General features: G+C 44.0%; 102 protein-coding genes (2 of these 102 cut by a window edge). 53 read left to right on the top strand and 49 right to left on the bottom strand.

Annotated features, from left to right (window positions below; translation table 11 throughout):
* On the top strand, positions 1 to 343 hold the 3' portion of the coding sequence (locus tag ABFW99_RS14670; protein WP_349355528.1) for a peptidoglycan recognition protein family protein. The gene continues 245 nt to the left of window position 1, outside the view; the window shows 343 of its 588 coding nt (coding positions 246–588); its start codon lies beyond the left edge, outside the window; its stop codon occupies positions 341 to 343.
* 9 nt (positions 344 to 352) lie between these two features.
* Here ABFW99_RS14670 and ABFW99_RS14665 read toward each other — a convergent pair whose 3' ends face one another.
* On the bottom strand, positions 353 to 1627 hold the full coding sequence (locus ABFW99_RS14665) for a glucose-1-phosphate adenylyltransferase (protein WP_349355529.1): 1275 nt from the start codon (positions 1625 to 1627) through the stop codon (positions 353 to 355).
* Between the two features lie 7 nt (positions 1628 to 1634).
* Positions 1635 to 3074: a glycogen synthase gene (locus ABFW99_RS14660; protein ID WP_349355530.1), complete on the bottom strand. Its 1440-nt coding sequence runs from the start codon at positions 3072 to 3074 to the stop codon at positions 1635 to 1637.
* A 164-nt stretch (positions 3075 to 3238) separates the two neighbouring features.
* Between ABFW99_RS14660 and ABFW99_RS14655 the strand changes: the two genes are divergently transcribed.
* The 4 genes from ABFW99_RS14655 to ABFW99_RS14640 all read left to right on the top strand — a co-directional run bounded on the left by ABFW99_RS14655 (position 3239) and on the right by ABFW99_RS14640 (position 8601).
* Entirely contained in the window at positions 3239 to 4159 is a 921-nt protein-coding gene (locus ABFW99_RS14655) for an ABC transporter ATP-binding protein (protein WP_349355531.1), read from the top strand.
* 2 nt (positions 4160 to 4161) lie between these two features.
* Positions 4162 to 5460 (top strand): ABC transporter permease, encoded by a 1299-nt coding sequence (locus tag ABFW99_RS14650; protein WP_349355532.1) that lies wholly within the window; start codon positions 4162 to 4164, stop codon positions 5458 to 5460.
* Positions 5461 to 5868: 408 nt separating this feature from the next.
* Entirely contained in the window at positions 5869 to 7059 is a 1191-nt protein-coding gene (locus ABFW99_RS14645) for a retropepsin-like aspartic protease (RefSeq protein ID WP_349355533.1), read from the top strand.
* A gap of 540 nt (positions 7060 to 7599) precedes the next feature.
* The gene (locus ABFW99_RS14640; RefSeq protein ID WP_349355534.1) at positions 7600 to 8601 is read left to right on the top strand and encodes a hypothetical protein; all 1002 of its coding nucleotides are present in this window, start codon (positions 7600 to 7602) and stop codon (positions 8599 to 8601) included.
* A 107-nt stretch (positions 8602 to 8708) separates the two neighbouring features.
* Here ABFW99_RS14640 and ABFW99_RS14635 read toward each other — a convergent pair whose 3' ends face one another.
* The 6 genes from ABFW99_RS14635 to ABFW99_RS14610 all read right to left on the bottom strand — a co-directional run bounded on the left by ABFW99_RS14635 (position 8709) and on the right by ABFW99_RS14610 (position 15880).
* Complete coding sequence (locus ABFW99_RS14635) at positions 8709 to 9782, bottom strand: sensor histidine kinase (RefSeq protein WP_349355535.1); 1074 nt, start codon at positions 9780 to 9782, stop codon at positions 8709 to 8711.
* 79 nt (positions 9783 to 9861) lie between these two features.
* The gene (purB, locus tag ABFW99_RS14630; RefSeq protein WP_349355536.1) at positions 9862 to 11157 is read right to left on the bottom strand and encodes an adenylosuccinate lyase; all 1296 of its coding nucleotides are present in this window, start codon (positions 11155 to 11157) and stop codon (positions 9862 to 9864) included.
* A 94-nt stretch (positions 11158 to 11251) separates the two neighbouring features.
* Entirely contained in the window at positions 11252 to 12742 is a 1491-nt protein-coding gene (locus ABFW99_RS14625) for a M48 family metalloprotease (RefSeq protein WP_349355537.1), read from the bottom strand.
* Positions 12743 to 12817: 75 nt separating this feature from the next.
* Complete coding sequence (gene murB, locus ABFW99_RS14620) at positions 12818 to 13846, bottom strand: UDP-N-acetylmuramate dehydrogenase (protein WP_349355538.1); 1029 nt, start codon at positions 13844 to 13846, stop codon at positions 12818 to 12820.
* 2 nt (positions 13847 to 13848) lie between these two features.
* Positions 13849 to 15240 (bottom strand): hemolysin family protein, encoded by a 1392-nt coding sequence (locus ABFW99_RS14615; protein ID WP_349355539.1) that lies wholly within the window; start codon positions 15238 to 15240, stop codon positions 13849 to 13851.
* 148 nt (positions 15241 to 15388) lie between these two features.
* Entirely contained in the window at positions 15389 to 15880 is a 492-nt protein-coding gene (locus ABFW99_RS14610) for a single-stranded DNA-binding protein (RefSeq protein WP_255131588.1), read from the bottom strand.
* Between the two features lie 285 nt (positions 15881 to 16165).
* Here ABFW99_RS14610 and ABFW99_RS14605 point away from each other — a divergent pair, with 285 nt between their 5' ends.
* The 9 genes from ABFW99_RS14605 to ABFW99_RS14565 all read left to right on the top strand — a co-directional run bounded on the left by ABFW99_RS14605 (position 16166) and on the right by ABFW99_RS14565 (position 27161).
* Entirely contained in the window at positions 16166 to 17800 is a 1635-nt protein-coding gene (locus ABFW99_RS14605; protein ID WP_349355540.1) for a DUF1800 domain-containing protein, read from the top strand.
* Positions 17801 to 17822: 22 nt separating this feature from the next.
* Positions 17823 to 19472: a DUF1501 domain-containing protein gene (locus tag ABFW99_RS14600; protein ID WP_349355541.1), complete on the top strand. Its 1650-nt coding sequence runs from the start codon at positions 17823 to 17825 to the stop codon at positions 19470 to 19472.
* Positions 19469 to 20533, top strand: a complete 1065-nt coding sequence (locus tag ABFW99_RS14595; RefSeq protein WP_349355542.1) for a WG repeat-containing protein — start codon at positions 19469 to 19471, stop codon at positions 20531 to 20533. The genes ABFW99_RS14600 and ABFW99_RS14595 overlap by 4 nt, the downstream gene beginning before the upstream one ends.
* A gap of 12 nt (positions 20534 to 20545) precedes the next feature.
* On the top strand, positions 20546 to 21589 hold the full coding sequence (locus tag ABFW99_RS14590; RefSeq protein WP_349355543.1) for a WG repeat-containing protein: 1044 nt from the start codon (positions 20546 to 20548) through the stop codon (positions 21587 to 21589).
* Positions 21590 to 21651: 62 nt separating this feature from the next.
* Positions 21652 to 21777: a hypothetical protein gene (locus ABFW99_RS14585; protein ID WP_349355544.1), complete on the top strand. Its 126-nt coding sequence runs from the start codon at positions 21652 to 21654 to the stop codon at positions 21775 to 21777.
* Between the two features lie 74 nt (positions 21778 to 21851).
* Entirely contained in the window at positions 21852 to 22328 is a 477-nt protein-coding gene (locus tag ABFW99_RS14580) for a TspO/MBR family protein (protein ID WP_349355545.1), read from the top strand.
* Between the two features lie 15 nt (positions 22329 to 22343).
* Positions 22344 to 22898 (top strand): DUF427 domain-containing protein, encoded by a 555-nt coding sequence (locus tag ABFW99_RS14575; protein WP_349355546.1) that lies wholly within the window; start codon positions 22344 to 22346, stop codon positions 22896 to 22898.
* Positions 22899 to 22970: 72 nt separating this feature from the next.
* Positions 22971 to 25010 carry a S9 family peptidase gene (locus ABFW99_RS14570; RefSeq protein ID WP_349355547.1) on the top strand — a complete coding sequence of 680 codons (2040 nt, stop codon included), beginning with the start codon at positions 22971 to 22973 and terminating at the stop codon, positions 25008 to 25010.
* 123 nt (positions 25011 to 25133) lie between these two features.
* Complete coding sequence (locus tag ABFW99_RS14565) at positions 25134 to 27161, top strand: cation:proton antiporter domain-containing protein (RefSeq protein ID WP_349355548.1); 2028 nt, start codon at positions 25134 to 25136, stop codon at positions 27159 to 27161.
* 146 nt (positions 27162 to 27307) lie between these two features.
* On the opposite strand, the gene ABFW99_RS14560 is transcribed toward ABFW99_RS14565, so the two are convergent.
* Positions 27308 to 27721 (bottom strand): DUF1761 domain-containing protein, encoded by a 414-nt coding sequence (locus ABFW99_RS14560; protein WP_349355549.1) that lies wholly within the window; start codon positions 27719 to 27721, stop codon positions 27308 to 27310.
* A 218-nt stretch (positions 27722 to 27939) separates the two neighbouring features.
* Here ABFW99_RS14560 and deoC point away from each other — a divergent pair, with 218 nt between their 5' ends.
* The 5 genes from deoC (at position 27940) to ABFW99_RS14535 (ending at position 33071) form a co-directional block, all read left to right on the top strand.
* Positions 27940 to 28839, top strand: coding sequence for a deoxyribose-phosphate aldolase (deoC, locus tag ABFW99_RS14555; protein WP_349355550.1), 900 nt, complete (start codon positions 27940 to 27942; stop codon positions 28837 to 28839).
* Between the two features lie 47 nt (positions 28840 to 28886).
* Positions 28887 to 30389: an aldehyde dehydrogenase family protein gene (locus tag ABFW99_RS14550; RefSeq protein WP_349355551.1), complete on the top strand. Its 1503-nt coding sequence runs from the start codon at positions 28887 to 28889 to the stop codon at positions 30387 to 30389.
* Between the two features lie 17 nt (positions 30390 to 30406).
* Positions 30407 to 31276, top strand: coding sequence for an aldehyde dehydrogenase family protein (locus tag ABFW99_RS14545; RefSeq protein ID WP_349355552.1), 870 nt, complete (start codon positions 30407 to 30409; stop codon positions 31274 to 31276).
* Entirely contained in the window at positions 31266 to 31826 is a 561-nt protein-coding gene (locus tag ABFW99_RS14540; RefSeq protein WP_349355553.1) for an SPOR domain-containing protein, read from the top strand. The genes ABFW99_RS14545 and ABFW99_RS14540 overlap by 11 nt, the downstream gene beginning before the upstream one ends.
* A gap of 102 nt (positions 31827 to 31928) precedes the next feature.
* Positions 31929 to 33071, top strand: a complete 1143-nt coding sequence (locus ABFW99_RS14535; protein ID WP_349355554.1) for a PP2C family protein-serine/threonine phosphatase — start codon at positions 31929 to 31931, stop codon at positions 33069 to 33071.
* A gap of 14 nt (positions 33072 to 33085) precedes the next feature.
* Here ABFW99_RS14535 and ABFW99_RS14530 read toward each other — a convergent pair whose 3' ends face one another.
* The 11 genes from ABFW99_RS14530 to ppk2 all read right to left on the bottom strand — a co-directional run bounded on the left by ABFW99_RS14530 (position 33086) and on the right by ppk2 (position 43738).
* A complete protein-coding gene (locus tag ABFW99_RS14530; protein ID WP_440707541.1) occupies positions 33086 to 33838 on the bottom strand; it encodes a transketolase-like TK C-terminal-containing protein in 753 nt (250 codons plus the stop codon).
* An 11-nt stretch (positions 33839 to 33849) separates the two neighbouring features.
* Positions 33850 to 35079, bottom strand: a complete 1230-nt coding sequence (locus tag ABFW99_RS14525; protein WP_440707540.1) for a transketolase family protein — start codon at positions 35077 to 35079, stop codon at positions 33850 to 33852.
* Positions 35080 to 35252: 173 nt separating this feature from the next.
* Positions 35253 to 36284, bottom strand: a complete 1032-nt coding sequence (locus ABFW99_RS14520; RefSeq protein ID WP_349355556.1) for a tetratricopeptide repeat protein — start codon at positions 36282 to 36284, stop codon at positions 35253 to 35255.
* A 130-nt stretch (positions 36285 to 36414) separates the two neighbouring features.
* A complete protein-coding gene (locus ABFW99_RS14515; RefSeq protein ID WP_349355684.1) occupies positions 36415 to 37116 on the bottom strand; it encodes a TIGR00730 family Rossman fold protein in 702 nt (233 codons plus the stop codon).
* A 12-nt stretch (positions 37117 to 37128) separates the two neighbouring features.
* Complete coding sequence (locus ABFW99_RS14510) at positions 37129 to 37752, bottom strand: DUF5683 domain-containing protein (protein WP_349355557.1); 624 nt, start codon at positions 37750 to 37752, stop codon at positions 37129 to 37131.
* On the bottom strand, positions 37736 to 38656 hold the full coding sequence (locus ABFW99_RS14505; protein WP_349355558.1) for a ParB/RepB/Spo0J family partition protein: 921 nt from the start codon (positions 38654 to 38656) through the stop codon (positions 37736 to 37738). Before ABFW99_RS14505 ends, ABFW99_RS14510 begins: the two co-directional genes overlap by 17 nt.
* Positions 38657 to 38672: 16 nt before the next feature.
* A complete protein-coding gene (locus ABFW99_RS14500; protein WP_349355559.1) occupies positions 38673 to 39470 on the bottom strand; it encodes a ParA family protein in 798 nt (265 codons plus the stop codon).
* A gap of 140 nt (positions 39471 to 39610) precedes the next feature.
* Positions 39611 to 39877 (bottom strand): hypothetical protein, encoded by a 267-nt coding sequence (locus ABFW99_RS14495; protein ID WP_440707539.1) that lies wholly within the window; start codon positions 39875 to 39877, stop codon positions 39611 to 39613.
* Positions 39878 to 40144: 267 nt separating this feature from the next.
* Positions 40145 to 40786, bottom strand: a complete 642-nt coding sequence (locus ABFW99_RS14490; protein WP_349355561.1) for an RNA polymerase sigma factor — start codon at positions 40784 to 40786, stop codon at positions 40145 to 40147.
* Between the two features lie 203 nt (positions 40787 to 40989).
* Positions 40990 to 42831 (bottom strand): excinuclease ABC subunit UvrC, encoded by a 1842-nt coding sequence (uvrC, locus tag ABFW99_RS14485; protein ID WP_349355562.1) that lies wholly within the window; start codon positions 42829 to 42831, stop codon positions 40990 to 40992.
* An 85-nt stretch (positions 42832 to 42916) separates the two neighbouring features.
* Positions 42917 to 43738: a polyphosphate kinase 2 gene (ppk2, locus tag ABFW99_RS14480; protein ID WP_349355563.1), complete on the bottom strand. Its 822-nt coding sequence runs from the start codon at positions 43736 to 43738 to the stop codon at positions 42917 to 42919.
* Positions 43739 to 44032: 294 nt separating this feature from the next.
* Between ppk2 and ABFW99_RS14475 the strand changes: the two genes are divergently transcribed.
* A complete protein-coding gene (locus ABFW99_RS14475; protein ID WP_349355564.1) occupies positions 44033 to 44725 on the top strand; it encodes an RluA family pseudouridine synthase in 693 nt (230 codons plus the stop codon).
* Positions 44726 to 44737: 12 nt separating this feature from the next.
* Here the strand turns inward: ABFW99_RS14475 and ABFW99_RS14470 are convergent, their stop codons facing one another.
* The 4 genes from ABFW99_RS14470 to ABFW99_RS14455 form a co-directional block, all read right to left on the bottom strand.
* A complete protein-coding gene (locus ABFW99_RS14470; protein ID WP_349355565.1) occupies positions 44738 to 46597 on the bottom strand; it encodes a histidine kinase dimerization/phosphoacceptor domain -containing protein in 1860 nt (619 codons plus the stop codon).
* 79 nt (positions 46598 to 46676) lie between these two features.
* Complete coding sequence (mtgA, locus tag ABFW99_RS14465; protein ID WP_349355566.1) at positions 46677 to 47531, bottom strand: monofunctional biosynthetic peptidoglycan transglycosylase; 855 nt, start codon at positions 47529 to 47531, stop codon at positions 46677 to 46679.
* A gap of 59 nt (positions 47532 to 47590) precedes the next feature.
* Positions 47591 to 48931 carry a DNA recombination protein RmuC gene (rmuC, locus tag ABFW99_RS14460; protein WP_349355567.1) on the bottom strand — a complete coding sequence of 447 codons (1341 nt, stop codon included), beginning with the start codon at positions 48929 to 48931 and terminating at the stop codon, positions 47591 to 47593.
* A 107-nt stretch (positions 48932 to 49038) separates the two neighbouring features.
* Positions 49039 to 49857, bottom strand: coding sequence for an alpha/beta hydrolase (locus ABFW99_RS14455; RefSeq protein ID WP_349355568.1), 819 nt, complete (start codon positions 49855 to 49857; stop codon positions 49039 to 49041).
* Between the two features lie 281 nt (positions 49858 to 50138).
* Between ABFW99_RS14455 and ABFW99_RS14450 the strand changes: the two genes are divergently transcribed.
* Positions 50139 to 50291: a hypothetical protein gene (locus ABFW99_RS14450; protein ID WP_290962283.1), complete on the top strand. Its 153-nt coding sequence runs from the start codon at positions 50139 to 50141 to the stop codon at positions 50289 to 50291.
* A gap of 29 nt (positions 50292 to 50320) precedes the next feature.
* On the opposite strand, the gene ABFW99_RS14445 is transcribed toward ABFW99_RS14450, so the two are convergent.
* From ABFW99_RS14445 to ABFW99_RS14425, 5 genes are all read right to left on the bottom strand, one after another.
* On the bottom strand, positions 50321 to 50794 hold the full coding sequence (locus tag ABFW99_RS14445; RefSeq protein ID WP_349355569.1) for an EVE domain-containing protein: 474 nt from the start codon (positions 50792 to 50794) through the stop codon (positions 50321 to 50323).
* A gap of 79 nt (positions 50795 to 50873) precedes the next feature.
* Positions 50874 to 51881, bottom strand: a complete 1008-nt coding sequence (rfbB, locus tag ABFW99_RS14440) for a dTDP-glucose 4,6-dehydratase (RefSeq protein WP_349355570.1) — start codon at positions 51879 to 51881, stop codon at positions 50874 to 50876.
* A 1-nt stretch (position 51882) separates the two neighbouring features.
* Positions 51883 to 52428: a dTDP-4-dehydrorhamnose 3,5-epimerase gene (gene rfbC / locus ABFW99_RS14435; protein ID WP_349355571.1), complete on the bottom strand. Its 546-nt coding sequence runs from the start codon at positions 52426 to 52428 to the stop codon at positions 51883 to 51885.
* Positions 52425 to 53288: a dTDP-4-dehydrorhamnose reductase gene (gene rfbD, locus ABFW99_RS14430; protein ID WP_349355572.1), complete on the bottom strand. Its 864-nt coding sequence runs from the start codon at positions 53286 to 53288 to the stop codon at positions 52425 to 52427. The genes rfbC and rfbD overlap by 4 nt, the downstream gene beginning before the upstream one ends.
* A 2-nt stretch (positions 53289 to 53290) precedes the next feature.
* A complete protein-coding gene (locus ABFW99_RS14425; RefSeq protein ID WP_349355573.1) occupies positions 53291 to 53992 on the bottom strand; it encodes a sugar phosphate nucleotidyltransferase in 702 nt (233 codons plus the stop codon).
* A 202-nt stretch (positions 53993 to 54194) separates the two neighbouring features.
* Here ABFW99_RS14425 and ABFW99_RS14420 point away from each other — a divergent pair, with 202 nt between their 5' ends.
* The 14 genes from ABFW99_RS14420 (at position 54195) to ABFW99_RS14355 (ending at position 75969) form a co-directional block, all read left to right on the top strand.
* Positions 54195 to 57830, top strand: a complete 3636-nt coding sequence (locus tag ABFW99_RS14420; RefSeq protein WP_440707538.1) for a T9SS type A sorting domain-containing protein — start codon at positions 54195 to 54197, stop codon at positions 57828 to 57830.
* A gap of 114 nt (positions 57831 to 57944) precedes the next feature.
* A complete protein-coding gene (locus tag ABFW99_RS14415) occupies positions 57945 to 64766 on the top strand; it encodes a DUF2341 domain-containing protein (RefSeq protein ID WP_440707537.1) in 6822 nt (2273 codons plus the stop codon).
* Positions 64767 to 64804: 38 nt separating this feature from the next.
* Positions 64805 to 65518: a T9SS type A sorting domain-containing protein gene (locus tag ABFW99_RS14410; RefSeq protein ID WP_440707536.1), complete on the top strand. Its 714-nt coding sequence runs from the start codon at positions 64805 to 64807 to the stop codon at positions 65516 to 65518.
* A gap of 298 nt (positions 65519 to 65816) precedes the next feature.
* Positions 65817 to 66272 (top strand): hypothetical protein, encoded by a 456-nt coding sequence (locus ABFW99_RS14405; protein WP_349355576.1) that lies wholly within the window; start codon positions 65817 to 65819, stop codon positions 66270 to 66272.
* A 5-nt stretch (positions 66273 to 66277) separates the two neighbouring features.
* Complete coding sequence (locus ABFW99_RS14400; protein WP_349355577.1) at positions 66278 to 66898, top strand: hypothetical protein; 621 nt, start codon at positions 66278 to 66280, stop codon at positions 66896 to 66898.
* A gap of 12 nt (positions 66899 to 66910) precedes the next feature.
* Complete coding sequence (locus ABFW99_RS14395; protein WP_349355578.1) at positions 66911 to 68227, top strand: hypothetical protein; 1317 nt, start codon at positions 66911 to 66913, stop codon at positions 68225 to 68227.
* Between the two features lie 71 nt (positions 68228 to 68298).
* Positions 68299 to 68685 (top strand): hypothetical protein, encoded by a 387-nt coding sequence (locus ABFW99_RS14390; RefSeq protein WP_349355579.1) that lies wholly within the window; start codon positions 68299 to 68301, stop codon positions 68683 to 68685.
* A 315-nt stretch (positions 68686 to 69000) separates the two neighbouring features.
* Positions 69001 to 69510, top strand: a complete 510-nt coding sequence (locus ABFW99_RS14385) for a DUF4402 domain-containing protein (protein ID WP_349355580.1) — start codon at positions 69001 to 69003, stop codon at positions 69508 to 69510.
* Between the two features lie 104 nt (positions 69511 to 69614).
* The gene (locus tag ABFW99_RS14380) at positions 69615 to 70178 is read left to right on the top strand and encodes a hypothetical protein (protein WP_349355581.1); all 564 of its coding nucleotides are present in this window, start codon (positions 69615 to 69617) and stop codon (positions 70176 to 70178) included.
* Positions 70171 to 70692 (top strand): hypothetical protein, encoded by a 522-nt coding sequence (locus ABFW99_RS14375; protein WP_349355582.1) that lies wholly within the window; start codon positions 70171 to 70173, stop codon positions 70690 to 70692. The genes ABFW99_RS14380 and ABFW99_RS14375 overlap by 8 nt, the downstream gene beginning before the upstream one ends.
* 239 nt (positions 70693 to 70931) lie before the next feature.
* Positions 70932 to 71477 carry a hypothetical protein gene (locus tag ABFW99_RS14370; protein ID WP_349355583.1) on the top strand — a complete coding sequence of 182 codons (546 nt, stop codon included), beginning with the start codon at positions 70932 to 70934 and terminating at the stop codon, positions 71475 to 71477.
* 153 nt (positions 71478 to 71630) lie between these two features.
* Entirely contained in the window at positions 71631 to 72458 is an 828-nt protein-coding gene (locus ABFW99_RS14365) for a hypothetical protein (protein ID WP_349355584.1), read from the top strand.
* The gene (locus tag ABFW99_RS14360) at positions 72455 to 74974 is read left to right on the top strand and encodes a hypothetical protein (RefSeq protein WP_349355585.1); all 2520 of its coding nucleotides are present in this window, start codon (positions 72455 to 72457) and stop codon (positions 74972 to 74974) included. Before ABFW99_RS14365 ends, ABFW99_RS14360 begins: the two co-directional genes overlap by 4 nt.
* The gene (locus ABFW99_RS14355) at positions 74971 to 75969 is read left to right on the top strand and encodes an SPOR domain-containing protein (RefSeq protein ID WP_349355586.1); all 999 of its coding nucleotides are present in this window, start codon (positions 74971 to 74973) and stop codon (positions 75967 to 75969) included. The genes ABFW99_RS14360 and ABFW99_RS14355 overlap by 4 nt, the downstream gene beginning before the upstream one ends.
* 244 nt (positions 75970 to 76213) lie before the next feature.
* Here ABFW99_RS14355 and rpoN read toward each other — a convergent pair whose 3' ends face one another.
* Positions 76214 to 77722 (bottom strand): RNA polymerase factor sigma-54, encoded by a 1509-nt coding sequence (gene rpoN, locus ABFW99_RS14350; RefSeq protein WP_349355587.1) that lies wholly within the window; start codon positions 77720 to 77722, stop codon positions 76214 to 76216.
* A complete protein-coding gene (locus tag ABFW99_RS14345; RefSeq protein ID WP_349355588.1) occupies positions 77712 to 78302 on the bottom strand; it encodes a DUF3109 family protein in 591 nt (196 codons plus the stop codon). The genes rpoN and ABFW99_RS14345 overlap by 11 nt, the downstream gene beginning before the upstream one ends.
* A gap of 139 nt (positions 78303 to 78441) precedes the next feature.
* Here ABFW99_RS14345 and ABFW99_RS14340 point away from each other — a divergent pair, with 139 nt between their 5' ends.
* The 7 genes from ABFW99_RS14340 (at position 78442) to ABFW99_RS14310 (ending at position 86838) form a co-directional block, all read left to right on the top strand.
* Positions 78442 to 78711: a hypothetical protein gene (locus ABFW99_RS14340; protein ID WP_349355589.1), complete on the top strand. Its 270-nt coding sequence runs from the start codon at positions 78442 to 78444 to the stop codon at positions 78709 to 78711.
* Positions 78708 to 79214 carry an acetyl-CoA carboxylase biotin carboxyl carrier protein subunit gene (locus tag ABFW99_RS14335; protein ID WP_349355590.1) on the top strand — a complete coding sequence of 169 codons (507 nt, stop codon included), beginning with the start codon at positions 78708 to 78710 and terminating at the stop codon, positions 79212 to 79214. Before ABFW99_RS14340 ends, ABFW99_RS14335 begins: the two co-directional genes overlap by 4 nt.
* Positions 79207 to 80475 carry a UDP-N-acetylglucosamine 1-carboxyvinyltransferase gene (gene murA, locus ABFW99_RS14330; protein WP_349355591.1) on the top strand — a complete coding sequence of 423 codons (1269 nt, stop codon included), beginning with the start codon at positions 79207 to 79209 and terminating at the stop codon, positions 80473 to 80475. The genes ABFW99_RS14335 and murA overlap by 8 nt, the downstream gene beginning before the upstream one ends.
* A gap of 534 nt (positions 80476 to 81009) precedes the next feature.
* On the top strand, positions 81010 to 82755 hold the full coding sequence (locus ABFW99_RS14325) for an Rne/Rng family ribonuclease (RefSeq protein ID WP_349355592.1): 1746 nt from the start codon (positions 81010 to 81012) through the stop codon (positions 82753 to 82755).
* Positions 82756 to 82810: 55 nt separating this feature from the next.
* A complete protein-coding gene (gene hslV, locus ABFW99_RS14320) occupies positions 82811 to 83359 on the top strand; it encodes an ATP-dependent protease subunit HslV (protein WP_349355593.1) in 549 nt (182 codons plus the stop codon).
* A gap of 1 nt (position 83360) precedes the next feature.
* Complete coding sequence (gene hslU / locus ABFW99_RS14315) at positions 83361 to 84770, top strand: ATP-dependent protease ATPase subunit HslU (RefSeq protein WP_349355594.1); 1410 nt, start codon at positions 83361 to 83363, stop codon at positions 84768 to 84770.
* Between the two features lie 172 nt (positions 84771 to 84942).
* Positions 84943 to 86838, top strand: coding sequence for a S41 family peptidase (locus ABFW99_RS14310; protein WP_349355595.1), 1896 nt, complete (start codon positions 84943 to 84945; stop codon positions 86836 to 86838).
* 85 nt (positions 86839 to 86923) lie between these two features.
* On the opposite strand, the gene ABFW99_RS14305 is transcribed toward ABFW99_RS14310, so the two are convergent.
* Positions 86924 to 88804, bottom strand: coding sequence for an AMP-dependent synthetase/ligase (locus ABFW99_RS14305; RefSeq protein WP_349355596.1), 1881 nt, complete (start codon positions 88802 to 88804; stop codon positions 86924 to 86926).
* 119 nt (positions 88805 to 88923) lie between these two features.
* Between ABFW99_RS14305 and ABFW99_RS14300 the strand changes: the two genes are divergently transcribed.
* Entirely contained in the window at positions 88924 to 89430 is a 507-nt protein-coding gene (locus tag ABFW99_RS14300; RefSeq protein ID WP_349355597.1) for a Fur family transcriptional regulator, read from the top strand.
* An 8-nt stretch (positions 89431 to 89438) separates the two neighbouring features.
* Here the strand turns inward: ABFW99_RS14300 and ABFW99_RS14295 are convergent, their stop codons facing one another.
* Genes ABFW99_RS14295 through ABFW99_RS14280 form a run of 4 tightly spaced genes read right to left on the bottom strand, consistent with a single transcriptional unit; the run spans position 89439 to position 94990 of the window.
* Positions 89439 to 90815, bottom strand: coding sequence for a D-alanyl-D-alanine carboxypeptidase/D-alanyl-D-alanine-endopeptidase (locus ABFW99_RS14295; protein WP_349355598.1), 1377 nt, complete (start codon positions 90813 to 90815; stop codon positions 89439 to 89441).
* A gap of 35 nt (positions 90816 to 90850) precedes the next feature.
* Positions 90851 to 91735, bottom strand: coding sequence for a cell division protein FtsX (locus tag ABFW99_RS14290; protein WP_349355599.1), 885 nt, complete (start codon positions 91733 to 91735; stop codon positions 90851 to 90853).
* A gap of 1 nt (position 91736) precedes the next feature.
* On the bottom strand, positions 91737 to 93707 hold the full coding sequence (locus ABFW99_RS14285) for a putative porin (RefSeq protein ID WP_349355600.1): 1971 nt from the start codon (positions 93705 to 93707) through the stop codon (positions 91737 to 91739).
* A complete protein-coding gene (locus ABFW99_RS14280) occupies positions 93704 to 94990 on the bottom strand; it encodes a competence/damage-inducible protein A (protein WP_349355601.1) in 1287 nt (428 codons plus the stop codon). Before ABFW99_RS14280 ends, ABFW99_RS14285 begins: the two co-directional genes overlap by 4 nt.
* A 319-nt stretch (positions 94991 to 95309) precedes the next feature.
* Between ABFW99_RS14280 and ABFW99_RS14275 the strand changes: the two genes are divergently transcribed.
* From ABFW99_RS14275 to ABFW99_RS14255, 5 genes are read left to right on the top strand one after another with little or no spacing between them, the layout of a single operon-like run.
* Positions 95310 to 95903: a CDP-alcohol phosphatidyltransferase family protein gene (locus ABFW99_RS14275; RefSeq protein WP_349355602.1), complete on the top strand. Its 594-nt coding sequence runs from the start codon at positions 95310 to 95312 to the stop codon at positions 95901 to 95903.
* Positions 95900 to 96385 carry a phosphatidylglycerophosphatase A family protein gene (locus tag ABFW99_RS14270; protein ID WP_349355603.1) on the top strand — a complete coding sequence of 162 codons (486 nt, stop codon included), beginning with the start codon at positions 95900 to 95902 and terminating at the stop codon, positions 96383 to 96385. The genes ABFW99_RS14275 and ABFW99_RS14270 overlap by 4 nt, the downstream gene beginning before the upstream one ends.
* A gap of 45 nt (positions 96386 to 96430) precedes the next feature.
* The gene (pyrE, locus tag ABFW99_RS14265) at positions 96431 to 97087 is read left to right on the top strand and encodes an orotate phosphoribosyltransferase (protein WP_349355604.1); all 657 of its coding nucleotides are present in this window, start codon (positions 96431 to 96433) and stop codon (positions 97085 to 97087) included.
* A gap of 34 nt (positions 97088 to 97121) precedes the next feature.
* Entirely contained in the window at positions 97122 to 98480 is a 1359-nt protein-coding gene (miaB, locus tag ABFW99_RS14260; protein WP_349355605.1) for a tRNA (N6-isopentenyl adenosine(37)-C2)-methylthiotransferase MiaB, read from the top strand.
* A gap of 51 nt (positions 98481 to 98531) precedes the next feature.
* On the top strand, positions 98532 to 99923 hold the full coding sequence (locus ABFW99_RS14255; RefSeq protein WP_349355606.1) for a hypothetical protein: 1392 nt from the start codon (positions 98532 to 98534) through the stop codon (positions 99921 to 99923).
* Positions 99924 to 99936: 13 nt separating this feature from the next.
* Here ABFW99_RS14255 and ABFW99_RS14250 read toward each other — a convergent pair whose 3' ends face one another.
* The 4 genes from ABFW99_RS14250 to ABFW99_RS14235 form a co-directional block, all read right to left on the bottom strand.
* A complete protein-coding gene (locus ABFW99_RS14250; protein WP_349355607.1) occupies positions 99937 to 100395 on the bottom strand; it encodes a cupredoxin domain-containing protein in 459 nt (152 codons plus the stop codon).
* A complete protein-coding gene (locus ABFW99_RS14245) occupies positions 100392 to 101000 on the bottom strand; it encodes an SCO family protein (RefSeq protein WP_349355608.1) in 609 nt (202 codons plus the stop codon). Before ABFW99_RS14245 ends, ABFW99_RS14250 begins: the two co-directional genes overlap by 4 nt.
* Positions 100997 to 101812, bottom strand: coding sequence for a formylglycine-generating enzyme family protein (locus ABFW99_RS14240; protein WP_349355609.1), 816 nt, complete (start codon positions 101810 to 101812; stop codon positions 100997 to 100999). The genes ABFW99_RS14245 and ABFW99_RS14240 overlap by 4 nt, the downstream gene beginning before the upstream one ends.
* Positions 101813 to 101925: 113 nt before the next feature.
* On the bottom strand, positions 101926 to 103053 hold the full coding sequence (locus ABFW99_RS14235) for a multicopper oxidase domain-containing protein (RefSeq protein ID WP_349355610.1): 1128 nt from the start codon (positions 103051 to 103053) through the stop codon (positions 101926 to 101928).
* Positions 103054 to 103251: 198 nt separating this feature from the next.
* Here ABFW99_RS14235 and ABFW99_RS14230 point away from each other — a divergent pair, with 198 nt between their 5' ends.
* From ABFW99_RS14230 to ABFW99_RS14210, 5 genes are all read left to right on the top strand, one after another.
* Positions 103252 to 103437 carry a DUF3565 domain-containing protein gene (locus ABFW99_RS14230; protein WP_349355611.1) on the top strand — a complete coding sequence of 62 codons (186 nt, stop codon included), beginning with the start codon at positions 103252 to 103254 and terminating at the stop codon, positions 103435 to 103437.
* 48 nt (positions 103438 to 103485) lie between these two features.
* On the top strand, positions 103486 to 103965 hold the full coding sequence (locus ABFW99_RS14225) for a hypothetical protein (RefSeq protein WP_349355612.1): 480 nt from the start codon (positions 103486 to 103488) through the stop codon (positions 103963 to 103965).
* A 142-nt stretch (positions 103966 to 104107) separates the two neighbouring features.
* Positions 104108 to 104497 carry a hypothetical protein gene (locus tag ABFW99_RS14220; protein WP_349355613.1) on the top strand — a complete coding sequence of 130 codons (390 nt, stop codon included), beginning with the start codon at positions 104108 to 104110 and terminating at the stop codon, positions 104495 to 104497.
* A gap of 77 nt (positions 104498 to 104574) precedes the next feature.
* Positions 104575 to 105381 carry a FixH family protein gene (locus ABFW99_RS14215; RefSeq protein ID WP_349355614.1) on the top strand — a complete coding sequence of 269 codons (807 nt, stop codon included), beginning with the start codon at positions 104575 to 104577 and terminating at the stop codon, positions 105379 to 105381.
* Positions 105382 to 105459: 78 nt separating this feature from the next.
* The gene (locus ABFW99_RS14210) at positions 105460 to 107670 is read left to right on the top strand and encodes a TonB-dependent receptor (protein ID WP_349355615.1); all 2211 of its coding nucleotides are present in this window, start codon (positions 105460 to 105462) and stop codon (positions 107668 to 107670) included.
* A 1-nt stretch (position 107671) separates the two neighbouring features.
* On the opposite strand, the gene ABFW99_RS14205 is transcribed toward ABFW99_RS14210, so the two are convergent.
* The 9 genes from ABFW99_RS14205 to purN all read right to left on the bottom strand — a co-directional run.
* Complete coding sequence (locus ABFW99_RS14205; RefSeq protein WP_349355616.1) at positions 107672 to 108082, bottom strand: hypothetical protein; 411 nt, start codon at positions 108080 to 108082, stop codon at positions 107672 to 107674.
* Between the two features lies 1 nt (position 108083).
* Positions 108084 to 108524 carry a hypothetical protein gene (locus tag ABFW99_RS14200; RefSeq protein WP_440707535.1) on the bottom strand — a complete coding sequence of 147 codons (441 nt, stop codon included), beginning with the start codon at positions 108522 to 108524 and terminating at the stop codon, positions 108084 to 108086.
* A 6-nt stretch (positions 108525 to 108530) separates the two neighbouring features.
* Positions 108531 to 109235, bottom strand: coding sequence for an iron-sulfur cluster repair di-iron protein (gene ric / locus ABFW99_RS14195; protein WP_349355618.1), 705 nt, complete (start codon positions 109233 to 109235; stop codon positions 108531 to 108533).
* Between the two features lie 39 nt (positions 109236 to 109274).
* Positions 109275 to 109727 (bottom strand): RrF2 family transcriptional regulator, encoded by a 453-nt coding sequence (locus tag ABFW99_RS14190; protein ID WP_349355619.1) that lies wholly within the window; start codon positions 109725 to 109727, stop codon positions 109275 to 109277.
* A 128-nt stretch (positions 109728 to 109855) separates the two neighbouring features.
* Positions 109856 to 110815 carry a flagellin gene (locus ABFW99_RS14185; protein ID WP_349355620.1) on the bottom strand — a complete coding sequence of 320 codons (960 nt, stop codon included), beginning with the start codon at positions 110813 to 110815 and terminating at the stop codon, positions 109856 to 109858.
* Between the two features lie 702 nt (positions 110816 to 111517).
* Positions 111518 to 112477 carry a flagellin gene (locus ABFW99_RS14180; RefSeq protein WP_349355621.1) on the bottom strand — a complete coding sequence of 320 codons (960 nt, stop codon included), beginning with the start codon at positions 112475 to 112477 and terminating at the stop codon, positions 111518 to 111520.
* 343 nt (positions 112478 to 112820) lie between these two features.
* Positions 112821 to 113498 (bottom strand): class I SAM-dependent methyltransferase, encoded by a 678-nt coding sequence (locus tag ABFW99_RS14175; protein ID WP_349355622.1) that lies wholly within the window; start codon positions 113496 to 113498, stop codon positions 112821 to 112823.
* A gap of 2 nt (positions 113499 to 113500) precedes the next feature.
* Positions 113501 to 114769: a dTDP-4-amino-4,6-dideoxygalactose transaminase gene (rffA, locus tag ABFW99_RS14170; RefSeq protein WP_349355623.1), complete on the bottom strand. Its 1269-nt coding sequence runs from the start codon at positions 114767 to 114769 to the stop codon at positions 113501 to 113503.
* On the bottom strand, positions 114766 to 115343 hold the 3' portion of the coding sequence (gene purN / locus ABFW99_RS14165) for a phosphoribosylglycinamide formyltransferase (RefSeq protein WP_349355624.1). The gene runs 79 nt beyond the window's last position; the window shows 578 of its 657 coding nt (coding positions 80–657); the start codon falls outside the window, past its right edge — the gene reads right to left on this strand; the stop codon is at positions 114766 to 114768. The genes rffA and purN overlap by 4 nt, the downstream gene beginning before the upstream one ends.

Raw genomic sequence — 115343 nt, 5'->3', positions numbered from 1 at the left:
CTGGATCGACATCCCCTATCATTTCAGTATCGATCTGGAGGGAAATATTTATGAAAACCGGCCGCTTAAATATCCGGGAGATACCAATACCGAATATGATCCCACCGGTCATGCCTTGATTCAGGTACTGGGAAATTATGAGGTGCAGAAGGTTAACGATAAACAACTGGATGCAATAGCTCATCTATCTGCCTGGCTGGCTCAGGAGTACGATGTTTCCACTGATGCCATTGCCACGCATAAGGACTATTCAGATCAAACGGTATGCCCCGGCGAAGACCTTTACAAGTATTTTGAAGACGGGACCATCATAAACCGTATTCAAAAGTTGCTGAAAAAATAAAGTTCAGGTTTAAATAATAGTACCGTCCGGGATTACGGTGTTCTTTTTCACAATTACAATGCCGTCACGGACGTAGTGGTATTCGTGGTCCCCATCTTCGAGGTGACTTCCTCCAACAATCCGCACATCATTACCGATACACACATTTTTGTCGATGATGCAATTGCTGATGTAGCACCTTCGTCCAATTCCCATAGCCGGCTGTTCCGGGTCGGCATTTTCTATCACATCCCGATCCTGGAAATAGTCATTACCCATTATAATGGAATACTCTACCGTACTTCCTTTCCCGATGCGGGATCGTATCCCGACTACCGAACGAACGATGCGGCTGGCCTCAATAATACAACCTTCCGCCATTAATGCGTGTTCCAGTGTGGTTCCCATCAGTTTTGAAGCCGGAAGCAGGCGAGCCCGGGTATAAATAAAATTGTCATTATCATAGAGGTTAAAATCGGGCACCGTATCAGCGAGGGCTAAATTTGCCTCAAAGAAAGACTGAATGGTCCCGATATCTGTCCAATACCCGCCAAATTCATAACTGACTACCTTCTTCCCTCCTTCCACACATTTTGGGATAAGCTCCTTACCGAAATCGGTAGCATCGGGGTTATCCTCAAACAGTTTCTTCAGCATTTCCCGATTGAAAATATAGATCCCCATCGAAGCCAGGTAATCTTTGCCTTCATTTCTATACGGCTCCGGCACTTTTGACTTCCACTTATCCAGTTCATCGGCAGATGGCTTTTCTACAAAGTCTTCGATCACCCCATCTGCATTTGTTTTCATAATTCCGAAGCCGGTGGCATCACTCGCATTTACGGGAATAGTGGCCACGGTCAGGTCGGCGTCTTTCTGTTTATGGCGCTGCAGCATTTTTCCGTAATCCATCTGGTACAGCTGGTCGCCCGAAAGAATCAAAACATGATCGTGGTCATGGTTTTCCATATGGTGAACTGATTGACGAACGGCATCCGCCGTTCCCTGGAACCAGTCGGTACTATCCGGAGTCTGTTCGGCGGCCAGGATATCCACAAAGCCACTACTAAAAGCGTCAAAGTTGTACGTGTTTTTGATGTGGCGGTTCAGTGAGGCAGAATTGAATTGGGTGAGCACATAAATTCTGCGAATATCCGAATTCAGACAGTTAGAGATAGGAATATCAACAAGACGGTATTTACCGCCTACAGGTACCGCAGGCTTGGATCGCTGATCGGTTAAGGGAAATAGTCGCGTTCCCCGGCCTCCGCCTAAAATAACTGCTATAACTGATGACCTTTTCATATAGATCTTATTTTAAGATTAACGCTTTGTACATTTTCATGTATTCCTGAGCCGAGCGCTTCCATGAAAAGTCCAGCTTCATGATGCGGCTCAAAACCTCCGAATGTTGCGAAGAATCAACATACAAGTTAACGGCCCTTCCAATCGCTTCCGAAGCAGCTTCCAGACTGAATTCATCGAATGTGATACCGTATCCTTCCTTCTTCGAAATATCAGTAACGGTGTCTTTCAATCCTCCAACCGCACGAACAATAGGTACCGTTCCATAACGCATAGCAAACATTTGATTTAAGCCGCACGGTTCTACCCGCGACGGCATCAAAATGAAATCGGAGCCGGCATACATCTGATGCGCCAGTTTCTCGTTGTATTCGAGGGTGGCATCAAAATAGCCGACATGATCGCTTTCCATGCTCGCAAAAATCTGATGAAGCTGAGGATCGCCGGTGCCTAACAAGACAAAATTTACTTCCACATCCGAATACATCACCTGCTTAAACAAATCAGGTAGCAAATCGGCTCCTTTTTCACGAACCAGCCTGCCTATAAATGAGATTGTGGGCAGGTCTGGATTCAACCCAAACTCCCGGCACAAGTGTTTCTTATTCTCGGCCTTGCCCTTTTTTCTGTTTCGGTAGCTGAAGTTATATTCGATCAATTTATCCGTATTCGGATCCCACACTTCGGTGTCAATCCCATTCACAATGCCGGTCGATTTTTTCCGCTCTTGCTGAAATAATGATTCCAGCCCGCTGCTTTCTTCGGCAAGCTCACTCATATAGTTCTTGGAAACCGTAGTAATCTGCCAGGCACATTTCAAACCGGATGCCAGCGAGTTAAGCCTTCCATCCCAATCTAACAAACCCAGATTATCAATATTGAAAGCCGGTAATAACTTAAAGTTATCCAGCTCGTGTTCGCCGTGATACTCGGCATTATGAACCGTGAGTACCGTTGGGATATCCGACATCTCACGGTAGCGGTTACACTGCGAAAGCATAAAAGGAACCAGACCTGTATGATGATCATGGCAATGAACCACTTCCGGCTTTTCCTCCCGGACTTTCATCCATTCCAGCGCAGCAATCTGGAAACTCACAAATCGCTCCAGCTCGTCCCAGTATCCATGCCCTGACCAAGGGTCAATGTAAATTCCCGGCCGGTCGAACCTTCCCGGAATATCAATCACGAAAAAAGGAAAGCCCAGTTTATCCTTCTTCATTTTCTGCACCGAGAACCTGACCTGATCAGCAGCCATGGAGAAAGTCCCCTCAAAAACGGTTTCATAATCCTGAGAACCTATCCACTGATTGTCATACTTAGGAATCACTACTTCGCAATGATGCCCCAGCTTATTCAGGTATTTGGGAAGAGAGCCAACAACATCCGCAAGTCCGCCGGCCTTGGCAGCGGGATAACATTCTGCACTCAAATGAATAATGCGCATTGATTTGAAACCTGAGTCCTTATAATTCGTTACCGTTTATTATCATGGGAAATAAGAAATCTTTGGGCATCTTCCAAAAACATACAGGGGCTTTCTTTACAGTTACCTTTGCTTTTCTTAAGCTCTCCCGTCACAAATAGTCAATTTGAATTTAACATACGATTATGGCAGTAATTGAAGTTAATAACGTCTTTAAATCGTTTGGGAAAACCAAGGCGGTAAACGACGTTAGTTTTGAAGTTAATAAAGGGCGTATTTTCGGGCTGCTCGGTCCAAACGGTGCCGGTAAAACCACCACCATCCGGATGATTAATTACATCCTCTCTCCCGACAGCGGCAGTGTAACCATCAATGGACAGGTTGCCAGTCCGGAAACCCAAAAGGTGATCGGGTACATGCCGGAAGAGCGCGGTCTTTATAAAAAAATGAAGGTCATCGATCAGCTAATGTATCTTACCCAGCTGAAAGGCATGAACTCCACCGATGCCAAAAAAGCCATCGATTACTGGCTCGATCGTTTCGACGCTTCCGACTGGAAGAAGAAGGAGATTAATGAACTCTCCAAGGGAATGTCCCAGAAAATACAGTTCATAGCCACCATTGCTCACGATCCGGACATCTATATTTTTGATGAGCCGTTCAGCGGTCTCGATCCCATCAACAGTGAAACCCTAAAAGAGATTATCATTGAGCTTCGCGAGAAAGGAAAAACCATTTTATTCTCCACTCATCGTATGGAACAGGTAGAACAAATGTGTGATGATATTTGCCTGTTCAACCAGGGAGAAGCTGTTTTAACCGGTAATCTGCGGGAAATCAAATCATCCTTCGGAGAAAATACCATTAACCTGGAGTTCGAGGGCGACAGTTCTTTTCTGGATACGCTGGACAATGTTCGAATAAACAACCGATCCACCAACTTTGCGGAAATCCGCGTGCTGGACGGGCAGAATATGCAGGACATCCTGAAAGTAGCTATGGAGCATGCTGAAATTCACAAATTCGAACGCATTGAACCGTCACTAACAGAAATTTTCATCTCCACGGTTGGGGAAGACAACATCAAAAAAGGGGAGCTGGTATAATTATGAGTCTGCACAAAATTTGGTTAGTACTGAAAAGAGAATATCTCACCCGCGTAAAAAGTAAATCGTTCATCATTGCCACGGCACTCACGCCGCTTGCCCTGGTAGCCTTTATCGGCATTGTGGTGTACATCAGTATTTCAGATTCCGAAGTAGAAAAAAGAATAGGGATACTGGATAATACCAATGTTCTGGTAGAGCGATTGGTTGATATCAACCAGACCCGGTATTTTGATGTAAGTGACATCAACGAAGACAGCCTCCGTGCCGATGTGCTGGATGGCGATCTGGACGGATTTATTATTCTTAATGATCAGGTGATCTCAGAATCTCAAAGTCCCACCCTGATTTATGGAGGCAGCGGCGGTTTGAGCTTTATATCTGCCGTTCGGTCCGATTTACGGGAAGCCGTACGGGAAGAGAAACTCTCGCGCGAGAATGTATCGGATAACATCCGGGAAATTTTTGAGACCCGTACCGGACTGGAGGCCGTTAAGCTGACCGAAGAGGGAGAATCTGAAGATAACACGCTGTTTGCCTCGGCCCTTGGCTTTATACTTGGGCTGATGATTTTCATGGGGATTTTCATCTACGGATCCCTGCTGATGCGCAGTGTTATTGAGGAAAAAACCAACCGGGTGCTGGAGGTAATCGCTTCGTCGGTAAAACCGATTGAGCTGATGTTCGGGAAGCTGTTTGGCGTTCTGGCCATGGCCTTAACGCAGTTCAGTATCTGGATTGCATTTTATATCGGCCTTTCCATCGCTGCTGCCCCCATAGCCGGCATGATTATGGAGGCACAGATGAGTAATATTCCGGACGAAGCAGCACAAGCAGCAGCTTCCTCTTTTGACCCCTCCTCCCTGGAGCAGATGGTAGTAGATCCGATGGTATTCGTGAACTTCCTGATCTTCTTTTTCCTTGGGTTCATGATTTACAGCGCCGTGTTTGCAGCCATCGGTGCGGCTGTAGAGACCGAGCAGGATTCTCAGCAGTTTATGCTGCCGGTCGGACTTCCAATCTTCGTCGGTTACTTCCTGAATACCAAAGTAATGGAAGCTCCGGACTCCGGTTTATCTATGTTTGTGTCGTTATTCCCTCTCACTGCTCCCATCAATATGATTACCAGGATTGCGGCTTCCCAGGTCCCAATGTGGCAAATTATCGTATCCATTTTACTGATGATTCTGACTTTTCTGGGCATCATGTGGCTGGCGGCCAAAATCTACCGCGTGGGTATTTTGATGTACGGCAAAAAACCGTCCTTCAAAGAACTCGGCAAGTGGATTAAGCAGAGTTAAACGACCGGAATGGTATTACTTCATCTTTAAAAGGGACGAGCTTGCTCGTCCCTTTTTTTTGATTCGCCCCCTCCTTCTCCACCACCCATCCCATCATTTCTGCCTTTTATGTTGTCATTCCTGCGGAGGCAGGAATCTGAATGCTTGTTTATGGCTAAACTGCCCTTTCACAGAACAAGATCCCGGCTTTCGCGGCGGGATGACTCGATGCTGTTTCTTATTTTCTAGGTCTACTCTGTCAGCCCTGCGAAAGCAGGAATCCGGTTGTTTGATTAGCGAAAGAGCGAGCGACCGATTTTTGATGGAAATTTGATTTCCAGGAATTAATTCCGCTACTTCAATTAACTCAGAATCCCCGCACCGCTTACACGCTGGGACGATATACAACCATTTAGCCAGGTATATATCATGAAAAAAAAGGTACTTCTTGTATTGGGGTTGTTCCTTGTTACCAGCCCTGTATCAGGGATGCAGAATCAACCTGTCTGGATCACAGAAGGCCCCTATCTTGTAAATCCATCCGCTTCTTTTGAAATTCCAATAAAGCTTCTTGCCACAAAGTTATACGTTAAAGTTGAAATTGGAGGTGAAGAACGACGTTTTGTAGTTGATACGGGATCCCCCTCTATGATAGACGCCCGGCTTGCGAACGAACTGGGTTTAGAAGTAGTCGATACTAATAAGGGCAGGGATGCACACGGAAGCATAATTGAAACCAACATTGTTCAGGCCGGGATGACTATTGGTGGTGAAGAATTCCGTAAAGTGCCCATGATGACGGCTGATTTTTCCAACTCCCCGGCAACCCGACTATTCATCGGCGATGGGGTTATTGGTTCGGAGTTATTGCCACTTGGTTTATGGCAACTGGACCTCAAAAACTCCGTACTTCGCTTTAATACTGATCTGAACAAACTTCCTTACCTGAACGATGCCAAAGAGTTAACGCTCTATCAGTTTGGTTATCCTTATATGCCCATATTTGACGTTACCTTTTCGAAGCATGCACGAAGTAAAGCTATGTTCGATACCGGTTCTCCCTCATTTTTTACAATTTCTTCAAAGGATTTGGACGGAGCCCGAAAAAATTCGAAAACCGAAAGATCGTTATCCGGATATGGTTCACCAGGTACTTCTTTAGGAGGCCAAGCTGCGGAAACTGACTTACTCCTTACAATGCTGCCCGCACTTTCCATAGGCAAACTACCCTTAGGTGCAGTTTCCGCTTATCGTCGTGATTTATCTCCCAGTCTTATCGGAGCCAGTATGCTGGAGCACTTTATCATTACATTAGACGCTCGATCCGGGAAAGCGTATTTCAAACAATATTCGGATGGATCCTATGTGATACGATCGTTTGGTTTCACCCTGGCATTTGATAACACCATTTCCGTCGCAGCCGTCTGGGATGGTTCCCCGGCAAAAATCGCTGGGCTTCGTCCGGGTATGGAATTAATCTCCGTAAATGGTAGTAAAACCGAATTTTCTATGGAAGGCATACGAAGAGTAATTGACGCTATGAATAGAGAAAACATAGAATTAGTCTGGAAAGACGGCTCTGCTACCCTTACTAAAGAAGTACTTCTGCCCCCGAATTAGTGCTTTTAGAATTTATTATATCATTAACGAGACATCTTTTGGTCGATTCTCTTTCAAAGAATTGTTAGAGAACACAAGACAGTGGGACAGACTTCAATTTCTTGAATTGCTTGTTTTTACATTTTAGCCGTTCATTATCTCATAAATTACCCGCCGTCTGCGCATCGGTACAGGCAGATTTAACCTAATATCATACACCATTAATTGAGAGCTATGAGGCGGTCTGTTCATAATCAAAATTTTGCAAATAGAATGAATAACGCGGTTACCGGGATATGCGTGATCATACTCTTTTTATTTAGCGCGGCCCTCACACCTGCAACTGCACAATTGAACGAAACAGAAGCCCCGGGACGGCTCGCCCTCTTCCTCGATTGTGATTTTTGCGATGAGACCTTCATTCGTCAGGAGATGCCATATCTGGACCATGTTCGTGACCGGGAAGTCGCCGATGTTCACGTTCTCGTCACCCGGGAAGGCACAGGATCCGGCGGCGAGGCACGTACCATCGACCTCATCGGCCTTGGTATCTTTGACGGGATGAATTACTCCACCGTTTTCAATGCACCTGCCAACGCCACAGACTCCGAAGAGCGGGACGGATTTCTCCGAACCCTCGAAGCTGCACTGGTGCCCTACCTGATGCAGACCCCTATACGAGACCGACTGCGTGTGGATATTGAGACATCTGAATTTTACTCTGCAGGACAGATCCAGGAAACGGAAGATCCATGGAATCATTGGACGGTCGAGATCTATGCCGACGGCAGTGCCGACTTCGAATCCAAGCAGCGCTCCTTCGACACACGGTATGGGGTGTATGTCAGCCGCGTGACTGAAGAGTGGAAACTTCAGCTCCGGCCCTTCTTCAACTATAACTACGACCAATTTGAGCGTGAGGAAGGAACGATCACGAGTACGGCCCGACGCGACGGGTTTACCAGCTATGCCATACGAAGTATTTCACCTCATTGGTCTGCCGGTGCCTACGGAGATGTTCTCACCTCCACCTATTCTAACGTAGATTGGCGATACCGTTTCATGGCCGCAGTGGAATGGAGCCTCTACCCTTACCGCGAGGCCAATCGGCGACAGCTGACAGTGGCTTATCGCCTGGGTGCCTCGCACATCACCTATCGGGACACCACTATCTATAACGAAGTCGAAGAAATGCTGCCACAGCATCTGCTTAATGCAGGCTACGAAGTCGTACAGCCTTGGGGAGGAATCGAAATAGGAGTGAATGCCTCACAGTACCTGCACGACCTTTCGCGCCACAGTCTTCAGTTTGATGCGGAGTTCGAAATTCGTATCACAAGGGGACTTTCCGTTGAGATTGGAGGCTTCCTCGAACTCATCCATGATCAGATCAACCTTCCAAAGGGTAACGCAGACCTGGAAGATGTACTCCTGAGGCGCAGACAACTCGAAACCAACTATGAGGCAGGCATCAGCTTCGGGTTCCGTTATCGCTTTGGCTCGCTTCTCAACAATGTTGTAAACCCACGCTTTGGAGGCATCGGCAACCGCGACAGTTTCTGACCGAAGAAAGTAGCTTCGATAAACGGATCCTGGTTTTTGTTCTAAATTTTTAACCGTTAATTCTAATTCCCGAATTCCTACACCCGTTATGTTCAGGGTGTAAGAACCTACCTACCCTTCTTAGGTATGGTAATTGTAATTGTGGTCCCCTCGCCTTCTTTACCAGACAGTGAAATGGTACCATCATGAAGTTCAGTGAATACCCGGGCAATCCACAGACCAAGCCCGGTTCCTTTTTCGCTACCGGTGCCTTCTGATGAGCTTGAGAAAGCCTCAAAAATATCCTTTTTTTGCTCCTCTGATATCCCGACACCGTTATCCTTCACCGTCAGAATATAATTCTCTGAATCGGAACTGACTGACACCGAAATCTTACCCCCCTCTGGTGTAAACTTAATCGCATTCTGCACCAAGTTATTCAAGACTGACATCATCTTTTCTTTGTCCAGATACAGAATCTCATTTTCAGAGAGAGACGAAAGAGTTTCAAAATCGATATTCTTAGTACTGAGATACAGCTGGTGGTTTTTCTTCAGGTCTTCAAATAATTCACCGGCCTTAACCTCTTTTTGATCCAGGGTTAGTTTTCCTTCATCAAAGCGAGCAAGCGAAAGCATACTGTTCATGAACTCCAGCTGATGCTGTGCACTAACCTTGATCATTTCCAGGAAGTGTTTTACCTGATCCTCATTGGTTTCATCTCCTTTAATCTCAGCCTCAATCATTTCGGAAGCCAGATTGATGGTGCTTAATGGCGTACGTGAGTCATGAGAAATCAACGAAAGAAGCCGGTTTTTAAAATTCAGTAGTGCGTCCAGTTCTTCAATACAAAATTGAGTCTGACTCATCAGTACCCCCGCATCATCCCAATAATCTGTGGGGAGATGAGGTTTCTCTTTCTCGGAGCGATATTTATTCAGCGCATGTCCGGTCAGCCTTACCGGACCCAATATTTTATAGATGTAGTACAAAGTTCCGGCTGTACCTCCCAGTGTAGCCACCAGCACACACATCAAAATCACCATGCGATATTCTATGGGATAGAAAAAGGTCAGGAAAATAAACAAGGCTATCAGAGGTACATGAGTCCCTATGAAAGCAATGAGCAAGATTTTACCCGAATAGGAAGCCGGCCATTTTAGTTTTGACAGCAGTTTGTAAAAGCCTAAATCGTGAGTCATAAGTAGTATCTCTTTTGAACAATTTTTGATTCGAGTATCGTATTAATTCAAAAAAATTCAAACTCTTATTTATAACTTTCTACTTCAGCCCCACCCGTTCAAAAATCACATCCACGTTTCGTGTATGATGATTCAGGTCGAATGCATCGTCTATCTCTTCCTGTGATAACGCTTCTGTTATGGTGTCATCCGCTTCAACAATAGGTTTGAACAGCATTTGTTCTTCCCAGGATTTCATCGCCAGGGGCTGAACGGTATCGTAAGCTTTTTCTCTCGGCATCCCCTTATCGATAAGCTTGTGCAACAGACGCTGAGAGAATACCAGTCCCTGGGTCTTCCAGATATTAGATTCCATATTCTCCTCAAACACCACCAGGTTTTCAATAACCCCGGCAAAGCGGTTCAACATATAATCGAGCAAGGTGGTTGCATCGGGCAGGATAATACGCTCGGCGGAAGAGTGTGAGATATCCCGTTCGTGCCAAAGCGGAATGTTCTCATAAGCTGTAACCATATAACCACGGAGCACCCGGGCACATCCCGAGATGTTTTCTGAACTCACCGGATTTCGTTTATGCGGCATCGAAGATGACCCCTTCTGCCCTTTCCGAAAGGCTTCTTCGGCTTCCCGAAGCTCGCTGCGCTGCAGGTGTCGTACTTCCACCGCCATTTTTTCCATGGTAGAGCCAATCAACGCCAAAGTAGACAGGTAATACGCATGGCGGTCGCGCTGCAGGGTTTGGGTAGAAATTGGGGCCGGTTGCAGGCCTAATTTCTCACAAGTGTATTCTTCAACTTCGGGCGGAATGTTGGCAAAGGTTCCTACCGAACCGGACAGTTTACCAAACTCAACGTCAGCGGCAGCTTTTTTAAATCGCTCCAGGTTTCGCTTCATTTCGGCATACCACAGAGCGCATTTGAGGCCGAACGTAGTTGGCTCGGCATGGATACCATGAGTACGCCCCATCATCACCGTATATTTGTGCTGTTTTGCTTTTTCAGCCAATACACTCACAATGCGCTCCAGTCCTTCCAGCAGAATAACGTTGGCTTTTTTAAGTCGAACTCCCCAGGCTGTATCAACCACATCGGTGGATGTCAGTCCGTAATGCACCCATTTTTTTTCATCTCCAAGGGTTTCGGAGACTGCCCGTGTAAAGGCAACTACATCGTGGCGGGTTTTGGCTTCGATTTCTTTGATGCGGGCTACATCAAAAGAGGCATTTTCATACAGCTTGTCCACGTCTTCCATGGGTATTTTACCCAGCTTAGCCCATGCCCAACAGGCCGCAAGTTCAACCTCAAGCCAGGCCTGAAATTGTTGTTCATCGGTCCAGAGGTCAGACATTTCCTTGCGGGAATAGCGAGCGATCATGCGAAAGTTTTTTTGGAATGAAAGTTACGCGCCAAAGATACTGCTTTTCTTTTTCAGGTATCAAAAAGGATTCGGGTAAAATCCACTAAAACTTTTACTGAACCGGAATTTTGAGGATCGTCCCCTGCTGAACGGTTTCATCCAGTTTCACCTGGTTGATGATCGCCACATCCAGTGGCTGGATATCCATTGGCAGGTTGGACGGTAAGAATTCAGCAAAAGAAGCCGTTCGGGGGGCAGGCTTTAGTTCAATTCTGACGGGATCGATTCCTAAGATGGAAGCATCATTCAGCTCCCTGAAGCCAGCCGGTATAGCCGCAAATTCGCCCTCGTAAATGGGGAAGTCTGAAGCTGAGGTGTAACTCAGAAAGTTGTAAATATTTCCCTGGAACTCTATCGCTGTAATCTGGAGCCTCAGTTCCGTACTGTCCTGAGCAAGGGCGGTTGCAAAAGCCTGGTACCCATCTAAACCATTTTCGGTGTATACATATTGATCGGCTGTAGTAACCCCTTCCCTGTTCAGGAATGAGTTTACTGAAGCTTCGGGTGAATTACTTTCGGAATCGATGGTAAACTGCGTGATGGCTGTTTGCTCTTCATTCACCAACACCACAGAAGCCGGTTGATTATATACCTTCAGTCCGGCCGGAACAGGAAACTGAAACTTAAGATCAGGGTGATAAAAGGTTCCGTTTCTCTCAAAACCATGACGGGGATTATTCCCAAACACAATACCCTCGATCATGTTCAAAAATTCTTCATCATCCAGAATGGTTTGCTCGTAACCTCGTTCTTTCCACTTCTGAGCTAACTCCGGGATCGTTTTTTCACGTTCTCCCGGATCGGGGTGGCTGGATAGTAAAGTAGGAACTCCGCCTCCATGGCTTTCTGAAATGCGTTCCAGAGAATTGAAAAATTCAGCTCCTTCAGCGGCTTGGTAATTCTTCATTGCTGAGTACTCCACACCCAAAGCATCCGATTCGCGTTCATCATCTCTTCCATACTTCAAAAACATGAGCTGGGCAGTTTGGCTGCTTAGCTGAAGTATACTCCCACCGTCAAAGCCAAGCGACTGCCCCAAAACAGCCCCACCTAACACAGCAATTTGCCCGATTTGCTGCTCAACAGCCCGCTGCGATGCATGCCGGGCAGCTACGTGGCCAATCTCATGCCCCAACACCACGGCAAGTTGTGCTTCATTATTCAGGTGAGCCAGAAGTCCTCGGGTCACATAAATATATCCGCCGGGCAAAGCAAAAGCATTCACAACCGGGCTGTCGAGCACACGAAAGGTGAATTCGGTTTCCTGAAACTTCTTGGGAGTGTCTTCCCTTCGCAGGTGACTCACTTCCAGCAAAGATTGCCCCAGTTCGGATACATAATTGGATAGCTCATCGTTTTGATAAAGACCGTATTGAGCCACGATTTCCTTATCTGCATTGGCCCCGATTTTCTCTTCCTCTTCCCAGCTATAACCAAAGGCTCGTTTATTTCCCGAAACAGGGTTTTGTTCAAGGGTCACACATCCGCTTCCAAGTACAGCGAAGGATAACAGCAACGTGATGATAAAAGATCTTGTTTTCATGAATTTCATAATGATTTATCTCTTTATTTCAATAGATCTAAGTGAAATTATGCCACAATGTTTCCCGGTATCAGATCAGGATACAACATTAACTTCCGGTGTCAGTGATACACCAAATCGTTCTTTAACTGAAACCTGAATTTTCTGTGCCAAATTCCATATCTCCTTCCCGGTCGCATTCCCGTAATTCACAATAACCAATGCCTGCATCTTGTGCACACCGGCATCCCCGAAACGTTTCCCCTTCCATCCGCACTGATCGATCAGCCAGGCCGCCGGGACTTTCACCTTATCTCCGGCAGGATATGAAGGAATATCCGGGTAATTTGATCTCAACTTCTCAAATTGCTCTCTGGTAATCACCGGGTTTTTGAAAAAGCTTCCGGTATTGCCAATTTCGGCTGGGTCAGGCAGTTTGCTTTGGCGGATTTCGATCACCGCCTCGCTAATGTCTTTTATGGATGGCTTTCGGATTCCTTTCTCTTCCAGTTTATCAGAAAGTGCCCGGTAGGAAGTATTGACTTCCGGTGACTTTTGGAGCTTCAGTTTCACACCCGTTATCACAAAGTGTCCCTTCAATTCATTCTTAAAAATGCTGTCGCGATAGCCAAACCGACATTCTTCTTTGCTGAATGATTTTAGTTCTCCGGTTTTTACCTCAACGGCTTCCAGGGATTCAAACACTTCTTCCAGCTCTACTCCATAGGCTCCAATATTCTGTATGGGAGCCGCACCTGCCGAACCGGGTATCAGGGATAAATTCTCGATACCGCCCCAGCCTTTTTCCACGCAATGCAACACCAGTTCGTGCCAGTTTTCCCCGGCTCCCACATTCAGGATCACCTCCTCTTCATCCTCCTGATCAATGGAAATACCCTTGATATCAACATGGATAACCAGCCCGTCATAATCACTTATAAATAATACGTTGCTTCCCCCGCCTATCATAAACCCCGGGGTATCCTGAAAACGAGAGTCGGACAGCAGGCTTTGAAGCTCCCTAACGGATTGGATCGGGCAAAAATAACGGGCCTTTGCCGCTATGCCCATGGTATTATAATCGGAAAGGTTAAAATTTTCCTGAATGGAAAATGACTGGCTCATGACTACGATTCAGCAGGTGTTTGAACTTCTTTAGGGCTTTCTACTTTCACTCTCACCTTTTTGATCCGGTTATTTTTAACGGAGTGAACCGTGAGTTCAAGGTTTCTGTAAGTGAGGCGCTCTCCCACCACCGGCAGGCTTTCGGTGAGATGATATATCAACCCGCCGAGCGTTTCAAATTCGTCCTCATCGGTTGTAACCTCCGACTCCAGGATGTCTTCCATGTCATCCAGATCAATCTTGGCATCAAAAATATAGATCCCGCTTTTGAAACGGGTGTACAAGGTCTCTTCATCACCGGAGTCGTCGGTTATATCGCCCACGATCTCTTCCAGAATATCGTCCATGGTTACGATACCTTCGGTTCCGCCATACTCATCTACCACGATGGCAATGTGTGTTTTTTCCTGCTGGAAATCCCGTAGCAGGTCATCCAGTTTTTTAGTGGCTGGAATAAACAGAGCTTTTCTTGAAACGGTTTTCCAGTTCAGTGATGGTTCTTCTTCATCAGCATTCAAATACGGGAGTACATCTTTAGCATACAGTACTCCTACTATGTTATCCAGGTCGTTTTCAAACAAAGGCATTCGGGAAAGTCCGTTTTCCCGGATCTTGGTAAGCACATCCTGCAGCGACTCATCCAGCGCCACCGCTACGATGTTTACCCTGGAGGTCATAATCTCGCGCACGGTGATATTCCCAAACCCAATCACATTTTCAATAATCTCCCGCTCGTCTTCTTTGATAGACCCTTCCTGCTCGCTCACTTCTGCCATAGTTCGGATATCTTCCGACGTCATTTTACTGGTTGGTTTCGGAAGGTAGCGCTCGAGACTGATGGTACTATCCGCAATCAGCTTGGAGAAAGGTTTCAGCAGTATGAACAAGCTGTATATAAATGCACTGTTCGTTCTCGAAACTTTAATCGGGTTATTTATGGCAATAATCTTTGGGGTGATTTCGCTCAGAATCAAAATCATAAAGGTCAGTACAATCACCTCAACCGTATATACAATCACTTCCGAAAGTCCGTACGCCGCTACAATATCACCGGTGATAACGGCAGCCAAAACTGAGGCTACAATATTGGCAAAGGTATTTCCGATCAAAATAGTTGCCAACAAGCGCCGGGGTTTATCCAGCATCTTTATGATGCGATCGTCGGCTGAACCTAAGGTCTCATCCTGTTTGAGGTCCTCCATCCGGTTCGACAATGAAAAAAGGGCTACTTCTGAACCGGAAAATACAGCCGAAAATGCCAACCCAAGGAATAAAAAGAGAAGCTCGATTCCCAAAACTACGGGATCTAAAGCCTGCGCTGTGGCAGCTGCACTTTCACTGATCGTGATAAGAGAATCTTGAACCAAACTGAAAGGATCTTCGATAGTATCCAATTACTGTTTATTTATGATTGATTAAATGTAAGAACGCCTTCGCTATCTCCAAAAATAAAAGATTTTAAGCTAAGCTGAGCGATAAATAAAAAAACGACACGAGAATTCCTCATGTCGTTTTGATATTCAGATAAATGATGAGCCTGATCTAGAACGGCAGGTCGTCGTCCATGTCATCAAAGTTGCTGTCGAGCTCCACGTTGCTGCTCATGGGTTTACCGCCACCCTGATTTTGGTTCTGATTCTGGTTTTGGTTTGGACGCTGCTGAGGCTGGTTGCCTCCGGGTTGATTTCCGCCACCGGAATTACCCCGGCTGTCTAACATCACCATTTGCAGAGCTTTGATCTCGGTGGTGTATCGTTTTTGACCGTCCTTGTCTTCCCACTGACGGGTTTGGATCGGGCCTTCAATATAAACTTTAGAGCCTTTGCTCAAATACTGCTGGCAGATTTCAGCTGTTCTTCCCCAGGCCACCACACGGTGCCATTCTGTGCGTTCCTGATACTCCCCGTTGCTGTCTTTAAAGCGCTCGCTGGTGGCAATACTTAAGGTAGCCACGGCTGTGTTCGACTGTGTGTACCGTACTTCCGGGTCCTGACCCAGATTTCCAATTAACATTGCTTTATTGAGTGAACTCATAACGTATCCTGTTCTTTTTTGCTGTTTTGTTTGCAATGTAAGAGTTAGTTCAGAAGAATTCCTTACAAAAAAATTTTAAAAACATGCTCAATCATTAAGTAATCTCTTAATGATTAAAATTTATTTCGTGCTCAAAAATTCCCCGATATCCTTGTAAACCATCCAATTGCGGAAACCGGGAACCTTAGCCGAATTTCTCTCTATAAAAAAAGTGGCGACTATTTTGTAACACTTAACACTTTCCCCTTCTCTTTTAGGTACAGAAGAGACGAAAATTCGGAGCATATGATTAGTGAAGAGGTCAATGAGGACTTAAGAGAGTCCCCGATCAACATAAAGAAGGACAGCAATGTAAAAGCGGCAGGACTGGAAGCCTATGCCGGGCCATGGGGTAAAACTCAGGCTGCACATTTGGTACGGCGAACGCATCTTGGATTGAAAATCAACAACCTGAATTATGCTCGCAGTTTTGGTAGTGCAAGCGATGCGGTTGAAGCTATCGTTGACAATGCCATTTCTACCCCTCTGCCTGATGACCCGCAGTGGTACAGCAACAGTAATTCCGGAGATGTTCTGGACGTTTACGATATTCAGTTCCGGTGGATGGATGCCATGTATAACGGTGGGCTTCGCGAACGCATGAAATTATTCTGGAGCAATCACTTTGCCGTTTCTTACAGCAATATGAATGCGCTGCCCGATAAAGCCAGCGACAGCTATGCCAGCCATATGTACAAGTACTGGAAGCTGCTGCATGAATACAGCTTTGGCGACTTCAGGGAGTTCGTAACCCGGATGAGCAAGAACTCTGCCATGGTTTATTACCTGAATAACTATAATAACCGGGAAGGCCAGCCTAACGAAGATTTTGCCCGTGAGCTGATGGAGCTTTTTACACTTGGGCCAAAAGACAAGGATGGCAACGATAATTATTCTGAAAATGACGTAGCCGAAGTAGCCCGGGCAGTAACCGGGTGGCGCGTGAATGACGCTACTTTAAGCGGATATTTTGATGAAAGCCGGTTCGACAGTTCCAGTAAAACCATTTTTGGTGTAGCCAGTAATTTCGACCTGGATACGGTTATCGATCTGATTTTCTCCCAGAAGGAGCAGGAAGTCGCTTACTTTATTTCCAGAAAGTTGTACGTGTTTTTTGTTTCTGCTCAGCCTAACGAAACGGTAATTTCTGATCTTGCCGATTACTGTATCGATCAGAATTTTGATATCGGTGAAGTACTGAAGAAGCTGTTGAGCAGTGCTCACTTTTACGAGGAGCGATTTTACGGCTGCCGGATAAAGAGTCCGACCGAGATTTTCATGAGTTACCTGAGGGAACTGGAAATCACCCCCACAGCACAGCTAAAGGAATACATCCGCTTGCGCATGCAGGGATTGAATGAGGAGCTGCTTCGGCCCGAAACCGTATTTGGCTGGGCAGGTTATAACCCTCCCTATTCCGATGGAACACCGGGGCACTATTCCTGGCTGAACACCAACCTGATGCCTTCCCGATGGGATAATCTGACTGATATCATTTACGGGTATGACAACGCCGGAAACCGGTTCAATCCCATCCGTCTGGCTGAGAAAATATCAGATCCGTCAAATCCATTTACCCTGGCGGAAGATTTGGCCGAGCATTTGTTAGCCCCACCGCTTGATACCGTGGGCGTTCGAAAAATCGATGAAGATTTTGCCGGCAACCCGGCCCTTCACCCCAGCTCCAACGTAGCGGGTTTTGACTCGTTTCCCGAATACAAAATAAACCTGACTAAAATATTATTGGGAACCATTCCCTGGTATGAATTCACTGCTAACAGTGATCAGGATGGCAACCTGTATTACGAAGAGACTTTTGCTGAAGCCATCCGGCAATACATTTCCTATTTACAGCAATTACCGGCCTACCAGCTCATTTAATTTCAAATAATCGTCAAGAAGCATGTGTAAGAACGATCATCATAATCCCAAGTTATCCCACGACCGTAAAGGTGCCAGCCTTGAAGACAGGGAAGCCCATAAACACGATCATGAAAACTGGAGCCGGCGTAGTTTCCTGAGCACCCTTGGCTTTGGAGCCATTGGATCTTCCATGATTCTGGGTGGAATGCCGGTGAGTACCTTTGCCCGATCCAAGTTTTTTAACCGTCTTTCCCGGGCTGATAACGACCGTGTGCTAGTCCTGATCCAACTAAGTGGTGGTAATGACGGACTCAACACCATCATCCCGGTTGAGAATGATATCTACTTCCAAAAGCGCCCTACCATCGGTATCCGGAAGCAGGATTCTATTTTGCTGAGTGATGATATCGGGATGCACCCGGCCATGAGCAACCTCCAGCCGTTCTGGGGTGAAGGAAATATGGCTGTCATCAATAATGTGGGATACTCCAATACCAACCGATCCCATGCCCGTGCAACCGACATCTGGACGACAGGAAGCGGCGGAAATGAAGTGGAGAACACCGGTTGGGCCGGTCGATTCCTGGTGGAAGACAATCCTGACTTTATCATGAATCCGCCTGAGTTCCCTCTCGGAGTTCGTATCGGAGGTTCGGCAACGCTTTTCCAAAGTGAATTCGGAAATCTGGGTGTTACCTTCGGTGGAGCCAGCCAGTTTACTCAATTCCTGGAACAAGGCGGTTTCTATGATGAGAATAACGTTCCGGGTAATGACTTCGGCGATTCTCTCTCTTTTGCCAGAAAAATTGCGAACTCTTCCTTCAAGTACCTCGAGTCTATTCAGGAAGCTGCTGACAATGCTACCAATATAGGCGAATACCCGGGTTCATCCCTTGCTCAAAGCCTGGCGGTGGTTGCCCGTTTAATCCGCGGCGGATTGAATACCAAACTGTTCCTGGTTTCCAAAGGTGGTTTTGATACCCACAATAATCAGGGTGGTACTGAAGGCGGGCACGCCAATCTGCTGGCTGATATCGCTGACTCTGTAAACGCTTTTTATGCAGATCTCGGAAGTGATAACCTGCAAAACAAAGCACTGACCATGACTTTCTCAGAATTCGGACGAACGCTGGACGAGAATTCATCAAACGGAACCGATCATGGATCATCAGCTCCGGTCATGGTTTTTGGTCCCGTTAATGGCGGACTGTATGGTAACCATTCCGATTTAACCAACCTGGATAATTCCGGCGATCCGGTTTTCAGCACCGATTATCGCTCCGTGTATACCTCCATCCTGGACGACTGGTTTGGACTGGCTGATGAAGAAACTGACTCTGTAATTGACGGCTCATTCAACAAGCTGGACTTCGTGGACTCCACCGCTACCGTTCCGACCGGAATCAACAAAGGTGGCAACGGACCAACTTCTTTTAAGCTGGAACAGAACTACCCGAATCCATTTAACCCAACTACTACCATTTCGTTCTCGCTGGCAAATGCGGCCGATGTAAAACTTCGTGTTTATAACATTAAGGGAAGCCTGATTCGTACGATAATAAACGAACGGAAATCAGCCGGAGAGTATAGCATTACATTCGATGCTGCCAATCTGCCCAGCGGTACCTACCTGTATAAACTTGAAACACCGTTCGGTACTCAAACCAAAAAAATGACCTTAATCAAATGACTTATTCAGCAAAACAACAATTGAAGCCCAAAATACTTTCGCTGCTGCTTATCGCCTTGTTTGGCATTGTATTGATGACGGGTTGTGATCTGGCGAATTCGGTAGTCGGAAATGATGACGATAAAGACAATCAGAAAACCATTCACCCCGTATTGTTGAACGGAGAATGGGGGTTTATTTCAACCTCAGGAAACATCGTTATGGAACCCCGGTTCGATTTTGCACGGGATATGTCTGATGGGCTCGCAGCCATTCGTGAAGGCACTCTGTGGGGATATGTGCAGTCCGATCCGGCTAAACTGGTTATCGAAGCTCAATTTACGAGCGCCGGTGATTTTGAAGACGGACTTGCTCCCGTTCAGCTGCCGGGTCAGTTGTATGGTTTTATCGATGAAACCGGCAATTTTGTGATCGAAGCACAGTATGATTTTGCTCAGCCCATTTCTGAAGGTAAAGCCGCCGTTCGCATCGACGGACTTTGGGGCTACATCAACTCTGATGGCAGCGTTTTGGTTGAACCCAAGTACAGCGACGCCCGGCCCTTTTCTAACGGACTTGCAGCCGTGGAAACCTTCAACGGATGGATTTATATAGATAAAGAAGGCAATGAGAGCATCAATCCTACTTTTCAGATTTCTACAGCCGGAGAATTTGTGGATGGCCTGGCCCCTATTGAAACAGCGGAGGGCTGGGGATTCATTAACAAGTCAGGCAGTCCCGAAATCACCCCGAAATTTGAAGAAGCCGGCCGATTTTCCCAGGGACTGGCCTGGTTCAGGGATGGAGATTATATCGGCTTCATCAATAAAGACGAAGAAATTGTAATTGAGCCTCAGTTCGCTGAAGTGAAACCTTTTGCTGAGAACATGTCGGCCATACGCCTGAATAACGACTGGTTTTACCTGAATAAAAGCAGCAAGCTCATTTCCATAACCGAACCTTTTGATCAGGCCGAAAGCTTCATCAATGGTATTGCCCGCGTTCAAATTGGTAACGATGACAACATCCGTTATGGATACATCGACAAGAAAGGCGAATTCATTTGGTACCCAACCCGATAAATCAAGAAAATTATGAAACGTTTATTACTACTGCTCACAATAGCGATCACGTTTACATCCTGCGACCTCGTAAACTCTGTAACCGGCAACGATGACGATAATGCCGTAAAGTTATATCCCGTTTTAGTTGACGGAGAATGGGGATATATCAATCAGCAGGGCGAAATTATTCTGGAACCGGAATTCCAAAACGCGGGTGATTTCCATGAAGGACTGGCCGTTGTCCGTGAATCCTGGGGCTGGAAATACATTAACGACAAGGGTGAAATTAAGATTGAAGGAAATTTCAATAACATTCGTCGCTTTTCAGGTGGCAAGGCTGCCGTTCAGTTTGATGGCCGCTGGGGATATATCAACACTTCCGGTAATTTTGTGATCAATCCTAAATACCGTGGTGCGTCCCGGTTTTCTGACGGTCGTGCTTTTGTACGCAGCGTTGACTACAGAGAATTCTACTACATAAATGAAAACGGAGAACGAATTGAATCAGTCGATCTGCCCGATGACATGGACTACGTGGAAGAAAATGAATTTCGCAATGGCCGGGCCATGGTTCGGGATGATGATTTGTACGGCTATATAGATAAATCCGGGAATACCATCGTGGATTTTAAATATGCAGAAGCTCGACCGTTTTCCAATCAGCTGGCTGCGGTCAGAATTAGTGATCGCTGGGGATTCATTGGCAATGATGGTGAAGTATCCATCTCCCCTCAGTTTATAAGTGTGGGCGATTTTGGAAACGGACTTGCCCCTGCCCGCTCAGGTTCCAATTCCTTTGGATACATCAACAAATCCGGAGAGTTCGTGATTGAAGAGCAATTTGATCAGGCGGGCACCTTTTCCGAAGAACGCGCTCCGGTTATGATCAACAACAAATGGACATTTATCGACAAATCCGGTAACCGTATTACCTCTCCCAAGTTTGATGAAGTGGAGCCTTTTTACAACGGCCTTGCCCGGGTTACCATTTATGTGCCTGTAGATAACGAAATTGAAGAAAACTACGGCTACATCAATAAATCAGGGGATTATGTTTGGTTTCCAACCCGTTAATTTCACAGTTCTTTTGTAACAAAAGGGCCTTTTTAATCTCCTGTATTAAAAAAGGAAAAGCCATGATTTCAGAACAAATACTATCCGACTACTCTGAACAGGAAAGTGATTATTCCGAAAAAGTGATGAGGGTTAAGGTTACTCTTTTATTTATATCGGTTGCTGCGCTGATGTACTTCTCTTTCTGACTTCCTGAATTGCTCCCGACCCTATGGAATTAGCTGTTCCTTCCCGGTGTTAAACTCACCAAAAAAGGAAAAACATGAAGATTCCATTTTGGGCAAAAGTAATATTCGGCATCCTTGCCTGCAACGCTGTCGGGCTGGCCGCCAGCACGGTAACCTTACCCGCAATTTCTACCTGGTACGCTGATTTAAATAAACCATTCTTCAATCCTCCCAATTGGTTATTCGGGCCGGTTTGGACGATCCTCTATACCCTGATGGGAGTAGTAGCGGCAGGCATCTGGGAGAAAGGCACTTCAAAACCTGAAATAAAATCAGCCCTTAACCTGTTCGGAGCACAGCTGTTGCTCAATGGATTATGGTCTTTTCTTTTTTTCGGACTTCAGTCCCCCCTTATTGCTTTCATCGAGATAATCCTCTTACTTGTGTTCATTCTTCTGACCTTTAAAAAATTCAGAAAAATAGAAAGATGGACCGGTTGGCTTTTAGTGCCCTATCTAATGTGGGTCGCTTTTGCTGGTATTCTCAATCTTTCCATCGTTGTGCTTAACTAATTTTCTAAAAAATCAATGACAGACCTACCAAGCTGGGCTAAATCGGGGCAATCGCAGTGGGAATATTACGGGCAAAAGCGGCCTGAATTCGCTCATAAACCCAAAGATGGACAGGAATCGGTGTGGGATTATCCGCGCCCGCCTAAGATTGACCCGGACTCCCGGGAAGTGCTGGTCATTTTTGGCGACAAGATTATCGCCCGAAGCACCCGTGCCATTCGCATACTGGAAACCGCAAGTCCACCTACCTTTTACATCCCTCCCTCCGACCTGAACTCAAAATACATCATAAAAGCGAAGGGAGAATCAAAGTGCGAATGGAAGGGAGAAGCCATTTATTGGGATATTGTAGTGGATAGTGAAAAGGCGATTCGGGCAGCTTGGTCTTATCCCAGGCCATTCCCTGACTTCACAAAAATAAAAAGTCACCTGGCCTTTTATCCTTCCAAAGTCCACTGTTATGTCGATGGTGAACATGTGAAACCTCAGCCCGGAGGTTTTTATGGTGGATGGATAACCCGCGAAATAGTCGGGCCGGTTAAAGGAGAATCGGAAGAGACCTATTTGTAAAGTATCATCAAATGTTTTTAGAACTGAGTTGAAGCGATTATTTTCCGCCAACCTATTAAATCAATTACTGCCATGTTAAAACGAACTGCTACCCTCGTATTTCTTCTGATTTCATTGATGAGCTTCCCTCTCACCGCTCAGGTTGATGAGACTTATTTTGACTATATGGACTTGTTTGATCTTCAAATGGTCAGCAACCCTGAAATTTCACCCGATGGAAAAACCATCATTTACGGACGCCATCAGTTTGATGTGATGACCGACCGGCGGTTTGTGAATCTGTGGAGTATATCGTTCTCTGGCGAAAATCATGTACCTCTCACTTCCGGAACCGGTTCTTATGGAAATGTAACCTGGTCGCCCAGTGGTGACCGTATAGCCTATACTTCCTCAGAAGAAGGCTCAAACCAGATTTTTGTACGCTGGATGGATACGGGTGCCACCGCTTCCATCACGAACCTGACTGAAAGTCCGGGAAATATGAGCTGGTCGCCTGATGGAAGTATGATTCTTTTTTCCAAATTTGTACCGGGCACTGCTTCTGTGGTGAAAACTGATATGCCTGCTCCACCTTCCGGAGCAAAGTGGGAACAATCGGCACAAGTTATAGACAAAGCGGTGTACCGACGAGATGGTGGTGGTTATGTAGCTGATGGCTTTGACCATCTATTTGTGATTTCAGCTGATGGAGGCGCACCGCGTCAGTTAACTTCAGGAGATTATGATCACGGTTCCGGGTCCTGGACACCGGATGGAAATATCATTTTTACGGCAGATCGTTCTGGAAATGCAGATTTGGATCCTAACAATGAGCAAATCTACGAAATGAATATCGAGACCGGAGCCATGACAAAGATTACAGACAAACGAGGTCCACACAGCAGTCCCAGAGTTTCTCCCGATGGAAATCTCATTGCCTATACCGGCTATGAAGATAAGTTCCTGGGATACCAGCTTACTGATTTATACGTGATGAATCGTAACGGCTCAAACCTGAGAAAGATCTCGCAGAAAGTAGCTAATGACATTTCTTCTATTACATGGGCGGATGACAGCAAATCTTTGTATTTCAGGTACACCGAAGAGGGCGTTGCAAAAGTTGGCAACATAAAATTAAATGGAGATTACAGCTTAGCAGCAACTGATCTTTCAAGCTCAACCATTGGCCGGCCTTATAGCGGAGGCTCTTACTCTGTAGCAACAAACGGCCGCATTGCCTTTACCTCCGGAACGGCAACTCAGCCCGCTGAACTAACTGTTGGTCACTTTCCAACCCGTATGCAGAACCGTACCCTCACTAACTTGAATGCACAATTCCTGAAATCGAAAACCCTCGGAGAAGTTGAAGAATTTTGGGTGAACTCCTCTGTAGATGATTTCAGAGTACAGGGCTGGATCATAACTCCTCCTGACTTCGATCCAAACGATCAGTACCCAATGATTCTCGAAATTCATGGAGGACCTCATACTGCATATGGACCTCAATTTTCTCCTGAATTACAGTTAATGGCCAGCCGTGGTTATGTGGTTGTTTACACCAATCCTCGAGGAAGTACCAGCTATGGCGAAGAATTTGCAGCTTACATCAATAACAACTACCCCAGCGAAGACCACAATGACTTGATGGATGCAGTAGATTACGTAATCGATCAGGGCTATATAGATGAAGATAATTTATTTATCACCGGAGGAAGTGGTGGTGGAGTACTTAGCTCGTGGGCAATCGGTAAAACAGATCGGTTCAAAGCGGCTGTGGTTGCCAAGCCGGTTATTAACTGGTACAGCTTCGTTTTAACCGCAGATGGTTCTCCTTATTACAGCAAATATTGGTTTACCGAAAAGCCTTGGGAAGATCCCGAGCAATATCTGGAGCGATCCCCGATTTCGTTAGTGGGTAATGTAACCACTCCTACCATGCTGCTTACCGGTGAGCAGGACTATCGTACTCCTATGAGCGAAACCGAACAATACTACGCCGCCCTCAAATTGCAGGGAGTTGATGCTGCCATGGTTCGGATTCAGGGTTCGGGACATGGAATTGCTTCAAAGCCCAGTAACCTGTTCCGAAAAGTTGCTTACATCGTTGGCTGGTTTGATAAGTACAGTGAATAGCCATTAGCTGCCGGCACTCAGCTTTCAGTTTTAGATTTAAAAAACTGAAAGCTGAAGGCTAAGTGCTGTAAGCTCTTCTACCCATTATTTCATCATTAACTCTCATAAGTAATATCTCCCTAAATGCTCTTTGCAGTAAGTCTTCCCTTTCTGAATGAAATTGTTGCTCTCTTTCTCGTAAGCGTTTTGATTGCCTACATTTGCTATCGAATTAAGCTGGTGCCCATCGCCGGTTTTTTGATTGCAGGTGTGATTATCGGTCCCAATGCTCTTGGCTTGGTTCAGGATCAGGAGCTGGTGGACATGCTTGCTGAAATCGGGATTATCTTACTCCTCTTTACCATCGGAATTGAATTCAGCCTCGAAAAGCTCTCCCGGATTCGAAATGCTATTTTTGTAGGTGGTGGGCTACAGGTTCTTTTAACAGTGGCCGCCGTAGTTGGTATTCTCTTCTTTTTTGGTGTGGATTGGAAAGTGGGCATTTACACCGGTTGTCTGGTAGCCTTAAGCTCCACGGCCATCATCCTTGGACTTTTCAGTGAACAGGGAAAAACCGATACCCCGGTCGGGCGGTTATCTTTGGCTGTTTTGATATTCCAGGATTTGGCCATTATTGCGATGGTGTTACTTGTCCCCATTCTATCCGGGCAAAGTGACTCTTTGACTGATTTGTTCTTCGTTCTTGGAAAAGCTGTTTTACTGATTGCTGTAGTTGTTCTTTTAGCCCGAAAAGTGGTTCCCTGGATATTAGAAAAAGTAGCTCAAACACGCCGTCAGGAACTCTTTTTGCTCACCGTAATTGCCATTTGTTTTGGAACGGCTGCTCTTACCAATCTTGCGGAAGTAAGCCTGGCTTTGGGAGCATTTTTGGCGGGTCTTGTAGTTAGTGAAAGCCACTACAGCGATCATGCCATCAGCGAAATTCTCCCCCTTAAAACTATCTTCAACGCCGTATTCTTCGTTTCTGTAGGGATGTTGTTAGACTTACAGTTCGTAATCGAAAATCCATTGTTGTTGCTTGGCGTTGCAGCCGGTGTTCTACTGCTGAAATTTATTCTGAGCTCTGTCAGTTTACTTACCCTTGGCTACCCGGTTCGGGTAGCTGCAGCCACAGGTATAGTCCTTGCCCAAATAGGTGAATTTTCATTTGTACTGGAACGTGCAGGGCGTGTAACCGGACTCACCCCCGGCGGTTTCGGAGAGGTAGGCTCACAGACTTTTATAGCCGTGTCTGTTTTATTGATGCTGCTCACTCCACTCTTTCTTCATATCAGCCCTAATATTGGGAACCTGCTCGCAAAAACACCTTTGAAGCATATCGGACAGAAAAGAAAAGAATCTCCCAAAGAAGACGATCACACCGACCTGGAAGATCATGTTATCATTGTAGGATACGGACCGGCAGGCCGAAACCTTGCCCGGGTACTGCGGGAATCAGGTATCCCCTACATTGTGATTGAGATGAATCCCAGGTCCGTAAATGAGATGCACGAGAATGGTATTCCGGCTATTTACGGCGATGCATCCCGAACCCATATTCTTGAACACGCACAGATTTCTAAAGCTAAATTATGCGTCATAGCGATTAACGATCCTGCGATAAGTCCACGCATCATTAAGCTGGCGAATTACATCAATCCTACCATTCAGGTCATCGTACGAACCCGATACCTTTCCGAGGCCGATTTCCTTGAGAAAGCCGGTGCTGATATTGTAGTTCCTGAAGAGATGGAAACCACCGTTCGTCTTTTCTCCAACGTACTGAAGGCCTACATGATACCGGACGAAGAAATAGAGCAGCACATCAGAGAGTTAAGGGCCGAGGATTATGAGATTATGCGAGGAAGCATTCAGGAAGCCCATCTGATGGTGTTACAGGGCCTCGATGAAGAGGGATTACATACACGCGCCGTCGTAGTTCGGGAAGGCTCTTTCGCAGCAGGTAAAACACTGGCTGATTTGAAACTCCGAAATAAATATGAAATTACGGTATTGACGGTAAACCGTGGAGAGAAGAATGTGGGAAATCCTTCCGGAGACTTTAAACTGCAACCGGGAGACCGTCTCGTTATGGTTGGACTGGCCACCCGATTTGCAGATGCAGCTGAAATATTCCGTGAGTCAGAAAACCCACTGGAGGTGGAAGATTAGCTATCAGCTATCAGCTATCAGCTATCAGCTATCAGCTATCAGCTATCAGCTATCAGCTATCAGAAGGTGCTTTTTTGAACCTGAAAATCAAACAATTCAGTGATTAAACTGTCGGCTGTAGTCTGAAAGCTAACAGCTCCACACCTCTACTTCCAGGCGCCTAAAATGAGTCCCATTAGCGTAAAGACTACGATCCAGAAGCTGCCATTAATGAATATGTAGGTCCAGGATTTTTGCTCATATAAAGCATTTACTCCTATTGCGGTTGCAACCCATCCAAAACCTGTTAAAAAGCCATAAAAAGCCCCACTACTCCCATTAATCATATCAGCTGAGGCCGGATTTCCGTAAAAGAACATAGCCAGGCAGAATGCCATGATAAACTGAAAGATGAGCGTAACACCAAATATTTTGGCCATGTTTCCATTTTCAGCATCTTCTTCAGTCATACCAACCGACTCCATCCATTTCTTACCAAACAAAGGTCCATACCAAACAAACCCGATCGCAAAACCAACAAGTGAAGCCGCTACCACAGCCAGCCAATTAATTGCAGACATTTCCATTTATTTATCCTCGTTTTATTTGTGTTATTCTGTTTATTCCCTATCCCGGACTCTATATTACTTCATGAGTCTCAGACAATTAACAAAAATTCTGTTTTCTGTACAATTCTTCCTAAAAATGAAATCCAGAATATTCGCCTTTAAGGGATCAAGCTTTTGCTGAAGATTTCTTACCTTCCGCCTCACAGTTACTAACGACCAAAACTTGCAGTATGAAGTATCCTGATTTCAACCAAACCGTTCCAATCGATCATGTAGGTGTGGAAGAACGTGTATCACGGTTGAATAAGCGAAGCATCAAGAAAGACTCAAAAATACAGGCGTTGAAAATGGCGCTTAGTATGATTGACTTAACTACGCTGGAGGGTAAAGACTCTCCCGGTAAAGTGATCCAACTCTGCCAGAAGGCAAAGCAGCCACATCCGGCTGTACCTGATTTGCCTACGGTGGCTGCCATCTGTGTGTACCCAAGTATGGTTTCTGTAGCTAAAAAAGCCCTCAAAGGAACCGACATCAATGTAGCCAGTGTTGCTACAGCCTTCCCAAGCGGACAGTCTCCCCTTTCTATGAGATTAGAAGACACCAAATTTGCCGTTTCTGAGGGAGCCAATGAAATTGATATGGTCATCAGTCGAGGCGCTTTTTTGAATGGCGAATACCAGTTGGTTTTTGATGAAATTGCTGCCGTAAAAGAAGCCTGTGGTGAAGCGCATTTGAAAGTGATTCTCGAGACAGGTGAACTTCATACTTATGAAAATGTGCGTAAAGCCAGCGACATCGCCATGCACGCCGGGGCTGACTTTATTAAAACCTCAACCGGAAAAACAAGTCCGGCGGCCACACAGCCGGTTACCCTTGTCATGTTGGAAGCTATCCGTGATTTCTATTATGACACCGGTAAAATGATTGGCATGAAACCGGCCGGCGGAATAAGAACTGCGAAACAAGCTATCCAGTATTTGGTTATAGTAAAAGAAACGCTTGGATCTGACTGGTTAAGCAAACATTATTTCCGCTTCGGAGCCAGCTCGTTAACCAACGACTTATTGATGCAAATTGTGAAGCAACAAACAGGTCATTATCAATCTCTGGATTATTTCAGCAACGATTAATCGGGTTTGAACAGCATTAAAAAACTTTGAATTAAGTACCAACTCATATGTCTGACATCGAAACCAAAGAAGCTCCTTACAAACCAACTTCCCCTAACTCCAAACTGGATTTTGAGTCGGTTTGGGAGTATGCCCCGGCACCTCAGTCTTCTGATTTTGTAGAGGTAAAGGAGCGCTACGATCTTTTTATCGGTGGGAAATTCGTAAAACCATCTAAAGGGCGATACTTCAAAAGCACCAATCCTGCTACTGCAGAGGAGGTAACAGAATTTGCAGAAGCTACCCAGAAAGATGTGGATAAAGCGGTAAAAGCTGCCCGAAAAGCCTTTGAGGGAGAGTGGTCAACCATTTCAGACAAAGAAAGAGGCAAGTATATCTACCGTATCGCACGCATGATACAAGAGCGAGCCCGTGAATTCGCTGTTCTTGAATCGATGGATGGGGGCAAACCCATTCGTGAGTCACGTGATGTTGACATTCCATTGGTAGCGGCTTATTTCTTCTATTATGCCGGCTGGGCAGACAAACTCGAATTTGCCTTCCCCGGAAGAAAACCAAAACCTCTTGGTGTGTGCGGACAAATCATCCCGTGGAATTTCCCCCTGCTGATGCTGGCCTGGAAAATTGCTCCTGCTCTTGCCTGTGGTAATACCGTTGTTCTTAAACCGGCAGAAACTACCTCACTTACAGCGCTGAAGTTTGCGGAACTAGTTCGGGATTGTGGACTACCCGACGGTGTGGTTAACATCGTTACCGGAGCCGGCCAAACCGGAGCTGAAATCGTCAACCATAAGGATATTGATAAAGTAGCGTTTACCGGTTCAACTCAAGTCGGGAAGATCATCCAGAAGTCCCTGGCCGGGACCGACAAAAAGTACACGCTTGAATTAGGTGGTAAAGGTGCCCTGGTCATTTTTGAGGACGCTCCTATCGATCAGGCTGTGGAAGGTATAATTAATGCTATTTACTTTAACCAGGGACATGTATGCTGTGCCGGCTCCCGGTTGTTGGTTCAGGAAGGTGTTGCCGATAAAGTGATTCAAAAATTAAAAGACCGTCTGGAGACATTAATCGTTGGTGATCCTTTAGACAAGAATACAGACATTGGTGCCATCAACTCAAAAGAGCAGTTCGAGACGGTCAATAAATATTTGGAACTGGGTGTGGATGAAGGCGCAGATATCTACCAGAGCAAATGTGATATCCCTGAGAACGGCTATTTCATCCGTCCTACCCTTTTCACCAATGTTTCTCAATCGAACCGGGTGGTTCAGGAAGAAATTTTTGGGCCGGTGCTAACGGTACAAACTTTCCGCACAGCAGATGAAGGGATTGAAAAAGCCAATAACACTCCATATGGACTTGCCAGTGGGGTTTGGACTGACAAAGGCTCCAAGATTTTCCAGGTGGGAAGCAAAATGAGATCCGGTGTTGTATGGGCGAACACATACAATAAATTCGATCCTACTTCTCCATTTGGCGGATACAAGGAAAGTGGGGTTGGGCGCGAAGGCGGACTCCATGGATTAGCAGCCTACACAAAAATTTAATTACTAAGCAGCAGAATATGTCAGATACAAGAATCGACGTAAAGAAAACCTATAAGATGTACCTGGGTGGAAATTTCCCCCGCTCAGAATCCGGTCGCACGTATAAAGTTTATGACAGCGACAAAAACTTGCTGGCAAATGCCTGCCAGGGATCCAGAAAAGACTTTCGGGATGCAGTAAAAATTGCGAGAGGAGCTTTTAACGGATGGAGTTCGCGCAGCGCTTACAATCGCGGACAGATTCTCTATCGCATAGCTGAAATGCTGGAAGACCGTCGTGATCAATTTATGAGAGAGCTTGGCCCCATTGGTTTTAAAACGGCCGAGGCTGAAGCTGATATCAATGCTTCTATCGACCGGTTAATTTACTATGCCGGCTGGGCAGATAAGTATCAGCAGGTTTTTGGTTCCATTAATCCGGTTGCGAGCTCTCATTTTAACTTCAGTTTGTTGGAACCTACCGGTGTTGTGGCTGCATTCGCTCCTGAAAAGAGTCCGCTTTTAGGATTGGTTTCTGTGATCGCTCCTATTATTGTTGGGGGTAATACCTGTGTTGTTCTTGCATCTGAAGAATACCCCTTGCCCGCCATGAGTTTTGCGGAGGTGTTGAATTCCTCGGATGTTCCCGGAGGTGTGGTAAACATACTCAGCGGATTCCGTAAAGAATTATCGGAACATTTTAGTACTCATATGGATGTAAATGCAATGGTATATACCGATAAGTTGCCCCAGGAAATGAAAAAGAGCATCGATGAGAATGCTTCCCTGAATGTGAAGAGGATTATAAACAAGCCCATTGATGACTGGTATTCAGAAGAAGCTCAGTCTCCTTATTTCCTGACCAATTTCCAGGAAACCAAAACAACATGGCACCCGGTTGGATTTTAAACCTATGATGAAATATTTCAGCTTTCTTACACTGCTTCTTTTTATGGCTGTCTCCTGTTCAACTACTGAGCAGGCCGTCAATGAGACCATGGAAAATGCCCGGGAAAATTTTCGGGGTGAAAATGAAGAACTCGTCTCTAGTCTGAATCTTGAGAACTATCGAACCCAATTGTCAGATGCCTATGCATACCGGGAGAATAAAATTCCGGAAGCTTTTAATCAGATTAAGGTTCAACAGGAAGTGGAGAAAGACTTATATGAGGGATACCGTGTTCAGATCTATTCCGGTCAAAGCGTGGTACAGGCAGATACGATGGCTGCAAACTTCCGTGCCTGGGCCGATACCACCATAGTCGGTTACCAACCAGATACCTATACTTTCTTCCGTACTCCGTATTACCGGGTTCATGTAGGAGATTTCCATGAGCGGGAACGTGCTATTCTGTTTTCCAATATTGTGAAGCGTTACTTCCGGGATGCCTGGGTGGTTTACGACCGGGTTAATCCCGCCCGTGTGCCTGCCGATACCACCGATATTAAAACCCAATAGTTTCTCCGAATAACGTTCGGTAAATAAATGCTGTTCAAATGCTAAACTTTTTGATTATTATTACGAACAAGCGCTAAATTCAAATTCAGATCAGCAATTGCCTTGGGTTTAAAAAACGAAGCACAGTCCGGCTACGGCACAAAGAAATTTTACCAGGAATATGTCTCCGGAATGAGTCGGGAAAGGTTCTCAAAAGAACTCACAGCCGATACTGAACGCCTGAAATTAGTGTACAAAGAAGCCGTTGAAGACATCGAGAGGCAGCAGGGTCAGCAGCTTCCAGGGCACATAAAAATGCTGCGATTGTTTTCAGATCTTGCCCAGCGCCTCAACCCCACCCGTCGCCTTATCTTTGGATTGGGTTCTATAAGTTTTGTAGCCTACTACCTACTCAACTTCCTGGATATCATTCAGTACTTCCTGATTGGCGACCTGCTGCTCCCCTTTAGTTTTTTAAGTATGTTCATGCTGCTCTTAATTGAGCTTCTGGAAAAATCTGATGTGCAAAAAGAAATCGATTTAGCCAGGGAAATTCAGCTAAGCTTACTTCCCGGAACCTCGTTAAGCAAAGATAATCTTGAAGTGTATTCATTTGCGCATACAGCCAAGGAAGTAGGAGGTGATTACCTGGATGTTATTGAAACTGAGAAGGGTACGTACGTTGTTGTAGCCGATGTATCCGGAAAAGGTCTCAGTGCTGCGCTGTATATGGTACGGCTTCAGGCATTAGTGAATTTAATTATCGAGAAAGAACACCCGTCACCAAAAGAGCTTTTCCTGCAGCTGAATAATTACATTAAAAGTAACAGCAAGGATAAAACCTTTGTTACCGGGTGTGCGGCTTTTTTCCCTAATGACGAAGACCACTTTGAGTATATCCGTGCCGGGCATAATATCCCTATCTACTATAACAAAGAACGTGACACCACTTTTAAACTTAAGGCCAACGGTTTTGCATTGGGAATGGCCTCAACCAAGCTTCTGGATAAGAACCTGGAGGTAAAAAAATTCCAGTTCAAACCCGGCGACTCTGTTTTATTTTACACAGACGGACTCAATGAATCGAGAAATGAACGAGGCGAAGAGTACGGGGAAGATCGAATAGAATCCCTAATGGAAATTTATGGGTCTCTTCATGCCAAAACCATCATTGGCAAAGTTCAGTCCTCTCTGGAAGCATTTATTGGCACGGTTAGTCCACTGGACGATGTAACTTTTACCTGCGTACATCGCCCTGAGAAATAAGTAGGCAGCTTTACCTATTTGGCTGCAGCTTCGACAACAGCATCTGCAGTAATGCCAAAATGTTCAAAGAGCTCTTCATAAGGAGCTGATTCTCCGAAACTGTTCAGTCCTATAGCGGTCCCTTCAGCTCCTATATAACGCTCCCACCCAAAAGTAGCTCCCGCCTCAATGGAAACCCGGTTTGTGACTGACTTTGGAAGCACAGATTCTTTGTATGAGGCGTCCTGCTTCTCAAACAGCTCCCAGCTTGGCATGCTCACTACACGTGCGTCTATGCCTTTGTCAGCCAGCTTATCCTTAGCTTCAACAGCAAGGTGCAGCTCTGAACCGGTTCCAACCAGGATGGCATCCGGAGTTTCTTTATCGGCATCGGCATAAATGTAAGCCCCTTTAGAAACTAAGGAAGCTGAATTGGCATCCGATCGGGATAAGGTTGGTAAATTTTGTCGTGTCAAAACCAGAAGCGTTGGGCCCGTTGTATTTTCCAGAGCCGCCTTCCAGGCATAAGAGGTTTCATTAGCATCGCCCGGACGTAATATGGTGGTATTCGGCATCGCCCTCAGGCTGGCGAGATGTTCTACTGGTTGATGAGTAGGACCATCTTCTCCAAGTCCGATACTGTCGTGAGTCAGAACGAAGATGGATGGTACTTTCATCAAACCGGCCAAGCGTATGGCAGGACGCATATAATCCGTGAATACAAAGAAAGTAGCTCCGTAAGGAACTAGCCCGCCATGCAGAGCCATTCCATTTACAGCAGCCCCCATTGCATGTTCCCTTACTCCGTAATGAATGGTTCTGCCTGTCGGGTTATCCGGCAGGTAAGATCCGTATCCATCAATATCGGTTTTAGTACTTCCCCGAGATCGGCCGAACCTCCAAACAGGTTCGGCACAATTTCTTTAATAGCGTTGATCACTTTACCGGAAGCTGCACGGCTTGCCATTCCTTTGGCGTCTTCTTCAAAAACCGGTAAGGTCGCATCCAGCTCAGCCGAAAGATCTCTGTTCACCCATGCTTTAAATGCCTTCCCTTCTTCGGAGAATGCTTTCTCATAGGCTGTTACTTTCTCATTCCAGGCACGTTCAGCCTTTTCTCCTTTTGTCAGTTCTTCCCTGAATTTTTCAAGAGCCTCATCCGGAATAAAGAATTTTTTATCGGGATCCCATCCATAAGCTTCTTTAGTCAGCTTAATTTCTTCTTCACCCAAAGGAGAACCGTGAGAAGACTCACTGTCCTGTTTATTAGGACTTCCGTATCCGATGTGGGTGGTGCAAACGATGATCGACGGTTTATCAGTTACCGACTGCGCTTCTTCAATAGCCGCCGTAATTTCATCATGATTATGTCCATCAATCTCTACCACATGCCAGTTGTAAGATTCAAAGCGCTTGGGAACATCTTCGGTAAAGGCAAGATCGGTAGATCCTTCAATCGATATGCTGTTTGAATCGTACAGGTAAATCAATTTACCCAAGCCCATATGCCCGGCCATTGAAGCAGACTCATGGGAAATTCCTTCCATCAAGTCACCATCACTTACAATGGCATAGGTGTAGTGATCTACAATGTTATGCCCTTCTTTATTGAATTTGGCCGACATAAAATGCTCCGCCATCGCCATACCAACACCCGTTCCAAATCCCTGTCCCAAAGGTCCGGTTGTGGTTTCGACTCCCGGTGTCATTCCATATTCCGGGTGGCCGGGTGTTATACTTCCCATCTGCCTGAAGTTTTTTATCTCCTCGAGACTTACATCATAACCTGTAAGGTGCAGTAAACTGTAAATAAGCATAGAACCGTGGCCTGCAGAAAGAATGAAGCGATCGCGATCAAACCAGTTTGGATTCTTAGGGTTGTGCTTTAGAAATTTCGTCCACAGCACATAGGCAGCATCAGCCATACCCATTGGCATTCCGGGGTGACCAGAATTTGCCTTTTCAACGGCATCTATAGATAAAGTTCGAATTGTATTTACGCAGAGCTGGTCGAGTTTAGATGCAGGCATTTAATGGTTTAGGTAGAGTGAAAATTGTGTTTTTAAATCCTCACGAAGATAGGAAAAGGCTTGTATGTATAAAAGGTTGAAGAGTGAGTTTTTGTTGTTTCCGGGAAATATTGGGCATAAAAAAACCACGCTGTTTTTAGCAGCGTGGTCTGAATGTTTAAGTTCAGAAATTTCTATCGTGCTGTTTCACACTTAAGCTCGTACTCCATTTTGTGTTGAGCCGGTGACTTAAATGAACCGAATAGTGCATTACTGAATGCGTCGCAGGCAACTGACTTATTTCCTAATGTTTGGTGGGCATATCCCAACTCAAAGTAGATTTTCGCCTTATCGGTTTTACCACCACTTTCATGATCTAAGGCTGTTGTAGCATATTCTACAGCCTGGTTATAACTTCCCGCCTTGTTGCTTGCTTCAGCAAGTCGGTAATACACATCAGCTGACTCATCATCATAGTTAAGAGCCTTATTCAATGTTTCCATAGCTGTACCGGTGTCGCCGGCTTCTGATTGGCGTGTTCCCACAGCAAGTAACTCATCATGAGCAGCTTCACGAGCTTTCTCAGCAATGTCTGAATTATTGGTTGCTTCAGCCTTAGCTATAGCTTGATCGTACCAGTTCAACAGTTCATCAACATTTTGGTCAATAATACCATCTCCATCAGTATCATTTTGCTTCTTGATGATTTTTGCTTTTTGGTAGTAAGCTACCGCGTAATTTGAATTTTCATTCAGGGCTTTCTCAACAGCTTCAGTTGCTTTTTCAAGTTCCCCGTTGGAGTAAAGAGTAACTGATTTCTGATATAACAGAACCGGGATATTTCGCTTAGCGATCGGGGTAACCCGCTCATCGTTATATTCTTCTCCAACCTGAACTACTTCACGAAAAGCACTGATGGTAGCATCTAAAGCTTCCAAGCTTTTGCTTTTTTGATATTCCTGATACTGGCTTCTGGCCTTATTGAAATAAGCGGCAGGAATCTGCTGCTCTACCCTGTCCACTATGTCTTCACCTTCCGGACCAATCTGTCTTGCAATGGTTAGTGCCTGTGTATACGATGCAATAGCAGCTTCATAATTGCCTGATTTGGCTTCTTCATATCCTGCATTGTAAGCTTTCACAGCATCTGTTTTAGTTTGAGCAAAAACTGTAGTTGCCATCAAAACCAAAACAATTGCTATTGAACTTCTTTTAAAAACCTTCATATCTATTTTATTTGTGATCGTTAGTTGCAGCGCCGAATTTAATAAAAAATGACGCTGAAATTAAAATTATAACTGCCTTTCTAATGTATTAGTATATATAAAACCTGACAAAGTACCTTCATGTTCCCATTTAAAAGTAAAAGTTTGGCATAGGCTCTTTCTGGCTATAAAAATCACATATAATCTTTACAGCCTCATCGGTTGAATCTGTAACATGAAATAAATCGGTATCTTTGTCTGAAATGGTGCCCCACTCTTTCATTGTTTTTTCCATCCAATCTATTAAACCTGACCAGTACTCACTCCCAAAGAGAATAATTGGAATTTGATCAATTTTGCGGGTTTGGATAAGTGTAAGGCTTTCAAATAATTCATCAAGGGTTCCAAATCCACCGGGAAACACAACGAAGCCCTGTGCATACTTCACAAACATGACCTTACGCACGAAAAAATAGTTAAAGTTAATGCTGAAGTCCGGATCCACATGTTGATTTATGCCCTGCTCAAAGGGAAGGTTTATCCCAAGGCCTACCGATTTCCCTTTTCCTACTTCAGCTCCCTTATTTGCGGCTTCCATAATACCCGGCCCGCCTCCGGTAATCACACCAAACCCTTTCTTAGTGATTTTATCAGCCGTTTCTATCGCAAGTTGGTAGTACTCATTTTCGGGTTTGGTCCGTGCTGAGCCAAAAATAGAAATGCATGGACCTATCTGGAACAGCTTATCGTAACCCTCCACAAGCTCACCCATAATCTTAAACACGCTCCAGATATCACGGTCATACCCGTTTTTCTGGCTCTTTTTGTGAAATTCTCTTTGCTCTTCACTCATATAGTTAATCATCTAAAAATTAATGGACAATGAAAGTGCCGGTACCGGCTCTGTATTTCGAACGGCCAGAACACCCGGCTTCAACCTGGCATTCATCGACAGGTCATCAGATACATCAAAAGGGCGCAAATGCGCAAAAACGTAGGCATCAATAGCGTTAAGTGCGTATGACAACCCTATAAACACATATACTAAATCTCTGCGATTTCGATAAAAGTTCCGGGTTTCTCTCAGTGAACTCAGGTTTGAGTTTGGAGATATATACCCCGGTGTAGGGCCAAATCGGTTATCATCTGGTGTATCAGGGTTTAAGTTGTAGTAAGCAGCCCTGTAATCATTATAATTTTTGTGCAAATAAATGCTGTAGTAAGTAAGCCCGCCCAACAAACCATACACAATCGGTACTTTCCAGGCCTGCTTATTGGTTACCTGCCCCCAACCGGGAATCATCAAAGACCTTCGGAGAACCATTTTAGGTTCCGGGTATTCAGTTTTTTGGGATGATGAGTCGGAAAAGGCCTGCTTCAGCGAATAGTGTTGGGGAACAAATTTTTGGTAAGAACTAAAACTTTGGGCAAAACTCTGTCCGCTAACGCTCAATCCTATTAGAAAAATCAGGCTAATTGATCGAGTCAAAAATACCGAGTATTCGTTCAAGGTCATCATCGGAATAATATTCAATCCTGATTTCTCCACCCTTTTTCTTTGGTTGAACATTTACCTTTGTACTGAATGTACGTCTCAAGCGGGCTGAAATTTCATCATAAAAAGGATTGGATGTTTCTTTTTCGGATGAAGATTTCTTTTTCGATGTAGAAGGACTCATCACATCACGCACAGCTTCTTCAATCTGCCGTACCGAAAGTCCTTTATCAATAACTTTCTGAAGTATCTTTTGCTGCACTTCTTCATCTTCAATAGTTATTAAAGCCCGAGCATGCCCCATCGAAATTTGGTTAGACTTCAAAGCTGACTGTATAAAAGCAGGCAGGTTCAACAGACGCAACATGTTGGTAACCGTTGTTCGGTTTTTCCCCACACGATCGGCCACTTCAGCCTGGGTGTAGTCAAATTCTTCGAGCAGACGCTTATATCCCAAAGCCACTTCCAACGGATTTAACTCTTCCCGCTGGATGTTTTCAATAAGGGCAAAAGCCATACTCTGTTCGTCATCTGCTTCCCTGATAAAAGCGGGGACTTCTTTCAGTCCAGCCAGTTTAGCAGCACGTAAACGACGTTCACCACTAATAAGCTCGAATCGTTTTTCACCAATATACCGAACGGTTATAGGCTGAATTAAGCCATGTTCTTTTATAGAAGCGCCGAGTTCATCCAGCTTTTCCTCATCAAACTCTTTTCGGGGCTGATGCGGATTTTTTCGGATGTGGTCAACAGGTACAAACAGAACGATATTAACGCGATCTTCCGGTTGTACGATGCTTTTTTCAACACCTTCCTTCTTTTCTGTTTCTTTGCCTTCCTCCTGGTATTCAGGAAAAAAAGCACCTAATCCTCGGCCTAAAACTTTTTTGGTAGCCATAATCTAAATATCTGTCTTAATCAGTAAGAACCGGGCTGTTCTTAAATAGTTTCTTATTTCTCTTGATAATTTCTCGCGCCAACGCCAGGTAGTTCTTGGCTCCCACACTTGTTGAGTCGTACAACAGCGCCGGTTTCCCAAAACTCGGTGCCTCCGCCAACCGGATGTTTCTGGCAATGACCGCTTTGAATACCCGGTCATCAAAATATCGTTTTACCTCATCAGCAACCTGATTAGATAGTCTTGTGCGGGTATCGTACATCGTCAACAGAACTCCCTCAATATCTAAATCCGGGTTCAGATGCTGACGTACAATTTTGATAGTATTTAAAAGCTGACCTAAACCTTCCAGAGCAAAATATTCACACTGTACAGGTATTACGATGGAATTAGAAGCTGTTAAAGCATTAATGGTTAAAAGACCCAATGAAGGCGGACAGTCTATAATGACAAAATCATACTTATCGCGAACACTTTCGATCGCCTTTTTCAGTATACGTTCCCGTTCTTCGCGGTCAATCATTTCAATCTCAGCACCCACCAAATTTATGTGTGATGGCACTACATCAAGAAAATCCAGCTCCGTTTGACGGATGGTATCCTCAATATCAGTGCTGCCAATCATGATTTCGTATACCGAATTAGTCACTGTCTTCGTATCGATACCAAGCCCACTGGTGGTATTACTCTGCGGATCGATATCAATAACCAGGGTAGGATGCTCTACGGCTGCTAAACTTGCAGCTAAATTAATTGCCGTGGTTGTTTTTCCGACTCCACCTTTCTGATTGGCAATTGAAATGACTTTTCCCATTAAAAACCTGCTTTATGCTTGATATACTTTATTGACAAAATCTAATATAAAGCGAGGTGCACTGCTATACAAAAATACTTATGCACATATTAAGGGGAAGTTTTCCACATTATAAAGGCAACCTATTGGCTGCCTTGCGTTTAATTTGATGAGCCGGTCAGTAAAATTCCGCTTCCGGAGTTGCTACTTCCATTCAGGTCGTTAACCAGCTCCAGCTTGTCGTAACTCTTGTCCATATCACTTTTCAGGGATGCAGACTGGCTCACGGGCTGGTCTCCCGAGAACCGAAGAATTTCATTTCTGTCAACCCATGGTTCTATGGTCTGGCTATCCGAGACCGAAGCAGGAGCTGTATCTGCTTCTCCGTTATAGAAATAGTAACCGCCCCCGGTAAATGCGGATAACAAGATTGCAGCTGCAATCCCCCTTTTAAGGAAGAAGGTGATGTTTTAGATTTTCTTAGTGAATCTGATTGTAGCTGTTTTGCGTCATCCGTTATTTTTTGAGTTAGTTGTTGAGGAGGGGTTTTGAGAGGAAGGCCCGAGAGCCTTCGTTTAGTGGCTCTCAAACTTTCAACTTCAATTAGCAGGTCTTCATCCTCCCGCATCAGCTTTTCAAACTCCATTTCCTCTGAAGGGTCCATTTCCTTCATCAGATAACGAATAGCTTTATTTTCATCCCTGTGCATGCTTTTGCTCTTCTTCTCGTTCTTCTTCAAAATATTTTCGAAGGTTTATGAGCGCATATCGCATACGACCTAATGCCGTATTAATGGATACGTCAGTCAGTTCTGCTATTTCTTTAAAAGGCATTTCATAATAGTGCCTTAGCAGAACAACCGAGCGTTGCTCTTCGGGAAGTTTAGCGATGTGTTTCATCAGGCTGGCCCGGGTTTCTGTTTCCACCAATTGCTCATCTGCGTCCACTACGCTTTCATCTTCCATCCGATCAAAGTAATCGGTGTTAGAGTCCTCGTCGCTCCATCCACTAACGTCGATATAACGCTTTTGTTTTCTTAGATAATCAATCGTTGCATTATGTGCAATACGCATCACCCAGGCAATCCATTTACCCTGCTCGTTGTAGGTATCGTCCATCTTAGTGATGACTTTGGTGAAGGTAGTCTGAAAAAGGTCGTTGGCGATTTCCGGGTTCATCACCATACTGTATATATACGAATAGATTTTTTGCTGATGCCGGTTCATTAATTCATTAAAAGCCGACTCATCTGCTTCTCTTCTGAATTTCTTTACGAGCTCTCTGTCTTTTAAATTCTTATAGTTGGGTATCTCAACATGTCTGTTTATCAATTTCATAATAATACACCCTGTTTTTTGGGTTAGGCTCTCAGCGGGTAAACTGAAACTCTGACCATTTGTTTCAATAACCATCTGCTGAAAAAGAGCGTTTCGTACCAGAGTTGTTTCCTCCGGTGCTGTGGCTATGTTAATATGCTACGCACGGGATTCATATAACATGTTAATGTTACTCAAAGCCCACATTACGGGGATAAGACGAGCTACTCGTGAAAATAGTTGTACACTTTTTCACCCAATACCTTTCCGAGGTTAAACTGTAATTCTTCTTTTTTTGCTTTCTTGATTTTCTTGACCGACCCGAATTCCATGAGCAATTTCTGAGCGGTCTTCTCACCTACTCCGTCAATATCCAACAGTTCGGTTTTAACGGTTCTCTTACTTCTTTTTTTGCGGTGAAAAGTGATCGCGAAGCGGTGGGCCTCATCCCGGGCTTGTTGCAATAACTTAAGGGCCGAAGACTTTTTGGGAATCATAATCGGGTCCGACATCCCCGGCAAGAATACTTCTTCTAATCGCTTGGCTAAACCTATGATCTCACATTCACCATAAAAATCTATTTCTTTTAGTGCTTCAACTGCAGAACTTAGCTGCCCCTTTCCTCCATCCACAATAATAAGATCCGGAATGTGCTCTCCTTCTTTTTGAACTCTTGAGTAGCGGCGGGTCAAAACCTCTTTCATGGATGCAAAATCATCCGGGCCTTCCACTGTTTTTATGTTGAAGCGTTTGTATTCACTCTTACGGGGTTTCGCATCCACAAAGCAAACCATCGAAGCTACAGGGTCTGTGCCTTGAAGGTTTGAGTTATCAAAGCATTCAATTCTGCGTGGCAGGCGATCTAATTTCAAATGTTCTTTTAACTCTTTAACCGCATGTGGAATCCGGTTTCGTTCGGCTTTCTCTTTCTCCAGAGACCGTTCGTTTAAATGAAGTTTAGCATTAGCCAGCGCCATTTTGATCAGCTGTTTTTTCTCCCCAATTTGTGGGACATGGACGGGCACAATCTTTCCTCTTTCCTGATGCAGGTATTGCTCGAGCGGTTCCACTTCCAGCATTTCATGACTCAGATATACTTCATCGGGGATAGCGGCTGTATATTGCCCGGTGTAATAATCTTCCACGAACGATTGTAGCATTTCGCCCATGGTCAGTCCATCAATATTCTTCAGGAAGCGGTGAAATTTCCCTATCATCTTACCTTCCCTGATCTTAAACAACACTCCGCATGCTTCCCCGATTTCTTCATTCTTACCGATGGCAAACACATCCCGGTCCACTTTCTTGGAAACCACCATTTTCATTTTCTGGCTGTAGCGTTTAACGGCCTCCAGGCTATCACGTAGTTGTGCAGCCTGTTCAAACTCCAGGGCATCGGAAGCGATCTGCATCTCATCTTTCAGCTCCCTGATGAGCTGGTCAGTTTGTCCGTTCAGCATTCGGTCCACTTTGTGAATGGTAGCCTGATATACCTCATCATCCCAGTCTCCTGAACAATTTTGCAGGTCGTCATCAAAACACGAATGCCATTTCGGGACGCCTTTTGTTTTATCGATATTCTTTTGTGAAACTGCACACGTACAAAGCCCAAATGCCTTCCGGATAGTTTCCAACATCCGCTTCATGGCTCCCACGCTGTCATAAGGACCGTAATATTTACTTCCATCTTTTACTACCGTACGGGTTGGAAATACCCTGGGCTTGGTTTGGTCTGTAATGCAAATGTACGGATAGGACTTATCGTCCCGGTACATAATGTTGTACCTGGGCTGGTACTGCTTGATGAGGTTATTCTCGAGAATGAGCGCTTCGGCCTCTGAATCGGTTACCACTACTTCGATATCATCGATCTTGGATACCATCGTTTTGATACGGCCATCCTGAGGACGGGAATCCTGAAAATAAGATCTTACCCTGTTTCGAAGCTTTTTGGCCTTGCCCACATACAACTCGGTTCCTGAAGAATCCCGGTAAATATAGACTCCCGGTGAGGCGGGAAGATTGGCTACTTTTTCAGAGAGTTGTACTTGTCCTTCATTGCTCATGCAGCAAAGATAACAGTTTTTTGATGATTCTTAACCTGCTTTACTCTTCTAATTTCTGAAATCGATTTAAGCCAATTCACTCAATTCAGCTTCTTTCATCATCCATTGGGTTCTCTCCAAACCTGGCAGGTATCCAATTCATCTCAGCAATAGGTGGTCTTTTGTACTCCGGGTGCTTGCTGATTTTAGGAAATACGATAGGATCCGGAGTCAGATCTTCGTAGTCAATTTGATTCAGTAAATGCGAAATGCAATTCAGACGAGCATGTCGTTTAATATCCGCATTTACTACGTACCAGGGCGATTTTTCCGTGTCTGTATGCTTGAACATTTCGTCCTTAGCCCGGGAATAGTCCACCCAGCGTCTTCGTGCTTCAATGTCCATCGGGCTGAGCTTCCATCTTTTCATAGGATCTTCGTTTCGGGCAACGAACCGCTTCTTCTGTTCTTTATCACTTATGGAAAACCAGTATTTGATGAGGATGATCCCCGATCGTATAATCATCTCTTCGAACCGGGGACAGGACCTCAGAAATTCCTTGTACTCTTCATCCGTACAAAAACCCATCACCTTCTCAACCCCGGCCCTATTGTACCAACTGCGATCAAACAAAACCATTTCTCCTGCAGCAGGAAGCTGATCGATATATCGTTGAAAATACCACTGATTTCGTTCTTTCTCGGTGGGCTTCTGGAGGGCAACTATGCGTACCGTTCTGGGATTTAAAGGCTCTGTTATTCGTTTTATCACCCCTCCTTTTCCGGCAGCATCTCTCCCCTCAAAAATCACACAAACTTTTAAGCCTTTTTCTTTGATCCAGTACTGTAATTTTACCAGTTCAGCTTGCAGCGAAGCTAATTCTGATTCATAAACTTCAAATTTCAGCTTTCCATTATTGTTATACATACTTCAGCTTTAAATGATTACCCAACTATTTGATGCGCCATAATCACGAATTGGATGAACAGTAACAAGAATTAAAGAGTAGATAAGGAAAGGCTAAGCTACTGACAACATTGCGAAGGATTGAAACCCATTCTCTTGTATAAAGGAATGGAACCTGGCCCTTGGCGAAGAATCTTAACGAATATGAGCCGGCATTGCTATAAAACCATTCTGATTTCCGAAGGAGCGGTCTTTCTAAATAATCCCATCTAAATTAAATCCCGATTGGGATAAAGAATCCTTAGTTTTAGAGTTATGAAAACCACAAAGACTTCCCCTAACATCCCCATTATTTTTGAAGATAATCACTTGTTAGTGATTGATAAACCGGCCGGTGTTCTATCCCAGGAAGACCATACCGGTGATCCCGATGTATTAAATCTTTGCAAAGCGTATATCAAAAAAGAATACAACAAACCCGGAAATGTGTATCTGGGGCTCGTTCACAGGCTCGACCGACCGGTAAGCGGGGTGATGGTGCTGGCAAAAACATCAAAAGCGGCATCCCGCCTCTCCTATCAAATAAGAAAGCGGACTATGAAGAAAACCTACTGGGCCCTCGTTCATGGTATGGCTCCGGTTTATGGGGAACACGTCCACTTTCTGGATAAAGACAACCGTACCAACACCGTCAAAGCCTATTCAAAGCCAAAAGGGAAGGCAAAAGAATCGCGTCTGAAATTCATCACCATCAAACAAAATGCCAATTTCAGTGTGGTTGAAGTTGATTTGATTACCGGCCGTCCTCATCAAATTCGTGTTCAATTTGCCAAGGAAGGCACTCCGCTTTGGGGAGATCATAAATATGGAAATCCTGAGGAAAGTCAGGGCAAAGATATCGCCCTTCGGGCCGTTAAGCTGGAACTGGAGCATCCAACCCTCAAAGAACTTATGACCTTTAAAGCGCCCAAACCCACCGGCCAGCCCTGGAATAAATTTGAATACTAGCTTCTCCTGAGTTTAAACCAACACGTTTGCTGTTGAACCTTTTTGGTTCTTTAGGTGATTGAAGACGAGACGGTACTCCGTTCCCTCCGGCCCGGTGTTGATATCTATCTCAGAGTCAATTTGCTCTGAATACGAAAGCACCAAAGTGGTGCCCAATGTTGGACTGTTTTCCAGCTCAAATCCTTCGGGAAGGCCAATTCCATCATCTTTAACAGATATGGATACTTCCTCATCTTCAGCCTTTAAATCAACTTTAATGGTTCCCTTCTCCCGTCCTTCAAAGGCAAACTCGTAGGCATTGGAAACCAACTCATTGATAATCAAAGCTAAAGGCACAGCCTGATTTACGTTCATTTCAACCCGGCCAATAGACATCTTAAGTCTGATAAACTTATCCTTTGGGCTTCTTTTCTCCTCGATGAACTCCAGTAGCTGAGCCAGGTAATGATCAAACCGAATACCATTGAAATTGCTGACATTGTACAGGTCTTCATGGATCAGGGCCATGGACTTAACCCGCATATGGTTGGTCAACAAGGCTGACTTTACCAACTCGTTTTCACTCACAAATTCCTGCATTTGCAGAAAGCCGGATATTACAGCCAGGTTATTCTTGACCCGGTGGTGGACCTCGGCCAGCAACACTTCTTTTTCCGCCAGTAACGCTTCCAATTTCTCCTGATACTTTCGCTGAGCTTTGATGCTTTGAGCGGTACCTATCAAATATTTTTCTCCATCTTTCCTAAAGCAAACTGCATTTAAAAGAATTGGGATTTTCTTGCCACCCTTCTTAATCAGGTCAACTTCGATACTACCCATTGGCATCTCCTGACTCATAGTGTTATCGATATAATCCTGTATCCTTTTCTTGTCATCACCATCAAAATAATCCAGCGGACTTAGTTCTGAGTATTCTTTATCCGTGTATCCATTTTGATAATGATTCTCAGTCCAACGCAAAAGGCTTCCTTTCTCATCATACATGAAAAAATTAAGCGGCAGAGAATTAATAATCTTCTCGCTAAACAGTTTTTCCTTTTTTAATTCCTGTTCAGCTAATTTTCGTTGGGTAATGTCTTTTGCCGTAATCAGGACCTTATCTTCTTTTCGAATTCCATTCAGCTCCAGAAAAACCTTCCCTGTTTCTGTTTTCAAACAGGTTTCGGAGTCAAAGCCATTGTTACCGTTTTTAATCCATTGATTCAGTTCTGAAATCAAAGCTGAATCCGGGAATAACTCATCAAGGGGTTTAAAAAAATCTTTCCCGCTTAGCTCAGAAAGCAGATTGCTCCCATTCCTGTTTGCCTTTTCAACCAACAGTGTATCAGGATCAAGCACAAGCATTAAATCTACCGATGCTTCCAGGAAAGCGGCTGTCGTTTCCAGCTCCCGGTTCTTCTTGTGAAGTTCAAGGCGCGCTTCAATTTCACTAGCCAAAGTGCGCAAGGCATTAAGCTGTGATTCCGATATCTTTTTGGGTTCCTGCCCAAGTACGCAAATAGTACCCAGGTTTTGTTGGTTTCGGCGAATATTTACCCCGGCATAGAATCTGATATTCGGATCGCTGGCCACAAATTCAAAATGATTAAACCGCTCATCCTCCGAGGCATTCTCAACCACCAAATACTCATCCTGCTTAATGGCGGTGTGGCAAAAGTTATACTCCCTTGGAGATTCTTTTAAATCGTTTCCGAAGTTTGCTTTAGACCAGACTCGTTTGTCATCAATAAAATTGATCTTAGCAATGGGTACTTCACAAATTTGAGCAGCGAGGGCAACAAGGTTGTCGAATTCCTTCGTCTCGGGGGTGTCTAAAATTTCATAAGAATGAAGGACGTCAAGCCGTTGGGCCTCAGGCAATAGGTGCGACATAGTAAAGTAATATCCGGATAATGTTACTGCTTCAATACTGTTTTTATCGGCAGCATAGAAGCATAATTAAGCCAGGTTATCAATTATTTACAGAGTCAAGCTGTATTTCCATCAGTATGGAATCAAGATAGATTCCGAGTGAATCCTGAAGGGCGTTCATATTCACAGAGTCCAGTAAAACGGGTTTTGGTTGCAACGTGTCGGTAGTATCAGGCTTGGGCTTCGGCAGGTAACGGATCCCGCTCAGTTGTTGCATGTTTCTAAGTATCCACTGGCTGCGCTGCATCACGTATTCTGAGGCCGGTTCCGGTTCTATGCGTTTGGGACTTGGCAGTACCGTTGCCATCCGGGCCGATTGTTTTGGGGTGAGTTGGGATGCCGATATGCCGTAGTAGAATTCAGAGGCCTTCTCAACTCCAAACATACCCGGACCAAATTCAGCAACATTCAGGTATACCTCCAGAATGCGGTCTTTGGTCCAGAAGAGTTCGATCAGCACTGCAATGCCGGCCTCCACCGCTTTTCTGAGGTAGGTTTGAGCCGGAGATAAGAACAGGTTTTTGGCTACCTGCTGGGTGATGGTACTGGCTCCGCGAACTCTTCCGCTTTGTTCTTTCTCTTCCAGCGCTTTGTCGATAGCAGCAAGGTCTAAGCCCCAGTGTTCTCTGAATCGCTGATCTTCGGAGGCTATCACCGCCAGTTTCAGGTAATCGGGCAGCTGTTCATCAGGCACCCAACTCTCCCGAAGGTTGTACCTTTCCTTGCCAAGATCTTCCCAGTTTTCCTGTAAGGTGAAAGCGGTAAACGGTGGATTTACCCAACGCAAAAGTACAACGAATAGGCAGAACCAAAACGACCATCCCAATAAAACGCCACTTATGACTTTACTATACCAAAGCCAGCTATTTTTTGTAGTGGTTGATTGTTTTTCCATGAGCCAAAGGTATCAATTTTAACAACAGATACATCAACGGCCGGATTTTGTTTCTTATTCTAATCGTCTTTACTAAGGTGTGAAGGTAATTTTTTAGAGTTTTCGGCACCCAAATCTTTAAGCATTTCGGCCTGACGGATTAAGCTACCACGACCTTCACTCAATCGACCTAATGCTTTGTCATAACTTTTCTGAGCCTGACCTATTCGCTCCCCGATTTTTTCAAAGCTCTCAACGAAGAGGGTAAATTTATCTAACAACTCTCCTCCCCGGCTGGCGATTTCACGGGCGTTCATACTCTGCTTCTCACGCTTCCAGATACTCTCTATGGTGGCGAGAGTAGCCAGTAAAGTGGACGGACTCACAATCACGATATTCTTTTCGAATGCCTCATAATACATGTCCGAGTCGTGCTGCAGGGCAAGCGCAAACGCCGGTTCAATTGGAATAAAGAGCAACACAAAATCGGGACTCTTATCCTCATGAATGTGCTGGTAATTCTTATCACTTAATCCTTTGATATGAGCCCGGATGGAATTCACGTGTTCTTTCAGGGCTTTCTCCTGATCTTTTTCATCTTCCGTAGAAGTAAACCGCTCATAGCCGGTCAAAGATACTTTGGAATCAATAATCAGGTATTTTTCTTCCGGTAGACGAACCACCACATCCGGGCGAAGCCTTCGGCCATCTTCCATGGTCACGCTTTGTTCGGCATAATACTCTTCGCCTTTACGTAAACCCGATTTTTCGAGAATTCGCTGCAGAATTACCTCGCCCCAGTTACCCTGAGCTTTGGAATCCCCTTTCAGTGCTTTGGTCAGGCTTTTGGCGTCCTCACTCATCGTCTTATTGAGCTCGGCCATTTGTTTAATCTGTTCTTTAAGGGTAGCCCTTTGACGGTTTTCTTCGTTGTAGGTCTCCTCCACTTTCTTCTTGAAAGACTCCAGCTTTTCCCCCAGCGGATTCAGCAGCTGATCGATTTGTTCTTTGTTTTGCTTAGTAAATTTCTCGGACTTCTCTTCCAGGATTTTATTGGCCAGGTTTTCGAACTGGGTGGTCAGCTGTTCCTGCATTTGGGCCAGTTCTTCTTTCTGCTCGTTCAGGCGTTCCTGCAAATTCCGGTAATCAGCATTTCGTTCGGCCAGCTGTTTGTCCAATTCATTGGCCCGCTTTCGTTCTTCGTTAAGCTCAGCCTCTTTTTCCTGCTGAAGGTTGTTGAGCTTGGCCTCATATTCCTGAGCTTCACGCTCCCATTTTGCTTCTGTCTCCGAAAGTTGCTCATCCAGGTTTTGATTGCGTTCCTCCAGACGCGAAGTCTCCGATTTGGATTTAAAATGAGCGATGGCAAAACCCGCTATTCCCCCGATGATAATTCCCGCTATGGCTAGGATGTAATCCATAAACTAATAAACCTTATTTGATTGTTGATTCCATATTCAGTCCGGTACAATGACTTTCGTTTTGAATATAATAAGGTTGGGTGACAACCTTTGACACACTTTCGGGATTATTCTGCCGATAAAATGTCCTCCATCTTCCGGAGCAGCTCCTGATTCCTATAAATCCAACCATGCCCCTGCCCCTCAAGCACAAACGCTTCATCTCCTTCCTTAAGGTATTCGGTCAGTTTATATGATCGGGTTACGGGTAGTACATCATCTTCGGCAGCAAAAAAGATATACACCGGTTCCTCAATTTTTTGGAGGGCTTCATCAACCCTAAGCGGATAGCGAACGAGGAAGTCAGGCAGGAAAGCAAACTGCGCATCCTTCATATCCAGCATGCTGTAAAAAGGGGTCCACATAATCAGCATCTTCGGGTCGTTGGCGGCGGCAACCTGAGCTGCCACCCCGGCCCCCAGCGAATAACCCATCACAATGATGTCTTCTTCCCTGTACTCGCCTTCCATTTCATTGAAGATATAGTTCATATCTCCCACCAGGTCTTCCTCATCCCAAAGCTCGCCTGTGCTTTTTCCATATTCCCGATAATCAGGGTACAGCACATTATAGCCGGCCTTTAGAAACAGCTCAAACTTTGCGGGATTGGTCCGGTTGTTTCCCCGGTTTCCGTGGTGATAGATCACCAGTCCGCGGGCTGAATCTAAATCCGTAAAAGCATGAATGGAATGAATCCGGACTCCTTCTTCCGGTTCATACCACCGCTCCTCAAAAGGGAAGTTGTACGAATAACGATCGTTGACATCGGCTTTAGAAGGCCTGAAGATGATGGTGTTCTGAATAAAGTAGAAATAGCCGCAGATGCAGATATAAGACAAGACCAGGACGGGGGCAAAAAAAGTAAAGGCTTTCTTTAGTTTCTTCATGTTTTTCATTTCAAATTCATCAGCTGTCAACTGAATACAAAATATCCTGAAAATTACCGGAATGTTCTTTGTGAATAATCCTTTTAATTAAATGAACTTCAAAACAAATATGAATATGAAACTATCTGATGTTTTTATCTTGGGTTCAGCTTTTTTATCGATGCTGTTATCCATTTATTTATGGTTTACCACTAACCCTGAAGCAGGAATATTTGTAGGAATATGGGTTCCCTCTCTTTTAGGCTTCGGAATTTATATCAAGAATATATACAGGAGTCCCAATGAGTAATACAGTCATACTATTTTGCGGAATTTTTACGACCGTATTATTTCTGATTGGCTACGGTTTAACAATTAAGGAAATGAGGGAACTTGAGGATGAGCGTAAAACAAATTCATTTCCTGAAGAAAGTAATGCTGAGATCAAAAAATAATCTCAGCATTTTAAAATGACCTGTAAGTTTTACCTGGATTCAGCTTCTGCCAGTTCGTGCAGTCTTTTCCATTCTTCTTCCCTGACAGGAGTAATTGAGTGGCGCGCCAAGCGGAATAATTCCATGTCTTGCAATACGGGATCTTCTTTCAATTGATCACGGGTTACTTCCTTGTCAAATTTTTGAACAAACTTAACATCCACCAACTGCCAGCGCGGTTCGCTTTCCGTACTCTTTTCATCGAAGTATTTTGAATTGGGATCGAATTGAAGGGGATCCGGATGCGATTCTTTCGACACTTCCATTGTTCCCACTATTACCGGCGTTGAAATATTGGAGTGATAAAAGAGAACGCCATCTCCTTTCTTCATATCATCACGCATATAATTCCGGGCTGCATAATTTCTGACGCCCGTCCATTCGGTTTCCCCATCTTTTTTCAGGTCATCAATGCTGTAATCGTCCGGTTCTGATTTCATTAACCAATAGTTTCTATCGCTCATTTTATTCGCTTTAGAATTAAGAATTAGAAATTAAAAATTTAAAATTGATTTCAGCTCTCAATTTTAAATTTTTAATTATTCACTTTGAATTATACTTGTCTACATACCACAAAATTGTTTGGCGGAGCATTCCGTCAAAATCCTGGGATGGCTCCCAGCCCAATTCGTTTTTGATTTTTGAGGCATCAATGGCGTAGCGGAAGTCATGCCCCAAGCGGTCGGTTACAAAGGTAATCAGGTTTTTATAATCTCCATCCGGCCCGTTTGCAACCTCTTCATTCAGGATGTCACAAATCTTGCGAACCAGATCGATATTTTTCCATTCGTTATTTCCGCCAATTGTATACGTCTCTCCGGCCTTCCCTTTGTTGAAAGCCACATCCAGAGCATCGCAGTGATTATGCACAAACAGCCAGTCGCGTACATTCTCCCCTTTTCCATACACCGGTATGTTCTCATGGTTGATGGCACTTCGGATCACTACAGGGATCAGCTTTTCATCATGCTGATGGGGGCCGTAATTATTCGAACAGTTCGTGGTCACCACATTCATTCCGTAGGTGTGATAATAGGCACGTACAATCATATCGCTTCCGGCTTTGGAAGCCGAGTACGGGGAATTGGGAGCATACGGTGTTTCTTCGGTAAAGAAGCCGTCCTCGTCCTCCAGTTCACCATACACTTCATCGGTAGATACGTGCAGAAAACGGTTTTTCTTCCACTCATCTTCATCATCTTTCCAAAGCAGCCGGCATTCTTCCAGTATATTGAAGGTTCCTACAATATTGGACTGAATAAACGGCTCGGGACCCTGAATGGAGTTGTCTACATGAGACTCGGCCGCCAGATGAATAACGCCCTGTGGTTTAAAAGTCTGAACCACATCATGTACTTCATTCCGGTTTACCAGATCCACTTTCTTAAAGTAGTATCTACCCGAATCTTTAAGCGATTTCAGGTAAGACTGATCGGATGCGTAGGTCAGCTTATCCAGGTTAAAAATTTCCCAGTCAGGGTGAGCTTCGGTAAGTCGTAGAATCAGGTTAGAACCGATGAATCCGGCTCCTCCTGTTACAATAATGCGCATATCAGAATAGGTCTTCTTCTTTGAGTGATGAAAACAGAGGCAGTTTACGGTCTTTTTCGGAAAGTATCGGACGAGCTACATCCCAATGAATCCGAATAAGTGGATCGTCCCACCGGACACCACGTTCCCCCTCTGCGTTGTAATAGTCGGAACACTTGTAAGCTACAATAGCTTCGTCGGAAAGCACTGAAAAACCATGGGCAAATCCTTTCGGTATAAACAGCATTCGTTTGCTTACATCGCTGAGTTTGAACGCAACGTAATTTCCAAACGAGGGTGAGTCCTGACGAAGATCTACAGCCACATCCAGAATAGAGCCCTTCAGGCACTGCACCAGTTTATCTTGCGGATTTTGGATTTGATAGTGTAAGCCACGAACGGTGTTTTTATAGGATTTTGAAACGTTATCCTGTACAAAATCTACGTCAATGCCGGCCTTCTGTAACTCTGATTTTCGAAAAGCTTCAAAAAAATATCCACGATCATCTTCAAAAACCCGGGGCTCAATAATCTTTACAGCAGGAATGCGTGTTTCTGTAATCTTCATACTTTAAGTTCGGCCAACATTGTTTTTAATCCTTCTTCCCATTCAACAAGGGTAACGCCCGAGATGTTAGCAATTTTTTCTGTACTTAACAGGGAAAATGCCGGACGTTTTGCCTTGGTCGGGAATTCGGAACTATCAACCGGATTCAGTTTTATACTTACTCCGGCTTGTTTAAAAATTTCAGAAGCAAAATCGTACCATGTTATTTTCCCATTAGATGTGAGGTGGAAAACACCTTCTTTTCCTTGATCGATTAGCTCCCAGCTGTTCTCCACTACATTTTTTGTGAAGCTTGGGCAGCCAAACTGGTCATTTACCACCTTCAGTTCATCCCGGCTTTCCGCAAGTTGAAGTATCGTTTTCACAAAGTTGCTGCCATATTTGCCGCACATCCATGAAACTCTAATGAGTAAAAAATCGCATCCGCTCTCCAGAATGGCTTTCTCTCCCTCCAGCTTCGACTCGCCGTATGTATTAACCGGGTTTGTGGGGTGATCTTCCGGATAGCCATCAGGCAGCTTCTCCATGTCATCTTTGGTTCCCGGAAACACATAATCGGTGGAGAAATGTACCAGCTTAATATTCTTTTTGGCACAATACTGAGCCAGATTTGCAACCGCCTGCCCATTTACCTGATGGGCAATTTCAGGCTCATCCTCAGCCTGATCTACCTTGGTGTAAGCTGCACAGTTTATGATCAAATCAGGGCGAAGATTGCTTAGCACCCGGTTAGTGTCTTCAAAATCGGTGATATCCAGATCGGCGGAAGGCAGAGAGATGAATTCAACTTCTTTTCGGTTCAGGTACCCCACCCATTCCTGTCCAAGCTGACCACTTCCACCCGTAATTAAAATCCGCATGATTATCCTCGTACCAATTCATTAGCAATCCGGTACGACTCTGGGGTACCGGCATCGGTCCACCACCCTTCCATTACCGAACTTTTCATCTCGCCTTTCTGAATGTAGAAATTGTTTACATCTGTAATTTCCAGTTCTCCCCGACCCGATGGCTTCAAGTTTTTTATGCAATCAAACACTTTGGAATCATAGAAATACACACCGGTTACGGCATAGTTTGATTTTGGCTTCTCCGGCTTTTCTTCAATAGATCGAACTTCATCTCCATCTAACTCAGCCACCCCGTACCGTTTGGGATCAGGTACTTCCTTAATGAGAATCTGTGCGCCGGTGCCATCATAGTTATCAACAGCCTTTTGGAGTGAGCTTTCGAAAATATTATCACCCAGAATTACTATCACCGGTTCATCCCCTGCAAAGTTTTCCGCCAGCCCCAGAGCTTGTGCAATCCCTCCGGCCTCATCCTGCACTTTGTAGGTAAACCGGCATCCAAAATCTTTACCGGAACCGAGTAAATTTACCACATCTCCCATATGTTCAGTACCCGTAACTATCAGGATTTCTTCAATCCCAACCCCTGTAAGTTTCTCAATAGGGTGATAAATCATCGGTTTGTCACCAATCGGAAGTAAATGTTTATTCGTAACCTTTGTTAGAGGGAATAACCGTGATCCGGTTCCGCCTGCAAGAATAATTCCTTTCATAGATAAATTTGATTCAATTTTTCTCAAAATAAGAAAAGTTAATTTACATCTGCATAATCATTATTAGAGTCTGTTAATTAACGATAATTAACTGCTTGAATGCTTAACAAAAGGTTATTTTTTGTCGATAAAAGTATCTCAGTGTATTTTAGGATTCAGCTTGAATAAGGACAGGGCATATTTACTCATTCTATTAGTTAGCATGCTGTTCATCAGCATGGGTGCCATTAATGTATTTGCCCAAACCACTACATGGACAGGTTCTGTGAACAGCGACTGGAACAACGCCTCGAACTGGGATAATGGAGTTCCCGGTTCAGGTTCACGTGTTATTATTTCTAATCAGACAAATAAACCCATCCTAAATACTTCTGCTACTGTAGAAAGGCTTGAAATAGGAAAGTATGGCTCAGGTTCTGGAATAACCTATCTGACAGTTATCAGTGGTGGTGACCTCACCATAACCAACAGGCTGGAACTAAACGGAACCGGCGGCTCACTTCATATAGATGGTGGAACCGTTAATCACACCGGAACTAACTTTAGCTTTGGGTATAATGCAAACCGATATGTTGAGATGACCAGCGGTAGTTTTTCTACCAATGCTAATGTTTCTCTAACAGGTGGTAATACATCGCAACCTGCTTTTTCAGCCGGTAATGGTGTGGCTAATTTCAACGGAAACTTAACGGTAAACAGCTCTGATAAACGTTTCGATGCCGGCTCAGGCACCATCAATGTGGCTGGCAATCTGAATGTTGGAAATAACTCGGTTTTTAATTTAGCTACGGCTTCCCTGACAGTGGATGGCACTACTACCATAAACGGGGATTTTAATGGGGATGACGGTATGGCCAATTTTGAAGGCCCAACTGAAGTTAAGAGCAACGGTGTGCTGAATCTCAATGATGGTAATCTCATTTTTAACTCAAGTCTTAATGTTGAAAGTAACGGATATGCTTATTTAGGATCGGGAACCGTAGAAATTAACGATGACGTACAAGTTCAAAGCTCCGGCTATTTTTATGTACAAGATGCTACAGTGAATATCAATGGTAATGCTGACTTTTCCAGCAACGGTAATCTTTATGTAGACACCGGAACTATTAATGTTGCCGGTAACGCCTCTGTTACAAGCGGGGGATCGATGTCGCTGGGAAGCGGAAACCTTGAGTTGTCAGGCGATTTTGAAGTTACCGGAGGAAGCGATTTTAATGCCGATTCCAGTACCGTAACTTTTAGTGGCGATAGCACCCAAACCATTATCACCAACGGCAATGATATTACCTTCAATGACGTAGTTGTTGATTCAGGAGCTACCTTCCAAACCGATGGAGATTCAGAGAATGTAGTTACTGTTGAGGGAGATTTAACCGTAAATGAAGGGGGTTCTGTTAATGTACAGGATGATGACCAGCTGGATATTCAGGGGGAAGTTAACGGTGATGGTGCAGATAATGTGCAAAGCCCTGCCCCGTTTGCAGTTTCAGCTTCTGCACCTGATGTGAATACCGTAGTGATTACATTTAACAAAGATATGGTTGAATCTTTGGCTGAGAATGTTTCCAATTATGAAGTTGAACGTGTAAGTAATTCTAACTCTGTTTCGGTTAACAGCGCTTCGCTTAATACCGGGGGAAACAGCCGGCAGGTAACTCTTTCTATAGGCAACATCCTTGAAGACGTAGAATATCGGATTATCATTAATAACCTCGAAAGCACTGATGGCGGGGAATTGTCTGATGATCATATAAAAAGGTTTAGCAAAAGCAGTGCCATTACTTTTTATTCCCGTAGAAATGGACGGTGGGATAGAAATTCGACCTGGTCTACTACTGGGCATGATGGGGCTGCCGCTTCCTCAAACCCATCAAATACCAATAACGCTACCATTTTTATTGGTGGTGGCGATAACGTGCGAATTATTACCACCGAATCCATAGTAAATCAGAATTCTTTAGAAATACTAAGCGGAGCACTTTTACGGGTTCACACCAATGGAACTTTAACGGTTGGAGAAAAAATCATAACCGGATCCGGAGAATTTCGGGTTACTAATGGGACCTTAGAAATCGGATCCGCGGATGGAATAGCAACATCAGGTGCAACCGGCAATATTCAAACGGGCACAAGAAATTTCAGAAGAAGCGGATCATATACCTATAACGGCTCTTCTGCTCAAATTACCGGAAACGGGCTTCCAAACAGAGTCAATAATTTGACCATCAATAATTCGTCCGAAGTCAGCTTAGATAATGATATTGAGGTTGAAGGAACTCTTTCTCTTACTTCCGGAATTTTAAGCATTGAATCCGGTATCAACCTGATCGCCAATACCAAAGCAATCGGATCCGGAAAGTTGAGAATGAAAAACACGATCGGTGGTTCCAACGGCTGGCGTTTACTCTCCTCCCCGCTTCAAACTGACTTTGATGATTTACTGGATAAAACCGTTACCCAAGGCTATTCAGGAGCATATTATCCAACCGGTTCTAACCCCGGAGATACCCTTCAGCCTAACGTACTTTATTATGATGAAACCTATCCCGGAACCGACAACCAGCGCTGGAGAGCCCCATCAAATGCATCCAACAGCATCAGCGAAGGGCTGGGTTTATTTACCTACATTTTTGGGGATATCGATGCTGACCCAAATTACAATGACGTGTTTCCCCTCCCGCTAACACTTGATGTTGAGGGACAGGAGAACGAAGGTCCGGTAGATTTTGGTGTCACATACACCCCCTCTGCCGACTCCGGATGGAATTTAGTTGGCAATCCATATGCGGCTACCATCGATTGGGATGAAGGTGCCTCGTGGACCAAAACAAACATAGACCAGACCATTTATATTTGGGATTACAGCTCTAACCAGTTTTTAACATGGAATGGTACTACCGGTGACTTAGGAGACGGATTGATTTCTCCTTTCCAGGGTTTTTGGGTAAAAGCAAATGCTCCTTCACCTTCACTGATTGTGGAAGAAGACGCTAAAACCACTGGTGGCTCGTACGTTGGTAAGAGTAATTCCATGTCTGTCAAAAACCACCACCCCATGTTTTCCATAAGCCTGGTGGACGACGAAAACAGAGAGGTGTCTGCTCATTTCATGTTTACCGAATCGGCTAATTACGGCAAAGATCGCCTAGACGGATACCGCCTTAATCCTTTTTCAGGGATTTCCGATTATATCGAGTTGTCGTCCGTATCGGCTTCAGGTGATAAGTACGCTATCAATAACCTGCCTCGTCATTTTGGTATTCCAATTGAGATTCCATTGCAGATAGAAGCCTATGAAAATGGGGTTTCCGCTTCCGGGAATATGTATCTGAAACTACAAGAGGCCTCACATCTCCCTCACGGCTGGACTATTTCGCTTATTGACAGGAAACTATCAGAAGAAATCAGTCTTGAACGACAGCCCTCCTACATTTTCAATCATATTGGGGAGTCCGGAAAAAAAGCAGCCAATAATGGATCAACTGCACGGCCTAAAATTCAAAGTAAAGCAAATCCCGATAAAACCCGGTTTGTATTGAGAATAAACCCCGGAGCCGATGCCGGGAACCTCCCCTCCGACTTTCGATTGGAACAAAACTACCCGAACCCTTTTAATCCAGCCACTAAAATTCAGTTCGACCTTCCCCTTAAAAGTTATACGGAGCTCGAAATATTTGATATTCTGGGGCGCAAAATAACAACCCTTGTTGATGGTGAACTGCGGGCGGGTACACATGTTTTTAACTGGGATGCTTCCCAATTCTCAAGCGGTATTTATCTCTATCGGTTGGTAACCAGGAATGGGGTTTTCACGAAGAAAATGACCTTGATTAAATAGTACTTCTCCACTTGTTATAGATTATTTTCATACGGGTTAGAAATAGCTAATCATTCTCAAGTTTAGACATCCAATACCTATATTTGCTCGTAAAATCAGTCTAAAATATAAAGTGTGAAAATCATCCGCAGCGCACATATCGGACTATTAACCCTGCTTATAGCACTTTTAGGTGTGGAATCACTATCCGCACAAGTTCCGGGGTATACCCATCGTAAAAAGTTCGCTGTGAACAACGGGCAGGTTTCAGGTACAACCAACCTCACTGATTTCCCGGTGCTTATCTCTCTCACCGACAATGATTTAAGAACCACCGGTAACGGCGGTGATGTCGAAAATGCGAACGGATACGATATTGTATTTACTTCGTCAGACGGTTCCACCCTTCTGGACCATGAGCTGGAATCGTACAATGCCGCTACCGGAGAGATTTTATTCTGGGTTCGGTTTCCAACCCTCAATGCCACTTCAGATACCGAATTCTTCATTTATTACGGTAACTCCAGCCAATCAACCGATCAGTCTGTAAACACAACCTGGGATTCAGGATACCAGATGGTGCTTCATCTGGATAACGACCTGAGCGACGCAACTTCTAATGGTAATAATGGAAGTACCAGCGGTACCAGTGTGATAAATGGGATTATTGGAGATGGGCGTGATTTTAATGCCGGCAGCGCTAATGATGTAATAACCATCCCGCATGATCCTTCTCTTGAAATTACCGGGGACATCACGATCTCATTCTGGATGAATGGATCAAACCTTAATTCGGTAGGTCCCGATTTGGTTACCAAAGGTGCTTATAACAGTTCCTATGCCGTCTATTATTTCAATAATATTACCGTTAATGACGACGGAACGGCCTTTGATGGTAGTGCGATGAACGACGGGCAGGATTATTACATCACCTTCACTAATAGCACCACCAATGGTCGCACCATTTATATTGACGGAGCTCAGGACGTCACCAACGGAACGGCTTTCAACTTTACCCCCAATGGAGATAACCTTACCCTCTCAAGTAGCGGTTACCAGTTTGATGGCATGATGGATGAAGTTCGGATTTCGAATGTAGCCCGTTCTGCCGACTGGATTTCAACTGAATATAATAACCAAGACGCACCGGGAAGCTTTATTTCAGAGATTCCTGATCCATCCACCCTTGACGATATTGAATCATCTCCACAGAACTTTTTTGCCGGAGGCTCACCGGTATTTGTCACCTCTGCAATTACAATTGATCACCCATATACATCAACTCTTTCCAGTGCTGAAATTGAAATTACCGGTAATTATAATGCTTCTGAGGATGTACTCGCCTTTACTGATCAAAATGGAATTACCGGCAGCTGGAATTCAGGAACCGGAATCTTGTCTCTTTCAGGTTCAGCCACGCTTGCTCAATACCAGGCGGCTTTGCGCGATGTAACTTATGAGAATACTAATGGTTCAACCCCTGATCAAAGCACTCGCACTATTTCATTTACCGTAAATGATGGGTCGAATGATAGCAACACCCAGGCACGGGATATCAACATTATTACCACCCTATCCGACTTATCCACCGATTTAGCCAACCCTGTCTTCCATTTTGACGCGCAGGATGTAGACGGTGATTTAAACCTGGGAAATCAACCAGGAGACGGAACATCTGTAGCAACATGGGGAGACCGTTCTGATAACGCCGTTGGTTCGGGAACCGATCTTTCCGCAACTAACGGGACCGGAGCTCAGCAACCCCTTTTTGATTCCAATTATTTTGGTGAACGAGGTGGCATTTTATGGGATGGAACCGATGACAATCTTGACCCTCCCAATGATGCACTTCTGAATACAGGCACCTATGATGAGAAATCATTTGCCGTTGTTTTCCGGACAGGTGCATCAGTAGCCGGCTTACAGATGATTTATGAGCAAGGTGGGGGAAGCCGGGGATATCAGATCAGTATTAAAGATGGAAACGCCTATGCTTTTGTTTGGAATAACCAGGAATGGGGAGCCGGAAATCAATATAAATCGATTGACCTTGGTACCGTTCTGCCTAATGAAAGCTACATTATTATTTCCAGCCATAACGCAACAGCAGGAACTCTAGTAAACCGAACATGGTCGGCCCGAATTAATGATAACAGCGCTATCACTCAAAATAATGTGGATGTACAACAAACACACGGGGGTGGAGCAATTATTGGGGAAGAAAACGGTACCCGCGACCCGGTAACAACCGGAGGCAACCCTCCCGGAACCAATACCTTTAGTGGATATATAGGAGAGTTCGTGTCTTGGAATACCGCGCTGAATGGTGGGCAAATGGCCAGTGTGTACGATTTTCTGTGTGACAAATGGTGTAATGAACCGCCCACGCTTGCAGCCATCGAAGGAACCGACCTTGATTACACTGAAGGCGACGCCCCTACATCCATAACTTCTACCCTCACCGTTTCTGACAGTGATAATACAGTATTGGATAGTGCGCGTGTCATTATTTCCTCAAATTTTACCCCTTCAGAAGATGTGCTGGACTTCACCCCAACCGGAAACATCTCAGGCAGTTTTAATGCAACTACCGGGGTTCTGTTACTAACCGGTCAGGATTCGCCCGCGAACTATCAAGCGGCCTTACGATCGGTTACGTACGAAAATACTAATACCACCAACCCTTCAACTGTACTCCGTACGGTTGATTATGAAGTTTACGACTGGGATGATATCAGCAACTCGGCTTCCCGTAATGTAAACGTTATTGCAGTGAACAGCAGCCCTGCTTTATCCGGCATCAGCGGCCCCACTCTTACCTATACTGAAGGGACAGGTGCAGTGAGCGGAGGAGCTGCCTACAATGCCACTATTACTGACAATGATGACACCAATATGGAAAGTGCCACGGTGGCCATCACCAATAATTATACTCTGGGAGAAGATGAACTTGGATTTACCCCACAGTTTGGCATTACCGGCAGCTGGAATTCCACAACCGGTACTTTAACACTTACGGGAACATCGTCACTATCAAATTATGAAACGGCCCTGGAAAATGTCACCTATGAGAACCTGAGTGCTGACCCTGTGGAGATTACCCGTACTTTTTCGTTTACAGTAAATGATGGAAATGCCAACAGTAATACTGAAACCCGCGACCTGGATATTATAGCAGTTAATTCTGCCCCTGTTCTCTCCGGAATCGAATCTTCAGCCTTGAATTACAACAATGCACCTATTCAAATTACATCCACCCTTTCGGTTTCTGACCCAGACGACACTCAGTTAGACAGTGCATTTGTGCTTATTACCGAAAACTTTAAACCGGTCGAAGATTCTCTTCTTTTTACAGATATATTTGGGATCACAGGAACTTTTGATGATACAAACGGACGATTAAAGCTGACCGGAACCAATTCACTAAGTGATTATGAAACCGCACTACGTACCGTGGAATACAGAAATTTTGCCACCATCCCCACCGGTCCTGAGCGGGAAATAAGTTTTGTGGCTCATGATGGCGCCCTTGCCAGCGATACGGTAACCCGAATTATTGAGGTAAATGCGGTAGAAGCCATCAACGGTCTGGAAGTTTGGTTGCGGGCCGATGCAGGAGTTGTTACCAGCGGTAGCGAAGTTGTTACCTGGCAAGATCAAAGCGGTAACGGGAATGATTTTACCGGAATTGCTGACGCCGGAACTCGGCCGACAACGGTGAGTAGTTCTGCCCCGCTTAACAATCAACCATCTATAAATTTTGCCGGTAATGGCGATCATTTTGAAGACAGTGATGGTGAAAATTACATCAATGGGTCCACGGAGTTTACCATTTTTATGGTCTATAAATCCGACCAGACAAACACCGACCGGGGACTCTTTAATGCCCAGGTTCCAAACAATGCGGATGAATTTCTAACCTTCCGGTATGATGCTTCAGGGGCCAACAATGGCGGGGCTTTCACCAATGTTGTGAAAACCGGTATTCTTGCAAACGATCCCGACAATCAGCTGGAGAGCTTTTCGGATATTCAGGCCACAGCCGGGCAAATATTTAGTTTCCAATGGCAAAGTGGAAACACCTATGATATTTTTATTGACGGAATTCTTAATAACCCATCAGCAGCAGGCCCTCCTCCGGTAGGAACCTTAGCCAATACAACAACCGCCATTGTAGGAAAGGGCGCAAAAGATGACCCCAACACTGCAAACCAAAGCTGGGACGGTGAAATCGCCGAATTCATTTATTATGATCGTCTTCTTACCCAGGCTGAACGCGAAAATGTAGAAGACTACTTGTCGGATAAATACTCGCTATCCATTCGGAAAATTACCGCTGCAGAAAATGGTGAGAATATTTCTGCGGATGATGCCAACACTACCTATACCTCTCTTACCGGCCCGATTATTAAAGAAGGGTTTGCCGGCGAATTATCTGCTGGCGGTACTTTTGTTCTGGATGCCCCAACCGGATTTGAATGGAATTCAGGTTCAACACCTTCTGTAAGCACCTCGGCAGTATACGGCGGTACTACAACCCTTGCCGTATCCTTCACAAGTATCTCTTCCACTCAGGTAACTTTTACTGTAAATACGGCTTCCAGCTCTAACCCCGGTGAAATTGATATAAGCGGACTTCAGGTTCGTCCTACTACCGGTACACTGCCAAATTCAGGTAATATCACGAACTCCGGTACTACCGGACTGGGTGGTGGAACCAACTACGGTTCACTATCTATGGTAGCCGGTGCTTTAGACAGCCTGGTGATTACACAGCAGCCATCATCCACTAATGTAAATACCGCCATTTCTCCTGCCGTTCGTGTTCAGCTAACCGATCAGTTCGGTAACAGCGTTAAACAATCCGGAGTATCGATAGATATGGCTCTTAGCTCCGGCACCGGTACTTTATCAGGAACAACCACTCAACTCACAAATTCTCTGGGAATTGCTGACTTCTCTGATCTTGAAATTGATGACGTAGGCACCAAGCAACTTACAGCCTCCAGCTCAGGCCTCGATGATGCGGTAAGTTCCAATTTCAATATTGTAAATGCAGGAGTGCTTACCTCATTTAAAGTAGAACGTGTTCCATCAGGGAACATCAGTCCAAAAGTAGCCGGACAGAATTTCAATATAAAAATTACGGCTATTGATGGTTCCGGAACCACAGTTACCACCTTTAATGGTACAGTTGTTATTACTTCATCCTGTGATATAGGAACTGGGCAGGGTACAACTCCGGCTTTTAGCTCCGGCGTACTGTCATCACTTACGGTAAGCATTACCAGTGTCGGAAACTGTACGATTACAGCAACAAATTCATCCGGATCAGAGTCTGGTGTGAGTAATTCATTTGCTGTTTCTGCTGGTTCACCAAGTGAAACGGAAACCACCATTTCAGCCTCTCCTACCGTTATTCTGAATGATGGAGCCAGTACCTCTACCATCACCGTGCAGGCTAAAGATGCTTATGGTAATAACGTTACCACCGGTGGAGCTGCGGTACTTTTGAGCACTGATGAGGGTTCGATTGGTAGCGTTACGGATAATTCGAATGGAACATATACAGCCACGCTTACCTCATCAACGAGTACCGTTATAGCAACGATTACCGGAACCTTAAATGGAAATTCCATCTCTGATGATGCGCAGGTTGAGTTTGCTGCTTTCAGCCACATCTGGGAAAGTCAGTTAGGTTCTGTTGCTGCGGCCTCAAATTACTATGACCCGGACAACTGGAACGTGAATTCTGTGCCTAATGCATCATCCGTTATCTTAATACCCGCAAGTCCGGCGGTAGGTAACGAATTCCCCGTAGTAAACATTACAAATACAGAAATTGCCGCCCTTTCAATTGAAGCCAGTGCAGAACTCAATGTTTCCGGTGGAGTGAATTTTATCGTATCAGGAGATGTAACCGGCAACGGTGAAATGCTGGGTAGTAACAATGACTCTCTTACCATAGGAGGTAATTTAGACCTCCCCACTTTTACCCTGGGAACGGTTATTTTTGATGGTAGCAGCGACCAAACCATCGTAAGTCCGCACTCCTTCGTAAATGTTGAGATTGATAACCCCGGAACAGTTGAAATCACCGACAACTTCACCGTAACAGGCACCCTTACCCTCACAGATGGTGAACTACTGATACCAAGCGGAAAAAACCTGATTGCCAATACACAGTCGTATGGTTCAGGTGAGCTTCGGTTCCAGAGAAAGATATCCGGAGTCAGAGGCTGGAGAATGCTATCCTCACCGGTAAACTCTGACATTGGTGACTTCCTGGACGGAACCCTTACCCAGGGGTATACTGGTGCCACTTATAGTACCGGATCCAACCCGGGTGATACTCTGCAACCTAATGTGCTGTGGTATCTTGAAGATTATGATACTAACGAAGAAGGTTTACCGGCTACCGATAACGACCGTTTGAGAGCACCGTCTAACATAACCAATTCATTGGTTTCAGGACGCGGATATTGGGTCTACTTCTTTGGCAGTATTGCTGCTGATCCACTTTACAACGATCCGCTGCCAGATACACTTGATGTGGCAGGACAGGAATTCGGGGTAGGTTCAACAGAAGTCGACTTTGGAGTCACTTATACTCCGGAGGCCGATTCCGGCTGGAACTTTGTGGGTAATCCTTTTGGAGCGGCCATAAACTGGAATAATGTATCTAACTGGACGAAAACCAATATCGAATCAACTATTTATATATGGGATCCGGCTGCTAACAGTGGAAATGGAGAGTTTTTGACATGGAATGGGTCCACCGGTTCATTGGGCAGCGGCATCATTCCCGCTTTCCAGGGTTTCTGGGTGAAAGCCAATGCCCCAGCTCCGGTTCTGAAAGTTAAAAAAGCAGCTAAAACCACCGGGGGTAACTTCCTCCGAAAAGAAGCGATTCCTGCTCAGCAAGAGTTTGAAGGTGCCCCCCGGTACTGGAACTGAAAGCATCCGGAAGCGGACTCACTAAGGTAACGCATGTAATGCTAAGCCAGAATGGAGCTACCGGCAAAGATCCCCAGGATGCCCTGCGCCTACTCCCCTTCTCGGATTCACACATAGAGTTTTACTCTACTTTGGATGATGGAACTGAGCTCGTTATTAATAACCGGTCATCCAATTTCATTCACCGACAGAACATTCCGCTGCACTTCCAGGCTTACCTTGGCGGACAGGTAGCAGCAGGAAGTTACACCCTCAGGTGGCCCGGACTCCGTAATGTACCTGAAGAATGGATGGTGATTCTTTTTGACTATGAAACCGGGCAAGAAATCAATCTTCGCGAACAGCAAGAGTACGTTTTTACTTATAACTCGAAGAAGAAACTGAAGCAGGCACAACCTACCAGTGGCTCTCCTTCTATGAATAAGAATAAATCTTCTTCAAGGTTCATGCTGAGAATCACCACTGAAGAAATTGAAGCCAACATTCCGGAAGAGGTCTATCTGTATCAGAACTATCCGAATCCGTTCAACCCAACTACCACCATTCCATTTGGCTTAACGGAAGAGACCGATGTAAGGCTTGAGGTGTTTGATATTCTGGGACGAAAAGTACAAACGCTGGTTTCCGAAAAATTACCTGCCGGAACCTATAATATTCCTTTCCGTGCCGGCAGTTTAGCAAGTGGCGTATACCTGTATCGGGTTATAACCAACCAAAAGGTTATGACCAATAAAATGGTGTTGATTAAGTAGTTAACTTAAATCCGGGGGCTAAAAGAATACGTAATCTACTCCAAGAATAAATGCCGGCAATGAATTGACCGAAGAAAGCTGTATATTAAGATTAGAATTTTTTAATATTTAAAAGAGGGCCTGAAAAAAGTGGTCAAAGAGGCTCGTTTGACATGGCCGGTTTTTATTGAGAATATCTAATCGAATAATGTCAAAATTATCAGTTGATTTACCCTGTATAAGTTAACTACAGGAAATTTTGTAACAAATAGGGTTAAGATAAATCCTTACTGTGTAACAACACTAAACCTTAATAACCATGACTGACTTTTCAGATATCATTTACCTTGGTGCAGCAATGGTTGTGTTTTCCTTGCTTACAATGAACACGTCCAGAAGTTTTCAGGTAACACTGGACACGATGGTAAGGTCGGAATTGGAATACCGTGCTATTTCTGCAGCGCAGGAAGAAATTGATGCCATCCGTTGGGTGCAGGCACGCTACAAGAGCCAGGATCCCTTCGATTCTGACAATAGTTCATATTATTTATATGAGGATAATCCCATAGAGCGTACGTTTGATTATGGGGCAAGTAATGAATATTCAGAAACCTTTACCATATATCGAAAGGCGGAAGTAAGCAATGATTGCGACTTATTGGATTCCTCTTCTCAACGTTGCTACGAGATTACTATAACCGTTGAAAATAATTCACTGGATCCTGCAATTACAGTAACTCAAAAACTGATCCGAACCTTAACCTTTAGCAGCTAATTGCCATGAATATAGGTATTGTTACAAGTTATGTTATCGGAGGTTTTATGCTGATTTCCATCCTGGCATTTAATATCAATTTAAATACCACCGGACAGGAAACCACCATTTCTACCATTAACCAGGAAAAAAGAGATAACCTGGTACAATTACTTTCCTGTGATTTTAACGGACTGGGATATTCAGACGATGTATTCAATAATGACCCCATTCAGGAAAGTGAAGAGGATCGAATTGAGTTCAGAACCTCCCCTGCTTGTGTAGATAGTGGGGATGATACTTCCGGAGAATTGGTAACACTTTACGCCGACGATACTGACCTTGCAGGTTCTACTACAAACCCCAATGATTTCTACCTGTACCGGGAGGACAAAAATGGCACGTCCCAATTTTTAGTCACCTACTTTAATCTTGTTTACTACCGAAAGAATATTGTAACCGGAGATTGGGAAGAAGTTTCCAACCCTGCTTCTCTTACTTCACAAAGAGAAATAAAAATCAGGGTTGAGACTATGATTGAGTCAGAAGAACCTATTCGAATAAGTCCACAAGGTGATTATATCTACCACCGTACAGCCTGGACCCGAGAGTTTATCCCAAACGTTATGAACCACCCCTGGAATTAAAAGGAGAGTATTATGGGAAGAGCAATGCTATTTCTTGTTAGCGGTTTAGTCATTATATCCGGAATCATTCAGGTAGCCAACATGAACCGCACAGAAGTGTTACCTGAACGAACAGCCATTCACTTTAATGAACAGCAGGCTAAAAATGTAGCCTCCAGCCTGATTGACAATGCGATCCAAAACTTATTGGTCGATATGGAGTGGTCCGACGAAATTTCAATGTCCACTGCTGATGGAGCTACCGGAACATTGTATATGTCCCAACCCGATCCCGATGATGAATATCGTGTTTTACTCACCAGTTATGGAACCTATGGTGGGTATCAGTCTGAGATAGAAGTATTGATGCAAAGAGACTCCTTCTCCAGATATTCCTATTTCACTGATGCGGAAACTTTTGCTCATCCATACACACATGTTAAAATTTGGTGGTGGAATGGTGACCAGGTAACAGGACCGGTTCATACAAATGGTACGTTCAGTATGTCCGGCTCACCAACTTTTAACGGATTTATTTCGAGCCCTAATGATTGGGTAGGTTATACCGGCGATGAGAACAGCAACGACCCTGCTACCCGTCATGGTAGCGATTCACCTAACTTTAACGGAGGCACCAACTTCAACCTTACAAAGACCAAAGATCTGCCCGGTACGGAACAAATTAACTTATTGAAAAGCCAGGCTACTCTAACCTTCAACTCAAATAAAGATGTAGAATTTTACGAGGACATATTTGGGGAAGGATACGTTAAAGTAAAAAATGTGGGTTGCTCCGATCCTTTAACCTGTTATGATCATTATAAATTATCCAGTTATGAAAACGCTGAGGGTGGTGTAGTAATTAGTGTTGACGGGCAGGCAAATGTTGTTGGTGAAGTTAAAGGGAGCGTAACTCTGCATGCTTCAGATGACATTAACATTGTAGGTGATATAGTTTATGATACAGACCCAAGAGTTGATTCAACTTCAACAGATCTACTGGGATTGGTAAGTGAAGAAGACGTAGAAATTGACCGATGGGCACATTCATATAATGGTAGTTATGATCTGACGATACATGCATCCATTATGGCTCTTGGAACTTCATTTGAAGCTGAAGATTATAGCAGTGGCAGCCCAAGAGGAAGTCTGGATTTACTTGGTGGCGTAATTCAAAAGAACAGGGGACCAGTGGGCACCTTTAGTGGGGGCAGCGTAGCCAGTGGATATACAAAAAATTATGTTTATGATACCCGACTGCAGCAAACCATCCCTCCTTCCTTTCCCCGGGAAAGTATTTTCTCGCTGGTTTATTGGCGTGATAAACCGGTTGTAAAAGTGGATTCATAATCCGCAGAGGTTCTTATATATTCAATTTTCAAAACAACTATTCAGAAACCATAGACACGATTATATCACCGATGAAAAGATTATTCTTTATCCCCGTTTTCCTGCTCGCATGTACCATCACCGTGCAAGCACAAAGCAAAGTCACATTCAATGTCAATTTAACCCCGATGCTTAAAGACAGTACGTTTGTGCCGGGCAGGGATTACATAAGGGTAACCGGTAACCTAAGCCCGATTAGTACTCGCCCTGTCCGTTTACATGATTCCAATCCAGTGGATAGTATTTACACAGCTGAGGTTCGTTTTTCATCCCGATACTCCAACAGTGAGCTGGAGTACAATTTTGAAATTGTACATCCGGAAGGAAAGAAAAAGACGGAGCAGCTTCCCCGAAAAGTTCGATTGTCTGGCCGGGAGCTTGAACTTCCTCCTCTCTATTTCAATGCCTTTGCCTGGTAGCCTATTACTGACATCAGTTAAAAACAAGCACCTCCCCTCCAGAGGGTATTGGAAAGTTCGGTGTCCAATTAAGCCCGAATATTTCTAAAAGTATAAAGCTACGCTTTGGAGGCTTAGCTGGCTAAAAGGTAGTTGGTAGAAATCCGGCTTTTCATTCTCTTCGTATTAATATATGATGAAGTAGTTTTTTTATGCTGAAAGATTTAGAACACCGAACCGGTTACGATACTCTAATTAAAATATACTAACTGGCTTTATTCTCAGGTAACCGAGAAATTACTTCCAGAATTTACAGGTTTCAGACATCGAACTTTTATGAAATATTTCTACTTAGCAATCATTTTATATTTATGTGCTTTTCAGCCTCTGAAAGCTCAGGATCAATTGGGTGAACCTGTTGTATCAGCCAGTATCAATGTAAGTGCAGTGGTCATCCCTTCAATTGAATTGATTACCGTTAATTCAATGACCTTTCCAAACCTCCAGCCCGGCCAAAGAGAAATCTACGTAAATCCGGTGAACAGCCTAAATGCAGGTTTCATGATTGCTGTAGGTATGCCTAATACGGAATTCAGATTAAATTATTTACCTGAAAGGGAGTTAACTCAGGTAGATGGTAATGCAACGCTTACTTTTACATATGAGCTTTCGGGCAACAACGAGGATAACCAATCAACATCCGAATTGTTAAAGCTGGATAACAGAAATATCGAGTTTAACGAAGAAGGCAGATATTACATCTGGGTTGGTGGCCGGGTAAATATTGAAAATGCCGCTCCCGGTAATTATGAAGGAGATTTCACAATTGAAATAGACTACATATGATCTTCAGGTCGCATAGAACTGCAGTGCATTTCAAGCTTTTCTTTTCGAAGGGCTTTTTGCGTTTTATGTATTCCGCAGTTATTCTTCTGCTTCATGGAGTTTCAATGAGCAACCTCTATGCTCAGGAAATTGACTTCGGCGACTTCAGCAGCAGATATACAACCATCAGTCCGGTGTTAATACAACCCAACTTAGACTTTGGCACCATTGCACAAAATCAGGGTGTTAAAGAAATTGAAATTACCGACGCCGCTATCATTGAGCTGGAAGGAATAAAATACCTCGACGTATTGATTGATATAGAATTACTTGCCCCTTTCGATACGGATGGATGTTCAAATGCAAATTGTACCCTGCCATTCACTTTAAAAGGAGCTTACTCAAATTTTGGAGAAGACAGTGAAGTATCAGCTCTTAATAACACCAGGTACATTGGCGAAACTACTATCGATTTCAGTCAACAAACTGGTGTACTAAGTACTCAATTTCCAATATTAAGCCGTACATCCGCCCCCCCGGGACCTCCCCCTACCCCTGTCTATAAAGGATATAATTTAGAAGTACTGAAAGAAAGTGCTTATTTATTTATATATGGATCAATAAATGCCAGTGGTCAGATTTCTGGTACATACTCTGCTGATATTCAGGTTACCATTTATTATGATTAAAGCAATTTTTCACACAATTGCCTTTTCTTTACTCTTTGGCTTGCATGCTGAGGCTCAATTTATAAACCTACAATTAAAGGTTGAACCGGAATTGAGCGCAACTGTAGAACAAAACCTGGACTTTGGAACATTAATATCCAACACAGGAAGAACTGAGATTCAATTGGGTGATGTAAACATGGGCGTCTTCAGCATAAGAGCTTTTCACACCCAAAACGTTTACATCAATCTTCAGTACCCCGCGGTTTTGACTCATAATCAGACGGGAATAAATGAAGAGATCCCCCTCACATTAAATATGTCTTACAATAATACGGGGACTAACTCTATCTCATCTTCAACTTCAATACCTGCAAGTGGTAGGATGGTTTCTATTCACGACAATACGAATCTTATTAATCCAAACGAGATTTGGAAGCGGCTGTATATTTATGTTTATGGTTCTATCGAAGTAGGTAACATCCCTAATGGCATTTATACCGGAGAAGTGATTTTAAGTGTGGATTATGATTAAATCCAATCTGCAATTTTCTTCGTACTAACAAGGTGAAAGCCAAAACATTAAAGAAATCTAAATATAAGTCTGAAGCTGCTTAAGTATTTTTGTGGTATAAATTATCATCTAGGACATTAAATACATGGTTTCTGCTCAAACAGTTAGGACGTTTTAATTAAGAGTATCTAACTAGGAAGGCTTTCAGAAGATCAATAATTTTCTTTCAGAAATTAAACAAACAATAAAATCTCACGATTATGAAAACTCTAAAAACTCTTTTATCTGCTTTTGCATTGGTTGCTTTAACTGCTACATCAGCCATGGCTCAAGGACAAGCAAGTATTTCAGCAACAGCTAACGTTGTTACTGATGTTACCTTAACAGCTGTAAACAATCTTGATTTCGGAACCCTACTTGACGGTGATGTTGATGGTGGTATTACAGAAGCACTTTCTACTGCAAATGAAGCTAATCTTGGTAAATTCCAAATGACTAGTTTGGCAAATGGACAAGCTATTGTTCTTTCACTTAGTGCTCCTGCTAACTTAACACCCCAAGGTACTCCTGACCTTTCCGGTGGTACAGCGCAAGACGACATTCCATTTACTGCTACAGCTACTTATACTGAAACTGATGGCGATGTTGACGGTGGAACTGATTTCTCAGGAGGAACTGCAAGCGTTACAACTGCAGCTACAACTGCTTATGTTTACGTAGGTGGTACTCTTAATTCAGGTGCTGCTGCTGGTAATTATCAAGGACAATATTCCGGAGATCTTACACTTTCAGTGTACTACGACTGATATTGAATACATAGATTTAAAGCCTTGCCTTTTGTTGGCAGGGCTTTTTTTTTATTACGAATCAAGCAAATAACCGGTATTAATATGTGATGGTAAAAGTTGCTAACAATCATTACTATTACCCGCATCGGGAATTCATTAATCTATAGAGTTATGAGAAAGCTATTACTTACAGTACTGCTTGGTATTTGCACGTTATCAGTTGGGCTATCACAAGTTACCATTGCCCCAACGAACCTTTTTGTAAATGACAACTCCAGGTTCGGAACCTATATGGTGATTAACAACTCCAATGAGAACCAGGAAATATCTATCGATTTTGTATTTAGTTACAGTGCATTAAATGAAGAGGGTCAGCGAAGAATTGTAGAAGATGACTCTGTAAGTGCAGAACAGTATTCTATTGCAGAAAACGTGCGTGCTTTCCCTCAGAATTTTGTTCTTAACCCAGGGCAGCGGCAGATTGTAAGGCTCAGAATTGCTGCACCCAACGATTTGCAAGATGGCACCTATTGGGCAAGAATTAAAACAAGTGCCACTCCCGAAGCACCTCCGGTAGAACTTGAACAAACTGAGACGGTAACTGCAAGCCTTGGGTTAATTGTTGAACAGGTAACAGGGCTTTATTATAAAGTCGGATCTGTGAATACCGGAATCACAGTCAATCAAATAATGCCACGTGTATCTGATGATGGCATATTGGAAGTACTCACAAATTATGAGCGAACAGGAAACTCCCCTTTTCTTGGCTCTATAATTACTTCACTTATTGATTCCCAGGGTAACGTTGTACAACAGGCCAGAAGCTCAACCACCCTCTATTTTAGCGGCACCCATAAACAGGATATTTCACTTAATGATGTGTCTTCTGGAGAATACTCAATCCGGGTAGAATTTATTACCCAAAGAAATGATGTCTCATCTGATGAAATAGTACAAATGCAGCCGGTTTCAAGTACAATCAAATACTCGCTTAGGTGAATCATTGGTTAAAAACAATACTAACGCTTAATATTATTGTCTTATGCTTTTTTCTTAACCCGAATAATTCCAACGCGCAAGGCAATAATAATGACGAGATTGAGGTATATCTCGAATTTCGTCATCGCGGTATTATAGGTTCGGTTGTTATATCCTATTATAAAAACGACCAGTTTTACCTCCCCATCAGTGAAGTTTTTTCTCTTTTCGATATCGATCATACGGTCAATGGGCTGTCTCTAAACGGTAAATTTGGTATCGAGCAAACTCCCTATCACATTGATTTAAGAGCCAATCAAATAAAATTCGGGGATAAGAGTATTCAGCTCACAGCTGACGACTACCTTATCAAAGAAATTGATTCTTACCTAAGGGCAGATATTTTTTACCGGGCTTTTGGACTCGATTTCACCATCGACTTTAACAACCTTACACTCAACTTAGAAACAGATAAAGAGCTACCCGCTATAGAAAAGGCAATACGTGCCCAAAGAAGACGGCTCGCAGATGACAATAGATACCAGGAAGTAAGATATGATTTAAGATACGGCCGAGAACGTCCTTTTATAGACGGGGGGTTTGTCGATTACAATCTCTCAGCTAATTTGGGTTCCGGAAGTAATGTATACAATGCTAATACGAATTTAGGAATACAGTTATACGGTGGTGATCTGCAGGGCAGTATCTTTGGAAGTTATTCCAGCAACTTCTCCAATATATCTACTGATAACCTTCGTTGGCGCTATATGTACAGGGATCAACCATGGTTGACAAAATTGACCATTGGTCAAACAAATACAGACGGCGTTGCCAGAAATGGCTACACCGGTATCAGAATTTCTAACGAACCTATTGAACCACGTCGACTCTTTGATGAGTACGTAGTACAGGGAAGTACTATTCCTCAGTCCGAGGTCGAACTATACATGAACAACGCTCTCATCGACTTCCAGCAGGCAAATGAAATGGGTGATTACCGGTTTCTGACCCCTATCACTTACGGGTCGTCTCAACTCGATCTGAAAATCTATGGTCCCACCGGCCAAATCATCGAGCGATCAGAACGTATTCAGGTACCTTTTACCTTTCAACCAAACGGCGTATTTAACTATTCTGTAAACCTTGGTCAGCTTGATAACCCTGTGGTCGGCAATACCAATCAAAACCTTACGGCCCAGGGTACCGGTTCTTATGGAATTACAGATTGGCTTACTGCCAAAGCCGGTGTAGAATATTACGAAGGCTTGAATGATGGATTACCTACTTTTACCTCTTCTGTATCATCACGTATTCTTTCAAGTTATATTTTAACTTTTGAAGCCGCTTCCCAAGCTTATTACCGTGGTGTTTTCAATACCATATTTCCTAACTCTGCCAGTATAAATTTCGATTATACGGAATACACAGGTGACTTCAGCATCTACAACCCTTCTAATGACGACAAAAGATTGGTTGCTTCTGCTTTTTACCCTTTTAATTTGTTTGGAACATCCTTTAATGTAAGAGCTTCTGCTTTTTCGAGGATCCGGGAAACAACGAGTGCTACTACCTTACGGTTCGATGCAAATTCAAGAGTTGGTAAAATGAATTTACGTATTGGCTATAGTGATCGTTTTGCAGGTAAAGTTGACATTTTTAATCCGACAGCCACTTCCTACATCGAGACATCAGCAACCTATAATGTATCCCGTAATAGAAATTTACCTCCTTACATTCGAGGGGTTTTTTTACGGGCACAGATGCGATATCAGCCCACCTTAAGTCAATTTGAGTCGGCAGAGGCTTTAATTTCGAGAAATGTTTTTGACCAAGGACGTTTCCAGCTCTCGGTGGGCAGGAATTTTCGAGCTGATTACAACACCATCAGGTTTAGCCTTGTCATCGATTTGAATAAAGTTCGAACAAACACCACATACAATAATATCAGGAATAACAGCAGTTTTACTCAAAATGTGCGCGGCTCCGTAGGGTATGATACGAATTACAACAACTTCTTATTTACCAGCAGAGACCAGGTTGGACGATCGGGTACAGCAATTCAGTTATTCGTAGATAACAATGGTAACCGATCTTATGATAAGGATGAAGATCAGGCCATTAACGGAAACGCAGTTCGAATTCGTAGATCTGGTGCAAGCAGTATTCAGAAAAATGGGATTTTATATTTCACACAGATGCAGCCCTATTACTACTATAATATGGAAATGAATGAAGACGGGCTCGACAACCCCATGTTAGTACCTGAGTTCGATCAGTTTGGTTTGATAACTGATCCTAATCGCTTTAAAAAAGTAGAAATTCCCTTCTATATGTCCGGTGTTATGGAAGGGTCCGTAAAAAGACAAATTGCTAATGGAAAAAGTAACGGTATCGGAGGGTTAAAGCTTTTGCTCGATCAGCAGAATGGTGACTTTAGCAAAGAGATCAGAACCTTTTCTGATGGAAGCTTCTATGATTATGAGCTCCCCCCGGAAAATATGAACTTCAGGTTGACCCATCCCAGCTTGACCTATTGAATGTAAAATCCATCCCCGAAAAAATTGAATTTGAAGTGGAAGCCATACCAGAAGGTGATTTTGTGGAAGGGCTCCAATTGCTGTTGGTTCCTAAAGATTTTCAGGTTAACGAGGAACCCATAACTGCGGGTACCAATATCGCCCAAACGGCCAACAGTGGCGGCGGTATTTCACTGGAGTATAATATTGCTGTTGAAAGACTGACCTTGAATAAATGCAGATACGGAATTCAGCTTGCTGCCTTTTCAACATTTGAAGCCGCCACAAAAATTATGAAAAGTTATAGCCTGGGTTCCGGCTCTTATATAGTGTACAATGAGCCAAGAAAACTATATGCTGTTCGAACAGGACTTTTCCAGGACTTGAGCAGTGCTTCAAACTTTACCCAGAACCTTTCAATCAACTACCCCGATGCGGCTGTCCTGAATCAGTGTTATGAAACAGTTGCTACAAATTTCGAGCCTGGTGGCTTTAGATATGATCTTCAATTTGCGGCCTTTACAAATCCAAATCGAGCAGATTCTTACATGACAGATTTGAAGTCCAGGTATGAATTTGACCTGCATCGATATCAGGATCCTAATACGCTGATGTATAAAGTCAGAATGGGTCCGTATAGCTCGGAGCGCTTGGCAGAGCAAGAGAAAAGCAAGGTGCTGAAGTCCACCTCGGTTTCAGACATTTACATTGCCAAACAGGAACTTCCGGCTTCAATGATTAACGTTGATTTTGATTTCATCCTGCAGCTGGGAGAGTTTAAAACAGATCGACAGGCCGTACTTTACGCTATTCGGGTTGAAGAAGAATTGGGGCTCGATTCAAAAATACTGATCGACGAAAGAGAAAGCATAGTACTGGTTCTTGAGGATGTTTATTCTGACTGGGAGGAGGTACTCTCGATCCGAAAAAAGATTATTGATAACAATTCTTTCAGGTCTCCGGTTATTCATCTGATGGAGCAAAAAATTGACAGCCAGATAAATTTTAGCTGGTGATAAATTAGCTTGGTTCTGAAGAGATATCTAAACCCTTCCAGGGTTAAGCCCCTTTTGCCTGAGTCAGGCTAAATGCTATAACCCTGGAAGGGTTATTCTCGCAACTAAAAAAATGTCCAGTTTCTTAACGAATTCATCCATTTCAGATGCTGAATCAAGTTCAGCATGACCACGACTATAGAATACCCCATAACTCAACCTTTTATACCTTAACCCTTCCAGGGTTATTCAGGCTAAGGAGGAATCAAATAACCTGCTTGCGCATGCGGGCTACGGGTTGGTTAAGCTGCTCCCGGTATTTACTCACCGTACGGCGGGCCACTTTGTAGCCTTTGTCGTTTAGCATATTGGTAAGCTCCTGATCGCTGTATGGCTTCTGCTTGTCTTCTTCATCAATAAGCTTCTCGAGGATATTCTTGACCTCCCGGTTCGATACTTCTTCGCCGCTTTCGGTCTCAAGTCCCTCGTTGAAGAAATACTTCAGCTCGTACACCCCGAAATAGGTTTGTACATACTTTCCGTTTACCACACGGGACACCGTCGAAATATCCATTCCAATGCGTTCCGCTACATCCTTCAGGATCATAGGCTTTAACCCTTCCCCGAACTTGAAGAAGTCTTCCTGCAAAGCCACGATGGTTTTCATGATGTTCATGAGCGTGTTCTGCCGCTGACGTATGGATTCAATAAACCATTGAGCTGAATCAATTTTACTCTTCATGAAGGAATGAGCTTCAGCATCGGTATTCTTTTTCTTCTTGGCTTTAATTTCCTCCCACATCTGCTTGTATTCAGGGGAAATTCGCAGGGAAGGTGCGTTGCGCTGATTCAGGTTGATCACAAACTCCCCCCGGTCTGTTTCGCCATCCTCCATTCCCTTCCAGTACACCTCAAAATCGGGCTCAATATAGTTCTGCGTTTCCTCCATATCACTGGCCACAGCGCCCGGACGGGGATCCATTTGCCGGATCGCTTCAAAGGCCTCCTGCAGATCCTCCCGATCAACATTAAACTTCTGCAGGAGCTTGGAAAAGTGTTTCTTTTCAAATGCCTTCCAGGCCTTATCAACTATTTTGGTAGCAAGGGTAAGTCCCGGGAGGTCTTTCTGAGAGTCCTTCAACTGTATCAACAGGCAGTCCTGAAGATCTCTGGATGCAATGCCGATAGGATCAAGCTGCTGTATCTTTTTGCGAACACTTTCCACCATATCTTCATCCACCAGCACCCCCTGGTTAAAGGCAATGTTATCCACCACGGCTTCCAGCTCACGACGAAAATAACCGTCCTCATCCAACGACCCCAGAATCTGATCCGCAATAAGTTCTTCTTCTTCCGATAGATTTAAAAAAACCACCTGCTCTTCCAATTGTTCTAAAAAAGAGGCGTGATAAGGATTTGGAAGTTCTTTCCATTCCTCAATATCCGGATTATATGAGGTGCTGTAATTTTCTCCGTCATATTCGGTATTGGAATCATACTCATCCCAGTCCACTTCGTGCTCTTCCAGGCTTTCGAGGGCTTCTTCTTTCTCTTCCTTGGGAGATTCTTCTGCTTCGGATAAACTAACCGTCTCTGCTTCTCCGGGATTAACCTCTTCCAGCACAGGGTTTGCTTCCATCTCCTCTTTAATACGCTGCTCTAATGCAATAGTGGGCAATTGCAGCAGTTTTATATACTGCAACTGTTGGGGAGAAAGCTTTTGCTGTAAGCTCTGCTGCTGCTTTTGACCTAAATTCTGTTGATTACGTAGCATGCTCTTCCTTTTGACGAATCTCTTTACAAGCTTCTATAAAACTTGCGAACCACTTTTCTCCATACCTTCGAACTAACGGTTTTTCAAGGAATTCTGCCAAATATATATTTTCATCCTCTCCCCGCTCACATGCAGCCGAACATAGTTTTGGTACATATTCAAAATTGGCATAATCAAAGTCCGCAATTCTTTTAAGCCGAACCGGAAACAAATGGCAACTAATGGGTTTTTCCCATTTCAACCTTCCTTCGAAATAAGCCTGTTGTATAGCACAGAATGCTACATCGTTTTCATCATACTTCACAAAAATGCAATCATCGCTGTCCACGGTAGAAATCTCATAACCACTTTCTTTTGAGCCTACAACCACACCGTCTTTTTCGGCTACATCTACCGCTTCCTTTTGGAGTTCACCTTTCAATAGATTGTACGCCTTATGAAGCACCGGGATTTCTTCCTTGGATACGGGAGCACCGGCATCTCCTACCACACAGCATGCCCCTTTGCATCTGGGCAAATCACATGCAAACCGCGCCGTAGCAATGTCATCAGAAAGAATAGTGTTTTTTACTTTGAACATGTTTCAAGATAAGAATCAGTTTGACACTTTTCGAAGTTCAACGCTCTGTTTTTATAATTCAGTTCATTCTCTCATAATTCATTAAATTCATTCTTTAATAATTTGTGATAATTTTGAACGGGTTCTATCTTCTTTGCATATGAGAAAACTGACCCCTTCAGAGTACAAAATTTTAGATCGCCTTATTTTTCCTGAACCATTTGAGGTAATTCAGGAGGAGACCCAACTACAATACGGTGAACTCCGGGACGATTTAATCAATCTTATGAATTCCAGACTTATACAAGTGGTAAACCCCGACCAACCACAGCAAAACGAAACCTATTATTTCGATTCGGATAATGTTCAGGATTCAACTTTTCGGATCACCAACGCAGGTATTAATCATATTAAAAAAACTCAGAAATGAAATTTCAGGCAACGATAAACGAAAACAGCCACGATGTTGAATTATCTCCCAAAGAGGGCACTTTCACAGCAGGAGAAACTGAAGCAAACTATACCTTCGAGTTTGTAAACGGACGATATATTTTACGCACGGGAACAAAAACGTACAAGATTGATAATGTAAGTTATGAAGGTTCTGCTATTGAGTTCTCCATGAATGGCATTTGGCATTCTGTGGAAGTGAAAGACGAACAGGAATTGTTGCTTGACCGTCTCGGCTTTAAAACAGCTTTAGCTGCCGGCGAAGGAATCCTGAATGCACCGATGCCCGGAAAGATCCTCGAAATCATGGTTGCCGAAGGCGACGAGGTTGAAAAAGATCAGCCACTGGCCATTCTCGAAGCCATGAAAATGGAGAACGAGCTTAAAGCCCCCATCAGTGGAACTATCGCAAGTATCTCGGCAGAAGTCGGACAATCATTAGAGAAAAATTCACCCATACTGGAGATCGAAACCATTGGATAAATTTATTATTGAAGGCGGTACCCCATTAAAAGGAACCATTCCCATCAGCGGATCAAAAAATGCCGCTTTACCACTCATGGCCGCCTCCCTGCTCGGAAACTCAGCATCTACTATTCGGAATACACCACGCCTTAAAGATATTTATACCTTCAACAACGTAATCCGTGTGGTGGGTGCGCAGGTTGATTTTAAGGAAGATGAAAACACCCTGGTTATCGATCCCACCAACGTTAACCATCTGGAAGCCCCCTACGATTTGGTACGAAAAATGCGTGCCTCTTTTTATATGCTGGGAGCCCTGGTTGGAAAACACGGATATGCTAAAGTATCCATGCCCGGTGGGTGTGCCTGGGGTCCCCGCCCTGTGGACTTGCACCTGAAAGGGATGGAAGCCATGGGCATAGATATTGAGCTTGAGAAAGGCTACGTAATTGCCAAAGCTGAAGATAAAGTTGAAGGGGGCACCTTTCGACTGGAACCGAGTTCGGTGGGAGCCACGGTAAACCTATTGCTGGCTGCAGTTTTAAAAGCCAAAAAATTCACTATCGAAAATGCGGCCAAAGAACCGGATGTGGTTCAGCTTTGTAATTTCCTGTCCAAGATGGGCGCAGACATTGAAGGTACCGGAACGGATACGCTTACCGTGAGAGCCGTTGATTCACTTGAAGGTATTGAAGTCTCTAACGACCCCGACCGTATTGAACTGGGTACTTTTATGATTGCCGGAGCTATGTTTCCCGGTTCAGAACTAACCCTTACCGGATGTAACCCGGAACAACTTGGAGGGTTCACCGACAAACTCCGAAAAACCGGAACCTCTGTGAAAGTAGAGGGAACAACCATCCACGTAAAAGCACCCGACAAGCTGAAACCCGTTTCCATAAAAACAGAAATTTACCCCGGCTTCCCTACCGACCTTCAAGCCCAATGGGCAACCATGATGACCCAGGCTGAGGGTGATTCCAAAGTAACCGATACGGTGTATTTTGATCGCTTCAGCTATGTACCTGAACTCACCCGTCTGGGCGCTGATATGGAAGTGGAAAAGAATACGGTCCACATTTCAGGCAAAACTCACCTAACAGGAGCGTCGGTTATGAGTACAGACCTGCGCGCCAGCGTAAGTCTTGTTCTTGCAGCTATGGTTGCTGAGAACCACACTGAAGTACTCCGCATCTACCACCTCGACCGTGGGTATGAATCTCTCGAAGATAAGCTGAGTGCGGTCGGGGCTTCGATTAATAGAGTGGACGGGGATTGAAGCCAATAGGAACTTTTCCAAAGTTAAAGAATGCCGCCTAACTACGTCCTTCCCTTAAAACTTTGGAAAAGTTTTAGTCTCATGATTATGAAAAGGTTGATTCAGGTCCTGGTTGAGTTAAATCCAAAAATAACCGTTTACATTAATCCACTTTCAGAGTTATATTAATTGAAGGAAAAATCGACCTAAACAAGCTTTTTTAAACTTATTTTCGATTGCATAACGCACAAAATACATACCAAAAACAAACTTTGGTGGCATCACTGTCTCACTCTTGGAACGATGCCTCTATCGATTTTTTCTTTTTCTGCGGACTATTAATTACAACCATAACGCAGACTCTCTTTTCTGATTCCGATAAGGAATCCCAAAATAAAACAATTTTAACAGAATTTACTCCCGAAGCAGCCGCTCGACCGTTTGCTTCCAGCCCCCATCTCTTTACTGAGACCGTAATCAATTTGCACCGTAAATTAATGCGATGGTTCGTTTGCAGGGGTTTCAGCGGCTTCCGGGAAAGGAAGAATTTTACTAATGAAGAATCAAATTATTATACACTCTTCGGGCAACCAGACCCGTATCGCGCTTTTAGAAAACAACGAGTTAGCGCAGCTATTCATAGAAACGGAAGAAAACCAGCGTACTGTTGGTAACATTTATGTAGCCCGTGTTCATAAGGTATTGAGTGGAATTCGTGCCGCCTTTATTGATATGGGTACTCCAAAAGATGCCTTTTTACACTTTTCAGATGCCGGCGACCACCTTGATGAATACATCACCAAGCTAAACGGACCGAACGCTATTCCCGGCCACGCTAAAAAAGACATCGAGAATAAAGACAACCTCTCGAATGTTCAAAAACAGGTTTTAGCCGGCAAAATGTTACGTACCGGACAGAAGTTACTGGTTCAAATTGTTAAAGAACCAATCGGCTCTAAGGGCCCGCGAATTTCTACTGATATTACCATTGCAGGCCGTTTCCTTGTGCTTATCCCAATGGGTGATTACATCGCGGTATCCAAAAAGATCGGACATTACAAAGAACGACGCCGACTGAAAGGCATTCTCAACAACATGGTTCCCGATGGTTTTGGAGTGATTGTGAGAACGGTTGCCCAGGGGCAGAATAAAGAAGCCCTTGAAGACGACCTTCGAAACGTACTTAAGAAGTGGGAGCAAATTGTAGATAAACTCGAAGATGCCAAACCCCCTTCCCTGCTCTATCGTGACCTGAATATGACAGAGAGCCTGATCCGTGACCTGTTTGCCAAAAATTACGACCGGGTTCTGATTGATGAACCGGAAATGTATCGACAAATTAAATCCTATGTTGGGCAGATAGCCCCACAAATGGTTCCCAATGTGGAGCTGTACAAAGGCAAGGAGCACATTTTTGACTTCATGAAGGTAGCACATGACGTGAATTCTATCTTCAGCCCGCGTGTACGTATGAAATCGGGCGGTTACCTGATTTTTGAGCAAACCGAAGCCATGTATGTGGTAGACGTGAATTCCGGGCCTTACGCCGCTAAAAAGAAACAAGAGGATAATTCCCTTAAAACCAACCTCGAAGCTGCCAGAGAGGTTGCTAAGCAGCTGAGACTGAGAGATATAGGCGGAATCATCGTTGTTGACTTCATTGACTTGCGGGATGACAAAAACCGTAAGAAAATTTATGATGAGTTAAAGAAGGAATTTGTCAAAGACCCTGCCAAAACCAACGTAATTGGCATGAGCGACTTTGGGCTGGTTCAGATAACGAGACAGCGTATTCGCCCAAGTGTGGTAAATTCTGTATCTAAAGTATGCCCGGTTTGTGGCGGTTCGGGAAATGTGGTTTCTCAGGATACTATTCTTACCGATCTGGAAACCTGGTTAAGCAAGTTTAAGCACAACACCAATTACCGGGCGGTAGATCTGTATGTAAACCCATTCCTAAAATCGGTTCTGACAAAAGGTCTGATAAGCACACACTGGAAGTGGATGGCTAAATTCCGCATCAAAATCTCTCTGATTGGTGATGAAACCGTATCCATGAATGAATTCCGTGCCACACTTGTCGGCTCTGATATTGATATTACGGATATCGTAATGCGAGACGAATCAATAGAAGAAGTACTGGATCGGGAAGGTGAACTCATTGAGCTTGAAAGCGGGAAAGGGAACAAAGAGAACCTGGATATCTCTAAAAAAGAGAGAAGAAACTCAAGCAGATCGTCAGGCCGTAATGACAATTCGAACGGAAGAGACAATTCTAAGTACTATAAGTCTTCTAACTAAGGCTTGGCTTGGTTTTTGTTTTTATCGGTTCAACTATCATTAAAAAATTGAATACATGAGTTTATCTGAACTACACGCAACCACGGTAGTCGGTATTATCCATAACGGAAAAGCCGCTATCGGGAGCGACGGGCAGGCTACCATGGATAAAACCGTGATGAAAAGCACCGTCAAGAAAGTACGCAAACTGCACGATGGTAAAATACTGGCAGGCTTTGCCGGTTCCACCGCCGATGCCTTCACCCTTTTTGAGAAATACGAGGAAAAACTGAGCGAGTATAACGGCAATATGGAAAGAGCCGCCGTTGAGCTTGCCAAAGAATGGCGTAAAGACAAGTTCCTGCAAAAGCTACAAGCTTTGTTGGTGGTAATGAACAATGAAAAAGGATTATTGATCTCCGGTCAGGGTGATGTTATTGAACCTGATGATGAGATAGCGGCCATTGGTAGCGGCGGTTCTTATGCCCTGTCAGCTGCCAGAGCAATGAAAAAACACGCTTCAGAATTATCGGCCGCCGAAATCGTTGAAGAGTCACTACACATTGCAGCCGACATCGACATTTACACCAATCACAACATTACGATTTTAGAAATAGAAGATTGATATGCTAACCATTCAGGAAAAGAATTTAACACCTCAGCAGATTGTAGCTGAGTTAGACAAATATATTGTAGGGCAGAAATCAGCAAAAAGATCTGTTTCCATTGCCCTTCGAAACCGCTGGAGACGACTCAATTCTGATGAAGAAATCAGAGATGAAATTGTACCCAATAATATTCTACTGATTGGGCCTACCGGTGTGGGTAAAACCGAAATTGCTCGTCGTCTGGCTAAATTGGCTCATGCACCCTTTATGAAAGTAGAAGCCTCCAAATTTACGGAGGTTGGCTATGTTGGCCGTGATGTGGAATCCATGATCCGTGATCTGACCGATGTTGCCATCAGTATGGTGAAGCAGGAAATGCAGGATCGGGTTAAAGAAAAAGCCGAACACAAAGCCGAAGAACGAATTTTGGATATCCTCATCCCTCCTGTTAAGAAATCCGGAGTTGGATTCAACAGCAGCTCAAACAGTAATGATTTTGACCCGGAAAAAGCCAGCGATTCCGAACTTAACGAGCGGACCCGCGAACGCTTTCGGGAGAAACTCCGCAACGGAGAACTGGAAGACCGGGAAATTGAAATCGAAGTAAACTCTTCCAAAAACCCGATGATGAAAGTATTTGGCCCTCAGGGTATGGAAGAAATGGGCATAAACCTGCAGGATATGCTCGGTAACCTTGGTAAAGGAAATAAAAAGACCAAGCGTAAACTTCCTATTAAAGAAGCGCGTGAGATCCTGACTGAGGAAGAAGCCGAGAAAATGATCGACCATGAATCGGCCGTTCAGGAAGCACTGGAACGAGTGCAAAAACAAGGTATCGTATTCATAGATGAGATTGATAAGATTGCTGAATCCTCAACCGGAAGCGGCGGCAAAGGCGGACCTGATGTAAGTCGTCAGGGTGTACAGCGCGACCTCCTCCCAATTGTAGAAGGAAGTGCCGTTAGCACCAAACATGGTATCGTTAAAACCGATCACATACTTTTTATTGGTTCCGGTGCCTTTCATGTATCGAAACCATCTGACCTGATTCCTGAACTTCAGGGACGCTTCCCGATCCGCGTAGAACTGAATTCTCTTACAGAGGATGATTTTGTTGATATTCTGTCCAAGCCAAAAAATGCACTCACCAAGCAGTACATTGCCATGCTGGATACCGAAGGCGTGGAAATTGAGTTCAAGGACGAAGCCATTCAGGAAATTGCCCGCATTGCTGCAGAAGTAAATGCATCGGTAGAAAACATTGGAGCACGGAGGTTACACACCATCATGTCCTCATTATTTGATGAACTGCTATTTGCAGTTCCTGATGACATCAACTCCGGTAAAATTACCATCGACCGGGCCTATGTTGATAAGCAACTGGCCGGTATCGTAAAGGACAAGGATCTAAGCCATTACATACTGTAAGAAAATCCATTGTCTTCTTTAATTTCGTAGTGTAACCACAGAAGGCGTTAACTTGTTTTAACGCCTTCTTAGTAATTGTAGAATACTACATTATTTAGTACAATCGTTTGGAATGAAATTATTCGCCACAATTTAGGCTTTTACTACCACATATTGATGTAAGATGATATTTATGCACTTAAAAAAAATACTGTACCCCAACCTTCTTATCCTTTTTATTCTTGCGGCTCTACGCTTTACAGGAGTCGATCCCATTCTCCAAACCGAATCGGATGACACCAAGAATTTGACCAAATATCATCAGGCACAGCGTAGTATTATTGCCAATTATTTCCGGGAACCTGATTTGAATAAGATGTACAAAACCAGCATCAAACGAATGGTTTTGGCTATCAAAGATTCCACCCTTCTGGTGGATGGCACCCCGATTGATACAACTTTCCAGGGTGTTAAGATTAACAGCATCAGAGATTCGTTCTCTAACTTTGAAAAGGCTTATTTATACATTTCCAATAATAGCCCTGATGAAAACATGACCCGGCTTACTGAAGAGGCCATAAAGGGTATGTTTTCTACTCTTGATCCGCATTCGATGTATATCGAACCAGAGGATAATGAGCAAATTCAGGCCGAATTTGCCGGAAAATTTCAGGGTATTGGAGTTCAGTTCCAGGTAATTGAGGATACTATAACCGTTGTTACCGCTATTTCAGGCGGGCCCAGTGATCAACTTGGCATCCGCTCCGGAGACCGTATTATTGCTATCGAAGATTCCTCAGCTATTGGTTTTACCAACGAGATGGTCGTAAACAGGCTTCGTGGTGAGAAGGGATCTAAAGTGAAGGTGACAGTGAAACGGCCGAATGTTAGGCAGCCGATCAACTTTGTAATCACCCGTGATGACATCCCTCTTTATACCGTTGATACTTCTTACATGCTGGATGATAACACCGGGTATATTAAGATAAACCGGTTTGCAGCTACCACACATGATGAATTCATGCAAGCTGTGAAAGAGCTTGAAAAAGAAGGTATGGCCCGAATTGTGCTTGACCTTAGGGGAAACCCGGGCGGTTACCTGAGTCAAGCCATTGCTATAGCCGAAGAGTTTTTCCCACAAGGAACTGAGCTGGTTTCAACAAAGAGCAAAAACAGTCGTTTTAATGGTGAATATTTTTCCCGTAAAGACGGAAAGCTCAAAGAAGAACCTGTTATTATCTTAGTGGACGAAGGGGCTGCATCTGCCAGTGAAATTGTAAGTGGAGCAGTTCAGGATCACGATCGGGGACTTATTGTCGGTAAACGAACATTTGGTAAAGGCTTGGTTCAGCAGCAGTATGAGCTTGTTGATAAGAGCAGTGTCCGTGTTACCATATCCAGATATTATACCCCTTCAGGGCGCTTGATCCAGAAACCATTTGTAGAAGGCGGAGAACAATATGCCTATGAAATTTATCGCCGAAATGATGCTATGAATGACGCTTCTGAATTTATTGATCACGTTCCGGATTCACTGAAGTATTCAACCGATGCCGGTCGAACCGTGTATGGCGGTGGCGGTATTGTTCCTGATTATATCGTGCCTTCAGACACAACCACTTCTGCCTATGTATTCAACTTTTCCATCCGTGAGCGCGCTTCCTTCGATTATGTGCGCTCTTTCCTTGATGAACAGGGCGATGCATTCCGCAGCGAATGGGAAAACAATTTTGAGGGGTTCCGAAATAACTTTGAATGGGACCAAAAGCACATTGACGGTGTTAAATCACTGCTTATGGAACGTGGAATGGTAGTCACAGACACGGTAAACGCACCGAAGTTCCAGAACGATTCCCTTTTTGTTCCTAACGGGCATTTTGAAGAGATCTCTTACCTGGTTGAAGGCAGGATGAAAGCTGAACTGGCCCGGCAGATTTGGGGTATGCAGTACTTTTATCCAATTGCCAATGATATCTTTGACAAAACCCTGAAGGAAGCTATGACACTCTGGGATGCGGTTGCCAGACTGGAAGCATTGGCCAGCGGCAAGCCTGAAGCCAGCATTGGTAACATTCAGAACCAGAACTAACCTTTCCGATACAGAATTAAAATAAAAAAAGGCCTCAAATGAGGCCTTTTTTGTTGGTTGTTATAAATTTGTTTAACTGCTGACCTTAGTCATCTTCCTTAAAGATGTCCTCAATCAGATGACTGTACTTATCGGAAATCACCCTTCGTTTTACCTTCAGGGTTGGAGTAATTTCTCCTGTTTCCACTGTAAACTCATTAGAAACCAATCTGAAATCACGGATTTTCTCATGAGAGGCAAGGTCTTTAGAGAAGGAGCGCATCTCTTTCTTAAAAACATCTTTTACTTCGTCCAGCTCGATGAGCTCTTCGTTGTTTGAGAATTTGAGCCCCTGCTCTCTGGCAAACTTCCCTACTACTTCATAATCAGGTACTATTATAGCAGCCATGTAATTCTGAGCCTCACCTACAACCACAATCTGATCAATCCACTTACTGGTTTTGAAAAGATCCTCAATCGGCCCCGGATAAATATTTTTACCGCCGGCATTTACGATCATATGCTTAATACGGTCGGTAATCTTCAGGAATCCTTCATCAAATTTGCCAACATCTCCGGTATGAAGCCAGCCATCATCGTCTATCATCTCTTTGGTTGCTTCTTCATTATTCCAGTACCCTTTCATTACGTTCGGGCCTTTACAGAGAATTTCCCCGGCTTCAGAACTTGTCTCGGTAGGATAATCCTCTCCGCTTATCTGCGCCAGAACTTTACCATCCTGCAGGCTTTGTATTCCCACTGTTACTCCCGGTATAACCGTCCCTACCGCTCCTACTTTCTCCTGTCCGGGCTTATTGGCAGCCATTACAGGAGAAGTTTCTGTCAATCCATATCCCTGGAGGATATTCATTCCAGCACACTGAAAAAACGTATCAATTTCCGGAGGTAATGCCGCACCACCCGAAACAAAGAGCCGGACGTGACCACCCGTGCGTTCTTTCAGCTTATCAAAAACAAGTTTATCAGCTATTTTCTTTTGAAGGGAAACCAGCCCTCGCTTTCCTTCTGAGTACTTGCGCCCGGTTTCAACGGCCCAGTTAAAGATTTTCTTTTTGGTGTCACTCCCTTCTTCCACACTCTTAACAATCAGGTTATACATCTTCTCAAAAAGACGTGGCACGCTGATCATAATGGTTGGTTTGGCTTCGGGCATGTTCTTGGATACGGTGTCCACACTTTCCGCATAGTAAACTTCTACACCGGAAGAAATCATGGCATAATAACCTGCCGTGCGTTCGAATGAATGACAAAGGGGTAAAAAGGAAAGTAACCGGTCATTCTCATCCCAGTAAATATGCTGGGTGGCTGCCTTCACATTACTCACAATATTGTGATGAGTAAGCATTGCCCCTTTTGGCTTGCCTGTGGTACCGGACGTATAAATTAAAGTAGCCACATCTTCCGGCTCTACTTCCATCGTTCTCTGCTTGATGGCTTCTTTGTGTTCTTCGAGATGCTTTCCTCCTTCAATGAGCATATCATCAAACATCGTCACGTAATCTTCTTCCATCAAATGCTCAAGTTTGGGAACATCGAAGGCAATAACTTCTTTTAGTTCTTCGCAATTTTCGAAAACCTCCACTGCTTTCTTGAGTTGAAGCCCGGTAGACACGAAGAATATTTTAGCACCTGAATCCTGCAAAATATACTCACACTGTGCCGGCGGTAAGGTCGTATACAACGAAACATTGATGCCACCCACAAGCTGAATAGCAAGATCGATAGCAGCCCATTCATATCGGTTTTCACTTAAAATCCCTACCCGGTCTCCTTTCTCTACTCCTTTTTCAATCAGGTAGGCGGCTATTGAATATACATCGTCAGTAACCTGCCCCCAGTATATAGGCTGGTATTCTGAATCCGGTTTTGGCTTATAGTAAAACTGTGCTTTCTCAGCTCCGTCGTACTTATGGGATAGATTCAAGAATAATTCAGTCAGTGTTTCAAAAGGGACTATTGTAGGCATATTGATTAAATTTATTCCATATAAAACTGCGCCCGAAATATAATACTCTTGAAATCAAAAGCACGGGTTTCAAAAGCAAGTTTACATATCGTATATTACAGTGTAAATTAATTGAAGTTATGGCACATCCAGCACACGAAGATACAGTAAATTTAGTAAAGGAGATTTTTCGCTCCTACCTCAAGGAAAGAAATCAACGGCAAACACCGGAGCGTTTTATGGTTCTGGAAGAGATTTACACCGCCGACGGTCATTTTGATGCCGACGATATTTTCTTCAGAATGAAGGAAGCAGGAACACGTGTGTCGCGTGCAACGGTGTACAATACCCTCGACCTTTTGGTGGAATGTGGCTTGGTTCAGCGCCAGCAGTTTGGAAAAAGCCAGTATTATTATGAGCGTGCCTATGCCTACCAACAGCACGATCATATCATTTGCCGGGATTGCGGACATGTACTTGAATTCTGTGATCCCCGTATCGGAGAAATACAACGTATGCTTTCCGAAATTCACGATATGGACATTGACGGGCATTCCCTGCACTTCTTTGGTACCTGCAGCGATAAAGAAGCCTGTCAAAAAAGACAGAAAAAGGGAAGTAAATTAGCCGACCTGAAAGAATCCTGATTCTCTGATCAATAATTTTGGTGTATAAACCAAAGTATCTTTTCCATCTCTGTCTTCACCACACTTGATGATGAAACGTAGTGGTTGTTCATAAATGAGAAGATCATTTTACGACCTGATGCTGTTATCAGGTATCCACTGAGGCAGTGGTTGTTGCTCAGGGTTCCCGTCTTTGCAAATACATAAGGCTCTCCTCCTTCTCTGTGTGCGTACCAGCTTCTGATAGTCCCCGATTTCCCGCCGGCTGGCAAATGTCGGAACAGTAACGAATCCTGCTCAAACTCTTTGTCTATTAGCTTGAGTAATTCCACCATATTGGTCGGAGTAAACATATTATAGCGAGACAATCCAGATCCATCTCTCCAAACCGGATTTTTACTAAAGTCATCAAAATATTCGCGGGAAACATGTGAAATTACGGCACTCGAATTCATCGGCAGCTCTTGTTCTGCCGCAATGTTCAATAGCAGCTGCTCTGCTAAGAAATTATCACTGGGCTGGAGCATTTTTGTAAGAACCGTATCTTTTTCTCCGCCATATATTCGATCCACATTCTTCGGTTTAATCCTATCTACATAGGATACGGGTCTGTTCAGTGTATCACTTAAAAGATCAGTAATCAGCTGTGGGGTGTAGTGAAAAGGACGGTAACTGGTGTACTGAATGGTATCAGCCTTTGGGCTATACTCAATAGTGTTACTATTGAAATCCCTGAATAAGAACGGCATTTCTTTACCGGGGCGATCTTCGGCCATTTCAACATACGATTTGAAGTATTCCGGCTTGATCAAATACCCGTTTTCATCCTCAGCTATTTTTGTTTGGCTGATTTCCTGAATCTCAATTTCAGCCACATTACCATACATCGGGAGCGGACTTTTTTCCGTCGAATAGTAGTATTGATAATCTGCCCAGGCCCAACCGGGACCCAACAACTCATCTTCATAGTGATTATCTGAGTAGTACAAATCATACGAACTCTCTTTGAGAAAATGGAATGCAGTGGTATCGCTAAAATCAGGATGCAAAAAAGCAGGGTCTCCGGTTCCCCAAAAAATGAGGGAATCTCCGCTTATGATGTAATCCAGAGCCGGGAGCGAATCCGGTAGCTGTTTCAATGCAGCATAAAAGGTAAAGAGCTTTGTGTTGGATGCAGGAGTGAAATATTTGTCAGCATATTGCTGAAATAGCGTAGAGTCTTTCTCAGGATCATACAGAACAAATCCGGTAAAATTATCAGAAAAGACGGGCGATGAATTAAATGCAGCCTCTAAAGGAGAGCGCTGAATTTTTTGGGGAACCGTATCTGAGCTTACCGGCTCTGTACTTTTGCAGCTAATCACAAAAGCCAACGGCAATACGATTAATAATATAGTACGTGTCAAAAAATGCATAACTATTAAAATCTAAATTAATCTGCTTAACCGGAGATATAGGTTTCCTGAATGAACCGACGTGCTGCCCATCGGCTACCCCACCATCCCATCAGCAGGGACAGAACCATCATAGCAGCTACCAGGAAGTACCATCGCCCAAAAGGCCAGCTGAGTGTACCAAGGTCTGCCAGATAAAATGGGATAGCAAATTCGAAAATAAAGAACACACAGATCACGGCCAGCGAACCCGCTATCAACCCCTGCAGGATACCTTCCACAATAAAAGGACTTCGGATGAATTTGTTGGTTGCCCCAACCAGCTTCATAGCACGGATTAAATCACGTTTGGCATAAATTGTGAGTCGGATGGTGTTATACACCAGGATTAAAGCTGCCAGAAGAATCAGTATTGCTATTCCTCCGCCAACAAAGGTGAACGTATTCAGATTCGACTCCATGACCCGCAGCAAAGCCGCGTTGTATTCAATTTCATCCACTCCACGCAAATTTCTAAGCTGCGATACCATTGTTTCAATCCTGTCTGCGCCAGCATCCGTATTCACACTCAAGCGAAAAGAAGCCGGAAGGAAGTTCAGCTCGGCCAGCTCCTCCACTCCGGCTCCGAATTCCTTCCGCATTATAGCTGAAGCACTGTCTTTGGATATATACGTCACCTCCTGAACCAACTCCTCACTCTCCAATTCCTGCCTGATTTGGTTGGTAGTTCGTTCATCCACATCAAAAAGAAATACTTCTACTTCAATCATTTCTTTGATAGACATGGCCTGGTTATAAATATTGAAGCCAATGCGGGTAAGAACCCCCAATAAAAGCACCGCTATAAAAAGGGACAGTATGGAGGTGGTGGCCGCAAGTTTTGCTCTTTTTATTCCTGTAAACCCTTCTTTTACTATGTACTTTACACTCATATTAGTTTCTGAATTGTGCTCTTATTCCTACAATTAACCGTCGCGGAGGCATCGGAAATCCGGCCGCCTCAAAGTAGCCCGCCTGTCCTAATCCGTCAAGGGCATTTTCCCACCTCATTACTACCATTATTCCCCGTACCCGGGCCGAAAGTTCCGCATCCATACGAAAGAATGCAGGAAGCGGCTGATAGGTACTGTTTCCCTGCCAGTAATGTAACTCGGTGTTATATGTTCCCGACGAATAAAAGGTAGGAGATAATAAGGTTTTTACACCAACTTTTAGATAGGCAGCGCGGTCAAATACATAACCTTTAACAAAGGCTGAATTTCTTAGCCAAATTATCTGGTCCCGGTGATTCAACCCGGCAAGCGTACTTGCAGGGTCATCATAATCAAACTGCTGGGCCGATGCTGAACTCTCAATTTCGAACCGGTGGTTTTCGAACCGGGCATAGGCCGTTCCACTCAGCTGTGTAAAACTTCCGCTGTTAGAAAATGTGCTGTCCGGACTTAGAAAAGTGGCATTCTTGGCAGACTTGACCCTCCCCGATACACCCATTGTAAGTGTTGGGAACAAACTCACATCCAAGCTTGCAGCTGCAGAAATACCTTCTTCATTCTCAAGATCGGGGTTACCTGCATAATTCTTAGATTGCCAATACAAAGCCTGCATTGTAGGCATTCGGCTAAAACTTGAGGCACTCACATTCGCACGGTGTTTCCTTGAAATGAGCGCGTTGAACCCTAATGTAAGGTCACTTCCTGAAAACCCGTCACTGCGATTTGTGATTTTAGCTTTACCATACAGTTCAGAACCCTTAACAAATTCAAAAACCAGATTTCCTTCACCTTTTATTTCTGTCCAGTTTCTCTCAGTTAACACAAAGTCATCTTCGGCTACATGATTTAATACTTCAACCTCCCCTCGCATACTCAGTTTGTTCCATGTAAATTTCTTGAACAAGGTTCCGCCAATTGTTCTAAGATCCCAGCCCAAAGTATCTCCGGTAAATCGCAACGATTTTTCGTTATTAGCTATGGATAGTTCAAGTCCACCATCTTCAGCTGAGGCTGTATCACTACGGTGATAAATACCCCCTATTAAATCCCACCTTGTAAACTCAGATTTTCCTGATGTGCTGTTTGGAACCGAAGTGAATTCATCAAATGGAAAAGTAGCCGGGTCACCCACGTTGTACCCAAACGGTTCATCGTTACTCAGCTGATTTCGTAAATACATTCCCCTGATTAAATACCGATCATTCAGGTGATGATACACACGTCCAACCACCTGACTCCCGTTAATTTCACTGTTTGGATAATACCCTCCCCCTCTTCGATCCCAATAAGAAATCTCCACATTAGTCCGCTCAGTAAAATTTTGAGCAACCATAAATTCAAGGTTCCGGTAATTTCCGCTGGCCTCATCATAATTCAGGTAGCTTATCGGTTTAAGGATGTAATAATCCCGCAGCCTTATATCAGAATAATAATTCCCCTCCCACAACTCTGTTGCTACCCCGATTTTTCGATGGGGAACCAGGTTGTAATTAGGCAGTCCTGTAACCGGATTATTCAGTGAAAGTCCCTCCATTTCCAGCTGCTGTTCCAAAGGCTGGTATCCATTTATGTGAAAGGCATCTACCCGGCCATTAGTACCTTGTCTGAATGAAATTACATCGCGGCGGTAGGCCTGAAAATCTCCCCAGTTGGGCCAAATTTGCCATCTCATCAGGCTGTCGTTGGTAATCTGAATTGAACCTGCAGAGCCCATTTCACTCCACGGGGTAACCTGTCCCGACTCTGGTTCTTCCTTCTTCTGAATAGTGGTATCGTTGGGTGAAGCTGTCAGTGAATCAGAGGCCGAAATCTGAGATCGGGTGGTATCAACAGCTGAAGAATCAGCAACCTGCCCTACAGCAGGAATCCAAACCATCAACAACGCGATATGGAGAGCTGTCAGTTTCTTCAAGGAAGTTGCTTTTTAAGATCGTACGGCATTGTTTCAATTTCCTTTAACATTCGCCTTGTTATTTCGAGCAGTACCATTTTTGTTCGCTCTTTATTTATAAGCCGGTCTTTGGAAAACATGGCTTTGATCGCAAAATGGGCTTTATTTTTTTGGTAGTATCCCATCCAAACCGTTCCTACCGGCTTTTCTTTGGTGCCTCCACCCGGTCCGGCAATACCGGTTGTTGAAATCCCGATATCTGTATTCAATTTTTCAGCTACTCCTTTGGCCATTTGAAGTGCCACTTCTTTACTCACGGCTCCAACCGAGTCTAGATCATCCTGAGAAACACCCAGCTGCTCCACTTTCACATGGTTCGCATAAGATACAATTCCGCCATCGAAATAATCACTGCTGCCAGCCACATCGGTAAATGTATTGGCTATAAGCCCTCCGGTACAACTTTCAGCAACCGCAATTTTCATCTCTTTTTGAACCAACAATTCCCCAACGGCCTCACTAATTGAAAGGTCTTTTCCTTCCCCGTAAATGTACTTTCCGGCTTTTTTGTATATGACATCCCTGAGTTTTTGAAGATTCTCTTTTGCTTCTTCTTTGGTTGATCCGCTGCCGTTCAATCTAAGCGTCACACCACCCGGAGAAGGTAAAAATGCAAGGCTTACGCCATTCTCAAAATATCCTGACAAATCCCCCAAAACCTGATCACTCAGCGTGCTTTCCCCTATTCCGGCAGTTTTAATGTAGTGGGAGTACAAATACCCGATATCACCAAAAGCTTCCCGGAGTTTGGGAGCAACCCTCTTTTTCATCAGGTATTTCATCTCGTAAGGAACACCGGGTAGTACCGCAAGGTAACTGCCAGCCTCGAACCACATACCCGGAGCCGTTCCGGCTTTATTGAATAAAACCTCAGCATTTTCCGGCACTTCGGCCTGACTATAATTTGATTTCGAAAAAGGAATATTACGTTTTTCAAAAAGGGATTTAATGTAATCCAGCGATTCCTGATGAAGCTTATACCCCACATCAAACAGCTCAGCTACAGCTTTTTTAGTCATATCATCATGAGTGGGGCCAAGTCCGCCTGTACAAATAACCACTTCAGATTCCTGCATGGCCGCTTTAATGGTACTTTTAATGAGATCAAGTTCATCGGAGATGGTGTGAACCTGTGTCACCTTAAATCCAAGACCGGTTAAAAATTCACCCAACCAGGATGCATTGGTGTTAACGGTATCGCCAATAAGAAGTTCGTTGCCGATGGAGATGATTTGTACTTTCATGGGGCCTAAATTCCGTATAAGCCAGCCCAATTTCCACAGCTATTTGGAGGGTATAGGTTTTAGGTGTTAGGTGTTAGGTAAGTCATACAGAGTGTAGCGATGAAATTATGTCATAAATTGTTTACCAAGCATTAACTGGCAAAGATCCTTCGGCTTAAAATCCCAATCATAATCCTACATTATTTCGCTCTGGATAACCATGACTAACTAAAACCTAACACCTAACACCTTGCCCCTAGCATCTACTCAAAAATCTATCATGTTATGGTCTGAATTACTTAGTAAGTTTGGCGGTCACAAGAAGGTTGAATAGTTACCAATGAAGAACATTCCCAACATACTGAGTGCCATACGGATGGTGCTGGCTCCTATATTCCTGTTCATGTATATACAGGACGAACTTGTATGGCGCTCGCTCAGCATAGCCGTTTTTGCTACGGCGGCTGTTACCGATTACTTTGACGGTAAAATTGCCCGATACTACCAGCTTGAAAGTGACTTCGGTGTTTTCATTGATCCCCTTGCAGATAAATTTCTCACTTTTGCCGGTTTCTTTTGCCTTCCTTTTCTGGATGTATCCCAATTTCCCTGGTGGGCCGTTATCGTAATTGTAGTTCGGGACATGTTCGTAACTCTACTCAGGCTTTATGCTGGCCGCAAGAAATTTCACATGAGAACCCGGTTTACAGCCAAAGCCAAAACCATGGTGCAAATGGTTTTCCTCTATGCCGTTTTACTGCTTGGTGTTTTTAAACAGGCTGATATAGAATTTGCGGATGCGGCTGCTCAATTCTTCAACTCGGGCGTGCTGTATTATGCCATGATGTTTGTAACGGCACTTACCGTTTACTCCGGAGCCGAATATATATGGAGCAACAGTCAATTGTTCAAAATTCAAAATACGCCCTCGTGAACGGCCTGAAATACTTTTTAGGAACCGGATGCTATTCCGGACTCACTCCGAAAGCGCCGGGTACCGCAGGAAGTTTAGTAATCCTGCTCCCTCTCTATTTCATTCTTAAGGTTAACGCAACCTGGCTGATTTTACTTATCGTATTAGCCTGCTCACTGATATGCTTTTGGGTATTCACATATTTTGAGGAAGAATTTGGTAAAGATCCCGGGCAATTGGTAATGGATGAATGGGCCGGACAATCGCTCACGTTTTTTACCACAGGTTTGGCCGGCAGCACCGAACTCCATGTTATCATTTTATTAACGGGATTCGTGCTCTTCCGTATTTTTGATGTATTAAAGCCATTAGGGATAAGAAAAGTGCAGAATCTGCCCGGAGGTTGGGGAATTTTTGCTGATGATTTATTGGCAGGATTGTATGCGCTTCTGTGCTTAAAAACCCTTATTTTTGTCTGGCCAAATATCTTTGGGATGGTATAAAAATTCACTCATCGCAGCGGTACCAATAACAGAATTTAAAGACTTATGATACTCAATAACTCATTTGCGCGTGAGCTGGCTGCTCATTTGCTTGATATTAATGCTGTAGTTCTCAGACCGAACGATCCGTTTACGTGGACTTCAGGCTGGAACTCACCGATCTACTGCGACAATCGGCTCACATTGCGATTTCCTGAAATACGGAATAAAATTGAAAACGAATTCACCGCTATCATCCAGGAAAAATACCCGGATGTGGATGTAGTTACCGGAACAGCTACGGCCGGAATCCCCCATGCAGCCTGGGTGGCATCAAACCTGAACAAGCCGATGGCCTATGTGCGTGCAAAAGCAAAAGCGCATGGAATGGGGAATCAAATTGAAGGTGGTGTTAAGAAAGGAGAATCTACAGTAGTAATCGAAGATCTTATTTCTACAGGTGGATCTGCCATTTCTGTGGTTGAGGCCCTCAAGTTTGTAGGAGCACAGGTTGATGCCGTTTTATCCATCTTTACCTACGATTTTGATAAAGCTTCTAAACGATTTTCAGATACCGAAGTACCTGTTTATACTCTCACCGACTATAAAACGCTGGTAAATGTAGCCATTGAAAAAGGAGTAATTGACGGCGATGACCTTGACTTGCTTTCCAGCTGGAGAGATCATCCGGAAGTATGGCCTGATAGTCCTTCGGATGAATAATTTGTATATTTCGAATTCATAAAATTTTAGTGCCGTGAAAGACAAGAAATTCTATATAGAGACCTACGGTTGTCAGATGAACTTTGCCGATTCTGAGATCGTGAATTCTATCCTGCTTGAGGAAGGTTTGGAGCCGGTTCATGAAGCAGAAAGTGCAGATGTTGTACTGGTAAATACCTGTTCCATTCGTGAAAATGCGGAAACCAAGGTCTGGAACCGTTTAAAAGAGCTCCGATCCATCAAAAAAGAAAACGGAGACCTTACGGTTGGTGTATTAGGCTGCATGGCCGAGCGGATCAAAGACCGCATTATTGAACAGGAACACCTGGTTGATATTGTTGTGGGCCCTGATGCATATCGCGACATTCCACGGCTGTTGCAGGAAGTTGAAGACGGACGTAAAGCAGTGAATGTGCTGCTTTCTCTGGAAGAAACCTACGCTGACATTGCCCCCGTCAGAACTACCGGAAATGGTGTAAATGCGTTTGTATCCATTATGCGTGGATGCGACAATATGTGCTCGTTCTGTGTGGTTCCTTTTACGAGAGGACGTGAACGAAGCCGTCCTATGGAATCTATCCTCAGGGAAATTAAACAACTCAGTGACGAAGGCTATAAGGAAGTAACACTGTTGGGGCAGAATGTGAATTCTTATTTGGATGGGGAAAATACCTTTACCCGCCTGATGGATGAAGCCAGTAAAGTTGACCCTGAGATGCGTTTCAGATTTTCTTCTCCTCACCCCAAAGATTTCCCAAACGATCTGCTTCACCTGATCGCAGTGCGACCGAATTTATGTAATTACATTCATATCCCGGCACAAGCCGGTAGCGACACCATGCTGGAACGTATGCGCCGGCCTTATACAAGAGAAGGGTATTTGGAGCTTATTCAAAAAATGAAATCCGTAATTCCCGGTGTCTCCCTTTCAACAGATATCATTGCAGGGTTTTGTGATGAGACCGAAGAAGAACATGAGCAAACCCTTACCTTGATGGCTGAGGTGGAATATGATTTGGCGTACATGTTTGCCTATTCGGAACGGGAACGAACACTGGCTCACCGGAAATATGAAGACAACGTACCGGAGAAGGTTAAAAAGCGCCGGCTGACTGAGATCATCAATCAGCAGATGGAGATTCAGGAGCGAAGAAATCAGGATGAAATCGGACGCCGTCATGTAGTTCTGGTAGAAGGAACCAGTAAGCGTTCTGATGAGCAAATGAGTGGACGTACCGACACCAATAAGATGTGCGTTTTTGATCGAAAAGACTTTGAGCCCGGCGACTATGTGGAGGTTGAAGTTACTGAAGCAACATCAGCCACATTAATTGCACGGCCTATTAAAAAAACGACGCTTACAGAATATTACGGAGCTGAAGTTGTAGCCTGAGTGAAAGCCAAGGCCACATATCTTTTCGCCTTAAGTTTTCTTTGCCTGTTTATGGGAACTACTGCCAAAAGCATGGCTCAGCAGCCTTCATTAGGCATTGTCTGGGATCATCCCACTGATACTTCAGAAGCAAGAGACCAGCTGAATGTATTTCATGAACACGGCATCGACTACCTCCAGCTCAACCACCCGGTAAACCCCGATCTTCTGACTTTATTGAGGGAGACTCCTTTTACCATTCTCATACAACTGGATCATACTTATCTTACACTAAACGATATTCGGTCTCTTCAAGACAACCTGCTACAACAGTATGTAGAAGCAGCCGATCTTTACCGATCACATTTAAACCTTGCTGCAATCGGTTTGTTGAAGAATAGCCAGACTTCCCATCCTGATTTTGGCAATACGTTCGCTCCCATTCTGGATTCTTTATCGGCACGATCAAATAAAGACTTCTATTTCTACACCAATGAAGAGTGGGCTTACTTCAAGACTCCAGAAATTCCTTTTGCTACCCTTTTTGCAGACTCTGTATTTCAACGAGCCGATATTGCCGCTTTTGATGAACGGTTTGGAAGGGAAGTCAGTCAGAATTCCAGCCTTATTTTCTTTATGCGATCTCAGTGGTTCATTGAGGCCCATTCAGAATATCCCGAATTCTCTGAGAGTCTCAGAGAGTTCGAACTTAGTAAGGACTGGAGCATTGCATTACCTGCTTCAGATGAATCCCGGGAATCTCAGCCTTGGATCGTGATCCTGCTGATTACTCTTTGGGTTGGGCTCGCCGTTCTTTTTAGACTACTTCCCTATTTACGGCCTATGTTGTTGCGGTACTTTCTCGCCCACCGGTTTTTTGTGGACGACATCCTGCACTACCGCGAACGTGCTATAACCGGGGGAATAGCACTTATGGCAATGCATGCTTTATTTTCTGGAATAGTATTTTATGTATTGGCGGAATCTGCCATGAGTGACTCGGGTCTTGAAGCTTTTTTACATCACCTGCCGTCTTTTTCCATACTCGGTGTTAACTTTGCTTCATTCTTTGCGCTTGGTGTTATTCTAACTCTGTTGATCCAGGCCGTTGCCTTGCTTTGGCTCTACCTTCCGGCTAAAAATATGGAACATTTTAGCCAGGCCGTTAACCTTTACTCAGGTACATTTTTTCTCGATTTTCTGATTGTGACCATTTTGGTTACACTGTACATTACCGGCTTTGGGCCAACTGTCATTCTCATCTTTGGTGCCTTATTCGTACTGATTTGGTACGGAGCCTTCAATATCTCAGCTTTTGATATATCCCGTAGCTCGGGACCCGGAACCGCACTTTATTTATTCCTGACTATCGGCTTACACTCCTTAGTATCGATTGGCTTATTGGTACTATTTTTTAGCAATGACTCTCTTCTCCAAATTTTTGATTTAGCCCTTTCTCTTTAATCTTTTCCCGAAATCACGGCAACGAATTATAGGTTTGGGCTGCAGCTTTGGGGATAAGTGAATTATCATACTCCGCAGTTTTCCATTCTTTGCCAGCCACAATTCTTCCAACATGGCCGAGACGTTCGTGCGGTAAGCAAAAGTAATCGTAAATACCTTCTTTTGTTATTTGCAGGAACCATATATCGCCTTCCTTCAACATACCGGAATCAAAAGCACTAACCGATTCAGGTATTCTGACAGGCCTGCGATTGTCGGGATGATAAGCGGTGACTGTATGCATTCCTTCGATTACAACGAACCTGACTAAATCACCCGGGGCCACCTGTATGAGTGCCGGCACAAAACGAGCATCGGCACCGGTTCCCAATACTTCTACGGTTAAGGTATCTGCATTTGTTTGCTGAAAAGCTTGAACCGGTTCAATCCAAGCAAGAAATAGCGCAATTACTATGGAATATATTGGTTTCATTGCATGGTATGCTGCTTCAGCATATTCTCAATCTTTAAGGCTGCCGATGCCATTGGCTGATTTAAACCCTCAACACGAACTGCCACTTTTCCTTCTGCATCCAATACGCTGACAAGGTTTGAGTGAGCAAATTCACCATTCCCCTGCTTCACATACTGTACACCTAACATCATGGCCAGGCTTCGGATATCTGTTTCTTTGGCGGTTACAAAATGCCATCCGTCGATATTCAATTGCTCATACTCAGCATATTTTCTTAGAACTTCCGGGCTGTCATTTTCCCGATCAAATGAAACAGCCAGCACGTTCACGGAACCTCTCATTGATTCATCTACGGAATTATATAAACGCCAGGTATCGCGGATCAGAATCGGGCATACCTGAGTACAGTTGCCATAAAACATCACAACAATAACCGGTTGTCCCTTAAACTGTCTTAAAGTTACAGATTCGTTTCGATGGGTGGTCCATTCTGCTTTTAGGTGGTACAGAGAATGTTCCGGCACCTTCTCTGCCTTTAGTGAGGCGGAACCACCGTGATGATGTTGAGCCATTACCGGCATCGAATTCAATAAAAAAGCGGATAGAATAAGTAGTGTTCTCATAGTTCTGTATTTAAAGATGATTCCGGGGCATCGATATCATACGCACATCGGAAGCCTACCATACCGGTTGTTGTTTTGGGGTTGAAGCTCATCCGGGTGATATACCGAATGGAAGCTGCGTAACTGTAGATATTTCCCAATTGCTGAAGTCTTCCAACGGTACCACAATCCAGGGAAAGTTCATCGGCTATAATGGGCTTATAATCTTCCACCCATTCCATAATCAAACCAAATTGATCCTGCACCCCATGCCGGTTTTGAATCCCGGTTGAACCAACAGCTTTTGTGTTTTTGGCATCCACGCTTGAATACCAACCAATCAGTTCGGTACTGAACCGGTTCATTTCCTGTATGGAATCAAAATCCATTAGCTGGGCCGAATATTCCCATTCGTTCAGGGTTGGTAATCTTCCTCCTTTCTCAGAACAATAGGCATTGGCCGCAAACCATGAAACATGTGTTACCGGACGATTTTCTCCAATCTCTTCAAGACCGGGAGTACTTACCTCCTGCCAATGATTCAGGTAATTCTGTGCTGCAAAAATGGACGGTATTTCGTCCTTTTTCCAGCTATCATTTTCCTGAAGAAATTGGAGAAAATCTTCGTTGGTAACTGCTGTTCTGTCTAAATAAAAAGAATCAACCAGAATAGGCTCTCCTTTAACTTCCGGGAGTATAGAATGAAAAGATCCCGCCGGAATCATAACCCGCTCCTCTTGTGCCATCACCGGACTCAACAAACTAACCAATAAGGCAACCATCACGGTCAGGGTGCAAATAGTAAAACGGCTTATGTTCTTTTGGGATCTCATTGTAATCAATTCATTTTTAAAAGAATTGTAAGGGCGAATTGAGCTCGCCCTTACGGTATTTGATATCAGATTTTAAAATCAGTGTGCTTTTCAGTTTCACCGGTTTCTTCGTTTTATTTTTTCTGTCTTGGGCCTGCTTTTAGTGTACCGGTTGCACCCAATTCTGCATCAGCAAACTCGTGGTCAATCAGGATGTACTTGCCTTCTTCCGGTACAATCATGTCCAAAGTTGCTGAGCCGGAAGCTCCTACAAGTACCGTCTGCATTCCGCGCATTTCATTGAAAGGGTGTCCTTCAAGCCATACACGGTCAAAGATGCCGCCAATTACGTGGAAGCTGGAGGTACCGCTTGGCCCGTTATTGGAGAAGTGGAAGCGTACTCGCTCGCCGGCATTAGCTTTCAGAGGCTGATCATGCATAATGGTTTGGTGTCCGTTAAATACAACGTGTGAGGGCTGTCGGTTGGAAGCACCTTCAAAGTCATATTGATACAATTCTCCAGGACCTCTTTCCAGGTAGTACTCGGATTGTACGATCACATATTCACGGTCCACTTCATAATCGGTTGGGTAGCCGTCTTTAGGTGAAACTACAACCACACCATGTTGTCCCATCGCGGTGTGCATAAGAACACTTGGAGTACCGCAGTGGTAGATATAAGAACCTGCGTAGTTTGCAATCCAGTCAAACTTAATGGATTCACCCGGCCCTATGGTTCTCCATTTGTCATCTTTCGCTACGGTTCCGGCATGGAAGTCCATAGAGTGTGGCATTGGCATGATGGCCGACTTATTTTTTTGATAGGTATTTTCAGCTACTTGTTGCATGAATGGAGAACCGCCTTTTGAAGGTTCAGTAATAGTCACTTCTTCGTCAGACCGGTTTTTCATGGTGAAAGTAATTCGGTCTCCTTCCTTAACGTGAAGTACGGGGCCCGGAACCGTTCCGCCAAATGTCCACGCACGGTATCGTACACCTTCGGCCACTTCGATTTCCTGAACCAGAATATCAATTCGAACCTCATGATGTTTATTGCCTTCGTAGTCTAAAGGTTTAAGGTTTGGCAGCAGGGTAACATATTCTCCAACAACGGGAGGACCGTCATAGTCTTCAGTGAATACTACTGCTTCCGGCATACCGAAGGTCATACCATCCATGGTATATTCGGCGGTTTGAGCAAAAGCCCAACCTGTAAATAAAAACCCGAACAACATGGAAAGAGTTAATTTTGAATGTCTCATAGTTGTATAATTTTGAGTTATTGTTTTAAGAGTTTTTTGTCTTTTATATGTTGTGAATGTTCTTTGAGCTTATATTAAGGGTGTTTTATGAATTTAAGATGAAGATGTCTTAAATGTTTTCTGTCCCCCCAATGAGTTATACTTTCTTTTTCAAAACAGCATTTCATTCAAAGTTGGATTGGCATAATTTATAGGAATATGAAGCAGCCTATAACAGGATTTCACAAAGATGAACACGGCGATTGGGTCGCTAAGTTAAAGTGTGGACATAATCAGCACGTAAGGCATAACCCTCCCTGGCAGTTACGCCCGTGGGTGGTTTCCGAAGAAGGAAGAAAGTCCCGATTAGGAAAGTTGTTAAATTGTAAGAAGTGTGATAAGTAAAAGTTTAGTATAATCCCCCGTTGGCTAACATCAATAGTTCAAGTATTTATGTCCTCTTCTGAATTTATTAGAACGGTAATTTCGGGTTTCATAGCAACATTTATCATGGCTATGGTTGCCTTTATGCTGGGTGGGATGGGTTTCCCGGCCATCGATATCGGTTATATACTTACAGAGAGCTTCAATCACTCCCTTCCCGGAGATCCCTATCATATTATTTTCGGAAATCTGGCGTACAATATTGGCGGTATAGTATTGGCTTTGATATGGGTTGCCTTTCTTCGGCAACGGATTCCAGGAAGATGGATTACTCAGGGATTAATCTTCGGTGTAATTATCTCCTTAGCAGCAGGACTTATTATCTCCCCTTTTGTGGCATTGGCTGCGGGTGAGAATTTCGGGATTTTTTACACAAATACCTGGTTTCCGGGGCTCATGATTATCGCCGGCTTATGTATGCACCTTGCCTATGGCCTTACCTTAACCCTGTGCCTAAAGGTTGCGGGAGTGTCTGAGATAAAAAAATAATAACAGGCACTTTTATCTTTTTTTATCATATCCACGGTAACTTTTCTTTGAGTTTTTCTTAATTTAGGTCATCTAATTGAGAGTAGCTATGAATTCGCACCATCCATTTTACAGGTACATTGGGATAGCAGTCATTACTGTTATGCTATGGAACGTAGCCGGATGGTTTGGTATGGGAATTCTGATGCATCACGCCCACTCTCATGGGGCTGAAAATCATTGTGAAATCATTTTCTGCAGCTGCGAGATTGAGGAAGGTCAGAAAATTTGCACCTGTCATCATCATGGAATGGATGGAACTGAAAACCATCACAATACCGGTGATCAGACTGAGGATTGTTACTACACGGCCCCTCATTCCAACACAAATTCTTCCACACCATCTTTGGTGATAACGGCTAAATACAACGCCCTTCAATATCAATCGGAGTCATGGGTTTCACCACCTTCCGAAGAGAATCTGCAAGTGCTAACCGATGAAGTACCCCTAAAGGGTAGCACAAAAGACTTATTACGCCCCCCTCGCGCTTAGTTTTGTTTACCGCGCTTTTATGAAATGCAATTGCTGCATTTCTCCAACTATTTAAACAAAACTAAATTCATATTCTTATGACTACGCTAAAAAATTATAGCCGTATCCTGGCTATGGCAGCTTTGGTATTCACAGCTGTTTCGTGTGACACCAACAACAATGCTGACTCCGATTTAGAACTTATTCCTGTAAACTCTGTAACGGTCAGCGGCTATACCGTTTCATTGCATGCTGAAACCGAACTTGAGACCGGAGCCAATCAGCTTTACTGGCAGATTGAAGAAGGTAGCAAACCCGCCGAGATAGAATCATTTACCATCACTCCTATGATGGATATGGGACAAATGATGCACTCTACTCCATACGAACAGCCTGTTACTTCTGATGAAGACGAAGACTACCTCCAAAATATGGCCGTTTTTATAATGCCAAGCGGCGAAATGGGAAGCTGGTCCGTCTCTTTTGAGATTACCAGGATGAACGGTGAAACGGTATCCGGAGAGCTCCCTATCGAAGTTTCTTCTTCCTGGAAATTTACCTCCACCCGGGGTGATGATGACAAGGTGTACTACATAAGCTGGTATGCTCCTCAGAAACCGGTAAGTGGAAACAACGACCTGGTATTCCTGATTCACACCCGAACCGGAATGATGGACTTTCCGGCGGTTGAAAATGCTGAACTTTCCGTTTATCCCTATATGGATATGGGCGGAGGAAGCGGGCATTCCACTGACTATACCACTCCGGTAGCCATGGGTGATGGATTTTACCAAGGTGAAATCAATTATAGCATGAGCGGCGTCTGGACAACGTCCGTACAACTTATAGCTGAAAACGACACACTTCCGGAAGTGATGTTCGAGTACAGCGTACAAGCAAAATAATGATGCCCCGTTCAGAAGAAAGTTGTCAGGTTATTGTAGCCTGACAGCTTATCGCTGAGCCTCAAAAAAACCAAAGTCATGAGAACAATTATTTGCTTACTCACCCTTTTATTTATGTGGCTTGAACCGCTTTCTGCTCAGGAAGTTACGGTTCAGGTACTGGATAAAATCACTGAAGAACCGGTGATTCGCGCCCATGTAATGGATGAAGATGGAACTGTACTTACCGTAACCGATATAGACGGGTATTTCAGTATAGATCCTGAACAGCATGCTCATATTCGGTTAACGGCTGTTGGTTATTCATCTAAACATATCCACTTACATGCTGGAATAGAATTTATTCATCTGAACCCCGCCATATTCAGGGATTCAAAAGAGCTGATGGTGGTAGCCAATAAAGACGGCGACAATAATGTACACGCCTACCATAACCAGAAAGCCAGCACGGAGATGGCCGAGTTTCTGGATAATATCGATGGAATTTCCACGAATAAGCGCGGTGCGTTTGGGTGGGAACCTGTGGTGCGCGGACAGAGTGATCAGCGCATGAACCTGGTTATTGACGGCATGCAGGTATTCAAAGCTTGTGTGGATAAAATGGATCCCATCACCTCGTATGTTGAAACCAATAACCTGTCTAAACTGGAAATTGACAAAAGCGGAACCGGTGTTGCACAAAACGGTACCGGCAACAGTACGGTGAACCTTGTGACTCAGAAAGCAGAGTCGAACCTGTTTTCCATGGATATAAACGCAGCCTACCGAATGCCGGATCAGTTCAGAAACTTCAGTGTTACCGGAAACACATCGGATGCTTCCGGCAGAAATGCCGTGCGATTCTCCGGTAGTTATAAAAAGGCAGACGACTTCACCGCCGGGAACAATCAAACCATTAACAACACACAGTATGAGAAGCTGAACCTGAATCTGAGTTACCGGCATACCTTCCCTTCCAAACACTCCATTGAAGCCGGCTACATTACTGACAAAGCCTATGATATCGGCTATCCGGCCTTGCTTATGGATGCAACCAAAGCCCTTGCCGATATCGGACAAGTACAGTTTAACTTTGCTTCATCTGATAAAAAGTACCGGATCAAATCTATTCAGCTGTATGCCAACTCTATTCGCCATACCATGGACGATTACAGTCGTGATGTAGCCAATCGTCCGGTTATGCGGGGAATGCATATGCCCATGTATGGTGAAACCACTACTTTTGGAGCTCGTTTCAACGGTTCGTTACCCAAAAATACCCAATGGTACCTGAACAGTTACACCTCCGAAGCTTACGGTGATATGGAAATGAACAGCCTGGATCAAGACGTGCAGGATATGTTCATATACAATTTAGATGAAGTTAAAACCAATGAGGTCAATGTCGGGCTGCGTCACCGTTTTGAGCTCTCCAATTCCTTACTCTTTAAACTTGAGGAAAGCATTCGCTTCAAAAGCCTGAGAACCGACAGCGAAAATTATGGTTCCTTTTTTGAAGGATTGTACGACCGTGAGCTAACTCCCCGGAATAAATTCTTGCTTTCCGCCTCCGGCAGTTTGTTATGGCTGTTGAATAACGAATGGAGTCTATCAGGCAATGTGGTGTACTCCGAACGGATGGGAAATCATATGGAGCTGTTCGGGCATTATATTTATAATTATGTGGATGGATACTTTTATGATGGAAATCCATGGTTAAAAACCGAGCGTTCGATTAACACCGATCTCAACACAACCTGGGAAAATGAACAGCATTCCCTTTCCTTGACTTTATTTCACAAGCAGTACTTCAATTATATCGATGGTATTCTGGCAGAAAACGTAAGCACTCCGGATTTCCAGTTTAAGCAATACGCTAATGTTGGAGATGCCACCATCTCAGGTTTTGAAATCCGCAGCATCAATAAAATCAGTCATCACATAAGTTTCGATAACCGGGTTTCTTACTTATATGCCCAAAATCAAACACTGGGTGAGCCCCTGCCCCTCATTCCTCCGCTGAAAGGAAATAACTCCATTCACTTTCATCACAAACAGAACATGATTATGACGGAAGTAGAATGGGCGGCCGCACAGGGCCGCATAGCACAAACGGCTTCCAATGAAGATGAAACGGATGCCTATGCCGTACTGAATTTCACTTATGAGCGCACCTGGATGAATGGGAACCTGTCTTCCATTCTGAGCATCAACAACCTGCTGGATGATTACTACCACACGCATACGAGTATTGGAAATGTACCTGAAGCCGGAAGGAATGTGATGCTTTCACTCAGGTATCAGTTCTGATTCAACTTTTATTATAAGATGTAATCCGTTTCCAATGCAGCATTATGAACAGGATTACAGCACCCAGTTCCAGAGCCCTGGCGATTTGTTGAACAGACTGATGAGTCTGTGATACTTCTGCAAAAACCATTAACCAAATTCCCAGGTTAAATGCTCCAACCATACTGTATGCGAGTAATTGATTATCCCTTGCCTCTCCTTTCAGGTAGCGGGGTAACATCCAGTAAGCAACACCTAGTGTAAACTGAATGACCCAGCCAAAAATCATCAGTTCGATATGAATTGGCAACAACACCCAAATGGTCGGATGGATGAGAAATACTTTGTTGATTAGCAAGAGAGTTCCCAATAACGTCCCGGCTAACAGGTACAGCAGTGAACTCTTAATCAGCAGTCGGGATGGGAGGGTCATATCAGCGGGAGCTTTTCTTTCTTTTGCGCCGTTGCTTTTTCGACAGTACTCGTGGCCAAATTTCAATGACGTAGCAAACAACGGCAACAAATTGAAGCGCCGCTGAGACAAGAAGCCATACTTTCCAGTGGTACCCTTGCGAAAGTAAAATCATTGGCTCACATACAAATCGCAGAACCAACCCCAGGTTTAAAAATACATAGGTAAACCAGGCCCATTTCTGATTCAGAAAACTCTCTTTTTTAATTCTGCCCGGAAACATCCAAAGTGAGATCCCCATAATTATTTGAGTTATCCATCCCACCATTAACATATGCCAGAACATGGGAGTGAGGTTGGGTATACTAACTTCATCAACCTGAAGAAGTACCCCAACCAAAAGTGCTCCCAAAAAGTAAATAAGGCCTGTTTTAAGAAACAGACGGGTTATTAGTGGCATCAATCAGAGCTAATTTAGTCTGTTCTCCAACTCCAAAGCTTTTGGAAAGAGGATGTTATTTTCGAGGTGCACATGTTTGTGTAGATCCTGCTGGAAGCCTTCCAGGTTCTGAAACAGAACCCGATATGAAGCGCAGGCATTTTCCGGCGGATTGAACCCGTTGGTAAGTTCTTCGATCGTAGCCATTAAATCACCGGCTTTATCATGTTCTTCTTCCAATGCTTCAACTATTACCTGTTTTAACTGCCCCTTTTTTTGCTCTGTAACTAATTCCTTGATTTGTGGAAACAGCTCATCTTCTTCTTTCTGAAGATGTCCCATCATCTCATCCTTAAGCAGGCGTACATTTTGGAGGATATCAAGCAGTTCCGGATCTCTCTCGCCATGTACCCTGGCTACTTTTTCAGCATAAAAGTCAATTTCCGGCAGCATTTTCCGCACAAAACTATGGTGGTTGTTTACAATATAATCTACAAGGAAATCCAGCGACCAATCATTGTAATTGTGATTTTCACCGGTATCCAAATTAAGTGCCTTCAGTTCGGTTTCAATTTTATTCATATCCAGACCTTTCTTCGAACAGGCTGTTTCAAGTGAGACTTTTCCGCCACAGCAAAAATCAAGACCATACGATCTGAATACCTGAGCAGCCCTGTAATCTTCGGCAACAATCTGCCCTACTGTTTTTTTTGATAGTGTTTCTGAGTTAACCATATTTAAGAGTATTTTATCTTTTAATTGTTTAAATTTTTTTCACCGCCAGACAAATGAACCATCTGCTGTAATACGAAATTTATTCGCTCTCCCTTCCCGGGCTAAATGTTTTAGATCGGTACGTTCCAGCATGTCTTTTATGGATTCTCTTACATTCAGCCAGCTGTCATGCAATGGACAGGGTGCAGATGATCCGCACCCAGGTAACCCAAGCGCACATTGTGTGAATAGTTCCGGCCCGTCAATAGCAATTACTATATCCAATAGAGTAGCCTTCTTCCCTTTTTCCGATAACCGGATTCCACCATTTGGCCCTTTGTAGGATTCCATCAATGAATCTGCAGTTAGCTGTTGCAATATCTTTGTAAGAAAGTGAAAGGAAATATCCAGATCTTCACTCATCTCGCGTATAGATGTATACTCCTGCTCTGTTCTTGAAGCAAGATATAAGCTAGCTCTCAAACCATAAACGCAAGACTTTGATAACAACATAGAATCTATTTAAGAGTCGTTTGTCTTAAATATAAAGAAAAAAAATAAACCGTCCACTCTGAAATAAAAAAATCCATATCGCCCTTTCAGACGATATGGATTCACTATGTTGTTTGCTGGATTTCGGCTTATCCGAGGAATCCAAGTACAGACTGTGGTCCCATGTTGGCCTGTGCCAGGGATGAAGTTGCTGTCTGCTGTAGAATCTGAAGCTTAACAGATTTACTTTGTTCTTTCGCAAAGTCGGTATCCATGATACGTGACTTGGCAGATTCGTTCGCGCTGATAGACTCAGATAAAGTCTCTTCACGTACAGAAAGAGAAGACTGAGTAATACCAATGTCGTTAACCCGGTTCGACATTTCGTCAATCGCGCTGTCAACGGAGCTCAGGAAGCTACGGAAATCAGAAGCTGTGGCTGTAGTAGCGAAAGTCAATGCACCTTGTCCACTGGTTGTAGCCGCAGTAGCTGAAATCGCAGCACCTGCAGCAGCACCACCACCGGCGGTTGTTGTAGCACCCAGAGAAGCATCTCCTGAAGAAGCAAACAGCTCACCAACGTTTACAGCATCGATGTCTGTTGTAATAGTATCAGAAGCACGCTCTCCCACCTGGAAGGTTAGGGACAATGATCCGGACATGTCGTCGGTAGCACCGTTCAGAAGGTCGAAGTCCTGGAATACAGTTTGGTTAGCGATTTCGTTGATGTCATCGCCTAAGGCTTTGATCTGGTCGCCGATATAGCCACGCTCGGTGTCGCCAAGAGTGTCGTTAGCAGCCTGAGTAGCCAAACCTTTCATCTCAACGAGACTGTCCATGATGGTATCGAAGCTGGACTCAGCAATATCCAATACAGACTTGGCATCGCCTACGTTTTGCAGGGATTGCTCCAGACCGGCAGTTCTGCTTTTCAGTTTAGTTGCAATAGAGTAACCGGCAGCGTTGTCTTCTGCTTTGTTGATTTTAAGACCGGTTGACATACGCATACGGCTGTCGGCCAGGTCACGATTTACACGGTTCAGTGATAACTGTGAGTCTAACGACTGAACGTTCGTATTAACTCTGTTTAAATCTCCAAAACTTGCCATGATATTTCACCTTATTGATTAATTTAAATTTCTTATGAATTGCTTTGGTTACTCAAGTTATCGTTGGCGAAATAGCGTTCTTAAATTTGAGTTTAATTTTTTTTCTGAATTTTTAAATTAATCGCAAAAAGCAGCTTTAAACATCAATAAACACGTTTTTTATTGGGATTTTTTTCAATTTCATTCCCTATTACAACAAATTTTTGCACTAAAAGTCAGGTTTTCGTGCATGATCATGGAGCGTGAACAAGTTTACCGATTGGGTTTTGGGAAGAGTAAAATTCTGCAGGGAGACTATTATACCTCTTCGCACCCCGGCCCTCCCTATTGCTACGCTTATATGGAGGGAGCACCTCATCAAAGAAAATTCCCAGGCCTTATCATCTTTCCACTACAAAGGTACTCGCCAAGGAGTCCTCTTTCCCTTCGGCGGTATTGAAAGACGCTAATTTCTCAGAGGTGTGCCGGAGGGAGAGAGACAGAGTGAGGGTCCTTGAGGTGGCAATATCTTTAACTCAACACCTCCGACTTCTTCTGTCTTCTACTTGCAAAGGAGGGGATTTAGAAAAGGCCGGGGTTTGGACCTGAAATTATTAAATACCTACACTGTACTTTTTAGCTAAATCACCTAAACAAAAAAACCCACCCCGACAATTAAGCCGAAGTGGGTTGGAATCAATAGATTCGTTGGATTACTTCTTATTAACCAAGGAATCCAAGTACAGACTGTGGTCCCATGTTAGCTTGCGCCAGGGATGAAGTTGCTGTCTGCTGCAGAATCTGAAGCTTAACAGATTTACTTTGTTCTTTCGCAAAGTCGGTATCCATGATACGAGACTTAGCAGATTCGTTCGCGCTGATAGACTCAGATAAAGTCTCTTCACGTACAGAAAGAGAAGACTGAGTAATACCAATGTCGCTTACTCGGTTCGACATTTCGTCAATAGCTCCGTCAACCGAGCTCAGGAAACTACGGAAGTCATCAGCAGTTGCTGTAGCAGCGAAAGTCAATGCACCTTGTCCACTGGTTGTAGCCGCAGTAGCTGAAATCGCTCCACCTGCAGCAGCACCACCACCGGCGGTTGTTGTAGCACCCAGAGAAGCATCTCCGGAAGAAGCAAACAGCTCACCAACGTTTACAGCATCAATAGAAGTGCTGATGGTATCAGAAGCACGCTCACCCACCTGGAAAGTCAGGTCTAAAGAACCAGACATGTCGTCGGTAGCACCGTTCAGCAGGTCGAAGTCCTGGAATACAGTTTGGTTAGCGATTTCGTTGATGTCATCGCCTAAGGCTTTGATCTGGTCGCCGATGTAGCCACGCTCGGTGTCGCCAAGAGTGTCGTTAGCAGCCTGAGTAGCCAGACCTTTCATCTCAACGAGACTGTCCATGATGGTATCGAAGCTGGACTCAGCAATATCCAATACAGACTTGGCATCGCCTACGTTCTGAAGCGCTTGCTCCAGACCAGCGGTTCTGCTTTTCAGTTTAGTTGCAATCGAGTAACCGGCAGCGTTGTCTTCTGCTTTGTTGATTTTAAGACCGGTTGACATACGCATACGGCTGTCGGCCAGGTCACGGTTTACACGGTTCAGTGATAACTGTGAGTCTAATGACTGCACATTTGTATTTACTCTGTTTAAATCTCCAAAACTTGCCATGATATTTCACCTTTTGTTTAATTTAAGTTTCTTATGAGTTGCTTTGGTTAGTTCACTTATCGTAGGTGAAAACCTGTTCTTAAATTTTTTCTTGCTTTTTTTATTTAAACAGAAAAAAAGCCCTTTAATGGATTCCCAGTAGCTTTTTTAGAATATATAATTAGATACCTATCTTGTATTTTAGCTATAATGAATGGCCATAAAGAGCGTGACTAGTGCCTGAAATCGGATATGTCAGTCTTTTTTTTTGTAGGCTCTAATTAAAAACATAAAAAAATCCGGCTATCATATATTGACGGCCGGATTTAATTCCAGGCTTTATGCTTGCCACTAAAGACGAATTTTAAGAATCCTGGATTTTCCGAATAGCAAAGCTCTGATTTTCTGTTGGCTCAACCGTTATATATAGTAGTTCCCAATTATTTTTTACGCAAAACTCATGCACGGCTTCAATTACTCCGTACCGATAGGTCGTAATCCAGTTTCCTTTCACATAGTCGTGACCGGCAATAATCCCACCCTCCTTTACTTTTGCGGAGTACTTGTTAAGTTCATCTCGAGTAGTTTCATACGAGTGGTCGGTATCTATATATATCCAGTCGAAATATTCATTGTCAAAGTCATCTACTGCCTCCGTTGAAAGTTTTCGATGAATTTGCACTTTACCTTCGTCAATCTCATCCTGAAAACAGGCTTTCACATCCTGATATTTACCTTCATGAAAACGATCGGTACCCCATATATCTACCAAATGAAATTTTTCGGGTTGAACTACATCCCGGATGCGACGGCTAAAATGCCCCTCATCCACTCCAATTTCTGCTACCACTGAATTCTTTTTCATTTTCTCGAGCAGCATTTCCCGATTCAAAAGCAGTGTACAGTTGGCAACATTTGCTGGGTTTAAAGCAACTTTTGGAATTTGTGCTTCTCTTTGTGCCCTGTTGTTTTGTAGAAATTGAGAAACCTTTTTAATGATTTGTTGGATTTCCTGCTGCTTAAAGTTTTTTGATGTCTCCATACTTAAATCCTGTAATCCTGTATTTGCGTTGTTTTTAATTGATTAACGGAAACCTTGCCCGACCTGATGTTGCAAAAAAGCTTGTCGATTTCCGTTACACCGGCCTTTTTCTTCAAGTTATCTGATGCCTGAACACCTAATTCATTTACTTTCTGAATAACAAAATTCTGTTCATCTGTATTTAACTCGTAATAGAGCGGAAGGCGAACAAGGTTTTCCGAATACAAATCAGAATATGGAAGTTCTCGGCCATCATGTTTGTCTTTAAAATATTCTGAAGAATGCAGGGACTGATAATGAAACACGCTTAGTATGCCTCTCTCCTTTAAATATGAAATAAGCCCATTACGTTGCTGCGCATCCCGGCAAACCACATAATACATATGTCCATTATTGGTGGCGTACTTTGGGATTACGGGCTGGCGGATTCCCAGGTGCCGGCAAGTTTCTTCCAAACCTTTCTGATATCGGTTCCAGATACACAATCTTTTCTGCTGAATCCGAATCAGGTTCATTAACTGGGCATATAAAAAAGCAGCATTCAGTTCTGAGGGTAAAAATGAAGAACCAATATCCACCCAGCCGTACTTATCCACTTCGCCCCGAAAGAACGCCGTACGGTTGGTTCCCTTTTCCCAAATGATTTCGGCACGCTCAGCGAAACGGTCATCATTTACAGTCAGCATTCCTCCTTCCCCGGCCATAATGTTTTTGGTTTCGTGGAATGAGAATGTTCCCAAATGTCCTATGGAGCCAAGCGGACTACTTATTCCGTCCGCATGCTCATAATAACTATTAATAGCCTGGGCAGCATCTTCAACAACAAACAGATTATGCCGGTTAGCGATGTCCATAACTTTATCCATATCACAGGCCACACCGGCATAATGAACAACAACAATGGCTTTCGTTTTTTCGGTGATCAGTTCTTCAATTTTGTCTTCATCCATCCCAGGGTGGTCTTTTCCGGAATCCACAAATCGAATTACAGCCCCGCGAAGCACAAATGCATTGGCTGTTGATACAAAAGTATAGGATGGCATGATGATTTCATCACCGGGCTCCACCTCCAATAATATGGCTGCCATTTCCAGGGCATCGGTACAGGAGGTAGTTAACAGGCATTTTTTAAATCCAAACTGCCGCTCAAAGAACCGATGAGTCTTTTGAGTGTACTTTCCATTCCCGGAGATCTTCCCATAATCTACCGCATCCTGAATGTATTCAAGTTCGTTACCGGTTATAAATGGTTTGTTGAAAGGAATTTTCATGACTGTAATTGCTTAAAAATATCCGCGCATCTATTTGGTTGCAGATTCTTTGCCCCGGGGCTCACGGTTATCGTTTTGTAGTTAAACTGATCGTCAGGTTCATCGCCCCTTCTTAAGATCTCAATTGCACTGAGTAATGTGATAGCTCCGCATTCAAAAGTGGCTTGAACAACATCCGGTTGTAGCCTGCTGTTAAAAATCCCTTGCGAAATGGTATCTCCGTTATCGAGTTTTTCATCTGCAAAATGGGCCGTGCATCCAATAAAACTGTTGTTTCTTAGAAGGGCCTGATGTACTGGTTCCATCCCAATTAACCCTTTATAAGCAGGAAGGTAGGAATAATGAAGATTGATGAGTTTGCCTGAGAAAGATTGAACAACGGTTTCACTCAACACCTTATGAACATTTGTTATCACAAAATCCGGTTCAGCTTGTTCAATCTGTTTCAAAAGGTTCGCATCACTTTCAGGGGTTCTTCTGAAATCTAAAATATCAGAGGGAATACCAACCTCTTGTGCATACTCTAAAGCACCACATTCCCGGTCGGTAAATACTCCGGTTAATTCCACTGTTT

Source organism: Gracilimonas sp. BCB1 (assembly GCF_040117685.2).
In the GTDB taxonomy this organism is placed as follows: Bacteria; Bacteroidota; Rhodothermia; order Balneolales; family Balneolaceae; genus Gracilimonas.
The sequence above is the reverse complement of the archived record's forward strand: the minus strand, read 5'-3'. Positions and strand labels throughout refer to the sequence as shown.

Excerpts from the sequence above, each read along its gene's own strand:
- murB (WP_349355538.1), bottom strand. The coding sequence starts at position 13,846 with ATGAGCCAGTCATTTTCCATTCAGGAAAATTTTAACCTTTCCGATTAT.
- purB (WP_349355536.1), bottom strand. The coding sequence starts at position 11,157 with ATGATCGCTCGCTATTCCCGCAAGGAAATGTCTGACCTCTGGACCGAT.
- ABFW99_RS14655 (WP_349355531.1), top strand. The coding sequence starts at position 3,239 with ATGGCAGTAATTGAAGTTAATAACGTCTTTAAATCGTTTGGGAAAACC.
- ABFW99_RS14475 (WP_349355564.1), top strand. The coding sequence starts at position 44,033 with ATGAAAACCACAAAGACTTCCCCTAACATCCCCATTATTTTTGAAGAT.
- ABFW99_RS14225 (WP_349355612.1), top strand. The coding sequence starts at position 103,486 with ATGTCCTCTTCTGAATTTATTAGAACGGTAATTTCGGGTTTCATAGCA.
- ABFW99_RS14455 (WP_349355568.1), bottom strand. The coding sequence starts at position 49,857 with ATGAAGAAACTAAAGAAAGCCTTTACTTTTTTTGCCCCCGTCCTGGTC.
- ABFW99_RS14595 (WP_349355542.1), top strand. The coding sequence starts at position 19,469 with ATGACTTATTCAGCAAAACAACAATTGAAGCCCAAAATACTTTCGCTG.
- rpoN (WP_349355587.1), bottom strand. The coding sequence starts at position 77,722 with ATGCTACGTAATCAACAGAATTTAGGTCAAAAGCAGCAGCAGAGCTTA.
- ABFW99_RS14635 (WP_349355535.1), bottom strand. The coding sequence starts at position 9,782 with ATGACTCACGATTTAGGCTTTTACAAACTGCTGTCAAAACTAAAATGG.
- rfbC (WP_349355571.1), bottom strand. The coding sequence starts at position 52,428 with ATGAAGATTACAGAAACACGCATTCCTGCTGTAAAGATTATTGAGCCC.
- ABFW99_RS14175 (WP_349355622.1), bottom strand. The coding sequence starts at position 113,498 with ATGGAGACATCAAAAAACTTTAAGCAGCAGGAAATCCAACAAATCATT.
- ABFW99_RS14380 (WP_349355581.1), top strand. The coding sequence starts at position 69,615 with ATGAGCAACCTCTATGCTCAGGAAATTGACTTCGGCGACTTCAGCAGC.
- ABFW99_RS14490 (WP_349355561.1), bottom strand. The coding sequence starts at position 40,786 with ATGAAATTGATAAACAGACATGTTGAGATACCCAACTATAAGAATTTA.
- ABFW99_RS14250 (WP_349355607.1), bottom strand. The coding sequence starts at position 100,395 with ATGAAACCAATATATTCCATAGTAATTGCGCTATTTCTTGCTTGGATT.
- ABFW99_RS14210 (WP_349355615.1), top strand. The coding sequence starts at position 105,460 with ATGAGAACAATTATTTGCTTACTCACCCTTTTATTTATGTGGCTTGAA.
- ppk2 (WP_349355563.1), bottom strand. The coding sequence starts at position 43,738 with ATGTATAACAATAATGGAAAGCTGAAATTTGAAGTTTATGAATCAGAA.
- ABFW99_RS14215 (WP_349355614.1), top strand. The coding sequence starts at position 104,575 with ATGACTACGCTAAAAAATTATAGCCGTATCCTGGCTATGGCAGCTTTG.
- ABFW99_RS14660 (WP_349355530.1), bottom strand. The coding sequence starts at position 3,074 with ATGCGCATTATTCATTTGAGTGCAGAATGTTATCCCGCTGCCAAGGCC.
- ABFW99_RS14445 (WP_349355569.1), bottom strand. The coding sequence starts at position 50,794 with ATGAGCGATAGAAACTATTGGTTAATGAAATCAGAACCGGACGATTAC.
- ABFW99_RS14520 (WP_349355556.1), bottom strand. The coding sequence starts at position 36,284 with ATGAAGGTTTTTAAAAGAAGTTCAATAGCAATTGTTTTGGTTTTGATG.
- ABFW99_RS14205 (WP_349355616.1), bottom strand. The coding sequence starts at position 108,082 with ATGACCCTCCCATCCCGACTGCTGATTAAGAGTTCACTGCTGTACCTG.
- rffA (WP_349355623.1), bottom strand. The coding sequence starts at position 114,769 with ATGAAAATTCCTTTCAACAAACCATTTATAACCGGTAACGAACTTGAA.
- ABFW99_RS14325 (WP_349355592.1), top strand. The coding sequence starts at position 81,010 with ATGAAGAATCAAATTATTATACACTCTTCGGGCAACCAGACCCGTATC.
- deoC (WP_349355550.1), top strand. The coding sequence starts at position 27,940 with ATGAAGTATCCTGATTTCAACCAAACCGTTCCAATCGATCATGTAGGT.
- ABFW99_RS14370 (WP_349355583.1), top strand. The coding sequence starts at position 70,932 with ATGAAAACTCTAAAAACTCTTTTATCTGCTTTTGCATTGGTTGCTTTA.
- ABFW99_RS14525 (WP_440707540.1), bottom strand. The coding sequence starts at position 35,079 with ATGCCTGCATCTAAACTCGACCAGCTCTGCGTAAATACAATTCGAACT.
- ABFW99_RS14240 (WP_349355609.1), bottom strand. The coding sequence starts at position 101,812 with ATGAGATCCCAAAAGAACATAAGCCGTTTTACTATTTGCACCCTGACC.
- ABFW99_RS14505 (WP_349355558.1), bottom strand. The coding sequence starts at position 38,656 with ATGGCTACCAAAAAAGTTTTAGGCCGAGGATTAGGTGCTTTTTTTCCT.
- ABFW99_RS14395 (WP_349355578.1), top strand. The coding sequence starts at position 66,911 with ATGGGAAGAGCAATGCTATTTCTTGTTAGCGGTTTAGTCATTATATCC.
- mtgA (WP_349355566.1), bottom strand. The coding sequence starts at position 47,531 with ATGGAAAAACAATCAACCACTACAAAAAATAGCTGGCTTTGGTATAGT.
- ABFW99_RS14590 (WP_349355543.1), top strand. The coding sequence starts at position 20,546 with ATGAAACGTTTATTACTACTGCTCACAATAGCGATCACGTTTACATCC.
- ABFW99_RS14425 (WP_349355573.1), bottom strand. The coding sequence starts at position 53,992 with ATGAAAGGAATTATTCTTGCAGGCGGAACCGGATCACGGTTATTCCCT.
- ABFW99_RS14310 (WP_349355595.1), top strand. The coding sequence starts at position 84,943 with ATGCACTTAAAAAAAATACTGTACCCCAACCTTCTTATCCTTTTTATT.
- ABFW99_RS14605 (WP_349355540.1), top strand. The coding sequence starts at position 16,166 with ATGATTAGTGAAGAGGTCAATGAGGACTTAAGAGAGTCCCCGATCAAC.
- ABFW99_RS14470 (WP_349355565.1), bottom strand. The coding sequence starts at position 46,597 with ATGTCGCACCTATTGCCTGAGGCCCAACGGCTTGACGTCCTTCATTCT.
- ABFW99_RS14450 (WP_290962283.1), top strand. The coding sequence starts at position 50,139 with ATGAGTAATACAGTCATACTATTTTGCGGAATTTTTACGACCGTATTA.
- rmuC (WP_349355567.1), bottom strand. The coding sequence starts at position 48,931 with ATGGATTACATCCTAGCCATAGCGGGAATTATCATCGGGGGAATAGCG.
- ABFW99_RS14305 (WP_349355596.1), bottom strand. The coding sequence starts at position 88,804 with ATGCCTACAATAGTCCCTTTTGAAACACTGACTGAATTATTCTTGAAT.
- ABFW99_RS14245 (WP_349355608.1), bottom strand. The coding sequence starts at position 101,000 with ATGAGAACACTACTTATTCTATCCGCTTTTTTATTGAATTCGATGCCG.
- rfbD (WP_349355572.1), bottom strand. The coding sequence starts at position 53,288 with ATGCGGATTTTAATTACGGGTGGAAGTGGTCAGCTTGGACAGGAATGG.
- ric (WP_349355618.1), bottom strand. The coding sequence starts at position 109,235 with ATGGTTAACTCAGAAACACTATCAAAAAAAACAGTAGGGCAGATTGTT.
- ABFW99_RS14300 (WP_349355597.1), top strand. The coding sequence starts at position 88,924 with ATGGCACATCCAGCACACGAAGATACAGTAAATTTAGTAAAGGAGATT.
- ABFW99_RS14255 (WP_349355606.1), top strand. The coding sequence starts at position 98,532 with ATGGGAACTACTGCCAAAAGCATGGCTCAGCAGCCTTCATTAGGCATT.
- ABFW99_RS14345 (WP_349355588.1), bottom strand. The coding sequence starts at position 78,302 with ATGTTCAAAGTAAAAAACACTATTCTTTCTGATGACATTGCTACGGCG.
- ABFW99_RS14275 (WP_349355602.1), top strand. The coding sequence starts at position 95,310 with ATGAAGAACATTCCCAACATACTGAGTGCCATACGGATGGTGCTGGCT.
- ABFW99_RS14665 (WP_349355529.1), bottom strand. The coding sequence starts at position 1,627 with ATGAAAAGGTCATCAGTTATAGCAGTTATTTTAGGCGGAGGCCGGGGA.
- ABFW99_RS14500 (WP_349355559.1), bottom strand. The coding sequence starts at position 39,470 with ATGGGAAAAGTCATTTCAATTGCCAATCAGAAAGGTGGAGTCGGAAAA.
- ABFW99_RS14220 (WP_349355613.1), top strand. The coding sequence starts at position 104,108 with ATGCTATGGAACGTAGCCGGATGGTTTGGTATGGGAATTCTGATGCAT.
- ABFW99_RS14180 (WP_349355621.1), bottom strand. The coding sequence starts at position 112,477 with ATGGCAAGTTTTGGAGATTTAAACAGAGTAAATACAAATGTGCAGTCA.
- ABFW99_RS14405 (WP_349355576.1), top strand. The coding sequence starts at position 65,817 with ATGACTGACTTTTCAGATATCATTTACCTTGGTGCAGCAATGGTTGTG.
- ABFW99_RS14385 (WP_349355580.1), top strand. The coding sequence starts at position 69,001 with ATGAAATATTTCTACTTAGCAATCATTTTATATTTATGTGCTTTTCAG.
- ABFW99_RS14185 (WP_349355620.1), bottom strand. The coding sequence starts at position 110,815 with ATGGCAAGTTTTGGAGATTTAAACAGAGTTAATACGAACGTTCAGTCG.
- ABFW99_RS14365 (WP_349355584.1), top strand. The coding sequence starts at position 71,631 with ATGAGAAAGCTATTACTTACAGTACTGCTTGGTATTTGCACGTTATCA.
- ABFW99_RS14390 (WP_349355579.1), top strand. The coding sequence starts at position 68,299 with ATGAAAAGATTATTCTTTATCCCCGTTTTCCTGCTCGCATGTACCATC.
- ABFW99_RS14420 (WP_440707538.1), top strand. The coding sequence starts at position 54,195 with ATGCTGTTCATCAGCATGGGTGCCATTAATGTATTTGCCCAAACCACT.
- ABFW99_RS14290 (WP_349355599.1), bottom strand. The coding sequence starts at position 91,735 with ATGAGTGTAAAGTACATAGTAAAAGAAGGGTTTACAGGAATAAAAAGA.
- rfbB (WP_349355570.1), bottom strand. The coding sequence starts at position 51,881 with ATGCGCATTATTGTAACAGGAGGAGCCGGATTCATCGGTTCTAACCTG.
- ABFW99_RS14600 (WP_349355541.1), top strand. The coding sequence starts at position 17,823 with ATGTGTAAGAACGATCATCATAATCCCAAGTTATCCCACGACCGTAAA.
- ABFW99_RS14645 (WP_349355533.1), top strand. The coding sequence starts at position 5,869 with ATGAAAAAAAAGGTACTTCTTGTATTGGGGTTGTTCCTTGTTACCAGC.
- ABFW99_RS14280 (WP_349355601.1), bottom strand. The coding sequence starts at position 94,990 with ATGAAAGTACAAATCATCTCCATCGGCAACGAACTTCTTATTGGCGAT.
- uvrC (WP_349355562.1), bottom strand. The coding sequence starts at position 42,831 with ATGAGCAATGAAGGACAAGTACAACTCTCTGAAAAAGTAGCCAATCTT.
- ABFW99_RS14570 (WP_349355547.1), top strand. The coding sequence starts at position 22,971 with ATGTTAAAACGAACTGCTACCCTCGTATTTCTTCTGATTTCATTGATG.
- ABFW99_RS14190 (WP_349355619.1), bottom strand. The coding sequence starts at position 109,727 with ATGTTGTTATCAAAGTCTTGCGTTTATGGTTTGAGAGCTAGCTTATAT.
- ABFW99_RS14575 (WP_349355546.1), top strand. The coding sequence starts at position 22,344 with ATGACAGACCTACCAAGCTGGGCTAAATCGGGGCAATCGCAGTGGGAA.
- ABFW99_RS14340 (WP_349355589.1), top strand. The coding sequence starts at position 78,442 with ATGAGAAAACTGACCCCTTCAGAGTACAAAATTTTAGATCGCCTTATT.
- ABFW99_RS14410 (WP_440707536.1), top strand. The coding sequence starts at position 64,805 with ATGCTAAGCCAGAATGGAGCTACCGGCAAAGATCCCCAGGATGCCCTG.
- ABFW99_RS14565 (WP_349355548.1), top strand. The coding sequence starts at position 25,134 with ATGCTCTTTGCAGTAAGTCTTCCCTTTCTGAATGAAATTGTTGCTCTC.
- ABFW99_RS14335 (WP_349355590.1), top strand. The coding sequence starts at position 78,708 with ATGAAATTTCAGGCAACGATAAACGAAAACAGCCACGATGTTGAATTA.
- hslU (WP_349355594.1), top strand. The coding sequence starts at position 83,361 with ATGCTAACCATTCAGGAAAAGAATTTAACACCTCAGCAGATTGTAGCT.
- ABFW99_RS14585 (WP_349355544.1), top strand. The coding sequence starts at position 21,652 with ATGATTTCAGAACAAATACTATCCGACTACTCTGAACAGGAAAGTGAT.
- hslV (WP_349355593.1), top strand. The coding sequence starts at position 82,811 with ATGAGTTTATCTGAACTACACGCAACCACGGTAGTCGGTATTATCCAT.
- pyrE (WP_349355604.1), top strand. The coding sequence starts at position 96,431 with ATGATACTCAATAACTCATTTGCGCGTGAGCTGGCTGCTCATTTGCTT.
- ABFW99_RS14235 (WP_349355610.1), bottom strand. The coding sequence starts at position 103,053 with ATGAGACATTCAAAATTAACTCTTTCCATGTTGTTCGGGTTTTTATTT.
- ABFW99_RS14650 (WP_349355532.1), top strand. The coding sequence starts at position 4,162 with ATGAGTCTGCACAAAATTTGGTTAGTACTGAAAAGAGAATATCTCACC.
- ABFW99_RS14560 (WP_349355549.1), bottom strand. The coding sequence starts at position 27,721 with ATGTCTGCAATTAATTGGCTGGCTGTGGTAGCGGCTTCACTTGTTGGT.
- ABFW99_RS14375 (WP_349355582.1), top strand. The coding sequence starts at position 70,171 with ATGATTAAAGCAATTTTTCACACAATTGCCTTTTCTTTACTCTTTGGC.
- ABFW99_RS14640 (WP_349355534.1), top strand. The coding sequence starts at position 7,600 with ATGAATTACTCCACCGTTTTCAATGCACCTGCCAACGCCACAGACTCC.
- ABFW99_RS14230 (WP_349355611.1), top strand. The coding sequence starts at position 103,252 with ATGAAGCAGCCTATAACAGGATTTCACAAAGATGAACACGGCGATTGG.
- ABFW99_RS14625 (WP_349355537.1), bottom strand. The coding sequence starts at position 12,742 with ATGAAAACAAGATCTTTTATCATCACGTTGCTGTTATCCTTCGCTGTA.
- ABFW99_RS14545 (WP_349355552.1), top strand. The coding sequence starts at position 30,407 with ATGTCAGATACAAGAATCGACGTAAAGAAAACCTATAAGATGTACCTG.
- ABFW99_RS14550 (WP_349355551.1), top strand. The coding sequence starts at position 28,887 with ATGTCTGACATCGAAACCAAAGAAGCTCCTTACAAACCAACTTCCCCT.
- ABFW99_RS14530 (WP_440707541.1), bottom strand. The coding sequence starts at position 33,838 with ATGGGGGCTGCTGTAAATGGAATGGCTCTGCATGGCGGGCTAGTTCCT.
- ABFW99_RS14580 (WP_349355545.1), top strand. The coding sequence starts at position 21,852 with ATGAAGATTCCATTTTGGGCAAAAGTAATATTCGGCATCCTTGCCTGC.
- ABFW99_RS14610 (WP_255131588.1), bottom strand. The coding sequence starts at position 15,880 with ATGAGTTCACTCAATAAAGCAATGTTAATTGGAAATCTGGGTCAGGAC.
- ABFW99_RS14515 (WP_349355684.1), bottom strand. The coding sequence starts at position 37,116 with ATGAGTGAAGAGCAAAGAGAATTTCACAAAAAGAGCCAGAAAAACGGG.
- ABFW99_RS14400 (WP_349355577.1), top strand. The coding sequence starts at position 66,278 with ATGAATATAGGTATTGTTACAAGTTATGTTATCGGAGGTTTTATGCTG.